This is a genomic window from Lentzea aerocolonigenes, from assembly GCF_000974445.1.
In the GTDB taxonomy this organism is placed as follows: Bacteria; Actinomycetota; Actinomycetes; order Mycobacteriales; family Pseudonocardiaceae; genus Lentzea; species Lentzea aerocolonigenes.
The window spans coordinates 225,643-340,985 of sequence record NZ_BBOJ01000017.1; the positions used below are offsets into that span (position 1 = coordinate 225,643).

Annotated in this window: 105 protein-coding genes, 1 pseudogene and 2 riboswitches (2 of these 108 only partly in view); of the genes and pseudogenes, 32 read left to right on the forward strand and 74 right to left on the reverse strand. The window is 68.9% G+C overall.

The annotated features are described in order from the left end of the window. The 3 genes in view from AOM45_RS31360 to AOM45_RS31370 are tightly spaced (at most 34 nt apart) and all read left to right on the forward strand, a layout consistent with a single transcriptional unit that may run on beyond the window. Positions 1–1,155, forward strand: partial view of a type III PLP-dependent enzyme gene (locus tag AOM45_RS31360; RefSeq protein WP_030466681.1) — the 3' portion only. 12 nt of this gene lie to the left of the window's left edge; the window shows 1,155 of its 1,167 coding nt (coding positions 13–1,167); its start codon lies beyond the left edge, outside the window; the stop codon is at positions 1,153–1,155. A 34-nt stretch (positions 1,156–1,189) separates the two neighbouring features. Then, positions 1,190–1,585, forward strand: a complete 396-nt coding sequence (speD, locus tag AOM45_RS31365; RefSeq protein WP_030466682.1) for an adenosylmethionine decarboxylase — start codon at positions 1,190–1,192, stop codon at positions 1,583–1,585. Positions 1,586–1,614: 29 nt separating this feature from the next. After that, entirely contained in the window at positions 1,615–2,430 is an 816-nt protein-coding gene (locus tag AOM45_RS31370) for a spermidine synthase (protein WP_051783028.1), read from the forward strand. A gap of 52 nt (positions 2,431–2,482) precedes the next feature. On the opposite strand, the gene AOM45_RS31375 is transcribed toward AOM45_RS31370, so the two are convergent. The 4 genes from AOM45_RS31375 to AOM45_RS31390 form a co-directional block, all read right to left on the reverse strand. Further along, a complete protein-coding gene (locus AOM45_RS31375; RefSeq protein WP_308202622.1) occupies positions 2,483–3,235 on the reverse strand; it encodes an SDR family NAD(P)-dependent oxidoreductase in 753 nt (250 codons plus the stop codon). Positions 3,236–3,599: 364 nt separating this feature from the next. Beyond that, positions 3,600–5,648: a S9 family peptidase gene (locus AOM45_RS31380; protein ID WP_030466685.1), complete on the reverse strand. Its 2,049-nt coding sequence runs from the start codon at positions 5,646–5,648 to the stop codon at positions 3,600–3,602. Between the two features lie 227 nt (positions 5,649–5,875). Then, entirely contained in the window at positions 5,876–6,646 is a 771-nt protein-coding gene (locus AOM45_RS31385; RefSeq protein WP_030466686.1) for a DUF1295 domain-containing protein, read from the reverse strand. Continuing rightward, the gene (locus AOM45_RS31390) at positions 6,643–7,869 is read right to left on the reverse strand and encodes an SAM-dependent methyltransferase (protein ID WP_030466687.1); all 1,227 of its coding nucleotides are present in this window, start codon (positions 7,867–7,869) and stop codon (positions 6,643–6,645) included. Before AOM45_RS31390 ends, AOM45_RS31385 begins: the two co-directional genes overlap by 4 nt. Before the next feature lie 153 nt (positions 7,870–8,022). On the opposite strand from AOM45_RS31390, the gene AOM45_RS31395 reads away from it, so the two are divergent. After that, entirely contained in the window at positions 8,023–8,703 is a 681-nt protein-coding gene (locus AOM45_RS31395; RefSeq protein WP_236703895.1) for a COG4315 family predicted lipoprotein, read from the forward strand. 419 nt (positions 8,704–9,122) lie between these two features. On the opposite strand, the gene glyA is transcribed toward AOM45_RS31395, so the two are convergent. The 8 genes from glyA to AOM45_RS31435 all read right to left on the reverse strand — a co-directional run bounded on the left by glyA (position 9,123) and on the right by AOM45_RS31435 (position 16,091). Beyond that, positions 9,123–10,388, reverse strand: a complete 1,266-nt coding sequence (gene glyA / locus AOM45_RS31400; protein ID WP_030466689.1) for a serine hydroxymethyltransferase — start codon at positions 10,386–10,388, stop codon at positions 9,123–9,125. A 15-nt stretch (positions 10,389–10,403) separates the two neighbouring features. Beyond that, positions 10,404–11,498 (reverse strand): glycine cleavage system aminomethyltransferase GcvT, encoded by a 1,095-nt coding sequence (gcvT, locus tag AOM45_RS31405; protein ID WP_030466690.1) that lies wholly within the window; start codon positions 11,496–11,498, stop codon positions 10,404–10,406. Between the two features lie 99 nt (positions 11,499–11,597). Beyond that, positions 11,598–11,685, reverse strand: a riboswitch (glycine riboswitch). Position 11,686: 1 nt separating this feature from the next. Beyond that, positions 11,687–11,777, reverse strand: a riboswitch (glycine riboswitch). A gap of 45 nt (positions 11,778–11,822) precedes the next feature. After that, a complete protein-coding gene (locus AOM45_RS31410) occupies positions 11,823–12,125 on the reverse strand; it encodes a DUF3817 domain-containing protein (RefSeq protein WP_030466691.1) in 303 nt (100 codons plus the stop codon). Positions 12,126–12,139: 14 nt separating this feature from the next. Continuing rightward, positions 12,140–12,523, reverse strand: a complete 384-nt coding sequence (locus AOM45_RS31415; protein ID WP_030466692.1) for a hypothetical protein — start codon at positions 12,521–12,523, stop codon at positions 12,140–12,142. A 134-nt stretch (positions 12,524–12,657) separates the two neighbouring features. Continuing rightward, a complete protein-coding gene (locus AOM45_RS31420; RefSeq protein WP_030466693.1) occupies positions 12,658–13,152 on the reverse strand; it encodes a hypothetical protein in 495 nt (164 codons plus the stop codon). A 164-nt stretch (positions 13,153–13,316) separates the two neighbouring features. Beyond that, positions 13,317–13,514 (reverse strand): hypothetical protein, encoded by a 198-nt coding sequence (locus tag AOM45_RS31425; protein ID WP_030466694.1) that lies wholly within the window; start codon positions 13,512–13,514, stop codon positions 13,317–13,319. Between the two features lie 319 nt (positions 13,515–13,833). Beyond that, the gene (locus AOM45_RS31430; protein WP_030466695.1) at positions 13,834–14,958 is read right to left on the reverse strand and encodes a CaiB/BaiF CoA transferase family protein; all 1,125 of its coding nucleotides are present in this window, start codon (positions 14,956–14,958) and stop codon (positions 13,834–13,836) included. After that, positions 14,955–16,091 (reverse strand): acyl-CoA dehydrogenase family protein, encoded by a 1,137-nt coding sequence (locus AOM45_RS31435; protein ID WP_030466696.1) that lies wholly within the window; start codon positions 16,089–16,091, stop codon positions 14,955–14,957. The genes AOM45_RS31430 and AOM45_RS31435 overlap by 4 nt, the downstream gene beginning before the upstream one ends. Positions 16,092–16,198: 107 nt before the next feature. Between AOM45_RS31435 and AOM45_RS31440 the strand changes: the two genes are divergently transcribed. The 3 genes from AOM45_RS31440 to AOM45_RS31450 are packed head-to-tail and all read left to right on the forward strand — an operon-like array spanning position 16,199 to position 19,925. Next, entirely contained in the window at positions 16,199–16,633 is a 435-nt protein-coding gene (locus tag AOM45_RS31440) for a GNAT family N-acetyltransferase (RefSeq protein ID WP_030466697.1), read from the forward strand. 55 nt (positions 16,634–16,688) lie between these two features. After that, the gene (locus tag AOM45_RS31445) at positions 16,689–17,891 is read left to right on the forward strand and encodes an acetyl-CoA C-acetyltransferase (RefSeq protein ID WP_030466698.1); all 1,203 of its coding nucleotides are present in this window, start codon (positions 16,689–16,691) and stop codon (positions 17,889–17,891) included. Positions 17,892–17,894: 3 nt separating this feature from the next. Then, the gene (locus tag AOM45_RS31450) at positions 17,895–19,925 is read left to right on the forward strand and encodes a 3-hydroxyacyl-CoA dehydrogenase NAD-binding domain-containing protein (RefSeq protein ID WP_030466699.1); all 2,031 of its coding nucleotides are present in this window, start codon (positions 17,895–17,897) and stop codon (positions 19,923–19,925) included. Here the strand turns inward: AOM45_RS31450 and AOM45_RS31455 are convergent. After that, entirely contained in the window at positions 19,922–20,872 is a 951-nt protein-coding gene (locus AOM45_RS31455; protein WP_035909654.1) for an AraC family transcriptional regulator, read from the reverse strand. The genes AOM45_RS31450 and AOM45_RS31455 overlap by 4 nt on opposite strands. Before the next feature lie 217 nt (positions 20,873–21,089). Continuing rightward, the gene (locus AOM45_RS31460; protein WP_030466701.1) at positions 21,090–21,638 is read right to left on the reverse strand and encodes a DM13 domain-containing protein; all 549 of its coding nucleotides are present in this window, start codon (positions 21,636–21,638) and stop codon (positions 21,090–21,092) included. Positions 21,639–21,698: 60 nt separating this feature from the next. On the opposite strand from AOM45_RS31460, the gene AOM45_RS31465 reads away from it, so the two are divergent. Then, entirely contained in the window at positions 21,699–22,049 is a 351-nt protein-coding gene (locus tag AOM45_RS31465; RefSeq protein ID WP_030466702.1) for a hypothetical protein, read from the forward strand. 77 nt (positions 22,050–22,126) lie between these two features. Here AOM45_RS31465 and AOM45_RS31470 read toward each other — a convergent pair whose 3' ends face one another. The 4 genes from AOM45_RS31470 to AOM45_RS31485 form a co-directional block, all read right to left on the reverse strand. Further along, the gene (locus AOM45_RS31470; protein WP_030466703.1) at positions 22,127–22,498 is read right to left on the reverse strand and encodes a hypothetical protein; all 372 of its coding nucleotides are present in this window, start codon (positions 22,496–22,498) and stop codon (positions 22,127–22,129) included. Positions 22,499–22,784: 286 nt separating this feature from the next. Further along, the gene (locus tag AOM45_RS31475; protein ID WP_059362792.1) at positions 22,785–23,972 is read right to left on the reverse strand and encodes an IS481 family transposase; all 1,188 of its coding nucleotides are present in this window, start codon (positions 23,970–23,972) and stop codon (positions 22,785–22,787) included. 407 nt (positions 23,973–24,379) lie between these two features. Further along, on the reverse strand, positions 24,380–25,408 hold the full coding sequence (locus tag AOM45_RS31480; RefSeq protein WP_372497486.1) for a LacI family DNA-binding transcriptional regulator: 1,029 nt from the start codon (positions 25,406–25,408) through the stop codon (positions 24,380–24,382). Between the two features lie 75 nt (positions 25,409–25,483). Beyond that, entirely contained in the window at positions 25,484–26,506 is a 1,023-nt protein-coding gene (locus AOM45_RS31485; protein WP_051784311.1) for a GNAT family N-acetyltransferase, read from the reverse strand. Between the two features lie 69 nt (positions 26,507–26,575). On the opposite strand from AOM45_RS31485, the gene AOM45_RS31490 reads away from it, so the two are divergent. Continuing rightward, on the forward strand, positions 26,576–27,763 hold the full coding sequence (locus AOM45_RS31490) for an esterase-like activity of phytase family protein (protein WP_030471157.1): 1,188 nt from the start codon (positions 26,576–26,578) through the stop codon (positions 27,761–27,763). Positions 27,764–27,842: 79 nt separating this feature from the next. Here the strand turns inward: AOM45_RS31490 and AOM45_RS31495 are convergent, their stop codons facing one another. The 11 genes from AOM45_RS31495 to AOM45_RS31545 form a co-directional block, all read right to left on the reverse strand. Further along, positions 27,843–29,249 carry a GH1 family beta-glucosidase gene (locus AOM45_RS31495; protein WP_051784312.1) on the reverse strand — a complete coding sequence of 469 codons (1,407 nt, stop codon included), beginning with the start codon at positions 29,247–29,249 and terminating at the stop codon, positions 27,843–27,845. Positions 29,250–29,271: 22 nt separating this feature from the next. Then, positions 29,272–30,096, reverse strand: coding sequence for a carbohydrate ABC transporter permease (locus AOM45_RS31500; protein ID WP_030471159.1), 825 nt, complete (start codon positions 30,094–30,096; stop codon positions 29,272–29,274). 7 nt (positions 30,097–30,103) lie between these two features. Further along, positions 30,104–31,003, reverse strand: a complete 900-nt coding sequence (locus tag AOM45_RS31505) for a carbohydrate ABC transporter permease (protein ID WP_030471160.1) — start codon at positions 31,001–31,003, stop codon at positions 30,104–30,106. Positions 31,004–31,077: 74 nt separating this feature from the next. Next, on the reverse strand, positions 31,078–32,340 hold the full coding sequence (locus tag AOM45_RS31510) for an ABC transporter substrate-binding protein (RefSeq protein ID WP_030471161.1): 1,263 nt from the start codon (positions 32,338–32,340) through the stop codon (positions 31,078–31,080). Between the two features lie 609 nt (positions 32,341–32,949). After that, positions 32,950–35,460, reverse strand: a complete 2,511-nt coding sequence (locus AOM45_RS31515; protein ID WP_030471162.1) for an ABC transporter permease — start codon at positions 35,458–35,460, stop codon at positions 32,950–32,952. Positions 35,461–35,465: 5 nt separating this feature from the next. After that, positions 35,466–36,218, reverse strand: coding sequence for an ABC transporter ATP-binding protein (locus tag AOM45_RS31520; RefSeq protein WP_030471163.1), 753 nt, complete (start codon positions 36,216–36,218; stop codon positions 35,466–35,468). Between the two features lie 119 nt (positions 36,219–36,337). Continuing rightward, complete coding sequence (locus AOM45_RS31525) at positions 36,338–39,301, reverse strand: helix-turn-helix transcriptional regulator (protein ID WP_030471164.1); 2,964 nt, start codon at positions 39,299–39,301, stop codon at positions 36,338–36,340. Between the two features lie 11 nt (positions 39,302–39,312). Beyond that, positions 39,313–39,468, reverse strand: coding sequence for a hypothetical protein (locus AOM45_RS31530; protein WP_156094188.1), 156 nt, complete (start codon positions 39,466–39,468; stop codon positions 39,313–39,315). A gap of 131 nt (positions 39,469–39,599) precedes the next feature. Further along, on the reverse strand, positions 39,600–42,434 hold the full coding sequence (locus AOM45_RS31535) for an AfsR/SARP family transcriptional regulator (RefSeq protein ID WP_030471166.1): 2,835 nt from the start codon (positions 42,432–42,434) through the stop codon (positions 39,600–39,602). Between the two features lie 321 nt (positions 42,435–42,755). Continuing rightward, positions 42,756–42,938 carry a DUF397 domain-containing protein gene (locus AOM45_RS31540; RefSeq protein WP_236703896.1) on the reverse strand — a complete coding sequence of 61 codons (183 nt, stop codon included), beginning with the start codon at positions 42,936–42,938 and terminating at the stop codon, positions 42,756–42,758. 32 nt (positions 42,939–42,970) lie between these two features. Then, entirely contained in the window at positions 42,971–43,819 is an 849-nt protein-coding gene (locus AOM45_RS31545; RefSeq protein WP_030471168.1) for a helix-turn-helix domain-containing protein, read from the reverse strand. A 147-nt stretch (positions 43,820–43,966) separates the two neighbouring features. On the opposite strand from AOM45_RS31545, the gene AOM45_RS31550 reads away from it, so the two are divergent. Both AOM45_RS31550 and AOM45_RS31555 read left to right on the forward strand, forming a co-directional pair. After that, on the forward strand, positions 43,967–44,284 hold the full coding sequence (locus tag AOM45_RS31550; RefSeq protein ID WP_030471169.1) for a hypothetical protein: 318 nt from the start codon (positions 43,967–43,969) through the stop codon (positions 44,282–44,284). Between the two features lie 429 nt (positions 44,285–44,713). Next, positions 44,714–46,927, forward strand: coding sequence for a SulP family inorganic anion transporter (locus tag AOM45_RS31555; protein WP_030471170.1), 2,214 nt, complete (start codon positions 44,714–44,716; stop codon positions 46,925–46,927). 66 nt (positions 46,928–46,993) lie between these two features. On the opposite strand, the gene dacB is transcribed toward AOM45_RS31555, so the two are convergent. Both dacB and gnd read right to left on the reverse strand, forming a co-directional pair. Next, positions 46,994–48,541, reverse strand: coding sequence for a D-alanyl-D-alanine carboxypeptidase/D-alanyl-D-alanine endopeptidase (dacB, locus tag AOM45_RS31560; protein WP_081902513.1), 1,548 nt, complete (start codon positions 48,539–48,541; stop codon positions 46,994–46,996). After that, on the reverse strand, positions 48,538–49,968 hold the full coding sequence (gene gnd / locus AOM45_RS31565; protein WP_030471172.1) for an NADP-dependent phosphogluconate dehydrogenase: 1,431 nt from the start codon (positions 49,966–49,968) through the stop codon (positions 48,538–48,540). Before gnd ends, dacB begins: the two co-directional genes overlap by 4 nt. Before the next feature lie 121 nt (positions 49,969–50,089). Here gnd and AOM45_RS31570 point away from each other — a divergent pair, with 121 nt between their 5' ends. Beyond that, positions 50,090–50,392 (forward strand): DUF2218 domain-containing protein, encoded by a 303-nt coding sequence (locus AOM45_RS31570; protein ID WP_030471173.1) that lies wholly within the window; start codon positions 50,090–50,092, stop codon positions 50,390–50,392. Here AOM45_RS31570 and AOM45_RS31575 read toward each other — a convergent pair. Further along, positions 50,375–50,968 carry a LysE family translocator gene (locus AOM45_RS31575; protein WP_030471174.1) on the reverse strand — a complete coding sequence of 198 codons (594 nt, stop codon included), beginning with the start codon at positions 50,966–50,968 and terminating at the stop codon, positions 50,375–50,377. The genes AOM45_RS31570 and AOM45_RS31575 overlap by 18 nt on opposite strands. A 59-nt stretch (positions 50,969–51,027) precedes the next feature. Here AOM45_RS31575 and AOM45_RS31580 point away from each other — a divergent pair, with 59 nt between their 5' ends. Further along, entirely contained in the window at positions 51,028–51,534 is a 507-nt protein-coding gene (locus tag AOM45_RS31580; RefSeq protein ID WP_030471175.1) for an Lrp/AsnC family transcriptional regulator, read from the forward strand. 3 nt (positions 51,535–51,537) lie between these two features. Here the strand turns inward: AOM45_RS31580 and AOM45_RS31585 are convergent, their stop codons facing one another. The 5 genes from AOM45_RS31585 to pyk form a co-directional block, all read right to left on the reverse strand. Continuing rightward, the gene (locus AOM45_RS31585) at positions 51,538–52,464 is read right to left on the reverse strand and encodes a nucleotidyl transferase AbiEii/AbiGii toxin family protein (RefSeq protein ID WP_030471176.1); all 927 of its coding nucleotides are present in this window, start codon (positions 52,462–52,464) and stop codon (positions 51,538–51,540) included. Next, positions 52,461–53,270 carry a type IV toxin-antitoxin system AbiEi family antitoxin domain-containing protein gene (locus AOM45_RS31590; RefSeq protein ID WP_063757143.1) on the reverse strand — a complete coding sequence of 270 codons (810 nt, stop codon included), beginning with the start codon at positions 53,268–53,270 and terminating at the stop codon, positions 52,461–52,463. Before AOM45_RS31590 ends, AOM45_RS31585 begins: the two co-directional genes overlap by 4 nt. 119 nt (positions 53,271–53,389) lie before the next feature. Further along, complete coding sequence (locus tag AOM45_RS31595) at positions 53,390–53,713, reverse strand: hypothetical protein (protein WP_030471178.1); 324 nt, start codon at positions 53,711–53,713, stop codon at positions 53,390–53,392. Then, the gene (gene tesB / locus AOM45_RS31600) at positions 53,714–54,625 is read right to left on the reverse strand and encodes an acyl-CoA thioesterase II (RefSeq protein ID WP_030471179.1); all 912 of its coding nucleotides are present in this window, start codon (positions 54,623–54,625) and stop codon (positions 53,714–53,716) included. Between the two features lie 108 nt (positions 54,626–54,733). Further along, positions 54,734–56,158: a pyruvate kinase gene (gene pyk, locus AOM45_RS31605; protein ID WP_030471180.1), complete on the reverse strand. Its 1,425-nt coding sequence runs from the start codon at positions 56,156–56,158 to the stop codon at positions 54,734–54,736. 63 nt (positions 56,159–56,221) lie between these two features. Here pyk and AOM45_RS31610 point away from each other — a divergent pair, with 63 nt between their 5' ends. Beyond that, complete coding sequence (locus AOM45_RS31610; RefSeq protein ID WP_081902514.1) at positions 56,222–56,575, forward strand: VanZ family protein; 354 nt, start codon at positions 56,222–56,224, stop codon at positions 56,573–56,575. Here the strand turns inward: AOM45_RS31610 and AOM45_RS31615 are convergent. Beyond that, positions 56,514–57,161 (reverse strand): DUF2461 domain-containing protein, encoded by a 648-nt coding sequence (locus AOM45_RS31615; protein WP_030471182.1) that lies wholly within the window; start codon positions 57,159–57,161, stop codon positions 56,514–56,516. The genes AOM45_RS31610 and AOM45_RS31615 overlap by 62 nt on opposite strands. 76 nt (positions 57,162–57,237) lie before the next feature. On the opposite strand from AOM45_RS31615, the gene AOM45_RS31620 reads away from it, so the two are divergent. Beyond that, positions 57,238–59,157 carry a helicase-associated domain-containing protein gene (locus tag AOM45_RS31620; RefSeq protein WP_051784314.1) on the forward strand — a complete coding sequence of 640 codons (1,920 nt, stop codon included), beginning with the start codon at positions 57,238–57,240 and terminating at the stop codon, positions 59,155–59,157. 1 nt (position 59,158) lies between these two features. Here AOM45_RS31620 and AOM45_RS31625 read toward each other — a convergent pair whose 3' ends face one another. Beyond that, positions 59,159–60,271 carry a sensor histidine kinase gene (locus AOM45_RS31625; RefSeq protein ID WP_030471184.1) on the reverse strand — a complete coding sequence of 371 codons (1,113 nt, stop codon included), beginning with the start codon at positions 60,269–60,271 and terminating at the stop codon, positions 59,159–59,161. An 8-nt stretch (positions 60,272–60,279) separates the two neighbouring features. Beyond that, a complete protein-coding gene (locus tag AOM45_RS31630) occupies positions 60,280–60,939 on the reverse strand; it encodes a response regulator transcription factor (protein WP_030471185.1) in 660 nt (219 codons plus the stop codon). 135 nt (positions 60,940–61,074) lie between these two features. Here AOM45_RS31630 and AOM45_RS31635 point away from each other — a divergent pair, with 135 nt between their 5' ends. Genes AOM45_RS31635 through AOM45_RS31650 form a run of 4 tightly spaced genes read left to right on the forward strand, consistent with a single transcriptional unit; the run spans position 61,075 to position 64,550 of the window. After that, entirely contained in the window at positions 61,075–61,608 is a 534-nt protein-coding gene (locus tag AOM45_RS31635; protein ID WP_051784315.1) for a hypothetical protein, read from the forward strand. Continuing rightward, a complete protein-coding gene (locus AOM45_RS31640; RefSeq protein ID WP_030471187.1) occupies positions 61,605–62,666 on the forward strand; it encodes a peptidoglycan-binding protein in 1,062 nt (353 codons plus the stop codon). The genes AOM45_RS31635 and AOM45_RS31640 overlap by 4 nt, the downstream gene beginning before the upstream one ends. Beyond that, on the forward strand, positions 62,663–63,346 hold the full coding sequence (locus AOM45_RS31645; RefSeq protein WP_030471188.1) for an ABC transporter ATP-binding protein: 684 nt from the start codon (positions 62,663–62,665) through the stop codon (positions 63,344–63,346). The genes AOM45_RS31640 and AOM45_RS31645 overlap by 4 nt, the downstream gene beginning before the upstream one ends. Continuing rightward, positions 63,339–64,550 (forward strand): ABC transporter permease, encoded by a 1,212-nt coding sequence (locus AOM45_RS31650; RefSeq protein WP_030471189.1) that lies wholly within the window; start codon positions 63,339–63,341, stop codon positions 64,548–64,550. The genes AOM45_RS31645 and AOM45_RS31650 overlap by 8 nt, the downstream gene beginning before the upstream one ends. A 50-nt stretch (positions 64,551–64,600) precedes the next feature. Here AOM45_RS31650 and AOM45_RS31655 read toward each other — a convergent pair whose 3' ends face one another. Next, the gene (locus AOM45_RS31655; protein ID WP_156094189.1) at positions 64,601–64,954 is read right to left on the reverse strand and encodes a hypothetical protein; all 354 of its coding nucleotides are present in this window, start codon (positions 64,952–64,954) and stop codon (positions 64,601–64,603) included. Positions 64,955–65,260: 306 nt separating this feature from the next. On the opposite strand from AOM45_RS31655, the gene AOM45_RS31660 reads away from it, so the two are divergent. Both AOM45_RS31660 and AOM45_RS31665 read left to right on the forward strand, forming a co-directional pair. After that, positions 65,261–65,854, forward strand: a complete 594-nt coding sequence (locus tag AOM45_RS31660) for a MerR family transcriptional regulator (protein ID WP_059362796.1) — start codon at positions 65,261–65,263, stop codon at positions 65,852–65,854. Between the two features lie 66 nt (positions 65,855–65,920). Further along, positions 65,921–68,785 (forward strand): NACHT domain-containing protein, encoded by a 2,865-nt coding sequence (locus AOM45_RS31665; protein ID WP_035912449.1) that lies wholly within the window; start codon positions 65,921–65,923, stop codon positions 68,783–68,785. Here AOM45_RS31665 and AOM45_RS31670 read toward each other — a convergent pair. Both AOM45_RS31670 and AOM45_RS31675 read right to left on the reverse strand, forming a co-directional pair. After that, positions 68,775–69,599: a DNA/RNA non-specific endonuclease gene (locus tag AOM45_RS31670; RefSeq protein ID WP_030471191.1), complete on the reverse strand. Its 825-nt coding sequence runs from the start codon at positions 69,597–69,599 to the stop codon at positions 68,775–68,777. The two genes, AOM45_RS31665 and AOM45_RS31670, sit on opposite strands and share 11 nt — an antisense overlap. Positions 69,600–69,683: 84 nt before the next feature. Then, positions 69,684–70,121: a COG4315 family predicted lipoprotein gene (locus AOM45_RS31675; RefSeq protein WP_081902516.1), complete on the reverse strand. Its 438-nt coding sequence runs from the start codon at positions 70,119–70,121 to the stop codon at positions 69,684–69,686. Positions 70,122–70,286: 165 nt separating this feature from the next. Between AOM45_RS31675 and AOM45_RS31680 the strand changes: the two genes are divergently transcribed. Both AOM45_RS31680 and AOM45_RS31685 read left to right on the forward strand, forming a co-directional pair. Beyond that, positions 70,287–71,552, forward strand: a complete 1,266-nt coding sequence (locus tag AOM45_RS31680) for a CHRD domain-containing protein (protein WP_051784317.1) — start codon at positions 70,287–70,289, stop codon at positions 71,550–71,552. A gap of 77 nt (positions 71,553–71,629) precedes the next feature. Further along, positions 71,630–72,163, forward strand: coding sequence for a tetratricopeptide repeat protein (locus tag AOM45_RS31685; protein WP_030471194.1), 534 nt, complete (start codon positions 71,630–71,632; stop codon positions 72,161–72,163). On the opposite strand, the gene AOM45_RS31690 is transcribed toward AOM45_RS31685, so the two are convergent. The 8 genes from AOM45_RS31690 to dctA form a co-directional block, all read right to left on the reverse strand. Further along, positions 72,164–73,492 (reverse strand): SulP family inorganic anion transporter, encoded by a 1,329-nt coding sequence (locus AOM45_RS31690; RefSeq protein ID WP_035912451.1) that lies wholly within the window; start codon positions 73,490–73,492, stop codon positions 72,164–72,166. Positions 73,493–73,505: 13 nt separating this feature from the next. Continuing rightward, positions 73,506–74,078, reverse strand: a complete 573-nt coding sequence (locus AOM45_RS31695) for a carbonic anhydrase (protein WP_030471196.1) — start codon at positions 74,076–74,078, stop codon at positions 73,506–73,508. 60 nt (positions 74,079–74,138) lie between these two features. Beyond that, positions 74,139–74,453, reverse strand: a complete 315-nt coding sequence (locus AOM45_RS31700; protein ID WP_030471197.1) for a hypothetical protein — start codon at positions 74,451–74,453, stop codon at positions 74,139–74,141. A 182-nt stretch (positions 74,454–74,635) separates the two neighbouring features. Beyond that, the gene (locus AOM45_RS31705; RefSeq protein ID WP_030471198.1) at positions 74,636–77,521 is read right to left on the reverse strand and encodes a DUF4062 domain-containing protein; all 2,886 of its coding nucleotides are present in this window, start codon (positions 77,519–77,521) and stop codon (positions 74,636–74,638) included. 51 nt (positions 77,522–77,572) lie between these two features. Continuing rightward, the gene (locus AOM45_RS31710) at positions 77,573–77,995 is read right to left on the reverse strand and encodes a hypothetical protein (RefSeq protein WP_156094190.1); all 423 of its coding nucleotides are present in this window, start codon (positions 77,993–77,995) and stop codon (positions 77,573–77,575) included. Positions 77,996–78,085: 90 nt separating this feature from the next. Next, positions 78,086–79,591, reverse strand: coding sequence for a glutamate synthase subunit beta (locus AOM45_RS31715; protein WP_030471200.1), 1,506 nt, complete (start codon positions 79,589–79,591; stop codon positions 78,086–78,088). Next, on the reverse strand, positions 79,584–84,107 hold the full coding sequence (gene gltB, locus AOM45_RS31720; RefSeq protein ID WP_030471201.1) for a glutamate synthase large subunit: 4,524 nt from the start codon (positions 84,105–84,107) through the stop codon (positions 79,584–79,586). The genes AOM45_RS31715 and gltB overlap by 8 nt, the downstream gene beginning before the upstream one ends. A gap of 505 nt (positions 84,108–84,612) precedes the next feature. Next, positions 84,613–85,962 (reverse strand): C4-dicarboxylate transporter DctA, encoded by a 1,350-nt coding sequence (dctA, locus tag AOM45_RS31725; RefSeq protein WP_030471202.1) that lies wholly within the window; start codon positions 85,960–85,962, stop codon positions 84,613–84,615. 111 nt (positions 85,963–86,073) lie between these two features. On the opposite strand from dctA, the gene AOM45_RS31730 reads away from it, so the two are divergent. After that, entirely contained in the window at positions 86,074–86,973 is a 900-nt protein-coding gene (locus AOM45_RS31730) for a TAXI family TRAP transporter solute-binding subunit (RefSeq protein WP_030471203.1), read from the forward strand. On the opposite strand, the gene AOM45_RS31735 is transcribed toward AOM45_RS31730, so the two are convergent. The 4 genes from AOM45_RS31735 to AOM45_RS31750 all read right to left on the reverse strand — a co-directional run bounded on the left by AOM45_RS31735 (position 86,942) and on the right by AOM45_RS31750 (position 91,097). Beyond that, positions 86,942–88,315, reverse strand: a complete 1,374-nt coding sequence (locus AOM45_RS31735) for a sensor histidine kinase (RefSeq protein ID WP_030471204.1) — start codon at positions 88,313–88,315, stop codon at positions 86,942–86,944. The genes AOM45_RS31730 and AOM45_RS31735 overlap by 32 nt on opposite strands. A gap of 48 nt (positions 88,316–88,363) precedes the next feature. Beyond that, positions 88,364–89,026: a response regulator transcription factor gene (locus AOM45_RS31740; protein ID WP_030471205.1), complete on the reverse strand. Its 663-nt coding sequence runs from the start codon at positions 89,024–89,026 to the stop codon at positions 88,364–88,366. Between the two features lie 3 nt (positions 89,027–89,029). Beyond that, positions 89,030–90,046, reverse strand: coding sequence for a prolipoprotein diacylglyceryl transferase (lgt, locus tag AOM45_RS31745; RefSeq protein WP_051784318.1), 1,017 nt, complete (start codon positions 90,044–90,046; stop codon positions 89,030–89,032). A gap of 490 nt (positions 90,047–90,536) precedes the next feature. Further along, positions 90,537–91,097 carry a Uma2 family endonuclease gene (locus tag AOM45_RS31750; RefSeq protein ID WP_030471207.1) on the reverse strand — a complete coding sequence of 187 codons (561 nt, stop codon included), beginning with the start codon at positions 91,095–91,097 and terminating at the stop codon, positions 90,537–90,539. Between the two features lie 248 nt (positions 91,098–91,345). Between AOM45_RS31750 and AOM45_RS31755 the strand changes: the two genes are divergently transcribed. Beyond that, complete coding sequence (locus AOM45_RS31755; RefSeq protein WP_236703897.1) at positions 91,346–92,638, forward strand: RNA-guided endonuclease InsQ/TnpB family protein; 1,293 nt, start codon at positions 91,346–91,348, stop codon at positions 92,636–92,638. 99 nt (positions 92,639–92,737) lie between these two features. Here AOM45_RS31755 and trpA read toward each other — a convergent pair whose 3' ends face one another. The 5 genes from trpA to AOM45_RS31780 all read right to left on the reverse strand — a co-directional run bounded on the left by trpA (position 92,738) and on the right by AOM45_RS31780 (position 97,639). Then, positions 92,738–93,526, reverse strand: coding sequence for a tryptophan synthase subunit alpha (gene trpA / locus AOM45_RS31760; protein ID WP_030471209.1), 789 nt, complete (start codon positions 93,524–93,526; stop codon positions 92,738–92,740). Next, complete coding sequence (gene trpB, locus AOM45_RS31765) at positions 93,526–94,746, reverse strand: tryptophan synthase subunit beta (protein WP_030471210.1); 1,221 nt, start codon at positions 94,744–94,746, stop codon at positions 93,526–93,528. Before trpB ends, trpA begins: the two co-directional genes overlap by 1 nt. A 21-nt stretch (positions 94,747–94,767) precedes the next feature. Continuing rightward, positions 94,768–95,577: an indole-3-glycerol phosphate synthase TrpC gene (gene trpC, locus AOM45_RS31770; RefSeq protein WP_030471211.1), complete on the reverse strand. Its 810-nt coding sequence runs from the start codon at positions 95,575–95,577 to the stop codon at positions 94,768–94,770. 132 nt (positions 95,578–95,709) lie between these two features. Next, a complete protein-coding gene (locus AOM45_RS31775) occupies positions 95,710–96,111 on the reverse strand; it encodes a Trp biosynthesis-associated membrane protein (RefSeq protein WP_081902517.1) in 402 nt (133 codons plus the stop codon). Beyond that, positions 96,101–97,639, reverse strand: coding sequence for an anthranilate synthase component I (locus AOM45_RS31780; RefSeq protein ID WP_030471213.1), 1,539 nt, complete (start codon positions 97,637–97,639; stop codon positions 96,101–96,103). Before AOM45_RS31780 ends, AOM45_RS31775 begins: the two co-directional genes overlap by 11 nt. A 46-nt stretch (positions 97,640–97,685) precedes the next feature. Between AOM45_RS31780 and AOM45_RS31785 the strand changes: the two genes are divergently transcribed. Beyond that, positions 97,686–98,288 carry a TetR/AcrR family transcriptional regulator gene (locus AOM45_RS31785; RefSeq protein ID WP_030471214.1) on the forward strand — a complete coding sequence of 201 codons (603 nt, stop codon included), beginning with the start codon at positions 97,686–97,688 and terminating at the stop codon, positions 98,286–98,288. Here AOM45_RS31785 and hisI read toward each other — a convergent pair. From hisI to hisF, 3 genes are read right to left on the reverse strand one after another with little or no spacing between them, the layout of a single operon-like run. Further along, positions 98,285–98,638 (reverse strand): phosphoribosyl-AMP cyclohydrolase, encoded by a 354-nt coding sequence (hisI, locus tag AOM45_RS31790; protein ID WP_030471215.1) that lies wholly within the window; start codon positions 98,636–98,638, stop codon positions 98,285–98,287. The two genes, AOM45_RS31785 and hisI, sit on opposite strands and share 4 nt — an antisense overlap. Next, positions 98,635–98,994: a hypothetical protein gene (locus tag AOM45_RS31795; protein ID WP_030471216.1), complete on the reverse strand. Its 360-nt coding sequence runs from the start codon at positions 98,992–98,994 to the stop codon at positions 98,635–98,637. The genes hisI and AOM45_RS31795 overlap by 4 nt, the downstream gene beginning before the upstream one ends. Further along, entirely contained in the window at positions 98,991–99,749 is a 759-nt protein-coding gene (hisF, locus tag AOM45_RS31800) for an imidazole glycerol phosphate synthase subunit HisF (RefSeq protein ID WP_030471217.1), read from the reverse strand. Before hisF ends, AOM45_RS31795 begins: the two co-directional genes overlap by 4 nt. Positions 99,750–99,794: 45 nt before the next feature. Here hisF and AOM45_RS31805 point away from each other — a divergent pair, with 45 nt between their 5' ends. Both AOM45_RS31805 and AOM45_RS31810 read left to right on the forward strand, forming a co-directional pair. Further along, complete coding sequence (locus AOM45_RS31805) at positions 99,795–100,175, forward strand: PPOX class F420-dependent oxidoreductase (RefSeq protein WP_030471218.1); 381 nt, start codon at positions 99,795–99,797, stop codon at positions 100,173–100,175. A gap of 39 nt (positions 100,176–100,214) precedes the next feature. Then, a complete protein-coding gene (locus AOM45_RS31810; protein WP_035912461.1) occupies positions 100,215–100,916 on the forward strand; it encodes a Clp protease N-terminal domain-containing protein in 702 nt (233 codons plus the stop codon). Here AOM45_RS31810 and priA read toward each other — a convergent pair. The 6 genes from priA to AOM45_RS31840 all read right to left on the reverse strand — a co-directional run bounded on the left by priA (position 100,882) and on the right by AOM45_RS31840 (position 106,328). Continuing rightward, positions 100,882–101,613, reverse strand: a complete 732-nt coding sequence (gene priA / locus AOM45_RS31815) for a bifunctional 1-(5-phosphoribosyl)-5-((5-phosphoribosylamino)methylideneamino)imidazole-4-carboxamide isomerase/phosphoribosylanthranilate isomerase PriA (protein WP_030471220.1) — start codon at positions 101,611–101,613, stop codon at positions 100,882–100,884. The genes AOM45_RS31810 and priA overlap by 35 nt on opposite strands. Continuing rightward, positions 101,610–103,154 carry a hypothetical protein gene (locus AOM45_RS31820; RefSeq protein ID WP_030471221.1) on the reverse strand — a complete coding sequence of 515 codons (1,545 nt, stop codon included), beginning with the start codon at positions 103,152–103,154 and terminating at the stop codon, positions 101,610–101,612. The genes priA and AOM45_RS31820 overlap by 4 nt, the downstream gene beginning before the upstream one ends. Next, a complete protein-coding gene (hisH, locus tag AOM45_RS31825; RefSeq protein ID WP_030471222.1) occupies positions 103,151–103,786 on the reverse strand; it encodes an imidazole glycerol phosphate synthase subunit HisH in 636 nt (211 codons plus the stop codon). Before hisH ends, AOM45_RS31820 begins: the two co-directional genes overlap by 4 nt. A gap of 10 nt (positions 103,787–103,796) precedes the next feature. Next, the gene (locus AOM45_RS31830) at positions 103,797–104,618 is read right to left on the reverse strand and encodes a hypothetical protein (protein ID WP_156094192.1); all 822 of its coding nucleotides are present in this window, start codon (positions 104,616–104,618) and stop codon (positions 103,797–103,799) included. Between the two features lie 157 nt (positions 104,619–104,775). Further along, positions 104,776–105,666: a transketolase family protein gene (locus tag AOM45_RS31835; protein WP_030471224.1), complete on the reverse strand. Its 891-nt coding sequence runs from the start codon at positions 105,664–105,666 to the stop codon at positions 104,776–104,778. Beyond that, entirely contained in the window at positions 105,666–106,328 is a 663-nt protein-coding gene (locus AOM45_RS31840; protein WP_030471225.1) for a thiamine pyrophosphate-binding protein, read from the reverse strand. Before AOM45_RS31840 ends, AOM45_RS31835 begins: the two co-directional genes overlap by 1 nt. A 73-nt stretch (positions 106,329–106,401) precedes the next feature. Between AOM45_RS31840 and soxR the strand changes: the two genes are divergently transcribed. The 3 genes and pseudogenes from soxR to AOM45_RS31855 all read left to right on the forward strand — a co-directional run. Next, the gene (gene soxR / locus AOM45_RS31845) at positions 106,402–106,848 is read left to right on the forward strand and encodes a redox-sensitive transcriptional activator SoxR (RefSeq protein ID WP_236703903.1); all 447 of its coding nucleotides are present in this window, start codon (positions 106,402–106,404) and stop codon (positions 106,846–106,848) included. Between the two features lie 35 nt (positions 106,849–106,883). Next, the gene (locus tag AOM45_RS31850; RefSeq protein ID WP_030471227.1) at positions 106,884–107,408 is read left to right on the forward strand and encodes an RNA 2'-phosphotransferase; all 525 of its coding nucleotides are present in this window, start codon (positions 106,884–106,886) and stop codon (positions 107,406–107,408) included. Between the two features lie 55 nt (positions 107,409–107,463). After that, positions 107,464–107,670: pseudogene (locus tag AOM45_RS31855) on the forward strand (class I SAM-dependent methyltransferase); the annotation flags it as partial. Here the strand turns inward: AOM45_RS31855 and AOM45_RS31860 are convergent. The 5 genes from AOM45_RS31860 to hisD all read right to left on the reverse strand — a co-directional run bounded on the left by AOM45_RS31860 (position 107,657) and on the right by hisD (position 114,075). Further along, positions 107,657–110,344, reverse strand: coding sequence for a TIR domain-containing protein (locus AOM45_RS31860; RefSeq protein ID WP_030471229.1), 2,688 nt, complete (start codon positions 110,342–110,344; stop codon positions 107,657–107,659). The pseudogene AOM45_RS31855 and the gene AOM45_RS31860 sit on opposite strands and share 14 nt — an antisense overlap. 542 nt (positions 110,345–110,886) lie before the next feature. After that, the gene (locus tag AOM45_RS51935) at positions 110,887–111,042 is read right to left on the reverse strand and encodes a CG2302 family histidine operon protein (protein ID WP_169774283.1); all 156 of its coding nucleotides are present in this window, start codon (positions 111,040–111,042) and stop codon (positions 110,887–110,889) included. Beyond that, a complete protein-coding gene (gene hisB, locus AOM45_RS31865) occupies positions 111,042–111,641 on the reverse strand; it encodes an imidazoleglycerol-phosphate dehydratase HisB (protein WP_030471230.1) in 600 nt (199 codons plus the stop codon). The genes AOM45_RS51935 and hisB overlap by 1 nt, the downstream gene beginning before the upstream one ends. After that, positions 111,638–112,744, reverse strand: a complete 1,107-nt coding sequence (locus AOM45_RS31870) for a histidinol-phosphate transaminase (RefSeq protein ID WP_030471231.1) — start codon at positions 112,742–112,744, stop codon at positions 111,638–111,640. The genes hisB and AOM45_RS31870 overlap by 4 nt, the downstream gene beginning before the upstream one ends. Beyond that, a complete protein-coding gene (hisD, locus tag AOM45_RS31875; protein ID WP_030471232.1) occupies positions 112,741–114,075 on the reverse strand; it encodes a histidinol dehydrogenase in 1,335 nt (444 codons plus the stop codon). The genes AOM45_RS31870 and hisD overlap by 4 nt, the downstream gene beginning before the upstream one ends. Before the next feature lie 133 nt (positions 114,076–114,208). On the opposite strand from hisD, the gene AOM45_RS31880 reads away from it, so the two are divergent. Continuing rightward, positions 114,209–115,343, forward strand: partial view of a M14 family metallopeptidase gene (locus AOM45_RS31880; RefSeq protein WP_156094193.1) — the 5' portion only. It continues 161 nt past the right edge of the window; 1,135 of the gene's 1,296 nt are visible here — the first part of the coding sequence; it begins with the start codon at positions 114,209–114,211; its stop codon lies beyond the right edge, outside the window.

Sequence of the window (115,343 nt, forward strand, 5' to 3'; positions counted from 1 at the left end):
TTCGCCGTCGACCGGCGTTACGAGGCAGAGGCTCGTATTCGGCGTTTCCTGGACCAGGAGAACCCGTCGACACCGTGTCTGGTGATCGACCTCGAGACGATCCGCGCGCGCTACCAGGCGATCCACACGGCACTGCCGTTCGTCGACATCTTCTACGCCGTCAAGTCGAACCCCGAGTCCGACGTGGTCGGCACGCTGGTCGCGGAGGGTTCGCACTTCGACGTCGCGTCGCCCGCGGAGATCGACCTGTGCCTGGCGCGGGGCGCCGCACCGTCGTCGATCTCCTACAGCAACCCCATCAAGAAGGCCGCGGACATCGCGTACGCCTACTCGCGCGGGGTGCGGATGTTCGTGTCCGACAGCGAGCAGGACGTCCGGTTCGTCGCCTCCCACGCGCCCGGTTCGTCCGTCCTGGTGCGAATCCTCGTGCACAGCAAGGGTTCCACCTACCCGTTCGGCAACAAGTTCGGTTGCGATCCGGAGATGGCGACGGATCTCTTGCGGCTCGCGCACGAGTTGGGGCTCGTTCCTCTCGGTGTGGCGTTCCACGCGGGCTCGCAACAACTCTCCGTGGACGGCTGGGACTCCGGCATCGCCGACGCCGCGCTGATCGCGGCCAAGCTGCGCGCGGAGGGCATCGAGACGTCGACGGTGAACCTGGGCGGCGGTCTTCCGGCCGTGTACCAGGCTTCCACTCCCTCACTCGAGGCTTTCGCCTCTGCCATCGAGGCTTCCATCGCGCGACACTTCGGCGCTGTGCGTCCTCGGGTGATGATCGAGCCCGGCCGTGCGATCTCCGCCGAGGCCGGGATGATCCGTTCTTCCGTCGTGCTGGTGTCGCGGAAGTCCTATTCGGACGAACGCCGCTGGGTGTACATCGACATCGGCCGCTACCAGGGCCTCGCCGAGACCGAGGGCGAGGCGATCGCGTACCGGCTGCGGACCTCGCGCGACGGTTCGCCGACGGGTCCGATCGTGCTGGCCGGTCCCACGTGCGACGCGGACGACGTGATCTACCAGCACACCCGCTACGACCTGCCGCTCGACCTGCAGGCCGGTGACCACGTGGACATCCTCCACGCGGGCGCCTACACCTCCTCCTACTCGTCCGTGTGCTTCAACGGCTTCCCGCCGTTGGCCACGTACTGCATCTGAAGTCCGTTGCAATTCACATAGTTTGGAGTGATTGATGTCCGAAGCGCCCTGTCAGACCGAGGAGACCGTCGGTTTGTTCGCGGGACAGCACGTACTTGCAGAGCTTTCGGGTGTGAGCGCCGATCTGCTCGACGACGAGCAGTTCCTGCGGCACGCCCTCGGTGAGGTTCTCACGCAGGCCGACGCAACTGTGCTGGAGGTGATCTCCAAGAAGTTCGATCCTCAAGGAGTCACCGTGCTGGCTCTGCTGTCGGAGTCCCATGCCTCGATCCACACCTATCCCGAAGTGGGTTCGGTGTTCGTCGACGTGTTCACCTGCGGTACTCGTGCGAAACCCGCGCTGGCCGTCCAGCTACTCGCTGACGCTCTGGGCGCCGCTCACGTGAGCACGGATCTCGTCACTCGTGGCATCAAGGAGCACGCCGCGTGAACACCATCAACGAGCCGCTTGCCGATGGCATGACCCGCCACTGGCGCGTGGACGAGGTGCTGGTCGACACCAAGACCGACTTCCAGCACCTGGTGATCGCCCGCACGGCCCAGGGCGTGTCGTTGTTCTGCGACAACGACCGCCAGTCGACGGAGTTCAGCCAGCTGACCTACCACGAGGCCCTGATGGTGCCGGCGCTGCTGCTGGCCGACACCGTCGAGCGCGTGCTGGTCATCGGCTCCTCCGAGGGTGTCGTGTGTCAGATGGCCGTTCAGCACGGCGCCACCGTCGTCGACCACATCGACATCGACGAGCAGGCCGTGAAGCTGTGCGCGGAGCACCTGCCGTACGGCTACACGCTCGAGGAGCTGGCTGCCGCGGAGAAGGGCGACGGCCCGATCCGCGTCCAGTACATCGACGGGTTCGAGTACATCCGCACGACGTCGGAGAAGTACGACATCGTGCTGGTGGACCTGCCCGACGAGCGTGAGGAGGAGGCGCAGCACAACCGCTTGTACGGCGCCGACTTCCTGCGCATGTGCAAGGCGCTGCTGCGTCCCGGCGGCGTCGTCGTCAACCAGTCCGGTTGCCAGACGATGTGGCGCAACACCACGCTGATCCGCTCCTGGCAGCGGTTCAACGAGGTGTTCGACACCGTCGCGTACTACGGCTCGGACGAGCACGAGTGGGCGTACCTGTTCGGCCGCGCGGACGTCGTCGAGGACCCGACCGCGCTGATGGTCGAGCGGTTGAAGACGGCCGGGTACGAGCCCGAGTCGATCGACGACCTGGCGTTGGTGGGCAACAGCATTCCGCCCTACCGGGTGCGTCAGTCGCTGGCCTGAGCCTGACGTCGGAGAGGGGCGCTTCCCGTTCGCGGGAAGCGCCCCTTCTGCGTCATCCGTGCGGCCCGCCGCTGACGTAGAGGACCTGGCCGGTCACGAAGTCGGCGTCCTCGGCGGCGAAGAACAGGACGGCACGGGCGATGTCGTGCGGTGTGCCGATCCGGCCACGCGGAATCGAGCGCGCCTGCACGCGCAGGTGCTCCTCCAGCGTCCGGCCCGCCCTGGCCGCGCTCACCACCGTCATGGCCGTCTGCACGACGCCGGGGCCGACCGCGTTGACCGTGATCCCGTGCGGCGCGAGGTCGAGTGCGGCGGCACGGGTCAACCCCTCCAGACCGGCCTTCGCGGCGACGTAGTTGACCCGCTCGTCGTCACCGAGCGCGGAGATGCTGGAGATGTTGACGATGCGCCCCCACCCGGCCTCACGCATGGCCGGCGCGGTGGCCTGAAGCATCAGGAAGCTGCCGCGCAGGTGCGTGTCCACCACCGCGTCCCAGTCCGCCAGCGGCATGTCCAGGACCGAGTTGTCCTTGGCGAAGCCCGCGTTGTTGACCAGGACTCCCACCGGCCCCAGCACCGACGTCACCTCGGCGACGGCAGCGGCGACCGCGTCCGGATCGCTGACGTCGCACGACACCGCGACCGCCGACCCGCCCTCGCCGCGGATGCGGTCCGCGACCTCCTCCGCGGCCTCGGCGACCCGGTCCACGACCGCGACCCGATGCCCCAGGCCCGCCAGCTCCGCGGCGATGCCTGCCCCAATTCCCGAACCCCCGCCGGTGACCAGCGCGACACGTGACTGCACGTCGATCACCCTCGCGGGCGCGTGCCTGCTCCGGCAACCCGATTACGCGCGACAGCCGCACAGGCGGTGGCGGCGAGCAGGTGATCAAGTGGAAGTCGCGAGGAAGGCAGGGCCCCGCCCTCCCGGGGGCTGACCGCCCCGGCCGCAGAACCTCAACCTAGACCCGAAGGCACCGTGTCAAGCCTCCGCTCGGCGATCTGTGGACAGCTCGAGCTGACCGCCGAGTTGTCCACAGATCGGCCTGCGGATGGCTTGACACGACGGTTTCGCGAACAGGTGACCTTCTCCCCATGTGCCGGGGAGACGCTGGCGGAGCACTGGGGCCAACCCCGCGAGTGCCGCTCGGGCCGGCCCCACCTCGTTCTCAGCTCAGCGACTGCTTGAGGAACTCGACCTGCAGGAGCAGCAGGTTCTCGGCGACCTGTTCCTGCGGGGTCATGTGCGTGACGCCCGAGAGCGGCAGCACGGTGTGCGGGCGGCCGGCGGCGAGCAACGCGTTGGACAGGCGCAGGGTGTGCGCGGCCACCACGTTGTCGTCGGCCAGGCCGTGGATGATCATCAACGGGCGGGAGAGCTTGTCCGCGTCGGCGATGAGGGAGTTCGAGTCGTAGACCTCGGGCTTGTCGTCGGGGTGGCCGAGGTAGCGCTCGGTGTAGTGCGTGTCGTAGAGGCGCCAGTCGGTGACCGGGGCGCCCGCGATGCCCGCGTGGAAGACGTCCGGGCGGCGCAGGACGGCCAGCGCGCTCAGGTAGCCGCCGTAGGACCAGCCGCGGATCGCGACTCGGGTCAGGTCCAGGTCGGGTTCGACGGCCGCGGCCGCCTGCAGGGCGTCGACCTGGTCCTCCAGGGTGGCGCCGGCGAAGTCGTACGCGATCGCGCGCTCCCAGGCGAGGCCGCGGCCGGGGGTGCCGCGGCCGTCGGCGACGATGACCGCGAAGCCCTGGTCGGCGAGCCACTGCGAGGCCAGGAACGCGTTCTGGGCCGACACGACGCGCTGGGCGTGCGGACCGCCGTACGGGTCCATCAGCACGGGCAGCTTGGTGCCCGGTACATGACCGGTGGGCAGCAGCAGTGCGGCGCGGAGGTTGCGCTCGCCCAGGGTCAGCATCCGCGGGGACGCCTTGAGCACCGGGGTCTCGGCCCACGACTCGATCTCGTGCTCGCCGGCCTTCACCCGTGCGCCGAACCTGTCCAAAGTGGCCGATACGAGCACAACCGTGTCGCCGCCCCGAATCGCAGAGTGCACACCGTCCTCAGTGGACAGTCGCTCGACGGTCTCGCCGACCGAGTAGACGTGCGTCTGCGTCGGGTCGTCGGCCGAAGCCGCAACCAGGATGGAGTCGTTCGCGATGTCGAGCACCCGGCGCACCTGCAGGCCGCTGGTCAGGACGTCGTCGCCGACCTGCAGCGCGTACTCGTCGCCGGAACCCACGATCCGCACGAGGCGGCCGTCCGGAGTCCACGCCGGAGCGCCGTCGGTGACCTCGAGCCACGTCGGGTCGGTCTCGACGGCGATCTCGGTGACCGCACCGGTGTCGGGGGCCAGCGAGTAGATCGTGCGGGTGCGCTGGTCACGGGTCTGCGTCGTGATCAGCGGTGCCCCGCCCGACGACCAGTGCACGTCGTTGAGGTAGTCGAAGTCCAGCAGCACCGGAACGAAGGTGCCGTCCAGCGACACCACGTGCAACGACACCGTGGCGTTGGTCGTGCCCGCCGCCGGGTAGGCGATCTCGGTGGCAGCGGTGCCGGGGTTCGCGGGGTCGGCGATGTACCAGCGCTGGACCGGGGCGTTGTTCACGCGCGCGGCGATGAGGCGCTTGCCGCCCGGCTCCCACCAGTAGCCGCGGTAGCGCGACATCTCCTCGGCCGCGATGAACTCGGCGAGGCCGAACGTCACGTCCTCGCCGTCGGGAACGGCTACGGCGTAGTCCTCACCCGAGTCCAGCTCGACCACCCGCAACGTGCCGCGCGTGACGTACGCCACACGCTGCCCGGTCGGGTCGACGCGCGGGTCGACGACGCCACCCCCGGTCGGCAGCTCACGGGCGCTGCCGTTCACCAGGTCGGCCGCGAACAGGCGACCGGACAGGGCGAACGCGGCGACCGAGGCGTCCTGGGAGAGCGAGTAGCCGACGATGCCCGCGCCGGACTCACGCGTGCGCTCGCGACGAGCCTTCTCCTCCGCCGGCAGGTCCTCCGGATCGCTCAGCAGCGTCGCCGGGTCGGCGAGCAGCCGTTCGACGCCGGTGGACGTGTTCAGCTCCCACAGCCCGTTCGCACGGCTCGTGGCCGTGGCCGAACGCAGGAAGAAGACACGTCCCCCGTCGGACGACACCGCGAAGGTCCTGGGTGCGCCTACGGTGAACCGCTGGGTGCGCGCCTGTTGGCGCGGGAAGGAGATGTCGTTGCCCACCCGGCCACACTAACCCGCGCACGCCGACGACACGGGCGTTGTGACGTGCACTGCCTGGCACGACACAGCCCGACCGGCACCGCACCACCAGTGACAGGGCTCGCCACGCTGCCGTGGGAACTCGCGCTCAGGGGCGCATCGTGGTGCCGCCCGCACACCTTCCTCCTGGCCGCCGCAAAACGGCCTGTTGAGCGTGACTTCACCGCCTGCGCTGCCGGGGCACGCCACTAGCTCACGCGACTCCTCGGAGGCAGGGGAACGAACCCGCTCGTCCGCTGCACGTACTCGGCATAGCCGGGCCGGCGGGACACGATGTCCTTCTCCAGCAACGGCTTTCCGGTGCCCTTCGCGAGCAGCCACGTCATGATCACCGGACCGATGATCGTGAGCGCGGCGAGCCACGAGTGCAGCGCGAACAGGTAGAGGCCCCACCACACGACAGCGTCACCGAAGTAGTTCGGATGCCTTGTGTAGCGCCACAGTCCGCGATCCATAACGGCGCCCTTGTTCGCCGGATCCGCCCGGAACCGGGAGAGCTGCCAGTCACCAACGGCCTCGAAGACGAAGCCGACCATCCACACGCCAGTGCCCACCCAATCTAGCACTCCGAACGGGGCCGAAAGGTGCTGCGCGGCCTGCACCGGCAACGACACGACCCACATCAGCGCGGCCTGGATCAGGTAGACGCGATACATCCGCAGACGCGGATTTCCCTTGGCACGCCTCAAAATGTCCTGATACCGCGGATCTTCGTCCTTGCCGGAGTTGCGCACGAAGATGTGCGCTCCCAGGCGTAGACCCCACACCGCAGTCAGCACCGTGATGATCCACTGCCGAGTTGGTTCGCCCTCCGCGAACACCAACGTGATCACGGCGATCACGGCGAACCCAGGTCCCCACGCGGAGTCGATGAGGTCGTACCGCCGACGTGCGTCCGCGTACAGGAACAGGCCGCTGAGCAGCAGAACCACCGCGACCAGACTGATCAGGAAGCTCATCGCGCCACCAGCTCACGACGCACCCGAGGCATGCCGCTGCGCCCGTTCTCGCTCCTGCGCACCGCGAGGATCTGGTCCACGCCCATCCGCCCTTCCTCGAAGGTCAGCGCACCACCCGCGAGATACAGCCGCCACACCCGCGCCTGCCCCTCCCCGACCAGCGCGACGACCTCGTCCCACCGGTCTTCCAGTGTCTGCGCCCACGCCCGCACGGTCCAGACGTAGTGCTCGCGCAACGCGTGCACGTCACGGATCTCAAGCCCAGCCGCCTCCAGGAACGCCGTCGTCTGGCTGACAGGCCTCATGTGCATGTCCGGCGCCACGTACGACTCGATGAACGCACCACCGCCAGGCGCGTTGCGCCCGCGCGACATCTGCTGCAACAACAACCGCCCCTCAGGCTTCAGCAACCGGTGCAACGCCGAGGCGTACTCGGGGTAGTTCCGCTCGCCGACGTGCTCACCCATCTCGATGGTGGAGATCGCGTCGAACGGCTCGTCCCGCACCTCCCGGTAGTCCTGCAACCGCACCTCGACCCGCCCCCGCAGCCCCTCGGCCTCGATCCGCCCGAGCACGTGCTCGCGCTGCTGAGCGGAGATCGTCACCCCGGTCGCGTGCACGCCGTAGTGCTTCGCGGCGTGAATGATCATCGATCCCCACCCGCACCCGACGTCGAGCAGCCGCATCCCGGGCCGCAGGTCGAGCTTGCGGCAGATCAGGTCGAGCTTGTTGTGCTGAGCCTGAACGAGCGAGTCCTCATCGGACGTGAAGTACGCGCACGAGTAGGCCATGCTCGGATCGAGCACGAGCCGGTAGAAGTCGTTGCTCAGGTCGTAGTGGTGCGAAATGGCGTCCCGGTCCCGGCTCTTCGTGTGTAGCGCACCCCGCAACCGCGCCTCCTCCTTCGGCGCGTCCGGGTTCGGCCCGATCACTTTCAACCGCAATGCAAGTTTCGCGACCTCCACCAGCCGAGGCCGTCGCGTGACCCCACGCCGCACGAGCCCCCAGATCTGCGACAGCCCGACGGCGAGATCCCCCTCGACGTCGAGCTCGCCACTCACGTACGCCCGCGCGAGCCCGAGCTCGTCCGGCCTCCACACGAGCCGCCGCAGAGCGTCCCGAGACCGGATCACGAGCACGGTCCCGTCCTGAGGCCCCGCCACGCTCCCGTCCCACGCCCGAATTCCTATCGGCAGCGGCGCACCCAGCACCCTCTCGGCCATTCCTGCCAGCTGACCAGCGACGACCACCCTGCACCTCCCGCACGACCTGGCTCCGCCAGACGTTCGAGCCGACAAGAGGTTCGGTTCGTTTCTGAACCGAGACGCAACCGGGCCCGTATGGCCTCGATAGAGCGAACGACGGAACAGGAGGACATGAGTGTGATCCGACGTAACCGCATTGCCATCGGGCTCGCCGCGGGGCTGGCAGTTGTGCTGGGTCTGGGTGTCTGGAGCGCCACGGGCAGTGGCACGAACTCGAAGCCGGTGGCACAGACCGAAACCGACCTGGGCGTCCTCGGTGACTACGGCGACGTGGGTCAGCCCCCGGTACTCCAGGAGCCAGCTCAGGCACCCGAATCCCCACAGCAGCAGGCACCGGAGGCCCAGACCCCGGCCGCGCAGCCTCCCGCAGCGCAGCCGCCGGCCGCGGCTCCGGTCAGTTCGTTGAAGCTGGTAGGCAAGGCCGTCGACAAGATGGGCATGGTCGTCCAGGACGGCGATGGCCGCACGATGTACCGCTTCGACAAGGACACCCCGAAGCCGGAAGGCAAGTCGAACTGCAACAACCAGTGCGCCGTGACGTGGCCGCCACTGCTGTCGGACACGATTCCGCAGGTCGAGGGCATCGACTCGAAGCTCGTCTCGCTGATCACCCGCGCAGACGGCAAGAAGCAGGTCGCGATCGACGGCTGGGCGATCTACGCCTACTCCCAGGACCCGAAGCCGGGCGCCTGGAAGGGCCAGGGCGTCGGCGGCACCTGGTTCGTGATCCAGCCCGACGGCAAGCGCAACGTCGAGTGCCTCCCGCCCGGCGTGACGGCACCGGCAGCCTAAAACTCCCGTTAGGACGGTCCATCTGAGACACACAACACCCTGACACGGTGAAACCCCGGCCCTGGGGAAGGGGCCGGGGTTCCCGTCGTTTCGCTCACAGGTATGAAGGGCGCCGCCGAGAGGTGGCGCCCTTCTCGTTGAGGCCACACCGAAGGCGGGCAACTCAAGCCGAGGCCGAAGGCGAGGCGACGCGATGGCGCAGCCGAGCCGCACGCCCTACTCAACGCGCAGCCGCCCAACGCAACAGGGAGATGGCTTACGCAACCCAAGCGCCCCAAAACGGGACCAGCGCAAGCTAACGCAGGCGTCCCCCCAAAAGGAGGACCCCCTGAGCCCAAACGCTGCTCAGGGGGTCCGACAAGATCAGAAACTCAAAATCCCGAACGCTCAGAGCCCCAAGGACTCAGAACACCAAGGGCTCACAGCGTCGAGTACAACGGATGCTTCGCCGCCAGCACCTCAACCCGAGCCCGCAGCTCCTCCAAGGCAGCCCCGGGCTTCAACGCCTCGGCAATGACATCCGCGACCTCAGCGAAGTCCACCTCACCAAACCCGCGAGTGGCCAACGCCGGCGTACCGATCCGCAGCCCGGACGTCACCATCGGCGGCCGGGGGTCGTTGGGAACAGCGTTGCGGTTGACCGTGATCCCGATCTGGTGCAGCACGTCCTCGGCCTGCTTCCCGTCCAACTCGGACGAAACCAGGTCGACGAGAACCAGGTGCACATCGGTGCCTCCGGTCAGCACCTTCACGCCGGCCGCCGCGACGTCCGGCTGCGACAGACGGTCCGCGAGAATCCGCGATCCCTCCAGCGTCCGCCGCTGACGGTCTGCGAACTCCGGCGAGGCGGCGTGCTTGAACGCCACCGCCTTGGCCGCGATCACGTGCTCCAGCGGGCCGCCCTGCTGGCCGGGGAACACCGCCGAGTTGATCTTCTTGGCGATGTCCGCGTCGTTCGACAGGATCACGCCGCCGCGGGGGCCGCCGAGGGTCTTGTGCGTGGTGGTCGTCGTGACGTGCGCGTGCGGCACGGGCGACGGGTGCAGGCCCGCGGCCACCAGGCCGGCGAAGTGGGCCATGTCCACCATCAGGTAGGCCTCGACCGAGTCGGCGATGCGGCGGAACTCGGCGAAGTCCAGCTGGCGCGGGTACGCGGACCAGCCGGCGACGATCAGCTTCGGGCGGTGCTCGGCGGCGAGGCGCTCGACCTCGGCCATGTCGACCCGGCCGTCCTCATCGGAAACGTGGTACGGCACGACGTTGTAGAGCTTGCCGGAGAAGTTGATGCGCATGCCGTGGGTCAGGTGGCCGCCGTGCGCGAGGTCCAGGCCCAGGATCGTGTCGCCGGGCTGGAGCAGGGCGAACATCGCGGCCGCGTTGGCCTGCGCGCCCGAGTGCGGCTGGACGTTCGCGAAGCCGGCGCCGAAGAGCGACTTGATGCGCTCGATGGCCAGGCGCTCCACCACGTCGACGTGCTCGCAGCCGCCGTAGTAGCGGCGGCCGGGGTAGCCCTCGGCGTACTTGTTGGTGAGGACGGAACCCTGTGCCTGCAACACCGACACGGGCGTGAAGTTCTCCGAGGCGATCATCTCGAGGGTGCCCTGCTGGCGCGCCAGCTCGGCGGCAACGGCCTCGGCGACCTCGGGGTCGTACTCCGCGAGGGAGGCGTTGAACTGCTCGGACATCTGAGGATCTCCCTATTACTTGGCGCGCTTGTAGAACGGAAGTGCGACGACCTCGACCGGCTGCTTCTTGCCGCGGACGTCCACCAGCAGTTGGGTGCCCGGCTCGGCACTCGCCTTCGTGACGTAGGCCATGGCCACCGAGTAGCCGAGCGTCGGGGAGAGGGCGCCCGAGGTGACCTCGCCGACGACCTCGTCGCCGTTCAGCACCGCGTAACCGTGGCGCGGGGCGCGGCGCTCGGGGGTCTTCAGTCCGACCAGGACCGAGTCCACACCGGACTCCGACACCTTCGTCAGCGCGTCGCGGCCCACGAAGTCGCCCGGCTTGTCGAGCTTCACGACGCGGCCGAGGTTCGCGTGGTACGGCGTGAGGGACGTCGTCAACTCGTTGCCGTACAAGGGCATTCCGGCTTCGAGACGCAACGTGTCGCGGCAGCCGAGGCCGCACGGCTTGAGCTCGTGCGCGGCACCCGCCTCGAGCAGCGCGTTCCAGACAGCCGGGGCGTCGGCGGGCGCGAGGAACAGCTCGAAGCCCTCCTCACCCGTGTAGCCGGTGCGGGCCAGGAGTGCGTCCACGCCAGCGACCGACGACGGGTACGAGGCGTAGTACTTGACCGTCGAGAGGTCGGTGTCGGTCAGGCCCGACAGGATCTCGACCGACTTCGGGCCCTGGATCGCGATCAACGCGTACTCCGTCGAGGAGTCCGTCACGACCGTGTCGAAACCGGCGGCGCGCTCCACCAGCGCCTCGGCGACCACGGCCGCGTTGGAGGCGTTCGCGACGACCATGTACTCCTCGTCGCCCAGCCGGTACACGATCAGGTCGTCGATCACGCCGCCGTCGGCCTGGGTGATCATCGTGTAGCGGGCCTTGCCGACGGCCAGCGCGGAGATGTGGCCGACCAGCGCGTGGTCGAGGGCCTCGCCGGCCTGCGGTCCGGTCAGCACGATCTCACCCATGTGCGTGAGGTCGAACAGGCCCGCGGTGGTGCGCACCGCGTGGTGCTCGGCGAGCTCGCTCGAGTAGCGCAGCGGCATCCGCCAGCCCGCGAAGTCGGTGAACATCGCGCCGAGCTGCTCGTGCTCGGCGTTCAGAGGCGTGAGGCGGGACATCAGAACGCTCCTCCAGGGTGCGCCGAAGAGCCGGACCAGGCCGGCTGAGGCAACAGAAGAATGACACGGTCCATCGGAGACTCCTCTTCCAGAGCAGCCTCCCCCTCTGTCATGAGCCTGAGAGCTTCGCCGCGCGGAACGCGACTTGCACCGTGGGCGAGGCCGATGGGCCTGCTTTCCAGAGTTGCCTTCGTCGTGCGGTATCTGTGCCTGAGAGATTCCGGGGAGGAGTTGCTCCTTCGGCGCCCACACTCAAGTGAGCTCTCCCGCGCGACATCGACGGCCGTGTTCAGTTGGTAGCCCCAGACGCTAGCAGGCCAAACGTCACAGCGGCACGCCCTGCGCAGTCTTCTCGACCACCTTGCGCTCCGCCCAGAACGACAGGAACGGCACGGTGCCGGCGAGGAGCACGAGCGCCGTGCCCTTGATCGACCACCGCAGCTTGAGCGCCAGGTCGACGGAAATCACCAGGTAGATGGCGTAGAGGAAGCCGTGGACAGGCCCGACGACCTTCATGAACTGGCCCATGTCCGCGGCGTACTTGAGCACCATCGCCACGACCAGGAGCAGCAGGAAGACACCGACCACGTAAGCCATGACCCTGAACCGGGTCAACGCACCCTTCATCTGCCCGCCTTCGCTCAACGACCGTCCCGCGCGTTGAGGTTCGCGAGCATGCGGTTGTAGGCCGCGAGCTCCGCGTCTTCTTCGTCGTCGAACTGCTCGACAGGCGCGGGTTTGACGGCGTCAACGGTAGTCACCGGCTCGGGAGCCGCGACAACCGGCTCCGGCGCGGAGAGAGCCTCGTCACTGCGCTGGCGCGACAGGCGGCGGAAGCGCCACACCATGAAGAGGGGGAAGAGGCCGAAGAGCGGCCACTGGAGCACGTAACCGAGGTTCTGGAACGTGCCGCTGGCGGACTCGAAGCGCTGCCACTGCCACCACGCGAGCCCGCAACAGGCGATCAGAGCGACCAGGCAGCCGAGCCCGATCAAGATTCGCTGGGGGGTGAGGAGGCCGCGCACGACCTCCAGACTACTTGGGTGGGGCTCTCGCCTCCGAGAGCCTGCCCTGGAATCACTTGGGTAGGGCCTCCGAGCAGGAGGCCACCCGTGAAGGATGAACTCAGGGCTGCCGAATCCTCGACAGCCCGTTTCCACTACGCCACGCCGTCCCGGCGCTGCCTCTGCAGACGTGCGACGCACCAGGCCGCGGCAGAGCCACGACGAAGGTGCTGGAGAACCGTCATCGGTCCCAGGCGCCTCCCGAGGTCGGCAGGGCTGAGGCCGGCAGCGCGGTAGTCGAGCGCGCGCTGGTCCAACGGGCTGATGCCCGCGTCCCACCACTGCTCGGCCTCGCTGACGTCACCAACCAGCTGCCAGTAGCTCGCCGCGGCGGCGAGCAGTGCCTCGGGTGCCTCCGGCGCCCGCTTGCGCATCGCGGCCACGTAGGCCGGATCCGCCGAGTCGACCTTGACCAAGCCACGCGACCCGCTCCGTGCGGCACCCCGCTGCACTGGGATGCCTGGCGCCGAGGGGGGAGCCTCCGCGAGCCACGCGTTCTTGATCCGGTTCACCTCCTGCATCTCTGCGTCATCAGACCGTTCAGCCGCCCACTGCTTCAACAGCTCGTGGACCCCGGAGTCCTCGACCATCCATGCCTCCTCGTCGGTCGGGGATCGGCCATTGCAGCGGAAGGTATTCGGTAGGTCTGACAATCGCCAGACCCTGAATCCCCAGAACACCCGTTACCAGTGCGTGATTGGCCTCATTCCACCCATCCGGCTCAGTCCGAACGGCCGAGGATCACCGAGAGTCACTAGCCGATCGGCGTCGCCGTCCCGAAGAGGCTCCTGATGAAGGTGATGATCGACTCCGCGCCCTGCCGAAGCCACCCGAGCACCGTCTGGACCGCGCCCGCGGACTCCTCGGGCCGGGTGATCAGGAGGAACAGCACCAGCGCGACCGCCGCCAGCACTAGCACCTTCTTGAGGTTCACAGGTACCTCTCCGTCCATGTCGTTCACAGGGTGAGCGGCGGACCGCCCGTGTCACCCGTCATGGTCCCTCATTCACCCTTGCGATGAACAACGACCACGCCCAACTGTTCCCGGGATCCACCAGCAGCGCACGCCTACATGACGGGGAATGTCACCCGAATGGCGGCTAAAGAGGTCTCTGTCCAGCGCCGATGTCCTGGGCACGAGGTGAACACGGACACCCTCGCATCCCACAGCTTGGACCAGACACTGTTGTACCGGGCCTCACCCGTATGCCGAACCGGCGGCATCACGCTCTGTCACGTCGTCGTGTCGCAATTAATGCGCACCCGAGCATTCAGCCAATTACTCCTGACCGCCGCAGTTCCATAATTTGGGCATCCGCCACACCCATGTCGGCAAGCACTTCCCCGGTGTGCACCCCGGTCGAAACCGGAGGCGTCGGAGCCGACGTCGGTGTCCGGTCGAAACGCGGAGCCGGCGCGGGATGCAGCGCCCCCTCGACGTCCACGAACGTGGCACGCGCTGCGTTGTACGGGTGACGCGCCGCCTCCTCGGGCGTCAGCACCGGCGCCAGACACGCATCCGTCTCCCGCGCCAGGTCGGCCCACTCGTCACGAGAGCGCGTCTTCACCGCCGCCGCGATGCGTTCCCGCAGCTCAGGCCAGTTCGCCGGGTCGTTGCGCGACGGCGCGTCCTCCAGGCCCAGCACGCGCACCAGGTCGGCGTAGAACCTCTCCTCCAGCGCGCCCACGGCCACGAACTGCCCGTCCGCGGCCTCGTAGACGTCGTAGAACGGCACGCCGCCGTCGAGCATGTTCTCGCCGCGCGCACCGGACCACATGCCCGCGTTCTTCATCCCGTGCAGGAACGTCGTCAGCAACGCCGCCCCGTCGACCATGGCCGCGTCCACGACCTGCCCGCGCCCGGAGCGCTCCCTTTCATACAGTGCGGCCAGCACGCCCAGAGCCAGCAGCAGCCCTCCCCCGCCGAAGTCCCCGAGGAGGTTGATCGGGAACGACGGCGGCCCACCGGCCCGTCCGAGAGGCTCCAGCGCGCCCGCCACGGCGATGTAGTTGATGTCGTGCCCGGCCCGGTCGGCGAGCGGACCGTCCTGCCCCCAGCCGGTCATGCGTCCGTACACGAGGCGCGGGTTGCGGGCGAGGCACTGCGCGGGCCCGATGCCCAGCCGTTCGGTCACGCCCGGCCGGAAGCCCTCCACCAGCACGTCCGAGCGTTCGACCAACTGCAACACCAGCTCGGCGCCCTCCGGCCTGCGGGTGTCGATCGCGATCGAGCGCCGGTTGCGGCCCAGGAAGTCGCCGGGGACCGTCGAGCGGCTCCCCGGCTTGTGCACCTGGATCACGTCCGCGCCGAGGTCCGCGAGCACCATGCAGCCGAACGGCGCGGGCGCGAGACCCGCCAGTTCGACGACGCGAAGTCCTGCCAGCGGCCCGCTCACAAGGACCTCGCGATGATTTCCTTCATGATCTCGTTCGTACCGCCGAAGATCCGCTGCACGCGGGCGTCGGACCAGGCACGTGCGATCGGGTACTCGTTCATGTAGCCGTAGCCGCCGAAGAGCTGCACGCACTCGTCGACGACCTTGCCCAGCCGGTCGCTGGCCCACCACTTCGCCATCGCGGCGGTCGGCACGTCGAGCTCACCCCGCAGGTGCTTCTCGATGCACTCGTCGATGAACGCCCTGGTCACGGCCGCCTCGGTCGCGCACTCGGCGAGCTTGAAGCGGGTGTTCTGGAACTTCATCAGCTCCTTGCCGAACGCCGTCCGCTCCTTCACGTACTTCAACGTCACGTCGACAGCGGCCTCGATGCCCGCGATGCAGCAGACGCCGATGATCAGCCGTTCCTGCGGCAGCTGCTGCATGAGCTGGATGAACCCCAGACCTTCGGAGTCACCCAGAAGATTCGAGACCGGCACCCGGACGTCGTCGAAGAACAGCTCGGCGGTGTCTTGGCCCTTCATGCCGACCTTGTCGAGCACGCGGCCGCGCCGGATGTCGTTCTCCACGACGATCAGCGAGATGCCCTGAGCGCCCTGGGACGGGTCGGTCTTCGCCACGACGATCACCAGGTCGGCGTGCGCGCCGTTCGTGATGAACGTCTTCGAGCCGTTGATGACGTACTCGTCGCCGTCCCTGAGGGCCCTGGTGCGGATGCCCTGGAGGTCGGAGCCCGCGCCGGGTTCGGTCATCGCGATCGCGCCGACGTACTCGCCGGACGCGAGCTTGGGCAACCAGCGCCGCTTCTGCTCCTCGGAACCGTAGGAGTTGAGGTAGTGGGCGACGATGCCGCTGTGGACGCTGTTGCCCCACGAGCTGTCACCGGCGCGTGCCTGTTCCTCGAGCAGCACGGCCTCGTGCGCGAACGTGCCGCCGCCGCCCCCGTACTCCTCGGGGATGCTCAGGCACAGCAGCCCCAGCTCACCGGCCTTGCGCCACAGGTCGCGGTCGACCTGCTTCTGCTCGGCGAAGCGTTCCTGGTGCGGCGCGACCTCCTTCTCCATGAACGTGCGGGCGAGCTGGCGCAACTGGTCCAGGTCGCTGTCCATCCACCGCGATCGACGCTCTGCCATGCGTTCCACGAAACCACCGGGCGGTGATCCACGCCATGACCGCCGCGCCAGGCCGTCACCCGAAAAACTGAGCGAAATTCCCACCCCGGTCGTCCAGACTGCTCGGCATGCAGATCCACCAGGTCACGCCGGACGACTGGGAACTCTGGCGCGACGTCCGGCTGGAGGCGCTCGGCACGGATCCCGGCGGGTTCGGCTCGACGCTCGCCCGCGAGGAGGCGTACACCGAGGCCGACTGGCGCCGAAAGCTGGAGGACGGCCCGCGGTTCGTCGCGCTCGACCCGGACCCCGTGGGCCTCGTCGGTGCCTTCGGCAAGCCGAGCGGCCTGCACCTGTACTCGATGTGGGTGCGGTCCTCCCACCGCGGGCGCGGCGTCGGAGAAGCGCTGGTCAGGACGGTGCTGGCGTGGGCGACCGACCAGGGCTGGAAGCTCGTGCGGCTGCAGGTGTACGACGACAACCTGCCCGCACGGCGCCTCTACAAGCGGCTGGGGTTCGTGGACGCCGACGAGCCGGAGCACATGGAGTTCGTCGTGAGCTAATCGGTCACCCTTCACGGTCATGGCCAGGTGGAGAGGCCCGGCCTAGCGTGGGTGCATGAGCGAAGCCTTGATCTTCGACGCGGTGCGCACGCCGCGCGGCAAGGGCAAGCGCGGGTCGTTGCACAGCGTCCGGCCCGTCGAGCTGGCCGCCGGTGTGCTGCGCGCGCTGTCCGAACGCAACTCCCTCGACACCTCCGCGGTGGACGACGTCGTGTTCGGCGTGGTGTCACCGCTCGGCGAGCAGGGCGGCGACATCGCCCGCACCGCGGTGCTGGCCGCGGGCTGGGACCAGCGCCCGGCCGGTGTGCAGCTCAACCGCTTCTGCGCGTCCGGGCTCGAGTCGGTGAACCTCGCCGCGGCCAAGGTCGCCTCCGGGTTCGAGGACCTCGTGGTGGCGGGTGGCGTCGAGTCGATGTCGCGCGTGCCGATGGGCTCCGACGGTGGCGCGTGGGCGATCGACCCCGGGACCAACTTCGACCTGTCGTTCGTGCCGCAGGGCGTGTCGGCCGACCTGATCGCGACGCTGGAGGGCTTCTCCCGCACGGACGTCGACGCGTGGGCCGCCCGCTCGCACGCGCGTGCGTTCGAGGCGCAGAAGAACGGCTGGTTCGAGCGTTCCGTGGTGCCGGTCGTCGACCAGAACGGCACCGTGGTGCTCAAGGAGGACGAGACGATCCGTCCCGAGTCCACCGTGGAGTCGCTGGGCAAGCTCAAGCCCAGCTTCCAGTTCCACGGCGACCTCGGCTACGACACCGTCGCGATCGACCGCTACCCCACCGTCGAGCGCATCACCCACGTGCACACGCCGGGCAACTCGTCGCAGATCGTCGACGGCGCCGCGGCCATGCTGATCGGGTCCGCGGCCGCCGGCCAGGCGCTGGGACTCACGCCGCGCGCCCGGATCGTCTCCGTCGCCGTGGTGGGCACCGAGCCGACGATCATGCTGACCGGCCCGGCGCCGTCCGCGCGCAAGGCGCTGGACAAGGCGGGGCTCTCGGTCGAGGACATCGACCTGTTCGAGGTCAACGAGGCGTTCTCGTCGGTCGTGCTGAAGTTCCTGCGGGACATGGACATCCCCGAGGACAAGGTCAACGTCAACGGCGGCGCGATCGCGCTGGGCCACCCGCTGGGCGCCACCGGCTGCATGATCCTGAGCACGCTGCTGGACGAGCTGGAGCGCCGGGACCTGCGCCGCGGCCTCGCCACGTTGTGCGTGGGCGGCGGCATGGGCATCGCGACGATCATCGAGAGGGTCTGAGGCATGCCGTTCCACTACGAGAAGGACTCCGACGGCATCGTCACCCTGACGATGGACATGTCCGGCTCCGCCAACGTCATGAACGAGGAGTACCGCGACCTGATGGGCGACGCGGTCTCGAAGCTCGAGGCCGACGAGATCACCGGTGTGATCATCACGTCCGCCAAGAAGACGTTCTTCGCGGGCGGCGACCTGAACGTGCTGATCGCGATCACGCCGGAGAACGCCTCCCAGGCGCTGGAGGGCGTCGAGGAGCTCAAGTCCCAGCTGCGGCGCCTGGAGAAGCTCGGCAAGCCGGTCGTGGCCGCGATCAACGGTTCCGCGCTCGGCGGCGGTTTCGAGATCGCGCTCGCCTCGCACCGCCGGATCGTGTTGAACGACAACAGCATCCGCGTCGGCCTGCCCGAGGCCACGCTGGGCCTGCTGCCCGGCGGCGGTGGCGTGACGCGCATGGTGCGGCTGCTGGGCGTGCAGAAGGCGTTGCCGTTGCTCATGGAGGGCAAGCAGCTCCGGCCCGAGCGCGCGTTGCAGGCCGGGATCGCGCACCAGGTCGTGGACACGCGCGAGGAGCTGATCTCCGAGGCCCGCGCCTGGATCCTGGCGAACCCGGCGCCGGTGCAGCCGTGGGACGTGCAGGGCGCGGGCGTGCCGGACCTGAAGTTCGGTGACCCCAACGCCTACGGGATCCTGGCCGCCGCACCTGCCGTGCTGAGCAAGAAGACGCACGGCGTGTACCCGGCGCCGGAGAAGATCATGGCGACGGCGGTCGAGGGCGCCTACGTCGACTTCGACACGGCGCTGAAGATCGAGGGCCGCTACTTCGTGGAACTGGCCTCCGGTCAGGTCTCCAAGAACATGATCACGGCGTTCTGGTTCAACCTCAACGAGGTCAACGGCCGCGCGTCCTCGTCGGGCAAGCGCGTGGCGAAGCTGGGCGTGCTCGGCGCGGGCATGATGGGCGCTGGAATCGCCGAGGTGTCAGCGAAAGCGGGCATCGAGGTGGTCCTGAAGGACGTCACCCTCGAAGCCGCCCAGAAGGGCGCTGGAGGCCTGGAAGGCATCAAGCCGACCGACTCCGACGACGACCTCGCGGGCTGCGACCTGATCATCGAGGCCGTGTTCGAGAACCGCGAGCTCAAGAACAAGGTCCTGGCGGCCGCGGAGTCCCAGGCACTGCCGGACGCCGTGATCGCGTCGAACACCTCGACGCTGCCGATCACCGGGCTCGCGACGGCGGTCCCGGACGCCGAGCGGTTCATCGGGCTGCACTTCTTCTCGCCCGTGCCGAAGATGCGGCTCGTGGAGATCATCCGCGGCGAGAAGACGTCCGAGGAGACCCTGCAGCGCGCGTTGGACTACGTGCGGCAGATCGGCAAGACGCCCATCGTGGTCAACGACTCGCGCGGCTTCTACACCTCGCGAACGTTCGGCACGTACGTGGTCGAGGCGATCACGATGCTGGCCGAGGGCGTGGCACCGGCGCTGATCGAGAACGTCGCCCGCAAGGCCGGCATGGCGGTCGGACCGCTGGCGGTGTCGGACGAGGTGACGCTGTCGTTGCAGCTGAAGATCCACGACCAGACGCTCGCCGACGACCCGTCGCTGGTGTCGGACAGCCCGGCCCACGACCTGATCCGCGAGATGGTGTCGTTGGGGCGCAGCGGAAAGTCCACGGGCGCGGGCTTCTACGAGTACCCCTCCGACGGCTCGAAGAAGTTCCTGTGGCCCGAGCTCACGACCCGGTACGCGAAGGCGGACGCGGGCGTCTCCGAGCAGGACGTGCGGGACCGGCTGCTGTTCGTGCAGGCGCTGGAAACGGTGCGGTGCCTGGACGAGGGCGTGCTGACGTCGGTGGCGGACGCGAACATCGGCTCGATCTTCGGGTTCGGCTTCGCGCCGTGGAGCGGCGGCACGCTGCAGTTCATCAACTCCTTCGGCGTGCAGGCGTTCGTGGAGCGCGCGGACTACCTCGCCGACACCTACGGCGAGCGGTTCCGCCCTCCGGCCTCGCTGCGGGAGCGCGACAAGTTCTAGGCGCGGTAGGAGCCGGGCGACGACCCGGTCCACCGCTTGAAGGCACGGTGGAAGGCGCTCGCCTCGGAGAACCCGAGGCGCAGCGCCAACTCCTCCACCGACTCGCCGCCGCGCACCAGTGACGCCACGGCCTGGTCGCGCAGCAACTGCTCCCGCACCTCGCGGAACGACGTCCCCTCAGCGGCGAGCCTGCGGCGCAACGTCGGCGCCGACACCCCGAGCTGCGCCGCCACGGCCTCCAGCCCGCTCACCCCGCGCCCGAGCAACCGCCGCACGTGCCCCGCCGTGTCGGCGCCGTGGTCCCTGCGCGACAACAACTCCGCGGGCGAGTGCCGCAGAAACCGCCGCAGCGCCGCCTCGTCCTGCACGACCGGCATGCGCAGGAACTTCTGGTCGAACGAGATCGTGGTGGCGGGCGCGTCGAACGTCAGCGGGCACCCGAAGATCAGGTGGTACTCGGCGGCGTGTGCGGGTTCGGGGTAGGCGAACTCGGCGCCCTGCAACGGAATCCGGCGCCCGATGAGCCACGACGAGAGCCGGTGCCACAGCACGAGAAGCGACTCGGTGAGGAAGTGGTCGGGGTCGCCGGGAATCTCCAGCGTGAACCGTCCGCCGTCGAGCGCCAGGTGCAGCGGCTGGTCGAAGAGCGAATAGAAGGCGAGACCGCGCCGCAACGCCGATTCCAGATCCGGGCAGTGCACGGCGAGAAGGCACATCATCGCGAACGTGCCGCGTTTCGACGGCCGCGGCCCGAAACCCATGAACTCGTCGTCGAGAACTTCCCAGAGCGTCTGGATGAACTTCGTGTACTGAGCGGGCGTGACGCGCGCACGGTCGTCAGAGAGAAGACTCGCGGGAATTCCCGCCCCGGCCAGAACAACGGACGGCTCCGGACAGGCGCGCAGGGCAGCGCGCACGTAATGGATCGCCACGGTCCTGGTGTGCACGAACCACAGTAGAACGCCAACGGCGGTGGCGCGGCTCCGGGGAGAGTTGGAGTCGCGTCACCGCCGCAGTGGGCCCACCCAGTGAGCCGTGCTCCTCACCAACAGGGCTTCCGCACGCCCATCGGCAAGGGACGATGTTGTGTCCGTTCCGTTAACGCTATGTGGTCTAGACCAGGAATGTCAATAGTGCGAAGAGAGCACCCTTGATCGACATGTTTCAGGCTTGTTCCAACGATGCTACGGCGAACCCCGCGGAGAACCTCTTGCACCAGATCACGACACTCCGAATGGTGGACACGTCCACATCTGAAGGAATTTCGTACACCTGATCGCCACGATTTCCCTTCAACTTGCCCAGACTCGTGAATCCCTGACCAAATGTCTTCTCGGGCGAGCTGGACGGGTGCGGCGACAGGTAGACGTACAGGTCGGGCCCGTCACTGGTGTCGAGCGAAGCGAACTGCACGGAATGCGCACCACCGGGCAACTTGATCAGGCTCGCCTTGCCGGTGGTCGCGTGTTCGAGCGACCGCCACTCCCCGGCTGCCACCTCCCGAGCCGTTTCCGCGACGGGCGCCGGCGCGCTGGACGGCACCGACGGAGCCGTGGACGGCGAGGTCGACTGCCCCGTCGACTGGGGAACGAGCAGCGCGTCGTGCGTTTCCCGCACCGTGAGGAGCCGCCACGGCTGGAACAGGTACAACCCGACGCCGAGGGCGACGACGAGCACGACTGCGACGGGGATCAGGAATCGACGATGGCGCATACCGAAAACAATGACCCAAACCGGACCGAAAAGAGCTTACGGAGTTGTTAGGGTGCCGCCGTGGCGACACAGGCGAGGATCGGCCAGGCCGTGCTCGGAGTCCTGATGGTCGGCTGCGCCCTGACGGGCCTGTTCCCCAGACCGGTCCCACTCCTCTTCGCCATCGCGGCCGTCGGCACGGCCAACGCCGCGTTCCCACTCATGCGCACCTTCGGCTCCGCTCTCCTCGGTGGCGTGGCAGCGTCCTCAATAGCCCTGTCCTCAGTTCCGTTCGTAACGTGTTCAACAGAACGCTTTACAGATGTGTTCACCTGCTCGGGTGACGCGCCGACGTGGCACCTGACCGGAACCGTGCTGGTGGCAGGCCTTTCCGGGGCCAGTTTGGTACTGGCCCGCATCACAGATCAGTGACGGCCATCACTCAACCGGGCTCATCAAAGAGCCGATAAGGCAAGCAGGTGAGCGTTCTCCTGCGCCCGGTCCACCCGCTAATCTGCCGCCAGGAGCGTGATCGCCTGACTCCACCCGTGAGCATCGAGGAGGACTGCTGTGCGCGCACTGTGGGCCGCAGGCGGTTCCGCCGTGCTCGGATCCGCGTTGCTCGGAGTGCTGGTGGGCATGGCGGTCCACGGCGTGAACGACGAAGGCGACCCCGCCAGAACCCCGTCGTCCAGCTGGATCACCTCAGCCTCAAGCATTCCCTCGAGCTCCACCGAGAGCTCCACTCCCGACAGCAGCGCCCCGCCGAGCTCCAGCAGCCCGACACCGAGCACAGCGCAGCCCCCGAAGAAGACCACCCCACCCCCGGCGGCGACGAATCCGGCCCCGCCACCCCCACCGGCGGGAACCACGACGACCACGACAACCCCACCGGGTTGGCCGTGCAGCCCGCTCAACCCGCTCCCGCCCCCAACGTGCAAGAACCTGGGGTAGCGCCAAAGTAGCGACGGCGAAGCCGAGCCCAAGCCGATAGCGAAGTCGAGGCGACAAACCCGCCCTGCCAACGCGACTTGGCGGTGTGGCTCCCCCGTCTAGCGCTCCTCTGCCCTTGCCGCGCCCGAGGGGTCAGGTCAAGTCGACACGCTTTTTCGTCTGTCGTGTCTCGGTTGATCTGCCGCGGTTTTGTCTCGGTTGTTGTGACTCAGGTTAGGCGGCTGGGATGAGGGTGCCTTGGTAGGTCTTGGTGTGGTCGAGGTGGATGTAGCCGATCGGGTGGCCGTCTGAGGTGTAGGCGGTGATCCGGTTGAGGTCGCGGATGACGGTGATGGCCTGGTTGGCGTGCTCGGATCCGACGCGGAACTGCAGTTTCCTGCCGATGCTGACACCGCCACGGCGGTCGGCTTTGAGGTAGTGGACGGTGGCGTCGGTCTGGGCGGGCGGATGGCTGGGGCCGCCGTGGTGCTCGGCGTCGTCCCAGACGTGTTGTGGTGTGCGACGACCGAGTGCGCCATGCGCGCGTGCGGTGTTGTAGCGGACCCGGTAGGTGTCCAGCAGTGTCTGCAGCTCGGCCAGGGTGGCGGGTGCGGGCTGGTGCGCCAGCCATTTCTTGAGGGTTTGGTGGTGGCGTTCGACCTTGCCGCAGGTTTGCGGGTGGTAGGGGCTTGAATGGATCAGCCGGGCGCCGGCGCCGGTGACGGCGAGCTCGAACCGGGTGGGCCCGGCGTTGTCACGGATGAAGCGGGCGGTGAACGCGCCTCCGTTGTCGGACAACACGATCCCTGGCACGCCGTACTCGATGAACGCGGCGGCGATCGCGGAGGTGGCGGCTGTGCTGGTCTCCGCGCGGACGGCGTGGCAGGCGACCAGCAGCCGGGAGTGGTCGTCGAGCACGTCGAAGATCACGGCGGTGGTGCCGTCGGCGAGCGTGGTTTCGGTGGCGTCGATCTGATAGCAGTCGCGTGGCCGGGCATAGCTGAACCGCCGCCACGACGAGCGTGGTCGTTTGCGGGGGTTGGACTGCAGTAGGCCGTGCCGGTCCAGGATCCGGTTGATCGTGGCCCGCGACGACACCCGCCAGCCCTTCCCTGACCAGCTTTGTTCCCCGGCCAGGACGGTGAGTGCGTCACGGATGTAGTTGGCGCCGTTGTCCGGGGCCAGCGACTCGCGCAACCGCACGATCTCGGCCACGACCGGTTGCGGGGTTGCGTGCGGGATCGTGTGCGGGCGCCGGGACCGCGGCCGCCACTGGCCCTCGGCCAGCGCACGGGCCCGATGCCGGTAGAACGTGCGCCGGTCCACCCCGTTGATTCGGCACCATTCCGACACGTTCGGGATCTCCACCCCGGCGGCATGCATCGCGTCCATCAGCCGCATCATCGCCTCTTTCCGCGCCATGGCCGGTAACCACAACGCCGATCAAGCGACAGATCCCGCAACACCACCCGACCAGGGTGCGTCACTTGCTCCGCGACACGAACTGTGTCAACTCAGCTGAGACTGAAGAGACACGCTTTTTCGTCGACTTGACCTGACCCCTCGGGTGTGGCCCGCTGCGGAGCGCTAGACGGGGGAGCCACACCGCAAACGCAACCACCAACGCAACCGCAAGCCGCCAAGAGCAACAGGCGTGCCATCAACCCACCCACGGCGCTGGAGGGCTCTTTTGGGAGTGTCGGGAGTCTGAGGGCAGAGCCCTCAGACCACGCACGCACCAGGCACAGGCCAACGCAACACGACCACGCACGAACACGAAACCGGCAGACGCCAACGCAACAGGGAGACGGCCTACGAAACAGGGCGCCTCAGGCCGACTCCCGCCGAACCAACACAGTAGGCAGCATCTGCTTCTTGGACTTCACAGTCTCATCCCGAAGCAACTTCATCAGATGCTCCACCATGTGCTTGACCTGCTCATCCGAGTCCTGCCGCACCGAAGTCAACGGCGGCGAAGTGTGCTCGGCAATCGCGACGTGGTCATCAAACCCCACGACAGCAACATCCTCAGGCACCCGCCGCCCAGCCTCGTGCAACGTCTCCAACGCCCCAGCAGCCATCAAGTCCGAGGCCACAAAAACAGCATCCAACCCAGGAACCTTGGCCAACAGGGCGGACATGGCCTTGCGTCCACCCTCCCGAGTGAACCCACCGTCCTCAACCACCCGAGCCACCGCCTTGTCGTCCAGACCAAGCGCAGTCCTGAACCCGTTCAACCGATCAATGGCGGACAACTCGTCCAACGGCCCGGAAACGTGAACAATCTTCTTACGTCCGAGCGACTTCAGGTGCTCGGTGGCCAGCACCGCGCCACCCTCGTTGTCGTTGTCCACGAGGTGCATCCCCCGCAACGATCCCCACGGCTTACCCGCGTACACCACCGGCAACGGCAGCTTCTTCACGATCGAAACGAGCTCGTCGTTACGGTGCGGCGCGAACACCAACGCACCGTCAACGTGCCCGCCGGCCAGGAACCGGTGCGCTCGAGCCTGGTCATCAGGCGAGTGCACCAGCATCAGCACCATCTGCACGTCGACGTCCGCCAGCGCCCGAGCCCCCGCGCGGATCAGGCGGGCGAAGTGCGGGTCGTCGAAGATCTTGGGTTCCGGCTCGGAGAACACCACGGCGACGGCACCGGTGCGGCGAGTCACGAGAGCACGCGCGGCGCGGTTCGGCTGGTAGCCGAGGGCGAGCACCGCGGCGTTCACGGCCTCCAGCGCTTCGGGGCTGACCCGCGGTGACGCGTTCAGCACTCGTGACGCCGTGGCGCGGCTGACCCCAGCCCTCGCGGCCACGTCCTCCAGCGTCGGACGCGCGTGGTTGGACACGTGCACCACCACTCCTCGATGAAAACCTTTTGAGCCGCTGGCAGCTTAGCTGCACGCGATCTCCGAGGAGGGTTTCCGCGCTGTTCATCGTGTTTTTTCAGCCGCAACCGTTGCAATCGAGGCCTTCAGGGCGCGCCCGCGCGGCGCGATCGAAACGCGGAGCAGGCCGTCCTCCCGGCGTGTCGTGACATCGAGGCCCGCACGAGCGGCCGCTCGCACCAGGGCGGTTTCCGAGGGCAGGCACCACGCCACGAGCTCGGCGTAGCCGGCCGCGCGGGCGTCGGAGGCGAGAGCGGCCAGCAGTGCCGTGCCGACTCCACGACGTTGCCACGCGTCCTCCACCAGCAACGAGACCTCGGCGCAGTCCGGGGTGCCGGTGTGGATGAGCTGACCGAGCGCGACCACCTGGTCGGCGCACTGCGCGAGGATCGTGGTGCCGCGCGGCGGGTTGAGCAGGCGGTGCAGCCAGCGGCGGGGCACGGTGCGCATGCCGGAGTGGTAGCGGTTGAACATCGTCCTCATCGAACAACGCGTGTGCAGACCGGCGACGGCGTCCTCGTCGGACGGTGCTCCGGGGCGCAGAACCAGGGCCACGCCGTCGTCGCTGAGCATTCCGCGCACGGCCGGTGCCGGGGCCTCCACGAGGTCGAGCAACGCCTGCGCGCGTGCCAGTTCGACCTGGGTGAACCTGGCCCAGCCGCGCCGGACCGCCATGTCTCCCACCTGGACCTGACCCTCGGCTGCCTCGCCGTAGGTCACCGAGTCGGCGGCCAGCACCTGGCGGAGCGCCTCTGCGGTCCTGGACGGATCGGAAAGCGCTGTCTTGGCGGCACGCAGCACGGCCGTCGGTTCGTCCACGAGGTCGCGCACGTCCGCGCTGGTGATGCCGACGCACTTGCCGCCCTCGCTGCGCACGGCCTCGACGAGGTCGGCGGGGAGCACGCCCTCGCCCGCGCGCACGACGATCTCGTCGAGCACACCGCCGGGTACGGGGATCACGTGCAACGCGAGGACGTTGCAGTCGGCCGCGGCGAGCCGGATGGTGACGCGGGCGAGCGCGCCGGGGCTGTCGCTGAGTTCGAAGCGCATGCGCCAGGTCGTGGTCATGCCTCCAGAGTTCCCGGAGCCTGTTGCCTGGATGCGAACTGCGGGTAAAAGGCGCACTAGGGTCGCCGCATGAGGAGAACACTGGCCGTGAGCCTCACCCTGCTCACCGTGACCACCCTGGCCACACCGACCACCGCGGCGCCGCAACCGGCACCGCGGCAGGCCACCCTGACGAACTTCGCCTTCCTGCCGGCGGAGACCTACCTGCCCGGCAGCGAACCGAGCGGCGCCGCACTGGGGACGAGCCCGATCAACGGGGTCACGCCGCCGTTCGCCGACCAGCCGATCCAGGGCTTCAGCGGACTGGTCCGCAACAGCGACGGCACGTTCGACGCCATCTCGGACAACGGGTACGGCACCAAGGCCAACAGCGCGGACTGGCTCCTGCGCATCAACCGCATCGCACCGGACTTCTCCACCGGCGCGGTCGACGTCGTCGGCGGCATCACGCTCACCGACCCGCACGGCCACATCCCGTTCCCGCTGACCCGGCCGGACCGGGTGATCACCGGTGCGGACATCGACATCGAGTCGGTGACCAGGGTCGCCGACGGCAGCTACTGGATGGGCGACGAGTTCGGCCCCTACCTGCTGCACTTCGACCGCGCCGGGCGCCTGCTCGCGCCGCCCGTGCCGCTGCCGGGCGTGCGCGCTCCCGAGAACCCCGCCGGCAACCCGAACCTGGGCGGCAGCAAGGGGTTCGAGGGCATCACGCTGTCCCCCGACGGCAAGACGATCAACGCGCTGCTGGAGGGCACCGTCGCCGGTGACGAGCCGGGCACGCTGCGGCTCAACGAGTTCGACATCGCGAGCAACGCCTTCACCGGCAAGACCTGGCGCTACCAGCTGGAGAACCCGAACTTCGCGATCGGTGACGCCATCGCCGTCGACGACAACCGGCTGCTGATCATCGAACGCGACAGCGCGCAGGGCGTCGACGCCATCGTCAAGCGCGTCTACCTCGCCGACAAGCGCGACCGGAACAACGACGGCAAGCTCGACAAGACGATGGTCGCCGACCTGCTGAACCTCGCGAACCCCAAGCACGTCGGTGGGCAGGCGGACCCGTTCAAGTTCCCGTTCGTCACCATCGAGGACGTCACGATCCTCGACGACCGCACGATCGCGGTGCTCAACGACAACAACTTCCCGTCGTCGTCGGGCCGCACGCCGGGCAAGCCGGACAACAACGAGTTCATCACCATCAGGCTCGCGGAGAACCTGCACGCCGACCCGCGGGTGCTGCGCCGCAGGTAGGACAAGAGAGCGCTCCCACCTGCGGCACAGATGTGTCCGCAGGTGAGAGCGCCAAGGCTCCCTCGGCCCGAACGGTGGGCTAAACGGTGTAACCGTGCGCGGGAAGACCGTTCTGCCCGATGATCCGGGACAGCGTGACCGCGCTTTCCTTCACCGTGCGCTGCTGCGTCTCGAAGTCGACGTGCACGATCCCGAACCGCTGCGAGTACCCGGCCGCCCACTCGAAGTTGTCGAGCAACGACCACGCGAGGTACCCGCGGACGTCCGCGCCCTCGGAGATCGCCCGGTGCACCGCGCGCACGTGGTCCACCAGGTAGCGGGTCCGCTCGACGTCCACGACGCGGCCCATCGGGTCCACGACGTCCGGGAACGCCGAGCCGTTCTCCGTGACCACCAGCGGCACGCCGCCGGCGTCGCGGGACAGGCGCACCAGCAACTCCGTGAAGGCGTCGGCGTTCTGCTCCCACCCGAACCCGGTCAGCTCACCCTGCGGCGGCTCGACGGTCGCGCCGCGCAGGCCCGCGTGCGGCCCGGCGGGCACGAAGTCCGGGTCGGCGGGCGCGACTCGGGTCGGGCTGTAGTAGTTCACGCCGATCCAGTCGACCGGGGTCGCGATGGTCTCCATGTCACCGTCGCGCACCACGTTCGTCCAGTCGCCCAGCCACGACGTGTCCTGCAGGACGTCGAGCGGGTAGCCGCGGCCGCAGATCGGGTCGAGCAGGATGCGGTTCTGCAGCCCGTCGACCTTGCGCACGGCCTCGGCGTCGTCTCCGTAGACAGTGCTGAAGTTCAGCACGATCGACAGCCGGTGCGACTCCGGTGCCTGCGCGCGCAACGCCTGCGTCGCGAGGCCGTGGGCCAGCAGCAGGTGGTGCGCCGCCTCCAGGGACGCCACCGCGTCGGTGATGCCGGGCGCGTGGATCCCGTTGCCGTAGCCCAGGAACGCCGACACCCACGGCTCGTTCAGCGTGGTCCAGGCCTGCACCCGATCGCCGAGCCGGTCGTGCACGACGGCGGCGTAGTCGGCGAAGCGGTAGGCCGTGTCGCGGTTGCGCCAGCCACCGAAGTCCTCCAGGACCTGCGGAAGGTCCCAGTGGTACAGCGTGACCAGCGGCTGGATGTCCTTCTCCAGCAACGAGTCCACCAGCCGGTCGTAGAACGCGAGACCACGCTCCTCCACCGCGCCGCTGCCGCTGGGCTGGATCCGGGGCCACGCGACGGAGAACCGGTACGAGGCCAGCCCGAGGGACTTCATCAGGTCCACATCGGAGGAGTACCGGTTGTAGTGGTCACAGGCCGGGTCGCCGGTGTCGCCGGCCAGCACCTTGCCGGGCGTCGCCGCGAACGTGTCCCAGATCGAGGGGCCACGACCGTCCACTGTGGTCGAACCCTCGATCTGGAACGCCGCGGTGGCTGCTCCCCACAGGAAGTCCGGTGGGAAGGTCAGCACCTCCCGCCCGACCTCGACCTCCGAGTCGGTCGTCATTCACTGCACTCCCTGCTGTGTCTCATCCTTTTACGGCGCCCTGCATGATGCCGCCGACGATCTGACGGGACAGCAGGACGAAGATCGCGATCACCGGCAGCACCGCGAGCGAGGCACCGGCGAGCATCAGCGAGTAGTCCGTGTAGTACCCGCTGGCCAGCGTCGACAGGGCCACCTGGACCGTCGGGCTGTCGTTGGGGTCCAGCACGATCAACGGCCAGAAGAAGTCGTTCCACGCGGTCATGAACGTGAACATGCCGAGCACCGCCGCCTGGGGCCGCACCGCGGGGAAACCGACGTGCCAGAACGTCCGCAGCACCGAGCACCCGTCGACGCGGGCGGCCTCGATCAGCTCGTGCGGCACGGTCTCCTCGCACGCCTGGCGCATCCAGAACACCGCGAACGACCCGATCAGCGCCGGCACGATGACCGCCTGCAGCGTGCCGTACCAGTCGAGGTCCGACATCAGCATGTACAGCGGGATCACGCCGAGCTGCGTCGGCACCATCGCGGTGCCGAGCACGACCAGGAACAGCGAGTCACGTCCCTTGAACCGCAGCCGCGCGAACGCGAAACCCGCGAGCGTGCCCAGCACGACGTTCGAGATCGCCACGGTCGCCGCCACGATGAACGAGTTCTGCATGGCGAGCCAGAAGTCGACGGTGTCGAAGACCCGACTGATGTTCTCGAAGAGGTTGCCGCCGGGAACCAGTGGCGGCACCTTGTCGCCGAGGACCGAGTTGTCCTTCGACGCCACGATGAACGAGTAGTACAGCGGGAACACCGAGGCCGCCAGCACGGCGACCAGGAACCCGTAGAGCAGCGGACCTGCCTTCGCGTTCTTCATCGAGCGATCACCCCTTGCCCGCGATGCGCCGTGTCAGCGAGAAGTTGACGATCGCGACCACCAGGACGACCAGGAACAGCATCCACGCGACGGTGGCCGCGTAGCCGGCGTCGAACAGCCGGAAGCCCTTCTCGTACATGTAGAGCACCAGTGTCTGGAACTGCCGGTCGGAACCACCGGTGGAGTTGTTGGCGGCGAACCCGGGATCGAACAACGCGGGCTCGGCGAACAGCTGCAGACCGCCGATCGTCGAGGTGACGACGGTGAACAGGATCGTCGGCCGGATCGACGGCACGGTGATCGACCAGAACATCCGCCAGCGCGACGCACCGTCCAAAGTGGCCGACTCGTACATGTCCTTGGGCACCGACTGCATGGCCGCCAGGTACAACAGCGCGTTGTAGCCGGTCCAGCGCCACATGACCATGGTGGACACCGCGAGGTGCGACGCCCACGTCTCGGCGCGCCAGTCGATCGGGTCGACGCCGACCAGGCCCAGCAGGAAGTTCACGATGCCGAAGTCGCGGCCGAAGAACTGCGCGAACACCAGCGCCACCGCGGCGACCGAGATGACGTTGGGCAGCAGCACACCCGCCCGCCAGAACGCACGCCCGCGCAGGCCGCGGTCCAGCAGCGCCGCGAGGCCGAGCGCCGCCAGCAGCTGCGGCACCGTCGAGAGCACGAACAGGCTGAGCGTGTTGAACAGCGCGTTCCAGAACTTGGCGTCGCCGAACAGCTCGACGTAGTTGGCAAGACCGACGAATCCCTGGTTGCCGTCGATCAGCTGCCAGTCGTGCAGTGACACCCACGCCGTGTACACCAACGGGTAGAGCCCGAAGATGCCGAACACCAAGAAGAACGGCGCGATGATCAGGTACGGCGTGTACCTGGTGTCCCAGCTGTTCAGCCTGAAGCGCTTCGGTTCTCCAGAAGAAGGAACCGAGACGGCCGGGGCCGCCTCGGTCTCCGTGCGCGTCGCCGTCACTTGGCGGCGTCCGCAGCTTCCTTCAGGGCCTGCGTCCAGGCGTCAGCAGCGGACTGCTTGCCCTGCTCGACGCGGGTCAGCGCGGTGCCGAACACCGGTCCGACCTTCGAGTCCTTGGTGCCGCGGTAGGTCGGCTTCAGCGACTCGGCGGACGACGCGAAGATCTTGCCGACCGGGGCCTTGTTGAAGTACTCGTTGACCGTGGCCTGCACGTCCGCGTCCTGGTAGACCTTCGGCTGGCTCGGCAGGTTGCCGGTCTCCTTGAAGATCCGCTTCTGCTGCTCGGGCGCCGTCAGCCACTTGGCCAGCTCGTAGGCCTCCTTGGGGTGCTTGCCCTGCTTGGGGATCGCGAGGAACGAGCCACCCCAGTTGCCGCCACCGCCGGGCGCCGTCGTCACGTCCCACTTCCCGGCCGCCGCGTCTCCGGCACCCGCCTTGATCAGCGCGAGCGCCCAGGCCGGGCACGTGGTCGTGGCGAAGGAACCCTGCTTCAGCGCGACGTTCCAGTCCTGGCTGAACGGCTCGAGCGCACCGGTCTGCTGCTTGGTGCCGAGCGCCGCCGCCGTGTCGAACGCCGTCTTGACCTTGTCGTTCTTCTCCGCGATGTACGAGTCGTCCTTCGCGAAGTAGCCCTCCTCGGTCTGGTCGAGGATCGCCTTGTAGACGTTGCGGCCGGTGTCGACGAACTTCACGTTCGGCGTCTTGGCCGTGAACTGGTCGGCGACCTTCGCGTAGTCGGCCCAGGTCGGCCACAGCTTGGCGACGGCCTCGCGATCCGTCGGCAGACCGGCCGCCTCGAACAGGTCGCGCCGGTAGCAGAGGCCGAGGCTGCCCATGTCCGTGCCCAGCCCCAGCACGAACTCACCGCCGTCGGCCGTGCCCTGGTTCCACTTCCAGCCGGCCCACTGGTCCTTGAGGTCCTTGGCCCCGTACTCCGCCAGGTTCACGAACTTGTCCTTGGAGGCGCGGAACTGGCTCACCACACCCTCTTCGAGCGCGACGATGTCCGCCGCGCCACGCCCACCCGCGAGCTGCGTGGCGAGTTGGGTGTTGTGCTGCTCCATCTTGACCTTGCGCTGCTCGATCTTGATGTTCGAGTGCGAGGCCATGTACTCCTCGACGAGCTTGTCGTAGCCGAAGTCGGAGAACAGGCCAAGCGACAGCTCGATCTTGCCATTGGCCTCGGAACTCCCGCCGCATCCCGCGGCCAGAACCATCACGAGGGTCGCAGCGACGCTGCCGACCAGCCTTCTGCTCATCCGTCCTCCTCGACGGGCGGCGCCGTGGGCGCAGCTGACTGTTGTGAGAGCGCTCTCACACTCAACCGGAGAGGCGCGGGTGTCAAGCGCTCGACATCGTTCCGTAACTTTGTGGAGGCGGGCAACAAAAACCCGGACCGGAACCGGGGCCGTCTCGACCGGGTGTTTTCCGCACGCGGGGCCCTTTCGTGCGCCAGGAGCGAACGAAAGCTCCCCGCGTGCACTCCGCAGACGACGAAGAGGGACGACCGGGCCCTCGCTCCGGTCGTCCCTCACCCCAGGTAGAGGGGTTTTCGGGCCGAAAGTGACGCGCCGACCCGAAGTTTTTCCGGCAACTTTGGGTTAAGACCGCTTCACAGCGGGTAACACCGAAAGTTACGCGGGAGCCCCGCGTCACCTTCCGCGGTACGCGGGGGCCCCGCGTGCGCCAGGAGAGTACGAAAGCTCCCCGCGTACTCATCGCGAAGTCCGCGATGCGGAAAAGTGGTGGAGGCCCGGCGCCCCGACAGCACCGGACCTCCACCGATCCCCCGGCCGTGCGGCCCCTGTTTCCGCACGCCCGAACCCGCCTGGCCCGTGGCCCCCGACGCCGGGGCCGGGCGGGGTGTCCTACGCCTCCGCCATGCCCGCGACCACGGAGTTCCTGGCCGCACGCCGGGCCGGCAGAGCGGCGGCGACGACCGCCGCGACCACTGCCAGGCCGAGCATGATCCCGATCTGGCCGAACGGGATGGAGAAGCTGATCCGGAACTCCGAGTTGGAGATCGCCTCGACCAGCAGCCACCCGAACCCGGCGCCGAGCACGACGCCCACGACCGCGCCGATCAGCGCCATCAGGATCGACTCGACCACCAGCATCTGGCGCAGCTGGCCCCTGGTCAGGCCCAGCGCCCGCAGCAGGGCGGACTCGCGGGTCCGCTCCAGCACCGACAGCGTCAGCGTGTTCGCGATGCCGAACAGGGCGATGATCAGCGCCAGGCCGACGAGGGCCCAGATGAACAGCAGCACCTGGTCGATCTGCGCGTTGAGCTCGGCCTTGGTCTCGGCTGCGGAGTTCAGCACCGCGACCGGCGACGTGGCGATGACGCGTTCCAGGTCGGCGCGGGCGGCCGTGATGTCGGTTCCGGGAGCGAGCTTGACCAGGAGCTTCTGGTAGCCCTTCAGCGGTTCCTTCAGGATCGACTGCGCCGAACCGAGAGTGACGATGCCGGTGCCGTAGCTGTTGTCCTTGATCAGCGCGACGACCTTGAAGTCCTTGCCGCTGATCGGAACCGTCGAACCGACGGTGAGGCCCGCTTCCTTGGCCTCCTTCTCCCGCATGGCGATCTCGTTGTCCTTGAGACCGGTCAGCGTGCCGCTGGCGACCTCGGGACGCACCAGGGAACCGATGGCGTCGGCCGGGTAGCCGGTGACGTCGGCGTACTTGAGCTTGTCGGACTCGCCGAAGGCCATGACCTCCGGGGCGATCTTGGCGACGTTGCGCACCTTCGCGAGCTCGTCGGCGAACTTCGGCGTCAACGGCTGGCTGTAGACGTTCGAGCTGACCTCGTAGTCGGCCGGGAACCGCTTGTCGACCTGCTCGTTCATGGTCTGGCGGCCGCTGCCGGCCACGACCGTCACCATCGCGACGATGGTCACGCCGATCATCAGCGCGGCCGTCGTGGCGGCGGTGCGCTTCGGGTTGCGGCCCGCGTTGGCCGAAGCCAGCTTCGCCGGGACGCCGTGCAGCGCCTTGCCGAACAGGCGGTTCACCAGCGGCACGTACAGCGGGCCGAGCAGGAGCACCGCGAACAGCAGCACCATCGTGGCGCCGCCGGTGATGAGCATCGCGGGCTCTTCCTTCTCCTGCTGGAGACCGAAGTAGACGCCCGCGCCACCGATCAGCGCGATCACCGTCGCGATGATGATGCGGACCTTGCCGGTGCGGGCGACGTCGTCGTGGCTGTCCGGCTGCGAGCGGAGTGCCGCCACCGGCGCGACCTTCGTGGCACGGCGCGCCGGCAGCACGGCCGCCAGCACCGTCACGACCACGCCGACGCCGAAGCCGGCGGCGATGGTCACCCACGAGATCGGCAGACGGATCTGGACGTCGCCGCCGCCGGGGCCGCCGACCGTGCCCACCAGCGCCTGCAGGCCGGCCGAGACGCCGAGGCCACCGAGAATGCCCAGCACGGACGCCGCAAGACCCATGAAAACCGCTTCCGCGAGCACACTGCGGAAGACCTGGCCGCGTTCGGCGCCGACGCAACGGAGAAGTGCGAGCTCCTTGGTGCGCTGCGCGACCAGGATCGTGAAGGTGTTGTAGATGACCATGCCCGCGACGACGAGCGAGATCGCGGCGAACGCGAGGAGAAACGTCTTGATCTCGCCGGCGGCGTCACCCACCGACTCCAGGGTCTTCTGCGTCAGCTGCTCACCGGTCTGCACCTCGTAGCCGGTGCCGATCGCCTTGGTGATGTTGTCGACGAGCTGCTGCTGCGTCACGCCGTCCTTGGCGACGGCGACGATCTCGTAGATCCGCTGGTTCGGGATCACCGTGCGCAGGCCCTCCGGCGTGACCACGACGTGGTCGCTGCCGGACATGGACATGCTGCTGGCGCCCTGCTGGTAGGTGCCGACGATCGTGAACGTGTGCTCGACGTTGTCGTCGACCAGCTTGAGCTTGTCCCCGAGCTTGAGCTTCGCGGTCTGCGCGGTCTTGACGTCGATCGCGGCCTCGTCTGCCTTGGCCGGGAACTTGCCGTCCTTGAGGTCGAGGTCGCGCAGCTTCTCCGTCGTGGGCAACGGCTGCACCAGCGCGTTGCGCGCCTTGCCGTCACCGCCGAGCAGTGCCGCGTTGCCGAACTCGCGGGAGTCGGCGCCCGCGACGCCCTGCGTGGAGCGGACCTTCTGCAGCACGTCGGCCGGAATGCCGTTGTCCTGCCTGTTGTTCTCCGCCAGGTGCACGGCCGCGTCGACGTTGCGGGCGCTGCGGGCGAAGTTGTCCCTCGTCTGCGCCTCGACGGCGTCGCCGAGCACGAGCGTGCCCGTCACGAACGCGACGCCGAGCGCGATGGCGATGCTGGACAGCACCAGCCGCGCCGTGCGGGCGCGCAGGCCCGCCAGGATGGTCTTCAGCATCTACCTCACGCCCCCAGGTGCGTGAGGGCGTTGACGACGGACTCGGTGGTGGGCTGGAGGATCTCGCCCGCGAGCCGGCCGTCGGCGAGCAGCACCACGCGGTCCGCGTAGCTCGCGGCCACCGGGTCGTGCGTCACCATGATCACGGTCTGGCCCAGCTTGCGGACCGACATGCGCAGGAAGTCGAGGACCTCGGCACCGCTGCGGGAGTCCAGGTTGCCGGTCGGCTCGTCGGCGAAGATGACCTCGGGACGTGCGACGAGCGCACGGGCACAGGCCACGCGCTGCTGCTGGCCACCGGACAGCTCCGTCGGGCGGTGGGTGAGGCGGTCGCGCAGGCCGAGCACGTTGACGATCGTGTCGAACCACTGCTTGTCGGGCTTGCGACCGGCGAGCTCCAGGCCCAGCAGGATGTTCTGCTCGGCGGTCAGCGTCGGCAGCAGGTTGAAGGCCTGGAACACGAAGCCGACGCGGTCGCGGCGCAGCTTGGTCAGGTCCTTGTCGTTGAGCTTGGTGATCTCGGTCTGTCCGATGTGGATCGCGCCGCTGTCCACGGTGTCCAGTCCCGCGAGGCAGTGCATCAGCGTGGACTTGCCGGAGCCGGACGGGCCCATGATCGCGGTGAACTTCCCCGCCTGGAACGCGACGTTGATGCCGTCGAGCGCCCGCACCGCGGTGTCACCCTTGCCGTAGACCTTCACCAGGTTGTGGGCCGCCGCGGCGGTCCGGGTGCCGACCTCGGACACCAGTGCAGACATGTCGCTTGCCTTCCTCACAGGGGATGTTCCTCGATGAGGAAGAAGCTATGAGGAGGCTGAGTACGCGGACATCAACTCGGCGACGCGTTGCGCATCAGCCTGAGGTATGACAACCAGCGCTATTCCAGCAGACCCCGGTCGTACGCGATCGCCACGGCCTCCGCGCGCCGCGACGCCCCCAGCTTGGCCATGATCCGGGAAAGGTGCACGGACACGGTCTTCTCGCTGATGTACAGCTCCTCGCCGACCTCGCGGTTCGTCCGGCCGGACGCGACCAGCGCCAGCACGTCACGTTCGCGCGGGGTGAAGAGGTCGATCTGCTCCCGCACCGGCTCGTCGGCCCTGAGGGTGATCCGGGCCCGCTTGGCGCACGACGCGACGACCTCCTGCAACGGTGCGGCCTTCAGCCTGGTGGCCACCTCGTCGGCCAGGCGCAGCTGCTCGACGGCGGAGTCCCGGCGGTCCGCCCCGAGCAACGCCTCCGCGAGCCGCCACCGGCACACGGCCTGTTCGAAGACGAGCCCGTACGCGAACCCGTCGACGGCGGCCTGCCAGAGCTCGGGATCGCCGGGGCCGGTCAGCCTCGACTCCTCCGCCATCGCGCGGGCCAGCCACGCCCTGCCCTCCGGTCCGAGGGAACCGGTGCGCGGAACGCCGTGCTTCGCCGTCAGCCTCACGTGCTCCGCCAGCTTGCGGCCGCCCTCGACGGCCTGCTTCTCCGCCTCGGCGTCGCGCTTGCGCCGGGCCTTGGCCGCGATGTCGGCGTAGCCGGTGATGCCGATCGCGCCGATCCGGATGTCCGCGAGCGCCCACGGCCCGCCCAGCTTGCGGGTCCACTCCAGAGCGTCGGCCACGCGTTCGACGGCGAGCTCGGGACGGCCGCGCCACAACGCGAGCTCACCACCCGTGCCGCCGGTGATCAGGGCGATCTGGATGTCGCGGTGCCAGTCCTTGCGCAGCTCGGTGATCATCCGCTCGGACTCGGCCAGGTCGCCGCGCGAGACCCGGAGGTGCGTCGCGGCGGCCGCCAGGCGCGCGAGGACCGTGGAGGAGACGGACATGCCGGGCGGTTCGCTCGCCCAGGCCGCGTAGTCCCAGTCGCCGACGTAGTAGTGCACGAGGACCTGCAGGATCCGGATCTCCAGGCCGAACATGCTCCACGTCAGGCCGGTCTCCTGAGCGCGCTCCCCCGCCTCGTTGTAGACGCGGGCGGCCTCGGCGAGCTGGCCCGAGTCGTAGTACATCAGGCCGAAGTAGTACCGGGCGCGCAGCTCCGTGTTGACCGCGCCGACCCCGCGGGCGATCTCGATCGCCCGCTCGAAGTTGATCCGCGCTTCCTCGTGCCGGTCCACGTAGTCGTCGAGGAGACCGAGCGTGCCGAGTGCGTCCGCCACGGCACCCACCGCGCCCACCTTCTCGCCGTCCGCGATGGCCTTCTCGGCGAACTCCCTGGCCTCGGTTCCGTTGCGCTGCTGGCGGAGGAGCGCCGCCATGCCGGCCAGCGTCCTGGCGCGGGTGGGGCTCGGGTCGCGGTCGCGCATCAGCTCCCACGCCCTGGTCATCACCTCGTGGTACTCCTCGTCGTTGCCGTCGACCGCCGACAACGCCTGAGCGAGCCGGAGCAGCACCTCCGCCTGGTCCTCCGGCGACTGCCCGTCGAGCGCCTTCACGGCACTGCGGCCGAAAGCGACGGCCCGCTCCGGTTGGCCGGCCGTCCCCGCGACCCACGACGCCCTGCGCAGCAGCACGGACTCGTCCACATCGGACGGACGATCCTCCGCAGGCACCGCGTTCCACAGGTTGAGCGCCTTTTCCAGGTGCTGCAACGACTCCGCGGGCGCACCCGCCCGTTCGGACTCCCGCGACGCCTTGATCGAGGCCGTGAGCGCCTGCGCGAGGTCGTGGCTCTGGAAGGCGTGGTGGGCCAGCGCGGCGGCGGCACCCCGTTCGTCGAGGTGCTGGGCGAGGTGGTGGGCGTAGGCGGTGTGCAGCCGCACGCGTTCGCCGGGCAGCAGGTCGCCGTAGACGGCCTCGCGGACGAGGGCGTGGCGGAAGATGTAGACCTCGTCGTCGTTCACGACGAGCAGGTGGTTCTGGACCAGCTCGCGCAACGCCGTGTCGAGTGCGATGTCCGTCATGCCGGCGACCTCGCGGAGGCGGTCGTGACGGACCCGGCGGCCCCTGACCGACGCGACGCGGATGACGTGCTGGGCTTCGGCGCTCAGCCGTTCGACGCGGCTCAGGAGCACGTCGGCGAGCGCGGACGGCAACGACCTGTCGTCGCACGTGGCCACCGCGATGAGCTCCTCGGCGAAGAACGCGTTGCCCTCGGACCGTTCCGCGACCTGCTGGACGACGTCCTCCGGCAGGTCGTCGGACAGCGCCTCGACGAACCTGCGGGCGTCGGCGGCGTTGAACGGCGACAGGTCCAGGCGGTCGACGGCGGGCAGCCGGACCAGCTCGGACAGCAAGGGGCGCAACGGATGGCTGCGGTGCAGGTCGTCCGCGCGGTAGGTGCCGACGACCAGCAGGCGCTGGGAACGCAGGCGGGACAACAGGAACGACAGCAGGTAGCGGGTCGACGCGTCCGCCCAGTGCAGGTCCTCGACGACCAGCAGCACGCGACGGCGTTCGGAGAGATCACCGAGCAGGCCGAGCACGGCGTCGAAGAGCTGGAGCTGACCGACGTCCTGCTCCGGCCGGCGCCCCGGGATGAGGCTCGGCGCGATCATGCCCTCGGTGCCGGGCTCGCGTTCGGCGGGCAACGCCAGCTGCGGCAGCAACATCGCGAGCGCGGGCCGGTTCGCGGTGTCCTTCAGCGAGCTGAGCGCCTCGGCGAACGGCAGGTACGGCAGCCCGGTCTCGCCCGCGTCCAGGCACCGTCCCATGAGGACGAGCGTGTCCTCGGCGCCCGCCGCGAGCTCGTCGACCAGCCGCGTCTTGCCCACGCCCGCGTCACCGGCGAGCAGCACCGCCCCCGCGGTGCCCTCCCCGGCCAGTGCCAACGCGGCGCGCAACCGGTCCAGCTCGCGATCGCGCGCGACCAACGGGATTCCGGAACCGAGACGCGCCACAAGGGGCATGCTCGCACAGGTCATGCCCCGACGCCGCTGTGTTTCCCAGAGGTGCGGTGGATCACGCGCCGGATCCAGGACGGCGAGCGGTCGTTCGACCGCTGCCAGTTGCACGCCGCGGCGCCGCGCCGGTACTCGATCTCCGCCTTGACTGCTTCAGGGGTCCATTCCGTCATGACCACGAGGTTCGTCCTGAGGCCGCACCTCAGGCATCGGACGATCACGCAGTCCTGCCCCCCCGAACCCCTTACCCAGTCGATGAACGGCGCATTTGTTCACCTGAGGTGGACAAATGCGCCGTTCATCTTCAGCCCACGGTCACCGCACGTGCCCTGGCCAGCCGGGCCCGGATGCCATCCGCCTCAGGCGCCCCCAGCTCGGTGAACAACGCCAGAGCACGCTGCCAGTGCGCCGCCGCCCCCGCCGCCCCGAGCCGGTCGAACACCGCGGCGAGCCGGTCGTGGGCCAGCGCCTGGTGGTACGGCGAGACCGCGTTGCACGCCACGGCCAGCGCCGTGCGTGCCGACGAGAGCGCGCCCTCGGTGTCGCCCGTCTCCAGCAACGCCGTGGAGATGTCCGTGTGGCAGGCCGCCTCGCCGCACTGCTCGCCCACCTCGTGGTACATCCGCAGGGCGACGCGCAGCCACGGCATCGCGTCGTCGAAGCGCTGGGTCGCGAGGTACAGCAGGCCCAGGTGGTGGTGGGCGTTGGCCTCGGTCCACTTCGAGCCGGCGATGCGCGAGATCTCCATGGCCTCGCGGTAGTGCTCCTCGGCCTCGGCGGCGCGGCCGAGGTCCTGCAGGAGGTCGGCGACGGTGGTCAGCGCGCGGGCCTGCTGGTGCACGTCTTCCTTGCGGCGGGCCGTTTCCAGGGCGCCGCGCTGGGCGTCGAGAGCTTCGTCGTACCGCCCGAACTGCAACAACGCCACGCCCAGGTTGAACTGCATGACGAACCGGGCGTCGTCGTCGTTCAGCGCGATCGCCGCCTGCAACGCGGCTTCGGTGATGCGCAACGAGGTCTCGCGCTCGGTCCGCAGCCACAGGTACCGCGACAGGGTGTACGGCAGCTGCCAGGCGTGGACGTGCCAGCCGGACGCCGAGGCGTGCTCGGTGGCGGCGATCAGGTTGGCGCGCTCGGCGTCGAACCACGCCATGGCGTCCGCGGCACCGGTCAGCGCCGGCACGTGCACGGGCCGGTGTTCGGGCGCGACCAGCACGCTGCCGCGGTTGATCGGCAGCATTCCGTCGGCCAGGTCCGAGCAGTGCAGGTAGAAGTCGAGCATCCGGCCGGTGGCGGCGCGGCGTTCCGGTTCGGACAGCTCACCCGCCAGCGTCTTGGTGTAGACGCGGACGATGTCGTGCGCCACGTATCGGCCGGGTTCGCTGACGGACAACAGGTTCGCGGCGGTCAACGCGTCCAGCGCGCGTTGGGCGTCCAGCAGCTCGACCTCGCCCATCGCCGCGACCACGTGCGGCGTCAGTTCGGGACCGGGGTGCAGCCCGACGATCGCCAGCAGCCGTGCAGGCACCGCGGGCAGCGCACGGCGGGACGCGTCCAGAGCCGCCCGCACGGTGCCCTCACCGTCCTCCAGACCGAGCGCGGCCAGGCGGCCCTGCTCGTCCTGCAGCTCCTCGACGAGCTCGGCCACGCGCAGCTTGGGGGACACGGCGAGACGGGCCGCGGCGATGCGCAACGCGAGCGGCAGCCCGTCGCACAGCTCGGCCAGCTCGCGCAACGCACCCGCCTCGATGTCCGACCGGCCCGCGATCCGGCCCAGCACGTCGACGGCGGCGTCCGGGTCGAGCATGTCGAGCTCGACCAGCTTCGCCTCGACCTGCGCCACGAGCCCGACGAGCCGGCGCCGGGAGGTCACCACGACGCACGAGGGCGCGCCCGGCAGCAACGGCAGCAGGTCCGCGGAGCTGCGGACGTTGTCGAGCATCACGAGCATCCGGCGGTCGGCCAGGAGCGTGCGCAGCAACGCCGAACGTTCGTCCACCGAGACCGGCGAGTCGCTGGCCGGAACGCCCAGCGCGCGCAGGAACCGGTTGAGCACCTCACCGATCTCCAACGGTTCGCGGTTCGGGTCGTAGCCGTGCACGTCGACGTAGAGCTGGCCGTCGGGGAACTCCTCGCGGACCCGGTGGGCCCAGTGCAGGGCCAGCGCGGTCTTGCCGACACCGGCCGGACCGGTCACCAGCAGCACCGGGCCGTCGTGCCCGCGCAGCACGCCGTCCATGAACGCCAGCTCGGCGTCCCTGCCGACCAGCGCGACGGGTGCGCGCGGGAGCTGCGCAGGGATCGTGACCGGCGCCGGTTCCGGGGGTGAGGCCTGCGGCGGCACGCGCACCGGCGCGCGTTCGGGTTCGGGACTGACCCCGGCCAGCACGGCCTGGTGGACGCGGCGCAGTTCGGGACCCGGCTCGACGCCGAGCTCGTCGATCAGCACGCGGCGGGCCTCGCGGTAGGCGGCCAGCGCCTCCGCCTGCCGTCCCGCCTGGACCAGTGCGCGCATCAGCAGGCCGTGGCCGCGTTCGCGCAACGGGTGCTCGACGACCATCGAGCTCAGCTGCGAGACCAGTTCCGGGCCCTGCCCGATCGCGAGTCCCAGCTCGGCGCGTTCCTCCAGCACCGCGAGACGGCGTTCCACGAGACGACCGCGTTCGACGTCGGCGAACAGGCCCGAGACGCTTCCCAGCGGTTCGGCGCGGAACAACGCCAGCGCGTCGTCCAGCTCGACCGCGGCTCCGGCGAGATCACCGGCGGCCCGCATGCGGTTCGCGAGCAGCACCTGACGTTCGAAGACGTCGAGATCGAGGGCGCCAGGTTCGACGCGCAGCAGGTAGCCGTCGCCCACCGACGTCAGCAGCTCGGCGGGAGCCCGGCGCGCGCGGCTCGGCTCCAGCGCCCTGCGCAGCCCGGCCACGTAGGTCTGGACGAGGTTCACCGCGCTCGACGGCACGTTGTCGCCCCAGACCGCCTCGATGATCTGGCCACGACTGACCGGGGTGTTGCGCGCCAACAGCAGCACCGCGAGGACGGCGCGCTGTTTCGCCGCACCGAGATCCACCTCTTGACCTGCGCGAACGACCCGGAGAAGGCCGAGAACCTCGAACCGCAGGGGTTCCTCGCCGTGCGTCACCGATCTGTCCTTCGCCTGGTGGCCACCTGGAGCTTGAAGATCACTTCAGTCGGGCTCCAGTCGTGCTGTAGAAGGCATTCTTACGCTTAGCGTGTCCAACCAACCACAGACGGCGAGATCAACGGAAACCGGAGATCGGACAGTCGGGAAAGATTGGACCGGACAGCGGATCACCCGCTGCTCCCCATGATCGACGTGGGTCGGCCGGCGTGCAAGGGGCATCCAGCCCGCGGCGGCGGAACGCCGGCCGGCCCACGTCCCCCATGCGCAAGAAGGCCCAGACTGGATGATCCAGCCTGGGCCTTCCGCTGTGTCTGTCAATCAGCTGACAAAAGAGCCGGTCTTCGCCGCGGCGAGGAAGGTCTCCCACCCGGCGTCGCCGAACCTCAGCCGCGCTCCGTCCGCGTTCTTGCTGTCACGGACAGCCGCACCTGCCGGCACGAGCGCGATCTCCACGCACTCGGGCCCGCCGGCGGACGAACGGCTGCTCTTGCGCCAACGCAAGCTTTCCACTGTCTGTTCACTCCCGGTCGCAGTCACGCGAGAGTGCGAGCGATCTCTGTGATCAGGGTTGCCGATTCCCCGGAGTTCAGGGCGGACTTCACCAACCGCTCGAACATCTCGGCGTACCAATGGACGTCAGACTGTTGTTCCAGATAGACGCCACTTCTAGTGCTTTCGATGTAGACCACGTCGGAGTCGAGCTGCTCAGGGAAGCTCAGGATGACGAACGGGCCGTCCATCGCAGCATGACCACCGGCGCTGAACGGCACGACCTGCATCGTGACGTTCGGCATTGCACCGACTTCGAGAAGACGCGCCATCTGGGAGCGCATCACCCCGGTGCCGCCGACGAGCCTGCGCAGGGCTGCCTCGTCGATCACGACGTGCAGGCGCAACGGGTCGTCCTCGCTCAACAAGGCCTGCCGTGCCTTGCGCAACCGGACTCGCCGGTCTATCTCCGCGGTGCTCGCGTCCGGCAGCACCTGGGAGATCAACGCCCTCGTGTACGCCTCGCACTGCAGCAGGCCGGGGATCATCAGCCCCTGATAGGTCCTGATCGAGTCCGCGTCGGCCTCGTACCCCACGTAACGACCGGGCACGATGTCGCCGAACTCGTCCCACCACGCCTTGCGGCGGGCTTCCCTGGCCAGCTGGACCAGTTCGTCGAGGGTGGAGGAGTCCGCACCGTAGGCGGCGAGCATGTCCCGCACGTCACGCGGGCTCACCCCCACGCGCCCGGTCTCGATGCGGCTGATCTTGGAAGCGGAGCACTCCAGACGCTCCCCGACCTCCTCGATCGTCAGCTCGGCCGCTTCGCGCAGGCGCCGGAGCTCGCTCACGAGCCGCCGCTTGCGCAGGGTCGGGCTGCTACCCCGTGCCATCCACACCTCCTGGTCGCTCTCAGTTTGAGAGCAAACCAGCGAGCCGCAAAGGGACGTCATCCATTCGTGTACTGCAACTTGCAGTTCTCATGTGGCGCGCGCCAGGCTGCATGGGTTGCTCACGCAAGGACTGGAGCTCTGAGCCTGATGGCCGTCACGGTGTTCAGCCAACTGGACAAGTCGCTGCACTCCCACTTGGCCACGCTCACCGATCTGGCCCAGCGCGGTGACGACCAGACCGCCCTCGTGCTCGCCAGGGTTGAGCTCCCGAGGGTGGTCGCGGTGGTCAAGGCGTTGCTGGACGAGCACCAGCCCGATGAGCACGGCCGGTGCGCGACCTGCAAGCGCGGCTGGTTCTCCAGGAGGTTGCCCGCACCGTGCCGTGCCTACCTCTCGGCGCAGCTGATCCTGACCGTGGTCGGCCAGGAGACTTCACACGGCAAGCACCTGCGCTCGGTAGGCTGAATTTCGAAACTCGATAGTTCTTCGGGACTGTCGCGACCTGGGCCGGCTCCGCACCCCCCGACCGGAGCCGGCCCTTCTTCGTGCCCGCCTCGCGGCACCGGCCCTGCGGTGCACCCGTCCGACCGACGGCCGCGGCACCGGGTCATCACCTCGCGTAACCTCCGCGGCCAAGATCAACACGGTTGGCTGAAAGATCTGTCACAGCACCGATTCCGCCGTCATCATGGTGGCGACGCGGCCTGATCACGACCCTCGATGCCTGTGCCGACACGGAGGTGTTCCCGTGCCGACCCCGCATGACCGCGCCGACGCGCTCGATGCCGTCCGGCCGCGCCGTCTGCTGCCCTTAGGGCGTCCCTAGCGAATCCCCTTCCCCTCGCTCTGTGCTGCGCGCACAGGGCCATGCCGTCATTCCAGGAGAGGAACCCGATGAACCACCTGCAGAGGTCCAACGCCGGCGAGCACACCCCGCACGGCCCACCGCTGGTCCTCAGGCACGACCTGCCCGCGAGCTTCGTGCTGTTCCTCATCTCGATCCCGATGTCGCTCGGCATCGCGCACGCGACGGGCGCACCGCTGATGGCGGGGATCATCTCGGCCGTCGTCGGTGGCGTGGTCGTCGGCGCGATCAGCGGAGCGCCGTTGCAGATCAGCGGGCCCGGAACCGGGCTCGTGGTGATCGTGGCCGGGCTGGTGGCCCAGTTCGGGTGGCCGGCGACCGCGGCGATCACGCTGGCCGCCGGAGTGCTCCAGCTCGCGTTGGGGCTGACCGGGATCAGCCGTCTGGTGATGTCCCTGTCCCCCGCCGTGGTGCACGGGATGCTCGCGGGCATCGGCATCTCCATCGCCGTCGGGCAGCTCGTCGTGGTGCTGGGCGGCACGGCAGCGTCGTCCGTGCCCGCGAACCTCGCCCTGCTGCCGGGAGTGCTGGCGAGCTCGCACGTCGGGTCGCTGGTGACCGGTGCGGTCGCGATCGCGGCTTTGCTGCTGTGGCCCCGGGTTCCGCGGGCGTCGCTCGTTCCCGCGCCGCTCGTCGCCGTCGCCGCCGCGACCGGGCTGGCGTTCGTGCTGCACCTCGACGTGGCTCGGGTCGACCTGCCGGACAGCCACGCGCTCGTGTTCCCGGAGATGCCCCGGGGCAGCGTCGGGACGGTGGTCACGGCGATCGTCACCGTCGCGCTGGTGGCGAGCATGGAGTCGTTGCTGTCGGCGGTCGCGACGGACCGGTTGCACGACGGGCCGCGGGCCAGGCTGGACAAGGAGCTCATCGCGCAGGGCACGGGCAACGTGCTCGCGAGTGCGCTGGGAGGGTTCCCGATCAGCGGTGGTCTCGCGCGCAGCTCCACGAACGTCGCGGCGGGCGCGAAGACCCGGTACGCCGCCGTCTTCCAGGGCGTGTGGATCGCGGTCGCGGTGCTGGCGTTCGCCCCCGCCCTGGAGCTGATCCCGCTGGCGGCGCTGGCAGGTGTGCTTCTCGTCGTCGGGCTCAAGCTCGTGTCGATCGCGCGCATGCGGACGTTGTGGAAGCACGGCGAGTTCTCGGTGTACGCGGCGACCGCGCTCGGCGTCGTCCTTTTCGGACTGCTCGAAGGTGTCGTCGCCGGGCTCGCCATCGCGCTGCTGCGCGCGTTGTACCGGTTGACGCACTGTTCGGTGCGTGTCGAGGGCAACCGTGTGTGCGTGCGCGGATCGTTGGTATTCCTCGGGGTCGGCCGGCTCGTGCGCGAGCTGCGCAGGTTGCCGCTCGGCCAGACCGTGGTGCTGGAGCTGCACATCGACTACCTCGACCACGCGTCGTACGAGGCGATCAACGACTGGCGCGAGGGCTACGAACGACTCGGTGGCCACGTGCAGGTCGACGAGGTGCACGACACGTGGTACGACCGCGCGAACCGCGGCAAACCGGGACGCCGCAAGACGTTGCCGGGCCCGCTGCCCCGCTGGTTCGCGCCGTGGTCGCACTGGCAGGGCACGCCGGACGCGGTGACGCTGCCCGCGCAACGGTCCTCCGCCGAGAGCGATCCCATGCTCCTGGGCATGCACGAGTTCGAACGGCGCTCGGCACCGCTGGTGCGGCCGTTCCTGCACGAGCTGGCGGTGCGCGGGCAGCGGCCGCAGCAGCTCTTCATCACCTGCGCCGACTCCCGCGTGGTGCCGAACCTGATCACCACGTCGGGACCGGGTGACCTGTTCTGCGTGCGCAACATCGGGAACCTGGTGCCGATGTCGTCGGCCGACGACAGGTCGGTCGGCGCGGCGATCGAGTTCGCGGTGGAGGTGCTCAACGTCGGTTCGATCGTCGTGTGTGGACACTCCGACTGCGGCGCGATGAAGGCGCTGGTGAACGGATCCGCCTCGCGCGGCTCGCACCTGCACTCGTGGCTGCGCAACGCGGAACCGTCGCTGATCCGGTTCCACGCGCCGATGTCGCACGGCTGCGCGGACCTGCCGGTGGCCGACCGGCTCGCCGTCGCGAACGTGGCGCAGCAGCTGGACAACCTGCTCGGCTACCCGAGCGTGCGGGAGGCGATCGCCGCGGGCACGCTGACGTTGAAGGGCATGTACTTCGACATCTCGAACGCCCGCGTCTACCTCGTCGACCCGGACCGCAACGGCCTGGAACCCGTGCCCTCCCCGGCCTGAAAGTGATGAAGGGCGCCTTCATCCACCTGACGTGGATGAAGGCGCCCTTCATCGCAAAAACGGCGACTAGCAGGTGCCGATCCACGAGCACTCGACGTCGAAGCGCTCCTTGGCCGGAACCTTGGTGCGCTCCTGCGCCGGAGCCTTGCGCTGCTGCGGAACCGACTCGACCTTCGACTGGGTCTGCGGCGTGGCCACCTGGGTACCGCCTTCGGACGCGAGCCGCACGGCGACCTTGTCCTCGACGGTCTTGGGGCTGAACCACAGCACCAGGTTGTTCTGCACGATCGAGAACACCAGCTGCCTGCCGTTCTGCGTCGTGACGTAGCCGGACAGCGCAGAGACGCCGGACATCGAGCCCGTCTTGGCCTGCACGTTGCCCTCGGCCTTCGTGCCCTTCATCCGGTTGACCAGCGTGCCGTCGCGGCCCGCCACCGGCAGCGACGACGACCAGGTGCTGAACCAGGGCTTCGTCTTCGCCTTGATCAGCACCGAAGTCAGGTCGTCCGGCGAGATCTCGTCCATCCTGGACATGCCGGAACCGTCGAAGATCTCGACCCAGTTCGGGTCGATGCCGAGACCAGCCCACTTGCGGCTGAGCTGGTTGACGCCGTTGGAGAACGAGCCACCAGCGGACTTCACCAGCACCTCGGCCAGCATGTTGTTGCTGTTCTTGAGCAACGGGTTGACCAGCTGACCCAGCGTCATGGACTGGTCGGACGCGAGGACCGCGGCACCCTGCGGCGCCTGGCCCCTGCGCACTCCACCCTGGACCTGGATCCCGTTCTGCGCCAACGCCTTCTGGAACACCGACCCGACGAGTCCGGTCGGGTCCTTGACGGAGGCGAGCGCCGTCGTCTCGGCCGACGTCGAACCGCTGACCCTGATCACGTTCGTGCCGTGCTCGCGCTCGATCGACACACCACCGTCGCCGGTGGTCGCGGTGCTCACGATCTGCACCTGGTCGTTCGCGGGCTCGACGCTCACCTGAACCGGAGCGCCCGTCGAGGCACCCGGCTTCACGCGCACGACCACCGTGCCGGCGCTGAACTTCGCGTCCGGCGACAGCGTCAGCGCCGAGGTTTCCGCGCTGTACGAGAACGGCTCGTCGTCCCACGCCCAGCCCAGGCCGTACGGCTGGGAGTCGAACGCCGTGTCGTCCAGCACGAGCGCGCCGCTGACCGACGTGACACCACTGGCCTTCAACGTGTCCGCGAGCGCCTTGTACCGCGTCGCGGACATCGTCGGGTCGCCGGTGCCGCGCAGGACGAGGTCGCCGTTCAGGGTCGCACCGTTCTTGCTGCCCGAGGACTGCAGCTCGGTCTTCCACCGGTAGTCCGGCCCGAGCAGGTCGAGCGCGGCCGTGGTGGTGAGCACCTTCAGGTTCGATCCGACCTGTGAGCGCCTACCGCCCGATCGCGTGTAGACGACCTCACCGGTGTTGGCGTCGCGCACGGTGATTCCGACGTCGGCGCCCTTGAGCCCGGGGTCGGCGAGGATCGCGTCGAGGTCGCGGGTCAGCGCCTCGTTGTCGACCGCCACCGCGCCGCCGCTGGACGTCAGGGTCAACCCTGTTGCCGCAGCGACGACTGCCCCCAGCAAACGAAATTTCACGCATCCACCTCAGTCCGGTCGCCTGACCACAACGTGTGGAAGCTACCGGGGCGATCAACGCGGCGATAAGTGTGGGCACCGAAGAAGTCCCGCTGTCCCTGGACGAGCGCCGCAGGCAGACGTTCCGACCGAAGTCCGTCGTAGTAGGCCAAAGCGGACACGAAGCCAGGAGTCGGCACGCCGGATTCGACCGCTCGGACCACGACCCTGCGCCAAGCGGCCTCAGCGTTCTGCACGGCGTCGCGGAAGTAGTTGTCCACCAACAGAGACGCGAGGCTCGCGTTCGCGTCGTACGCCTCGCGGATGCGGTTGAGGAACTGCGCGCGGATGATGCAGCCACCGCGCCAGATCGTCGCCATCGCACCGAGATCGATGTCCCAGTCGAAGTTCTTCGACGCCTCGCGGATCATGTCGAAGCCCTGCGCGTACGCGACGACCTTCGACGCGTAGAGCGCCTGGCGCACGTCGTCGACGAGCCCGGCGTCCGGCTTGGCGACGACCTCGCTCGCACCGAACGCGTCGCGCACGGCCTTGCGCTGGTCGGTGTGGCCGCTCAGGCTGCGCGCGAACACGGCCTCGGCGATGCCGGTGACCGGGACGCCCAGTTCCAGCGCCTCCTGCACGGTCCAGCGGCCGGTGCCCTTCTGCTCCGCCGCGTCCTCGATGACCTGCACGAGCGGCGTGCCGTTCGCGTCGACGTGCTTGAGCACCTCGGCGGTGATCTCGACCAGGTACGACTCCAGGTCGCCCGAGTTCCACTGCGTGAACACGTCGGAGATCTCGGCGGGCGCCATGCCGCCGACGCGGGTCAGCAGGTCGAACGCCTCGGCGATGAGCTGCATGTCGGCGTACTCGATGCCGTTGTGCACCATCTTCACGAAGTGCCCGGCACCGTCCGGCCCGACGTGCACGCAGCACGGCTGACCGTCCACCTTGGCGGCGATCTCCTCGAAGACGGGACCGACGTGCTTGTACGACTCGGCGGGGCCACCGGGCATGATGCTCGGGCCGTTGAGAGCGCCCTCCTCACCACCGGAGATGCCGGCGCCGACGAAGAGCAGGCCCTTCTCCTTGAGCGCGGCCTCACGCCGGCGCGTGTCGGCGTAGTGGGCGTTGCCGCCGTCGATGACCATGTCGCCGGGCTCCAGCAGCCCGCTCAGCTCGTCGATGACGGCGTCGGTCGGGCCACCGGCCTTGACCATGATGATGATCTGGCGCGGCGTCTGCAGGCTGTCGACCAGGTCCTGCAGCGTCTCGGCGCCGACGAAGTCGCCCTCGTGGCCGTGCTCGTCCAGCAGGGCCTTCATCTTCGCGGGCGTCCGGTTGTGCACGGCGACTTTGAAGCCGTGCCGCGCGAGGTTGCGCGCGAGGTTGCTGCCCATGGTGGCGAGACCGGTGACCGCGATACGTGCTTTGCCTTCCGTCATACGCGACAGCCTGCCGTGTTCTCCGTTTTTTCGCGAGATGTCACAGGGTGTTCTCAGACTCCGTTTTGCCAGGTGAACCGCGTCACGCCGCGATACGTATGGCAAGGCGTAAGTTGGCTTCATGACGGAATTCACGAGCGTGGGACGCTCGGCGACCGACCGTGCCTCCAGGTACGGATCACAGCTGGTGAAGCACTTCACGCACAAGGACCTCGAAGGGTCCTGGGAGGACTCTCGCGGGTTCGTGCGCTTCTCCGCCGGCCTGGCCGAGTTCGAAGCCACGGACGACGCTTTGGTAATGCGAGTCGTGTCTTCCTCGGAAGAGGACGTGGCACGTCTGCGCGACGTCGTGGAACGGCACCTGGTCCGGTTCGGAACCCGGGACGAGCTTTCCGTTTCCTGGGACTCAGGCGGCCAGGACTGACGCGGCCATCCCGATGAGAGCGGTCCCACACACCCGCTCGAACGTCGCGCGGATCTTGGGCTTGCTCAGCAGGGTGCCGAGCTGACGCGCGGACGGCACCACGATGACCCAGAACAGCGCGAAAACCCCGACCGTGACGGCGCTCAGCAGAGCGGCCTGGGGCAACGGCGCGCTGTTCGGGTCCATCGCCTGCGGGATGAGGCTCAGGAACGTCAGCATCACCTTGGGGTTCAACAGGTCGCACAGCAGGCCGCGCAGGAAGACGTTGCCCTTGCCCTGCCGGTGCTCGGTCGCCTTGTTCGCGGTCTTCAGGGTCATGAACCCGACGTAGGCGAGATACAGCGCGCCGATCACCTTGACCACGAGCAACGCCGTCGGCACCGCGGCGACGAGCGCGGAGAGCCCGAGGGTGGCGAGCGTGGCGTGGACGAGGAGCCCGGTGATCACACCGAGGGCAGCCTCGGTGCCTTTGCGCAGGCTGTGCACCGCGTTCCCCATGATCAGGACGAAATCGGGTCCCGGCACGATCATGATGATCAGGAGAGCGACCAGGAACGACGTCCACGCGATGTGCATGGCGCAGATCGTTGTGCTTCGTTCTGCTCTGTTCCAGCTGGTCAGTACGATGTTCGGTTATGCGCGAACAAGCCGAACTCGATTCGGTCGACTGGCACATCCTGGAGGAGTTGCAGAACGACGCGACGCTGCCGAACCGGGCGCTGGCGGAGATCGTCGGCCTGGCACCCTCCTCGTGCCTGCAACGGGTGCGGCGGCTGCGCGACCTCGGCGTCATCACGGGGTGCCACGCCGTCGTCGACCCGGCCACGACGGGCCTGCCGCTGGAGGCCGTGATCTCGGTGAACGTGCGGCCGCACACCAGGCCCGTGGTGGCGGCGTTTCGCGCGTTCGTGATGGCTCAGCCGGAGACGCGGTCGATCTTCCACGTGTCCGGGCAGGCCGATTTCCTGATCCACATCGCCGTTGCGGATTCCACGCACCTGCAGGCGTTCCTGATGGACAAGATCGCGTCACGGACGGAGGTGCGGAACCTGACCTCGTCGGTGGTGCTGGAGCGGGTGGAGACTCGGGCTCTGACGCCGCCGGCGAACCTGCGGCCTGCGCACCGGCGTCGCAAGGTCTGAGGATCACGCCCAGCGCAACTGGTCGAGCCGCCACGCTCCGTTCGGCGGGCTTGCCTGGAGCAGGGGCGTGATGAAGGCGTCGGCGAGAGGTGTGATGCCTTCGACGGTTCGGTGTTCGGCGGAGAGTTCGCTGGTCTTGGCCGCCACTGCTCGGTAGCCGGCCGTCCAGGAGGAGTCCGGCACGACGAACTCGGCCGGGAGGACCAGGTGCGCACCTGCCGCGGTGCGGCGGCGGACCTCCGCGTGCAGCGCCTGATGGGTGGTCGCACCGTCCAATGTGGAGTTGCACGCGATCAGCACGAGGTCGACGAGATCCTTGAACCGCGTGGACGGCATCAGCTGCGCGCGATGCCGTTCGTACATCGCTGCGATCTTGTCCGCGGTGTGGTCCTCGAGCGGCCACATCCGGATCTCGGGCCACGGACTCGAGTCGATGGCGAAGGGCGCGGCGAGCGGCTCGACGACGAGCCGTCCGACGGGGTGAAGTTCAGCGGCCACGACGTCGACGCTGACCACGGACAACTGGATCAGGCCGAACATGACCTTGAACCGCACCTTGCGAGATGGCCGGTTGGCCGCCGTTTCCCGGGACGTGTCGTGGTGGTCGAAGCGAAGGTGGTCGTCCAGTTCGGTCGACGCGGCCGCGAGCAACGCCTCGACAGCGCTGTCCACCGTCGCGTCCTCGCTCACCCGCAGGAGATCGACGTCGGTCGAGTACCTGGCCTTCGGCCAGCGGACCAGGAGCGCCTGACCTCCCTTGAGCACCCAGCCGTCCCGGTCCGAGTGGAACACACGCGCGAGCAGCCGCCGGTGGTAGTAGCGCTCGATGAGCTCACCGGTGGGGACTCCGGTGAGCTGGGAACTGTTGGCAGCGCGGCTTTTGAGCGAGCTCATGAACGCCTGCGGGCTGCGCGGCTGTTCCGAGGTCATGTCTCTTTCGCCGTTCGCATCAGGCGCTGCAGGACCTCGGGAGACATCTCCGCGAGCTGCCCCCACGTGACGTTCGTGTTCTTGAGCTCGGCCCGGGTGAGCCCTTGCAGCTGCCCTCCGGTGGTGGCCGGAGCAGGCCGGACCGCCAGGTCCTGGACGGACGTGCCGATCTGGGCGAGCAGCAGTTCCAGCAGCGCCACCCCGGTCGCAGGCTTGGCACCGTAGGACCTCGCGTGCGGCTGGATCCGTTCCGCCAGCACGTCGAGCTGGACCTGTCCCGCTTCGACGGCCTGCCGAATGATCGTCGCGACGTGACTGGCGTCCGTGTGCTGCCCGAGCAGGTCGTGGATCGTGCGCGCGGGAGTGGTGACCGGCAGGCCGTTGAGCACCACCACGTCGGCTTCTGCCAGCTCTCCCCTGCGCAGCCGCACGCCCGGATCGCGAGTGGTGCGTCTGCGGGGGGTGGTGATCTCCACCCGTGTGGCCACCAGGTCACCGAGGCCGTGCAGTCGTGCCGCGGATTCGTGAGAGACGACACCGCCGTCCGGGTCGAGCTTGGGCCGGGCCCACCCCGGGACCTCAGGCCGCAGGGCCAGCCACGCCGCCTGTTCGGGACGCGCGTCTGACGCCTCGGCCGATGTCAGCGCGTACACGCCACGACGTACCGGCTCCAGCAGACCAGCGGCTTTGAGGCGGTGCAGCGTGACGTCGTCGATCCCGCCTCGCAGAGCTTGCCGGGCGGTCACCATGCCCCATTGCCCGGCGGTGTACTCGCCGAGCAGCTCAAGAGCACGGACGGCTTCCATGCAGCAAATCCTACATCATGTTGCAGCGTTTCTTACTTCTAGGATGTAGGAAACGCTGCCGCATTGGATCCCGAAGCCTGTGCGCCCGTGCAGCTGACCTCGGCGACGCAAGGCCTGGGTCAGTCGTCGAACGGCTCGTCGCTCCACCGCCACCCGGCGGTGCCGTCTCCGTGGACGTGGAGCCAGAACTCGGCCACCGGCTGCCCGTCCGGGTACGTCATGGTGAGCGACTTCCTGATCCGCTCGTAACAGGCGTCGGCGAGCTCGTGGTCCTCGTCGTCGACTGCCCGTTCCTGCTCGGCGAACACCGACCGGAACTCCTCGAACCCCGGCAGGGTCTCGACGGTCGCGTGCACCCACGGGAAGTCGCCACCGGTCACCGTCAGCCGGGCGATCTCCTCACCAGCGTTGTGCAGCCGCCAGACCGCGCCGGGAGCCAGCACCTACGCGCCGTCGTCGGACGGCTTGAGGACCCGGATCAGGCCCTCCTGCACCACCGTCGCCACCAGCTGCCCGTCCTGCGAGAAGAACCGCCCCGTGGCCAGCCCGCGGTTGCCCGACGCGGACGGCGAAGAGGTGTCGTACAGCAGCCACTCGTCGGCACGGAACGGCCGGTGGAACCACATCGCGTGGTCCAGCGAGGCGCCGAGGACCTTGTCCAGTCCCCAGTAGACACCGTGCTTGGCCAGAACTCCGTCCAGCAGCGTCATGTCCGACGCGTAGGTCATCACGCAGATGTGCAGCATCGGGTCGTCCGGCAGCTTGCCGTCGGCCTTCATCCACACCTGGGAAGCGGCCTCGCCCGGACCGTCCTCACGGGACTCCCACGGCGGCTCGGTGACGTAGCGCACGTCGATCGGGCGCGGGAACTTCGACGTGTGCAGGCCGTACCCCTCGGCCGACTCGGTCCACGTGGGCAGCGACTCCGGGTCCGGCACGGACGGCATGTCCGAGGAGTGCTCGACGCCCTGCTCCTCCAGCTGGAACGAGGCCGACAGCGCGAAGATCGCCTTGCCGTGCTGCACGGCGACGACTCGCCGGGTCGTGAACGAGCGGCCGTCGCGGATGCGGTCCACTTCGTACACGATCGGCACGCGCGGGTCGCCGGGGCGGATGAAGTACGAGTGCAGCGAGTGCACGCGGCGTTCCACCGGCACGGTCCTGCCCGCGGCCACCAGGGCCTGGCCCGCGACCTGTCCGCCGAAGACGCGCACCGGTGACTCCGCGGGTGACACACCGCGGAAGATGTTCTCCTCGATGCGTTCCAGGTCGAGCAACGCGACCAGGTCGTCCACTGCGGATTGGCCGCTCAGGCCCGACGGGCTCGTAGCGGCGGCACGGGCGGCCTCAGTCACGGCGGAACTCTCCTAGCGGCACGGACACGGCGCGGCCCCGCGCCCTCACACGTCCAGTATGAGGGGGCGGGGCCGGCAGAACGACGGATCAGGCTGAGAGGCCAGCCACTACGCGTGGTCGTCCTCGCCCAGCCGGTGCACCCGGATGAGGTTGGTCGAGCCGATGGTGCCGGGAGGCGATCCGGCGACGACCACCATGAGGTCGCCCGCCTGGTAGCGGCCGATCTCGATCATGGCCGTGTCGACCTGGCGGACCATCTCGTCGGTGGACTCCACCCGCGGGACCAGGAACGTCTCGGTGCCCCACGTCAGCGCGAGCTGCGAGCGCACCGAGGGCTCCGGCGTGAACGCCAGCAGCGGCAGGTGCGTGTGCAGGCGCGCCAGGCGGCGGACCGTGTCACCGGACTGCGTGAACGCGACCAGGGCCTTGGCGTTGAGGCGCTCGCCGATGTCGCGGGCCGCGTACGAGATCACGCCGCGCTTGGTGCGCGGGACGTGGGTCAGCGGCGGCACGACGACCGACTCGGTCTCGACGGCCTCGATGATGCGGCCCATGGTCTGCACGGACTCGATGGCGTAGCGGCCGACCGAGGTCTCACCGGACAGCATCAGGGCGTCCGCGCCGTCGAGCACCGCGTTCGCGACGTCGGACGTCTCGGCGCGGGTCGGGCGGGAGTTCGTGATCATCGAGTCGAGCATCTGGGTCGCGACGATGACCGGCTTGGCGTTCTCGCGGGCGATCTGGATCGCCCGCTTCTGCACCAGCGGCACGTGCTCCAGCGGCAGCTCGACGCCCAGGTCACCGCGGGCGACCATGACGCCGTCGAAGGCGAGGACGATGGCCTCGAGGTTGTCCACGGCCTCCGGCTTCTCGATCTTCGCGATCACCGGGAGGCGCTTGCTGCCCGCACGGTCCATGACCTGGTGGACCAGGTCGATGTCCGCGGGCGAGCGCACGAACGACAGGGCGATGAAGTCCACGCCCAGCGAGAGCGCGAACTCGAGGTCCTCGATGTCCTTTTCCGACAGCGCCGGCACGGAGACGTCCATGCCGGGCAGCGAGAGGCCCTTGTTGTTGCTGACGGGTCCGCCTTCGGTGACCTCGCACACGACGTCGGAACCCTCGACGTCGACGACCACGAGGCCGACCTTGCCGTCGTCCACGAGCAGGCGGTCGCCGACCTTGGCGTCCTTCGCCAGCTCCTTGTACGTCGTCGACACGCGGTCGTGCGTGCCCTCGACGTCCTCGACGGTGACGCGGACGATGTCGCCGGTGTTCCAGTCGACAGGACCCGCGGCGAACCGGCCGAGCCGGATCTTGGGGCCCTGGAGGTCCGCGAGGATGCCCACGGCGCGGCCCGACTCGTCGGCTGCCGCACGAACCATGTCGTAGACCTGCTTGTGGTCGGCATGGCTGCCGTGGCTGAAGTTCATCCTGGCCACGTCCATACCGGCCGCTACCAGGTCGCGGACCTTGTCCGGCGTGCCAGTGGCGGGACCGAGGGTACAGACGATCTTTGCGCGTCGACTCACGTTTAGAGAGAGTAGCCCTCGTTCCTGGACCGATCCCGAACTACCCGTGGGTAATGTTCAGACATGGGTCGAGTGCTGCCTTTCGTAGTCGCGGCGTTGCTCAGTGTCGTCGTTCTGTTCACCCCGGAGTCAGGTGTGCCGACCGCGCCGCCTGGTACGGACAAGGTCATCCACACGCTGTTGTTCGCGCTGCTGGCGTTCACCGGCCTTTACGCGAGAATTGCTCACATTCTGCCGCTGCTGGTCGTCTACGCGGGCGTTTCGGAGGTTCTCCAGGAACTCGTCACGCCCCTGCACCGCAGCGGCGACTGGCTCGACGCCCTGGTCGACGTGGCGGGGATCGGGCTCGGCTGGGCTACCTCGACCTGGATTCGCTCACGCCGACGTGGTCCTCGCACCACGCGTTCAAGTCCTTGAGCTGCCGCCACGACTTGCGCACGCGGTCGAGGCACCCCGGCTCGTGCAGCACGTCGTCCGGCTCCCAGATCTTGCGCACGTAGATCGACCGGTGCTTGAGCAGGTCGAGGTGCGGGTGGTCGTCGGCGAACCCGCGCGGCTTCGACTTCATGACGTCGCCGCACAGCTCCCAGCCCTGCTTGACCAGCTTGTCGACGATCTTGCGCAGCAGCACGCCGTGCGAGTCGACCGAGGCGCGGTAGCGGGCCAGCTGGTCGGACGCCATGTGGAACGAGCCGCCGCCGGTCAGCAGTCCCTCCGGGCTGATCTGCACGTAGTACGCGCCGCCGCCGCGTCCTTTCTCGATGACGCCGCCGCAGTTCGTCTTGTACGGCGTCTTGTCCTTGGCGAACCGCACGTCCCGGTACGGCCGGAAGACCTTGCCTTCGCCGAACTCCTTCTCCAGCGCGAGGAGCAGCGCCTCCATCGGGCCCCGCACGTCACGCAGGTAGGTCTCCTTGTTGTCGTCCCAGTACGCCTTCGAGTTGTCGAGGACCAAGCCGTCGTAGAAGTCAATGGCGTACTCGCCGAAACCGCTGAACGTCACCGAGACAGCCTAGGCCGACCGCCCGAACGCGTGAAAATTCGTTTGAGCGCACACAACCACCGCCATAATCCGATGAATGCCACGCCGTATCAACGCGCTCGCGACCTGGCTCCACCAACTCGAGCCGGACGAGGTGGCCGCGATACTCGTGCACCGGCGTGACGTGGCCGACCGCTACATCCGCACGTTGAAGGACCTCGCGACCCAGCTCACCGACTCCGACTCGGTCCGCGCCGCGGAGGACACGCTCGACCAGGGCGCGATCGACGTGCTCGGCTCGATCGTGGCGCACGGCAACCTCGGGACCGTCGACACCGTGTGCACCGAGTTGCGGTGCTCGGTCGACGACTTCGAACGGGCGTTGGGCGAGCTGAAGAAACGCGCGCTGGCCTGGCCGGACGGGCCGAAGCTCGTCGCGGTGAACTCGGTGCGGGCCGGCGGCGCGGTGCGCGATCAGCTGACCGGGCGGCCGAAGGCGCCGGGGAAGCGCAAGGCCTCCGAGATCTCACCGATCGTGCCAGCCATGTCCACAGTGGACGGAGTGGCTCGGCTGCTGGCGCACTGCGAGCAGGACACGTTCGACGCCCGCTACACCGGTGGCGTGGCGACGGTCGAGATCCGGCGGGTCGCGCGGGCGTTGCGGGTCACCGACGGCATGCTGCGGCTGTGGCTGGAGCTCGCGGTCGAGGCGCAGCTGCTCGGGGTGGAACGGTCCCGGCTGCTGCCCACCAAGCAGGGCGACGACTGGCTGGACTCGCAGCCCGGCGTCCGGCTCGCGGCGCTGGTGAACGCGTGGCGCCGGATGGACTGGCGGCCGGAACCCGATCAGGCACGGGCCGCGTTGCGCGACTACACCGGTGCCGCCGGACTGCTCCTGCGGCGCAGTGTGCTGGAACGGTTCTCCGCCGGCGAAGCCTTCACGGACCTGAACGAACTGGTCGCGGACCTGGTGTGGGAACGCCCCGCGGTGCACGACCCGCGCGCGACCGCGGCGGTGATCGCCGAGATGGAGTCGCTCGGACTGGTGGCCGGCGGCGCGCTGACGCCGCTGGGCGTCGCGGTGCTCGACAGCGGTGACGTCGAGGCGGCGGCGACTCGGTTGATGCCGGCCGCGAAGGAGAAGGCCGCGTTCCAGACGGACATGACCGCGGTGGTGAACGGGCTGCCGTCACCGGAGCTGAGCGCGACGCTGAACCTGGTGGCGGACCTGGAGGACAACGACGCCGCGCGGGTGTGGCGCCTGTCCGCCGGGTCGGTGCGGCGCGCGCTGGACAGCGGGTTGTCCGCGCAGGAGGTGCTCGCGAAGCTTGCCGCCGTGTCGGAAGCGCCGTTGCCGCAGGTGATCGAGTACCAGGTGCAGGACGTGGCGCGGCGTCACGGGCAGCTGACGGTGACGGACGTGGCGAGCTGCGTGCGGGCGGAGGATCCCGCGCTGCTGCAGGAGATCTCCCGGTCGAAGCGGCTGACTTCGCTCAAGCTGCGGTTCCTCGCGCCGACCGTGCTGGCGTCGGCCAGGCCGATGGCGGAGACGCTGGAGGCGTTGCGCAGGGCCGGGTACGCGCCGACCGGACTGGACGCCGGTGATCAGTCCATTGTGGAGCGAGTGGAACGGCGGCGGGCGACGGCGCGCGGCGAACGCCGGCCCGACAGGTGGTGGCGGGCCGAGCTGGACGACCTGGAGCTGACGCAGCTCGCGATCAGGCTGGTGGAGCAGGAGAGGCCGAGCGTCGGCCGGGGCACGCCGCGTGCGAACGCGGCGCGGATGCTGCGCGACCAGAACGTCTTCCTGCGTGACGAGGAGGTGCTGATCCTCGCGACGGCGCTGGTCGACGGCAGCCGCGTCGAGATCAAGTACGCGAGCGGGCCGCGCAGGACGGAGACGTACGTGATCGTGCCGACCAAGCACCTGGAGGGCGTGCTGAGCGCGGACTGCGAGGACGGCACGAGCAGGGAGTTCGACATCGGTCACGTGCGGAAGGTCGCCGCAACGATCTGAGTCAGGGCACCGAGAACGCCATCTCCAGCCCACCGCCCGGACGTGGCACCGCCCGCACCGACCCGCCGTGCGCCTTCGCGATCGACGCGACGATCGAGAGCCCCAGGCCGACGCCGCGGCCGGATCCCGCGCGTTGTTTGCGCAGCTGGCGGAACGGTTCGAACAGCCAGCCGACCTGGTCGGCGGGCACGTCCGGTCCGGTGTTGCACACGTGCAGGGCCGAATCCCCTCCAGTGCGAACGGAAACCAGTCCGCCCGCGTGGTTGTAGGTGATGGCGTTGTCGACGAGGTTGACCACGAGCCGTTCCAGCAGAACGGGGTCACCGGACACGATCTGGGGCGACATCGCCGCTTCCAGCCGCACTCCGGCCTGCTCGGCGGCGTGTCTGCGGCTGTCCAGGACACCGCGTGCCACGTCGTCGAGCCGCACCGGCTCCTCGTGCTCCAGCCCGCGGTCGCTGCGGGCGAGCAGCAGCAGCCCTTCGATGAGCGACTCGGTGCGCACGTTCATCACCAGCAGCCGTTCGCACAGGTCCCGCAGATCCGGGCCCGCGTTCCGGCGCGCCATCGCGATCTCGATCATCGTGCGCTGGGTGGCGAGCGGGGTGCGCAGCTCGTGCGAGGCGTTGGCGACGAACCGCTTCTGGCTGTCGAACGACGCGGCGAGCCGGTCGAGCATCCCGTCGAAGGTGTCCGCGAGCTCGGTCAGCTCGTCGCGCGGGCCGGGCATCCTGATCCGCTCGTGCAAGCTGTCCGCCTCCAGCCGCTGCGCCGTCGCGACGACCTCCTGCACGGGGCGCAGCATCCGCACGGCGGCGAACCACCCCAGTGCCAGCGCCACGACCGCCATCACGGCCAGTGCCACGCCGGACTGCACGACGAGTGTCTGCAGCACTTCCTGGCGGTACTGCGAGAGGTCCGTGCCGGAGCTGCCGACCACGGGCGCGGAACCGGGGACGGGTGCGGGCAGGTCGTCCGTCGACTGGCCGGGAGGAGCCCCGGCCGTGTCCGGCAACGCGGTGCGCACCAGCAGGTAGTTGGTCGCCAGCAGAATCGCGCCGCCGAGCAGGAACAGGCCGCCGCACATCAGCGCGAGCCGCAGCTTGACCGACATCCGCGCGGCTAGTCGCGCAACTGGTAACCGACCCCTGACACCGTGCGGATGACCTGCGGTTCGCCCAGCTTGCGGCGCAGGGTCATCATCGTGACCCGCACGGCGTTGGTGAACGGATCCACGTTGACGTCCCATGCCTTCTCCAGCAGCTCCTCGGCGCTGACGACCGCACCTTCGGCGCGCATCAGCACTTCCAGCACGGCGAACTCCTTGCGCGACAGGTTGACGAACCTCTCGTCGCGGAACACCTGGTGCCGTCCGACGTCGAGGCTGATGCCCGCGCGGCGCAGCACCGGTGGCAACGCGGGCCGCGCGCGCCGTCCCAACGCCTGCACCCGTGCCAGCAGTTCCGCCCAGGCGAACGGTTTCGGCAGGTAGTCGTCCGCGCCGAGGCCGAGTCCGTGCACCCGGTCCGCGACGTCGCCCGACGCGGTCAGCATGATCACGCGGGTGTCGCTGCCGTTGTCGATGATCGCCCGGCACACGTCGTCGCCGTGCACGCCCGGCAGGTCCCGGTCCAGCACGACGACGTCGTACCGGTTCACGGCGATGTACTCCAGCGCCTGTTCTCCGTCGCCGCAGACGTCGACCGCCATCGACGCCTGTCGCAGGCCCTCCGCGACGGCGTCGGCGAGCATCTCCTCGTCCTCGACCACCAGGATTCGCAAGCCCGACCCCCTTATTCCGTGCCAAGTGTGGCGCGCAGGCCCATAAGACGGCCATAAGCATCCGCACTTACGGTGGCGGAATCACCCGCCCGGTAGACATTCAGCCATCCGCAGGAAACGCCCTGAGGGGGAATCATGAAAACTGCCGGTCTGTTCGGCGCGATTGTGCTCGCCGCATTGCTGACCACGTCGTGCGCGGGCAACTCCGACCCGAATGTCGCCTCCGCTCCGGGCAGCACGCAATCGAACACTGCTCCTGGCGGCGAGGACGCGTACTCCAAATGCATGCGCGACAACGGCGCCGAGGTGCAGTCCCAGGAAATCCCGAACAACGGGAGCGGCCGGGGAACGGCGCAACAGGGCACTCTGCCGCAGGTCGACCAGGAGAAGCAGCGCGCGGCCCACGAGAAGTGCCGCCAGCACCTGCCCGACGGCGGCAACCCGAAGCCGATGAACCCGGAGCAGCTCGAGCAGGCGCGCAAGTTCGCCAAGTGCATGCGCGACGAGGGCGTGCAGTACCCGGATCCGAAGCCGGAGGACGGCGGGGACGGTGCCGCGAAGCTGCCCGACGGCGTCGACGTCCACGACCCGGCCGTGCAGGAGAAGATCCGGCGTTGCTCGGCCAAGACCGGCGGTGACGCCCCCGGCTCCTCCGGTTCGACGAAATGACCGAGGAGGCCGGGCCGTCCGCCGCCAGGAGACGGCGGCGCAAGCGGGCGGTCTGGATCGCCGTCGTCCTCGCGTTCGCCGGGACGGCAGGAGCGGTGACGTTCACCCGGCTGGTCTCGGCACCGGCGTCGTCCGCACCGCCCGTCGCTCCGCCAGCCACCACGCAGGTGACCCGCACGACGCTCACCGACCGGATCAAGGTCGACGGCGATCTGGGCACCGGCACGCCGGTCGCGGTGACGGGACGCAGGCCGGGCACGCTCACGCGTCTTCCGGCGGCGGGTGAACAGCTGGAACGCGGAAAGGTGCTGTACGAGGTGAACGCGGTCGAGGTGCCGGTGTTCTTCGGCGGGACGCCCCTGTACCGGGAGATGCGCAACGGGGTCCCCGACGGTGACGACGTGAAGATGCTGCAGGAGAACCTCCTCGCACTCGGCTACTCGGAACTCGGGGCGGCGAGCGGGAAGTTCGGCCCGAGGACCGCGGCCGCGGTGAAGCGCTGGCAGAAGTCGCTCAAGGCCGAGCAGACCGGCGTCGTGCAGCCCGGTGACGTGATCGTCGTGGCCGGTCCGGTCCGGGTGCACGCGGTGACCGCGCAGCCAGGCGCCCCCGCCGAGGGTCCGCTGCTGACCGTGACGGGCCTCGACCGGCTGGTGTCGGTGGAGCTCACGGAGGCGCAGCGGCGGCTCGCTCGGGTGGACGCGAAGGTGAAGGTGTACCTGCCGGGTGGGAAGGACACCCCCGGCACGGTGCGCGAGGTCGCCGTGAAGACCGTGGAGGACAAGTCGAAACCGGTCGCCACGGTGACGCTGGACGACGCGGCGCCCGCCGAACCGGGACGCGTCACCGTCGAGTTCGACGGCGAGAAGCGGGAGAACGTGCTGGCCGTGCCGGTGCAGGCGCTGCTCGCCGTGCGCGAGGGCGGGTACGCCGTCGAGGTCGTGGAGGGCGGGAAGAGCCGCTACCTGGCCGTCCGGACGGGGATGTTCGCCGGCGGGATGGTCGAGATCACCGGCGACGGCCTCACCGAGGGCATGACGGTGGTGACGACGTCGTGAGCCCTGTTCTGGCGTTGACGGGCGTGTCGAAGACCTACCGCGGTGGCGTCCAGGCGTTACGACCGTGCGACCTGCGGGTGGAAGCGGGCGAGATGCTCGGCATCGTGGGCCCGTCGGGCTCCGGCAAGTCGACGATGCTGCACCTGATGGGCACGCTCGACCGCCCGTCGACGGGTGCGGTGCTGGTCAACGGCCACGACACCGGCAAGCTGACCGACCGGCGGCTGTCCGCGCTGCGGGCGTGGTGGATCGGCTTCGTCTTCCAGCAGTTCCACCTCACCGAGGGCTTCACGGCGAGGGAGAACGTGATGGCGGCCCTGGTGTACCGCGGCGTCCCCGCCCGCAACCGCAGGGCCGCGGCCGACGAGGCACTCGCCCGGGTGGGGCTCGCTCACCGCGCCGGCCACCTGCCCACCGAGATGTCCGGCGGCGAGAAGCAACGGGTCGCCATCGCACGGGCGCTGGTGAACCGGCCGAGCATCGTGCTGGCCGACGAACCGACCGGCAACCTCGACACGAAGTCCGGCGCGGAGGTGCTGCGGCTGCTGCGCGAACTGCACGCCGACGGCACGACGATCGCGATCATCACCCACGACGTGCAGATCGCGGCGAGCCTGCCGCGCCGGGTGGAGATGCTGGACGGGGAGCTGCGGACGGACACGGGAGGCGGCCGTGCCTGAAGTACCCCTCCCCCATGCCACCCGCCTGCCACCCGGCGACGTCCTCCGCCTCGGCACGGTGGGCGTCCGCACCCGCCCCGTCCGCACGGTCCTCGCCGCACTGGGCATCGCCATCGGCATCGCCGCACTCATCGCGGTCGTGAGCATCCCGGCGTCGAACCAGGCCGCGTTGCGCGCCCAACTCGCTGCCCTGGGCCCGAACCTGCTCACAGTCGCACCGGGCACGAACATCGCCGGCGGCAAGGCGAAGCTGCCCCCGGTGGCCGTCGACATGATCCGCAGGATCGGACCCGTGCGGTCGGTGAGCGCGACCGGCGAGACCGGCGCGACCGTGCGGCGCACCGACCTGGTGCCCGCGCAGGAGACCGGCGGGCTGAGCGTCAAGGCGGCGCGGCTCGACCTGCTGCCGGTGCTCGGGGGCTCGGTGCGCACCGGGCGGTTCCTCGACCAGGCGACCGAGGCGTTCCCCGTGGCCGTGCTCGGGGCGCGGGCCGCGAGGGTGCTCGGCACCGAGCTGAGGCCCGGGCTGCCCGCTCCCTCGGTGTGGATCAAGGACCGCTGGTTCACCGTGATCGGCGTGCTCGCGGCCAACCCGCTCGCGTTCGAGGTCGACAACGCCGTGCTGGTCGGGTGGAAGGCGGCCGAGGCGCACCTCGGGTTCGACGGCTCGCCCGGCCAGATCTACGTGCGGGCCGACGACCGCGCGGTGGAGGCGGTGAAGTCGGTGCTCGGACGGACGGCCAACCCGAAGAGCCCCAACGAGGTGCTGGTCAGCCGGCCGTCGGACGCGCTCGCCGCCCAGCAGCTCGTCGAGCAGGCGTACTCGGGGCTGTTCCTCGGACTGGGCGGGGTGGCGTTGCTGGTCGGGGGCATCGGGGTGGCGAACACCATGGTCATCTCCGTGCTCGAACGGCGCCGCGAGATCGGGCTGCGGCGCGCGCTCGGTGCCAGCAGGCGGCAGATCAGCGGTCAGTTCCTGGCGGAGGCCGTCGTGCTCGCGGGCATCGGCGGCGGTATCGGCCTGCTGATCGGGGTGGCGGCGACCGCCGTCTACGCCGCGTCGCAGGGATGGCCTGCCGTGCTCCCCCTGACCGCGCTCGCGGGCGGGGTGGGCGCGGCCGTTGTGGTCGGTGTGCTCGCCGGGGTCTACCCGGCGGTGCGGGCGTCGCGGCTCACCCCCACCGAGGCGCTGGCGACCACGTGAAAAACCGCACCCCCGGCGGAAGATCGCCGGGGGTGCGGTGCCGGGCCTGATCAGCCGCGGCTCTGGAAACCGAACGAGTTGAGGTAGTAGCCGCCGCAGTCCACCCAGAGGTGCCAGCGGCCCGCGCCGACCCACGGGGTGTAGTACGTGCCGCCGTTGGAGCACCGGCCGTACAGACGCACTTGACCGCTGACCACGGTGCAGTACGCGTCGACCCTGCGAGCCGTCGCGGTCCAGTCACAGCGCCAGTTGGCCTGGATGCCGACCTGGTCACCGGTGCTCTGGACGACCTGCGGCACGGCGGCGGGCGCTGCGGTGGCACCCGCCGCGTTCATGGTCGCGACGCCACCGAACACGGCGAGCACGAGCAGCAGAACGCTCGTCATTCGCTTGATTGCGGACATCTGACTTCCCCTCTTGTGCTTGCGGCAGAACACGGGAAAGCCTCTTCCGAACAACGCCTTTGTCCCAGAAGTGGAAGGAAAAACTTCCACACGACTTCGCCTAGCACAACCGAACACCCGGACCCAGCAAGGGAAAGAAGTTCTTCCACTTGATCAATCGAGGGGCCAGAAACAACTTATGCCCGTCTTATAAACGCGATGGGAGACTTGTTCACCAGGGGCGGGTCCGCAGTTGCACTCTTCTCGAGCGGGCCTGAGACAACAGGGGGAAAACTCAATGCACCAACTTTGGAAGTGGTGCGGGTAATGTCAGACCTCGCCGCCAGACAGATGACGATCGACGAGTTCGCCGCCGAGATCGGCATGACCACCCGCACCGTCCGCTCGTACCAGGCACGTGGCCTGCTGCCGGCTCCGAACCGCCTGGGCCGGTCGCCGATGTACGACGATTTCCACCTCGCGCGCATGCGCACAGTGCTGCGGTTGCAGCACCGGGGACTGCCGCTGGAGGCGATCCGGGTGCTGCTGGCACCGGATCTCGTGCTGCGCCAGTTCCTCCCGACCGGCAACGCGCTCGTGTGCGCGTTGCGCCAGAACCCCGAGCTGCTGCACTCCGCGATCGAGTGCGGAGTCGTCACGCAGCTGCCCGACGGGACGCTCGAGGTGCGCAACGCACGGGCCGTGCTCGCCGCCGGGCGAACGGGCGCGCCCATCGCCCACACGGTGAGCGTCCTCGTCCAAGCCGTCTCCGCACTGCAGCCGCACGCGGAGTCCGCGCTCGCCGAGGTGCGGCGATCGGCGCAGTCCGTGCCGCCGGAGAACCTCGCCGAGCTCGCGGTGGAGGCGTTCCGGATCGCGGTGATGTCGGTCGCGGGTCGCGGTGTCCCCCGAACCGCCTGATGAATTCCTGGTTGCCTGTAAGCGAAAAGCCGGTGGGCAGCTACGACGGGTACCGATACTGGCGGTGTGGCCGATCCGTTTTCCGCCGGACTGCTGATGGTGCTCGAGACCGTGCTGGAGCGCGTGCTGGTCGGTCTCTTCGACGTCGTGCACAAAGGTGCCAGGGACAAGAAGCGTCAACGGGAACTGACCAGACCGGGACCGCTCGTCGAACGGGTCAGCAGCGAGCTCGCGCGCGGCGAGCTGAGCACCGTTGAGCAGGGCGAGTGGCAGGCCGCCGTGGACGCGGTGCGCGAGTCCATCGAGGCCGCACTGCCGTTGCGCGACGACGACGCTCTTCGGGTGATGCTGACGCCCGAGTCGTTGCGGGCGCACGTGCGGTCGAGGTCGGAGAACATCCGGCGCGCGGCCGGTCTGTCCGATCACGCGACGGCCGTCTACGACGCGGTGCTGCTGCGGGTCTGCGTCGCCGTCGTGGAACTGGTGTGGTCACAACCGGAGTACGCGCGGCGCCTCGCCGTGGAGATGTTCCGGATCAGCAAGGCGACCGCGGACGCCGTGGCCCGGCTTTCGGACCAGCACCAACTCGCGCTGGTCGCGGCACACCGGGACTTCGAGGACCGCTACGCCGACCAGGTCGCGCACTCGCTGGGCGGGCTGGAGCTGTTCGGCGTGTCCCGCGGACGGGTGCCGCGGCGGCACTCCTTCGACAGCTCCTACGTGTCGCTGGCCGTCGCACGGGTCGGCGACACCGACGAGCTCACCGGCGCCGGTCTGCCCGTCGCGGCCGCACTGGCGGACACGCCGCGGGTGCTGATCAGGGGTGGTGCGGGCGCGGGCAAGACGACGTTCCTGCGCTGGCTCGCCATGAACGCGCTGGGCGAGACGCGGACATCGGGCAACGAGTGGCTCGGACTGGTGCCGTTCTTCGTGCCGCTGCGGCAGTACTCGACGCTGCCGAAGCCGGAGGAGTTCATCTCGTCGACCGCCTCGATGATCGAGGAGGAGAAGCCGTCGGGGTGGGTGACCGCGCGGCTCAAGGAAGGTCGCGCGCTGGTGCTCGTCGACGGCGTGGACGAGCTCGTGTCGGAACGGCGGGAGGAGGCGCGCCAGTGGCTCGTCCGGCTGGTGAACGCCTATCCGCAGGCCCGGTACGCGATCACCACCCGTCCGGCCGCCGTGCCGGAGGACTGGCTGGACGACTGCGGCTTCACGGCGTTCGACCTGTTGCCGTTGAGCGACAAGGGTGTGCGCGACTTCGTGGAGGCCTGGCACACCGCCGCCCGCGACGAACCGGGCCTGAGCAGGGACGCGCTGCTGTGGCTGGCCGAGTGCGAGACACGGCTCGTGACGACGCTGACGAAGCGGCCGGACCTGCGCCGGCTCGCGTCGAGCCCGTTGCTGGCCGGGTTGCTCTGCGCGTTGCACCAGGACCGCAACATGCACCTGCCGCGCGATCGGCGGTCGTTGTACGAGGCCGCACTGGACCTCCTGCTGGTGAGGTGGGACGAGGACCGCGGGCTGGCGCTGCCGTCGTTCTCCAAGGAGGAGCAACTCGTTCTGCTGCAACGGTTCGCGTACTCGTTGGTGCGCAACCGGGAGCTGACCGTGCCACGGTCGGAGGCGGTGCACCGGCTCGGGAACGCGATGCGCGGGCTGCGGTCGCACGACATCGACCCGGACGACGCGATGCAGCGGTTGCTCGAACGGGCGGGGCTGCTGCGGGAGGTGCCGACCGAACAGGTGCAGTTCGTGCACCGGACGTTCCGCGACTACCTGGCGGCCAAGGAGGCCGTCGACGCCGGTGACCTGAACCTGCTCGTGGACAGAGCACATCTCGACGAGTGGCACGACGTGGTGGTCATGGCGGTCGCGCACGCCCGGCCGCGCGAACGGGCCCGCGTGCTGATGGACCTGCTGGCGGGCAACGACGACACCCGCAAGGACGAGCGCGGGCGGGACAAGCTGCGGCTGCTCGCGCTGGCGTGCCTGGAGCAGGCGGACGTGATCGAGCCGGAGACGGCACGGACACAGGTGACCTTCGCCGCCGCCGTGCTGATCCCGCCGACCAGTTTCGCGCACGCCGACGCGTTGTCCGAGGCCGGATCGTTCGTGGTGGACCTGTTGCCCGGTCCCGAAGCCACCGAGGAAGCCGCCTACGTCGTGCGGACGCTCGCGAACATCGGTGGTGAGGCCGCGTGGGAACGGATCGCGGAGTTCGTGGCCGTGGACCACGCGATGGTCATCGACGAGCTGCTGCGGGCGTGGCGGAACACGCCGGACGCCGAGAAGTACGCCAGGACCGTGCTGTCCAAAGTAGATTTCGGTGACCGCAGGGTCGACGTCCGCGGCTGGCACCGGATCCAGTTCATCATGCACCTGGAACGGCTGCGGTACGTGCGGTGCATCGGCAACATCAACCCGCTCGACCCGCTGGGCGCGATGCCGTCGCTGCACCGGTTGGAGCTGTGGCAGAACGAGGTGATGCGCGATCTCTCGCCGTTGGCCGGCTCGCGCTCGTTGAAAGAGCTGCACCTGAGCCGGTGCCGTCCGCTCGGGCGGATCGACCTGTCGCCGGTGAAGGACCTGGACGAGCTGCACCTGCACTTCAGCCGCGTCGACCTGGCGTCGCTGGACGGCGGTGCGGTGCGGCGCCTGCAGATCCGTGACTCGGCGACCGACGACGGGCTGGCCGCGTTGCCGGAGCTGCCCGCGTTGCGCGAGCTCGCGATCGACCACCGCCCGCCCTACCCGCTGGCGGGGCTGGAGCGGTGGCCGACCGTCACGTCGCTGGAGGTGTTCGGTGTGCCGGCGGCGGACGACCTGCGCGTGCTGCCGGCGTTGGAACACCTCGTCGTGCACCAGCCGGAGTCGTTGCCCCGGCTGGAGGAACTGCGTCAGGCGTTGCCTTCCGTGCGCATCACCACTTGATGTCGCCGAGGCTGTCCAACGGCTTGCGCTCGGACTCGTCGAGCAGCTGCACCGCCGCCGTGTCCGCGGCGTGCAGCTCGGCGGGGAAGGTGAAGCTCACGCGCTTCTCCAGCTCGGCCACCGACACCTGGAACACGCGGAACTCGTCCAGGTCGAGCGCCTCTGCCAGGACGAGGTTCTGCGTGAGCAGGAAGGCACTGCACCGCAGCTCGCCGTTCACCACGAACGCGATCGCCTTGTAGAACTCGCGCGGGATCGCGACGCCGCGGAACACCCTGTCGTCGGCGTTGAAGACCGGACCGCCGTAGACGCTCACCCTGAGGTTGTCCACGTCGACGTCGGCGAGCACCGCGTCCTCCAGCCGGCCCCAGAGCCCTTCCTTCGTGCTCTGGTTGAAGTCGTCCATCTGCGGCGTGATGTTCGTGAAGAAGAACGAGTCCCTGTTCGCCTTCTGCGCCTCCGCCTTGGGGCCCCAGCACAGGTCGGCGCGGCGCGCGAGGTGGCCGCGGTCGAGCCTGTTGTCGCGGTAGAGCTCGTCGCCGGTCTGGAACTCCTCCGGCACGCGGGGATCCTTGATGAACGGGATGTTGCTGCGGCTCAGGGCCTTCAGGGCACCGCCGTCGATGTTCCACGCGACCCAGATCGCGAACTTGCGCGACATGCTCAACGCGAGCGAGAAGTGCGTGTAGTCGATCGTGGTCGAGCCGTCGAGCTCGACCGCGTCGGCGGCTCCCGAGTCGGTCAGGACCGGAAGCCCGGCGTCCGTGCCGAGGAACGTCGCGTCGAAACCTGTCTTCACGGCTGTGCTGGTCATGTGTCGCCCCCTACTGGTTCATCTGCTGGGTCGACACTTCCCACATGGCCGTTAGCCGCATACACCCGAACGGCCCAATGTTCATCAGCTCTTCCTGACCAGTTTGCCGTCCGGCGCGATCGCGAACCACTCGTCGTCGACGCCCTGCCCGTTCACGTCACCGGCGACCTGGTCTCCCACGTAGTAGTAGAGCGGCCACTTTCCGTACACGGCCTGCGAGTTCTCGTCGACCCGCGAGACCAGCTTCGCGTCGGCACCGTCCTTGGCGTCCACAGTGGACTCGGCGGTGAGCGCCGGCCACACCGCGATGCAGTCCGCGTCACACGCGCTGGACTTGTTCTCATCCTTGGTGAACGCGTAGAGCGTCCGTCCCGTTCGGTCGACCAGGATCGGGCCGAGGTCGGACTGCGCGATCTTCACCTCCGCCTTGACCGGAACTTCCTGTTGCGGTGCCTCGTTTCCGCAGGCGGTGAGCCCTGCGAGCAGGGCGGGCAGCAACAGAATTCCCATACGTGCACGCATCTTCGTCTCCTAGCGGGTGTGTCCTGTTCCGCCGTCGACACGTGTTGAGACGCGGTTCGGTTCAGTCGAGAAGTTCGTTGAACCGAATTCGATCGACGTCCGTGTTGGTGGCGTCGGGTCCGCCAGACCCCCCGACTCCCACTGAGGAGCCTTGGAGCACATCCCATGTCTCGCAACAAAAACGTCGCTGCCGCATGCCTTCTGGGCGCCACACTCGCCGCAGCGGTGGTGACACCGGCGTCCGCTGCCCAGGACGCCGTCACCGTGAAGATCACCAACACCGCCGGCTACGAGGCCACGTTCTGCGCCGCCGACACCCTCGAAGGCCGGTGCCTGGACGGCGCGAAGAAGGGCGAGTCGCGCACCTTCACCGTGAAGCCGGGCCGCGGGCCGATCGAGGTCCGCGTGGTCGTGAAGAACGGCGGTTCGGCGTTCCAGAACTTCACCGCCGACGGTCCGACGTTGAACATCGACGCCAGTGGTAGCCCGGAGAAGCCGACCGCGGTGAAGGCCGGATCAGGTGGCGGCGACGAACACGGCGGGAGTGAGCACGGAGGCCACAACCCCGCGCCCGCACAGCCCGCCCCCGGCCAGCCCGCGCCCGAGCAGCCCAAACCCAGCCCGGTGAAGGGCAAGCCGTTCTTCTTCTCCGCCGACCTCGACGGCAAGCAGGAGGTCCCCACCCCCGGCGGCCCGGCCGTCGGTGACGAGGACGGCTCCGCGAAGGCGTTGGTCGAGGTGCGCGGCGACCGCGTGACGTTCGCGCTGGAGTGGAAGAAGACGGCCCAGCTCACCCTCGGCCACCTCCACCAGGGCGTGGCGGGCCAGAACGGTCCGGTGAAGGTCAACCTCTTCGCCACCCCGATGCCGGAGACGCTGTCCGCGGCCGCCGGCCAGACCGTCGTCGACCCGAAGCTCGCCGACGAGATCCGCAAGAACCCCGCGGGCTTCTACCTGAACCTGCACAGCACCGACCGGCCCGGTGGTGCCGTGCGCGCCCAGCTCAAGCCGCTCGGCAAGCACGTCAACCCGCTCGACATCATCAAGGGCGGCAAGCTCCGCGCGTTCTCCAACGGCCGCAACGAGGTGCCGGTGCAGGACGGCCCGAAGGTCGGCGACCCGGACGGCCAGGCCGTCACGTTCGTGCAGCCCAACGGCACCGGTGTCGACTTCTCGCTGGCGTGGGTGAACATCGACGCGCCGACGCTCGGTCACGTCCACCAGGGCGCCAAGGGCGTCAACGGCCCGGTGAAGATCACGTTCTTCGGCACCGCCGTGCCGAACGGCATCTTCGCGGTGTCCGGCACGGTCGGCGGGGTCGACCAGGCCGCGCTGGACGCGCTGAAGAAGTCGCCGAAGGACTTCTACTCCAACATCCACACGGGCACGTTCCCCGGCGGAGCGGTGCGCGGCCAGTTCACGAGCCACTAGGCCACCTGAATGACGGCGCCGCGACCGCGACCCCCACGGTCGCGGCGCCGTCCCGCACACGGAGTAGATTGCTCCAAATGGACGCTGCGAACGAAGCTCGCCGCCTCGAACAGGAACTCGAAGACGACCCGGAGGACCGGGACGACGTCCTGCTGGCGGCGGCGGACGCCTGGCGCCGGGCAGGAAACCCCGGCCGGGCGATCCTGCTGCTGGACGAGGCCATCGGCGGGGAGAACACCGATCGCGCACGGGTCGCAATGGCCGAGATCCTGTTCCGCCTCGGCCGCGAGGACGAGGCGCGGGCTCAGCTCGACGCCTTGCGGAAGTCCTGGCCGGAGTCCTCTGAGGTCCTCCACGACGTCGCTTTCCTGCTGGAGAAACGCGGCGAGCTCGAGGAAGCGCTGGTCTGGTACGACCTCGCGATCGCCAGGGTGGACCCCGACGACCGGGCCGACGACGTCGCTGCCGCCGACCGCCGCGGGGTCCGCCAGAAGCTCGGCCTGCCGGAGGACGAACTGGACGTGGAGGTCGAGCCTCTGGCACGCCGTCTCGAGGAAGCCCTCCAGCGAGGGCTGGCGGAGATCAACGCCCGGCGTCATCCGCCCCGGTGACTACCTGCCGACCAGCTCGACGGTCCTGCCCGCCCGGCGGGACTCGTCGACCCACTGGTCGATGGCCTGCCCGCAGGCCTGGTCGAGGTGCCGGACGCCGCTCAGGTCCATCCGGACGTGCTCGCGGTCGACCCGCTCCAGTTCGTCGAGCAGCCGCGGCAGCCTGAGGAACGTCGCGTTGCCCTTGAGCGCGACCCCGTCCGAGGTGACGGTGACGGACAGCCGCGACACTTCCCACGCCGTCTTGACGACCGCGGCCAGCAGACCGACGACGGTGCCGGTCAACAGGTCCGTGGCGACGATGAGCCCGGCGGTCAGCACGAGCACCGCACCCTCGGCCTTGTCCGTGCGCCACAACGTGACCACCTGCTTCAGCCCGAGCAGCTTCCACCCGGCGTGCACGAGCACCGCCGCGAGCACGGCGATCGGGATCAGCGTCAGCAGTCCGGGCAGCAACACCACGAACAGCAGCAACCACACGCCGTGCAGCACCCTGGACGCCTTCGTGCGCGCTCCTGCCGACACGTTGGCCGCACTGCGCACGATCACCGCTGTCATGGGCAACGCGCCGAGCAGGCCGCAGATCGTGTTGCCGACGCCCTGCGCGACCAGTTCCTTGTTGTACCGCGTGCGCGGACCGTTGTGCATCCGGTCGACGGCGGCCGCGCTGAACATGCTCTCCGCCGACGCGACGAGCGCGAACACGACCGCCGTGCCGATGACTCCGGTGTCCAGCAACGAGAAGTCCGGCAGGTGCACGTCCGTCGACAGCTCGCCGACCTCGATGCGCGCCACCCGCGAGGCGAACAGCGACGCCAGCGCCGTGCACACGACCACGCCGACCAGCATGCCCGGCACGACCTGAAGCGGACTCCGCTGCCACAAAAGCATGATCACGACCGTGAGCAACCCCAGCGCCAACGCGACCGGGGAGACCACCAGGTGCTTGAGCTGCCCGAAGATCAGCACCAACCCGATGCCGGCGAGCATGCCCTGCACCACGGACGGCGAGATCGCGCGGAACCACCGCCCGCACCTGGCTAAGCCCAGCACCACCTGAATGATCCCGGCACCGAGGACGATCACGCCCAGCGCCTGGATCCCGTGCCTGCCAACGGCATCCGCCACCAGCACCGTCAGCCCCGCAGCCGGCCCGCTCACCTGCATCGTGCTCCCCGGCAGCAGCCCGACGACGATGCCGCCGACCACTCCCGTCACGATCCCGAGCTCGGCCGGCACCCCGGACGCCACCGCCACGCCAACGCACAGCGGCAGCGCCACGAGGAACACGACGACCGACGCACCGAGGTCGGCCCAATACCTCTTCATGTTCTCGAAACCCCTACAGCGGCAGGAAAGCGTGCTCGGCACAGGCGGAAACCTCGCCTGTCTCGATGTCGTAGAACCAGCCGTGCACCCGCAACGCCCCGGCCGCGACCTTCTCGGCCACGAACGGGTAAGCCAGCAACACGTCCAGTTGCGCCCGCACGTGCGCCTGCCCTTCCGAGCGCATCGCCGGATCGCTGACCTCGCGCGGTGCCCTGGGCCGCAACCAGCCGCGCATCGCGGGCAGGTGGTCGATGCCACCACCGTGCAGCGCGCCGACCGCACCGCAGTGGGAGTGGCCGCACACCACGATCTCGCTGACCCCGAGCTGCAACACCGCGAACTCGATCGTGGCCATCTCACTCGACGGCACCGTCAACGTGTAGGGCGGAATGACGTTGCCCGCCGTCCGCAGCTCGAACAACGAGCCGGGCTCGGCCCCGGTGATCGCCGCGGTGACGATCCGCGAATCAGCGCACGTGATGAACATCGTCGTGGGCTGCTGCCCCGCGGCGAGCTTCTTGCCGACGGCCCGCGACCGCGACCCGGCGTGTTCGCGGGCATGCTGAACAAAGCGATGGAAGTCCATGGGAATCCCTCACTGCTATTGGGAAAAGTGTTCGTTTTGATCGGAGAAGGCGGGCACCGATCAGTTCCGGAACACCTGCAGTGCAGGAGGTGTGCGCCACACGGCTATCGGTTCGGCCTCGGAAACCGGGACGAAGGCGACGTCGGCACGCGGCGCGACAGCCACGGCCTCGACCGGCCTGCGTGTCGTCGGCGCGGTCCGCTCGACGGCGGCCGGCACGCGCAACCTGTTGGTCTCACGCTCCTCGCGGGGCGCTTCCTCCTTGGGAACCGACGTCTTGGACTTCGGCGGCGGCGCACCGATCGCCACGGGCGTGACCGCGGGCATCAGCACGGCGCACAGGGCGACCACGACCGCGAGCAGAACGCTGCGCATGGCTCACCCCCGTCCGAGTTGATCTACCTCCTCCAGTTTTACCCGAGCGGATGACGCGATGGTTAACAGAAGACATAGATCACCGCCTCACACCCCAGATTCACCCGAAAGAGTGTGCGTGTTTCACGGACTGGAATGACCATCCGGTAGCAGCCGAACGTCAGATCACACAGACAGCGATCTCAGTAGTAGAGCTCGTGCACACGACGGGCCTCGCGTCTCACATCACCGTGCGGATGTTCCCTGGCGAAGTCCAGGATGAACTTTTCGGCATCCTCGCCACGTCCGCTGGACACGACGATTTGCCGGAGAACGTCCGAACTCACCAGACGGCCCCAGAACCAGGCGCGCAGGAGGCCGAGATCCACCACGGCACACACCCGGATCACCGCCGTGTGCGCACCTCTGTACCTTCGTTTTCCAAGCTTTTCCCACAAGAAGTCCCGCAGGTCGGGAGAGCTCCGCCACCCTCTCAGCAGCGCCAGCACGACAGCTTCGACCACACCGTCTCCGGCGCCTGGATGTTCAAGCCTCGCCAGACGCAGAACGAGCTCGCGCGCGAAGATGTCTCCCGCCCAGGCGACCGAGAGGTGGTGCGCCAGCCAGATCGTGTGCGTGTAGGAGGTCTCGTTGGGGATTCGGTTCGCAATGGCCTCCAGCACTTCCGCTCGCCGAGGCCACTCGCGGTCGAGTGCTGTGATGAGCGGCTCGCGGACACGTCTGATCCGCTCCACCCGGAGTGCCTCCACGAATGCCCTGAAAACGGTCTCGTTGCCGGATTCCTTCTCCAGCGAGGCGATTGCCGCTCTCCGAACGGCTTCATCGTCGTCGCTGAGGCCGACCACCGCCGCCTGCAGACGGTCCGCAGCGGAGGAGACCGCGAGCTCGAGCTGAAAACCGATGATCCGGTCACCGAGAACCTGCGCGTTTCGATAGGCCTCGATCTTCCTCAGGGTGTTCGCCGAGAAGGTCACGAGTCCCGCAATGGACCCGAGTACGGACACCACTTCCGCGGCGTGGGCGGCGCGGTGGTCGGATCTGGGCGGGATGTGGTCCAACAACCCGACCAGCAGACGTGCGGTCTCCGTCGCCCACTCCTGGTCCTCCGGTGGCACCGAGCCCGCTTCTCCGAGGCAGCGAACGGCGAACGCCGTGACGAGCAGGTGGAAGCCGCTGACGAGGTGCTGCACGACCTCCCTGATCGGAGAACCCTGACCGGCCAGCATCGCGGAGAGCAGGAGCAGTGGTTCACGCCACTGGTCCTCGTCCCAGTGCGCCGCATACACCTCCTGCTTGAGCCAGCGGTAGTCCGCCTTCCTACGGTTGAACTCGGCCAGCACGTGCCTCGCCGCGAAGTACTCCATGAAGGTTCGGTGCACGAAGCCGAAAATCCCGTCGCCGGTCTCGGCCAGGATGAACGTTCGTTCCCGCAGGTGGTTCAGGATCTCGCGGGCGATCGCCTGCGCCTCACCCGGCGACTTCGCGTACTGCCGCTCCAGATACGCGCCGATGATGTCCCTCAGAGGCCCGTAGGCGATCGCATTCAGCTCGTACCCTGCACCGCACGAAGATGACAACATCGTCATTGCGATGTTCTGCAGGATCTCCGCCTTCTGTTCTCCGCCGACGCGGAAGTCCAGCGGCAGCAACTCCTTGGTGTCGATCTTCTTCCGTTTGACGTCCCAGTCCTCCAGCAGCACACCGGTGCACCGTTCATACAGCTGCCAGCGCTTCTCCGGAAGGTCCTGATGCTTGTAGATCACCGCCATCATGGTGAGCAGCAACGGGTTTCCTGCGAGCTCCTGCAGCCTGGGATTGTCCTCGATCCGACGAACCAGGCCGGCGGCATCGCGCTGATCGCTTTCCAGGCTGTAATGCCGATACCACCTCGGTACGAACTCGCGGATCTCCTTCAGCCCGAAGTCGAGCAGCGTGTAGTGCTGGAATCCGGAGAGCCCGAGCTCGCTCTCGTCATAGCCGACGATCCGCGACGAGACGACAACCCTCGCGTTGGGGAACCTGCTGGTGAACGCGCAGAACTGGTCGATCACCCTGCTGCGTGCGGCGGGGTCGAAGATCTCGTCGAGGCCGTCGAAGAACACCACCGCGCCGCAGTCCAGTGCATCGGCGAGTTGTGCCTGGCCGACCCGGATGTTGAACCTCTCCCAGATGCTCGCTCCGAGGTAGCTCAGGAAGTCCGGGCTGCGCACCAGGACGTACTCGCGCAGTTCGATCAGCAACACCAGCGGCAGGTTTCGCATCGACGACGGGACCCACCGCCCGTCACCCGCGATGTCGGACATCGCCAGCAGTGCTGCTTGGAACAGCGTGCTCTTGCCGCTGCCCGGCCCTCCGAGGATCACCTGCTTCGGCTCACGACCGAGCACCGCGATGCTGTCCTCGGCGAGCGCCGGACCGCCCACGCCCTCGTCGTCCGGCAGGTCGTAGTTCGGACGCCCGGAGCGGAGTTGTTGCGGGACGAAGACCTCCAGCAGCGGCACACGAGCCAGCCGGTCGTGCTGAGCCCCGGCGATCACCGAGAGGCGGACCCACCGGTACCTCTCGACCACGGCCTGCCTGTACTCGCCCCAGTCGGTAGTGGCCGAGACCGCGGCGTCGGACCTTTCCCACTTCTGGATGCCCTCACCGACCTGACGGGCGAGGTCGTCCTTCGACGTGAACAAGCCCGCGATGCGTGCATTGAGCAGCTCCTCGCGGAACTCGTCGACCTTGGGTGAGCGTTCCATCAGCTTGGGCGGCCAGGCCTCGTCGTCGGAGAGGACGAAGGCGAGGCAGGGCACGCCGGCGTCGAGGGCGGCGCGGTATTCCTGTTCTGTGATGGACTTTTCATCGCCGGGCGGAATGAAGCCGTAGCGCCAAGCCATGATCACGATGTACAGATCGGCAGAACGCACGTCTGTCAGGCACTTCTCGACCGGCCGGACGTCTTCCGCCACGTAGTACTCCATGGCGATGTCTTCGTGGCCGAGGCGGCGGATGGCACGGCGGACGGCCTCGCGGTGGTCGGGCAAGTCCGCGAACGTTGACGAGACGTAGACGCGCGCCATCCAGCAATGTTCGCACGAGAAAGGCGAGCGGCCCGGAAGCCCGCCCGCCGCTCACCCGTTGGTCGGCAGGATGCCGAACTTCTCCTCGACCATCTCCCAGAACACGTCGACGGCGTCCTCGACCTTGTACTGCCGGTATTCCCACCGGCGGTACTCGCTCCAGAAGGCGAGCCCCATGTGGCCGCGCAGGGTCGGGTAGTTCGCCGGAGAGACGACGAAAATCGACTCGCGCTCACCGGCTTTCGCGTGCGCCGGCACGACCGTGAGGTCGTGCATGGAACTGATCACGAGCAGCTGATCCGAAACTCCGCTCGCCAGCACGCTGTCGATGATCTCGGCCAGGTACCCGAAACCGGCCTCCGCCAGCGGGCCCGTGACGTACCACCCCTGCGCGTAACCGGTGAGCCGCTCCCATCTCTCGCTCGGAAACTCCTCGCCGACAGGCTGGTACGGCCACTCCGAGGCGCTCTCCACGCCGATCACGCTACCGAAAGGCGAACGCCCCGGCCGACGTCGTTGTCGGCCGAGGCGTTCATGCTGCTCCCCGCGGGTCGGACTCCGTTGTCAGACCACAGCGAGCGGAAGCTGGTTCGGGATCACCGGCGAAGGCAGGTTCGACGAGCCTGTGAGGAACTTGTCCACGGCGTTGGCCACGGACCGGCCCTCCGCGATCGCCCACACGACCAGGGACGCGCCACGGTGGGCGTCGCCGCAGACGAACACACCGGGTGCCGAGGTCTGCCAGTCGGAGCCGCAGGAGATCGTGCCGCGCGCCGACAGCGAGATGCCCAGGTCGTCGAGCAGGCGCATGTGCTCCACGCCCTCGAAGCCGATCGCCAGCAGCACCATGTCCGCGGGCAGCATCTCGACCTCGTCGGTCACCGGGATCACCGAGCGGCGGCCGGACGAGTCCTTCTCGACGCGCACCTGCTGCAGCTCGATGAACCGCACGTGGCCGTCCTCGTCGCCGACGAAGCGGCGCACGGCCACGGCGAAGCGGCGTTCTCCCGCCTCCTCGTGGGCCGGGTAGGTGCGCAGGATGTGCGGCCACACCGGCCAGGGCGAGCGGTCGTCGTCGCGGACGCTGGGCGGCAGCGGGTACTGGTCGAGCTGCGTCACGGACAGCGCGCCCTGGCGGGTCGCGGTGCCGTAGCAGTCGGCGCCCGTGTCGCCACCGCCGATGACGATGACGTGCTTGCCCTCGGCCGAGATCGCCGACGGGCCGTCGCCCTCGCAGGCGCGGTTCGCGGGGACCAGGTGGTCCATCGCGAGGTGCACACCCTTGAGCTCGCGCCCAGGAGTCGTCTTGTCGTCGCGGCCGCGCAACGCACCGACCGCGAGCACGACCGCGTCGAACTCGGCCCGCAGCTGCTCGACCGTGACGTCGACGCCGACCTCGCAGCCGGTGACGAACTTGGTGCCCTCCTTGCGGAGCTGAGCCAGCCGGCGGTCGAGGACCTTCTTCTCCATCTTGAACTCGGGGATGCCGTACCGCAGCAACCCGCCAAGACGGTCGTCCCGTTCGTAGACGACGACTTCGTGACCGGCACGGGTCAGCTGCTGCGCGGCGGCGAGACCGGCCGGACCGGAACCGACGACGGCGACGCGCTTGCCGGAGGACACGGTCGCCTGGGACGGCTGGACGTAGCCGTTCTCCCACGACATGTCCGCGATGGTCTCCTCGACCCGCTTGATCGCGACCGCACCGCCCGCGTCGTGCGAGATCGCCAGCACGCACGCCGCTTCGCACGGCGCCGGGCACAACCGGCCCGTGAACTCCGGGAAGTTGTTGGTGGCGTGCAGGCGGTCCGAGGCGAGCTCCCAGTCGCCGCGGCGCACCAGGTCGTTCCACTCCGGGATCAGGTTCCCGAGCGGACAACCCGCGGTTCCGCTGTGGCAGAAGGGAATGCCGCAGTCCATGCACCGCGTCGCCTGCGTGCGCACGGCGGCGTTGCGCTCTTCAGGAGCCTCGGCGAGGTAGACCTCGTTCCAGTCCTGCAAGCGTTCCGGCTTCGGACGCTTCGGCGCGTCGGACCGGGTGTACTTCATGAAACCCTGTGGATCAGCCACGAGACGCCTCCATGACAGCCGCGTCAACGTCCCGGCCCTCGGCGCGAGCGAGACGCATGGCCTCGAGAACGCGCTGGTAGTCGCCGGGCATGACCTTCGTGAACGCACCGGCTCGCCGAGTCCAGTCACCGAGCAGCGAAGCAGCCACGGCGGAACCCGTGTGCTCGTGGTGCTTGGTGACGGCGTCCTTGAGCCAACGCAGGTCCTCGGCGCTGAGGCGCTGCAGTTGCACCATCTCCTGGTTCACCGACAACGGGTCCAGGTCGAGCACGTACGCGATACCACCGGACATGCCGGCCGCGACGTTGCGCCCGGTCGGCCCGAGCACCACTGCCCGGCCACCGGTCATGTATTCGAACGCGTGGTCGCCCACGCCCTCCGCCACGAGCAGCGCACCGGAGTTGCGGACGCAGAACCGCTCACCGACACGGCCGCGAAGGAAGACCTCACCGGACGTCGCGCCGTAGCCGATCACGTTGCCCGCGATCACCTGGTCCTCGGCGCGGAACGGCGCGTCGTCGTGCGGCCGCACGATGATCCGCCCGCCGGACAGGCCCTTGCCGACGTAGTCGTTCGCGTCGCCGACCATCTCCAGCGTGATGCCGCGCGGCAGGAACGCGCCGAGCGACTGGCCGGCGGACCCGGTGAGCTTCACCCGGATCGTGTCGTCCTCCAGGCCTTCGCCGCCGTAGCGACGGGTGACCTCGGCGCCGAGCAGCGTGCCGACCGTGCGGTTGACGTTGCGGACCGGCAGCTCCAGGTTGACCTGGTGCGCGTCCTCCAGCGCCGCCTCCGCGAGCTGGATCAGCGTGCGGTCCAGGGCCTTGTCCAGGCCGTGGTCCTGGTCGCGGATCTTGCGCTTCGCCGTCGGGTACGGGGTTTCCGGCACCTCGAAGACCGGGGTGAGGTTCAGGCCCTCGGTCTTCCAGTGCTCGATCGCCTCGTCCTTGTCGAGCAGCTCGGCGTGACCGACGGCCTCGTCGATCGTGCGGAAACCGAGCTCCGCCAGCAGTTCCCTGGCTTCCTGCGCCACGAACTCGAAGAAGTTCACGACGTGGTCGGCCTGGCCGGTGTAGCGGGCGCGCAGGTCGGGGTTCTGCGTGGCGACGCCGACGGGACACGTGTCGAGGTGGCAGACGCGCATCATCACGCAGCCCGCGACGATCAGCGGTGCCGTGGCGAAGCCGAACTCCTCCGCGCCCAGCAGCGCCGCGACGACGACGTCACGGCCGGTGCGCATCGCGCCGTCGACCTGGACGGTGATGCGGTCGCGCAAACCGTTGAGCAGCAACGTCTGCTGGGTCTCGGCGAGGCCGATCTCCCACGGCGTTCCCGCGTGCTTGAGCGAGTTCATCGGCGAGGCACCGGTGCCGCCGTCGTAGCCGGAGATCAGCACGACGTCCGCGTGGGCCTTGGCGACACCCGCGGCGACGGTGCCGACACCGATCGACGAGACGAGCTTCACGTGAACCCGCGCCTGCTCGTTCGCGTTCTTCAGATCGTGGATGAGCTGCGCCAGGTCCTCGATCGAGTAGATGTCGTGGTGCGGCGGCGGCGAGATGAGACCGACGCCGGGCGTCGAGTGCCGGGTGCGCGCGATCCACGGGTAGACCTTGAAGCCGGGCAGCTGGCCGCCCTCGCCGGGCTTCGCGCCCTGCGCCATCTTGATCTGGATGTCCGTGGAGTTCACCAGGTACTCGCTCGTGACGCCGAACCGTCCACTCGCGACCTGCTTGACCGCCGAACGGCGCTCCGGGTCGTACAGGCGCTCGCGGTCCTCGCCGCCCTCACCGCTGTTCGAACGACCGCCGAGGCGGTTCATCGCGATGGCGAGGGTCTCGTGCGCCTCGGCCGAGATCGAGCCGTACGACATGGCGCCGGTGTTGAAGCGCTTGACGATCGAGCTGACCGGCTCGACCTCGTCGATCGGGATCGGCGTGCGGCCCTCGGTGCGGAACTTGAACAGTCCGCGCAACGTGCCGCCCTGCCGCGAGATGCGCTCGACCTCCGCCGTGTACTGGCGGAAGACGTCCTCCTTGCGCGTCTTCGTGGCGTGCTGCAACAGGAACACCGTCTCCGGCGTGAACAGGTGCAGCTCGCCCTCGCGGCGGTACTGGTACTCGCCACCGACCTCGAGCCGGCGGTGTTCACGCGCCGTCGGGTTGTCCGGGTGCGCGCGGCGGTGGCGCAGCGCGACTTCCTCGGCCAGCACGTCGAGGCCGGCTCCACCGAGCTTGGACTGCGTGCCGGTGAAGTACTCGTCGAGCAGGTCGTTCGACAGGCCGACCGCCTCGAAGATCTGCGCCGCGGTGTAGGCGCCGACGGTCGAGATGCCCATCTTCGACATGATCTTCAGGACGCCCTTCACGAGCGCCTTGACGTAGTTGCGGACCGCCTTGTGCGCCGGGACGCCGGTGATGGCGCCCTGGCTGATCAGGTCCTCGATCGTCTCGAACGCGAGGTACGGGTTCACCGCGGCGGCGCCGTAGCTCAGCAGCGCGGCGACGTGGTGGACCTCGCGGCAGTCGCCGGACTCGACGACGAGCGCGACGCGCAGCCGTTCCTTGGTGCGCACCAGGTGGTGGTGCACCGCGGAAACGAGCAGCAGCGACGGGATCGGCGCCATCCGGTGGTCGGAGTCGCGGTCACTCAGCACCAGCGTGCGAGCGCCGTTCGCGATGGCCTCCGACGCCTCGCGACGCACGCGCTCGATGGCCGCCGCGAGCGCGTCGCCGCCACCGTCCACCTCGTACAGTCCAGAAAGGACGGTGCAGGCGAAGCCGGGCAGGTCGCCGTCGTCGTTGATGTGGATGAGCTTCGCGAGCTCGTCGTTGTCGATGACCGGGTAGTCGAGCGTCACGTGGCGGCACGACACCGGGCCGGGGTCGAGCAGGTTCTGCTCAGGACCCATCACGCGCTTGACGGACGTGACGATCTCTTCGCGGATCGCGTCCAGCGGCGGGTTGGTGACCTGCGCGAAGTTCTGCACGAAGTAGTCGTAGAGCAACCGGGAACGCTGCGACAGCGCGGCGACCGGGGTGTCCGTGCCCATGGACGCGAGCGGTTCCATGCCCGAGACCGACATGGGCGTGAGCAGGATCCGCAGCTCCTCCTCGGTGTAGCCGAAGGTGAGCTGGCGGCGCACGACGGACTCGTGGCTCTGCAACACGTGCTCGCGGTCCTGCAGGTCGGCGAGGTCGAGCAGACCGGCGTGCAGCCACTCGTCGTAGGGCTGCTCCGAGGCCAGGTTCGACTTGAGCTCGTCGTCGTCGATGATCCGGCCCTCGGTGGTGTCCACCAGGAACATGCGGCCCGGCTGCAGGCGGCCCTTCGCGACCACCTGGTCGGACGGCACGTCGAGCACGCCGGTCTCGGACGCCAGCACCACGCGGCCGTCCGCGGTCTGCCACCAGCGCGCGGGGCGCAGCCCGTTGCGGTCGAGCACGGCGCCGACGATCTCGCCGTCGGTGAACGTGACACAGGCCGGGCCGTCCCACGGCTCCATCAGGGAGGCGTGGAACTGGTAGAACGCACGGCGCTTCGGGTCCATCGTGGCGTGGTTCTCCCACGCCTCCGGGATCATCATCAGCACCGCGTGCGGCAGGCTTCGGCCGCCGAGGTGCAGCAGCTCCAGCACCTCGTCGAACGACGCCGAGTCCGACCCCTCGGGGTCGCAGATCGGGAACAGCCGCGCGAGGTCGCCGGGGATGAGGTCGCTCTCCAGCAACGCTTCGCGGGCGCGCATGCGGTTGCGGTTGCCGCGGACGGTGTTGATCTCACCGTTGTGCGCGACGAACCGGAACGGGTGCGCCAGCGGCCACGAGGGGAAGGTGTTCGTGGAGAAACGGCTGTGCACCAACGCGATCGCCGTGTAGAGGCGCTCGTCGTGCAGGTCGGGGAAGAACGCCGGCAGCTGCTCGGTCGTCAGCATTCCCTTGTAGACGATCGTGCGCGCGGACAGCGACGGGAAGTACACGCTGCCCTCGTGCTCGACCCGCTTGCGCAGGCAGAACGCCAGGCGGTCCAGCGCGATGCCGGACTCGTCGCGCGTGCCCTTCACGAACAACTGCGCGAAGTGCGGCGCCACCGACAGCGCCGTCGGGCCGACATCCGCCTTCTCCGGGTCGACCGGCACGTCGCGCCAGCCGAGAACGACGAGGTTCTCCTCTTCCGCGATGCGCTCGATCTGCTCCATCGCGGCAGCACGTTCTTCGGCTTCAAACGGAAGGAAAGCGATTCCTGCCGCGTACTGCCCGCGTTCCGGCAGGTCGAAACCGACGACCGCGCGGAGGAACTCGTCGGGCAGCTGCAGGAGGATGCCGGCACCGTCACCCGACGTGGGCTCGGCACCGGCGGCACCCCGGTGCTCCAGGTTCGCCAGCGCCGTCAGGGCATCGCTCACGATGCCGTGGGAACGCCTGCCCTGGATGTCGGCCACCATGGCGACACCGCAGGCGTCGCGCTCATCAGCGGGGTCGTAGAGACCCTGGGGGCCGGGGATGGCGGAGAAGATCACTGCGCAGACCTCCTTCGTCGTCCTCGCTAAAGAACAAAGTCCTCGTGCTCAGACCTCGTACCAACAGGTGGGAGCACGGGACGACGATGGCCCGCGTGTTGACGCGACTTTAACAGCCGCGAAACCCAGGGACACCCGCCAATGGGTGATCTAGGTCATGGATGTGTAACGATTCCCCGCAGCGGAGCGACATTGCGGCCAACGTCGGCGTTCGTTACAGCCGAGTTAGCGTAACCGACCGTTCAACATCAACCAGCCTGATGAGAGCTGCGCGACAATCACGGTTTGACAGTAGATCCAGTGGGTAACCCCACGTTTTCGCTGCTCCGCGCTCTGCCATCTCAGTTAGCGGACGCTCACCGCCGTTCGTTCAGGCGCAAAAGACCCTTTAGACGACCAAGGTCCCGTTCACCCGCGCCGCATGCGGGAGAACGGGACCTCGGCATACATGGAGGTCTGGTCGCGTGGCCGGAGGCGGGAAGAGACGCCTCCGGCCACGGACGTCTCAGTGAGCAGCCGCCACCTTGTCCGACTCGGCGTGCTGCTTCTCGAGCAGGTCGTCGACGTCGACGAGGTCCGGGTTGTTCAGCACCTCGTTCAGGCGCTCCTTGTCGAGACCCTTCTGCCAGGCGGCGACCACGAGCGACCCGACACCGTTGCCGATCACGTTGGTGATGGCGCGGGCCTCGGACATGAAGCGGTCGATGCCGACGATCAGCGCGATGCCGACCGCGGGGATGGCCGAGTGGGCCTCGAAGGCCTGCAGCGAGGCGGCCAGGGTGACCAGGCCGGCGCCGGTGACGCCCGCCGCGCCCTTCGACGCGATCAGCATGAACAGCAGCAGGCCGATCTGGACACCGATCGACACGTCGTGACCAGTGGCCTGGGCGATGAAGATCGCGCCCATGGTCAGGTAGATGCACGTGCCGTCGAGGTTGAACGAGTACCCGGTCGGGATGGTGAGGCCGACGACCGACTTCTGCGCGCCCGCCGCCTCCAGCTTGACCATCATGCGCGGCAGGACGGACTCGCTGGACGACGTGCCGAGGACGATCAGGATCTCGTCCTTGATGTAGCGCAGGAACTTCAGCAGGCTGAAGCCCGCGATCCGCGCCACGATGCCGAGCACGACGACGATGAACAGCAAGCACGTGGCGTAGAAGGAACCCATCAGCCACAGCAGCTTGCTGAGGATGCCACCACCGAACTTGCCGACCGTGTAGGCGATGCCACCGAACGCACCGATCGGCGCCGCGTACATGACGATCTTGATGATGCCGAACATGACCTTGGACAGGGTCTCCATCGCGGAGACGACCCTGGCGCCGCGTTCACCCATGCCCGCCACGGCGACGGCCACGAGGATCGCGATGACGAGGACCTGGATCAGCTGACCGTCCGTGAACGCGCTGACGAACGACTTCGGGATCAGGCTCAGGATGAAGCCGGTGACACCGGTCTCCGCGCTCGCCGCCGACTTCAGCGTGGCGTCGGCCGCCTTGGCGTTGAGCTCGATCTCACCGCCGTGGTGACCCGGCGCCACGACGTTCACGACGATGAGGCCGATGGCGAGCGCCACCGTGGTCATCGCGGTGAAGTAGAGGATCGTCCGCAGTGCGAGCCCGCCCGCCTTGGCGAGGTTTCCGAGGCCCGCGATGCCGACGATGATCGTCGCGAAGATGGTCGGCGCGATGACGACCTTGACGAGGTTGACGAACAGATCGGCGAGCCACTTCATCTCGGCCGCCTGTTTCGGGAACAGGAAGCCCACTGCTGCGCCCAGCACGATGGAGACCAGCACCCAGAAGTACAGGTGCTTGTAGATCGGTTTGCGGCCTGTGGTCGTGGTCGCCACGGTTCCTCCTCGAACTTCGTGTTGGGTGTGAGGGTGGGCCGCGCCACAGGACGCGACAAGCGGACGTCAGGAAACTTCAGACAGCCCTGACGTAACAGCTAGGCTTCGTCGGTGTCGCTCAACCGTCGCACACTTCTGCTAGGGGCCGGACTGGCCCTCGCCGGGTGTACCCCGCGCAGGGTCGACGCACCCGCTGAACTGGTGCTCGCGACGGGGCCGGAGGGGGCGGTCTTCCGCGAGGTCGGAGGGGCGCTGGCGGCCGCGCTGGCCGAGCAGCTGCCGGGCACGAAGGTGACCGCGATCCCGACCGCGGCGTCGGTGGAGAACCTCCAGCTGCTGCGCTCCGGCGAGGCGCAGCTCGCACTGTCCTCTTTGGATCCGATCGACGACCCGCAGAGCGTCCGCGCGGTCGGGCGGCTCTACGACAGCTTCATGCAGATCGCGGTGCCGATCTCGTCGCCGATCCGGACGTTCTCCGACCTGGCGGGCAAGCGGATCTCGTTGGGCCCCACCGGTTCCGGCACGGAGTTCACCTCCGTGCGGATGCTGAAGACGTTCAACGTGTCCACAACGGCCGAACGCATGGCGCACTCGGAGGCGTCACGGCGGGTCGCGGACGGATCGCTGGACGCGATGCTCGCGCTGACCGGCATACCGACGCCCGCGATCACCGACCTCAAGGGCAAGGTGCGGCTGATCGACATCGCCGCGGAGGCCATCAAGTTCGCGGACGCCTACAAGGGGCCGTACATCCCGGCGACGATCCCCAGCACCACCTACGAGGGCGTGGTGGCGAACCCGACGTTCGCGGTGCCGAACCTGCTGCTGGCGCGCGAGTCGCTGAGCGCGGACGTCGTCGAGGTCGTGACGCGCACGGTGTTCACCGAGACGGCGCGGATCGTGGAGGGGCACCCGGAGGCGTCGCGGATCAACGTGCGCACCGGCATCGCCACCGGCCTCGTTCCGCTGCACGACGGTGCTATGCGGTGGTTCCGTTCCGTGAAGCGCTGAGGGCCACCCGCACGTCCAGGCCGGGGTGGGCGTCGTGCAGGGTGAGCGTGCCGCCCGCCGACTCGATGAGCTCGGCGCAGATCGCGAGGCCGAGCCCGGTGCCCGCGATGTTCTGGTGCTTGGTGGCCCGCCAGAACCGGTGCAGCGCCTGTTCGCGTTCCTCGTCGTTCAGGCCGTCGCCGTTGTCGATGACGTGCAGCTCGCCGGGGCTGCCGGTGACCCGCACCTCGGTCGCGTTGGCGAGCCGGACGGCGTTGCTGACGAGCTCGTCCAGCACGCTGCCCAGGCCGCCCGGCGGCTCCTGCATGGTGAGCCCGGCCGGCATGTCGATCTTCAACGTGACGTCGGCCTGGCTCGCGAGCGCCTGCCACGCCGGTTTGTGGGTCGCGAGGAGCTGGTCGATGTCGACGGGCTCGGTCTGCCGGGCGCTGTCGAGCCGCGTGGCAGCGAGCAGCGTGTCGAGCACGCGACCCATCTCCTCGGCTTCCTCGACCGCGATCTGGTGCGCTTCCCTGCCGTGCTCGCTCCGGACGTGCGGTTCGAGGTTGTCCACGGCGAGCCTGAGGCTGGCCAGCGGGTTGCGCAGCTGGTGGGAGGCGTCGGCGACGAACGCCTTCTGCCTGTTCAGGGCCCTGCCGACGACGTCGACCATGGTGTTGAAGCTCTTCGCGAGCCGGCGGAGCTCCGGCGGGCCGCCGACCTCGTCCGCCCGCACGTCGAGGTTGCCCTGGGCGACGGCGGCGGTGGCCTCGTCGAGCTTGCTGACCGGCCTGAGCACCCACCTCGACATCGGCCAGGCGGCGGCGACCACGGCGAGCATCGGGGCGAGGCCCGCCAGCGCCATGAGCCCCCACTGACGCAGCACCTCGTGCCTCAGGCCCTCTGTCTGCGAGATCGTGACGACCGCGGCCACCACCTCACTGTCCCGGCCGACCGGTTCGACGACGACCATCGGCCCGGTGCGCCACGGCCAGCCCGTGTAGTCGGGTTCGGGCCTTATGCCGCCGTTCAGCGCCGTGTTGAGGGCCTTCGTGACCTCGGGGTCGGCGGTGGGGTTGAAGCCCAGCCGTGAAGCCAGCAGGATCCGCTTGTCCGCGCTGACCAGGGCCACCGGGACGTCGTAGAGGGCGTCGTAGCGCTGGATCTCCTGGCTCAGCGCCTCCAGCCGGTCCGACTGCAGCGCGCTCTCGCCGAGCGAGGCGAACCTGCTGGCGTCACCGAGGCGGTCGAGATACGTCGTCTGCGTTTCGCGCTGCACCACCGCGGACGCCAGGGGAATGCCCAGCGCCGCGACCAGGGCGACGAGCAGCGGAACGGTGATGACGAGCAGTCGGCGGAGCATCGGTTGCGATTGTTCCGCACGTGCCTGTGGATGTCTCTCGGAGACTCGTCACGTGGCGAGCCGGTACCCCACGCCCCGCACGGTCTCGATCTTGACGTGCCCGCCGAGCTTCCCGCGCAACGCCGCGATGTGCGTGTCGAGCGTCCGCGACGGCGCCTCCCAGTGCGCCTGCCACACCTGGTCGACGATGAAGTCGCGGCTCACGACCTCACCCTTGCGGGCCGCGAGCAGGGCGAGCAGGTCGAACTCCTTGCGGGTCAGCGACAGCGGCTCCCCGGCGAGCGTGACGGCCCTCGTCGTCGGGGAGAGCTCCAGCGCGCCGACCTGGACCGGCGCCTCGCTCTCCGGCTCTGCCCGATGGGTTCGGGTTCGTCTGAGAACAGCCTCGATCCTGGCGAGGAGCTCGGACGTGCCGAACGGCTTCACGACGTAGTCGTCGGCCCCCGCCCGCAGCCCGAGCACGCGTTCGCGTTCCTCACCGCGCGCGGTCACCGTGATGACGGCGGTGCCCGGACGGTGCCGCAGCTCGCGCAGCACGTCCAGGCCGTCCCCGTCGGGCAGGCCGAGGTCGAGCAACACCACGTCGGCGGGCGCGGCACGCAGCGCGTCGGCGGCCGTGGCCACCCGATGCACCTCGTAGCCGGCGTGCCGCAGCGCGGTCAGCAGGCCTCTGGCCACCCGGTCGTCATCCTCGACGACGAGCACGCGCACAGATCACTCCGGTTTGACGGTCTCCGGGGAGTTGACGGACTCCGTGGAGTTCTTCTTCTCGGCGTCGTCCTTGTCCTCGACGACGTCGGCTTCCTCGGCCGGTTCAGCTGCGGTGTCCTCGACGTCTTCAGCCGGGGTGCCACGCAGGGCCGCGACGTCCTCACGCTCACCACGCGACCTGGCGATGACGAAGTAGGCGACCGCACCGAGGAACACCAGTCCCGACACGAACACGTTGACGCGAGTGCCGAAGATGAGCGTCGCCTCGTCCGTCCGCATCAGCTCGATCCAGAACCGCCCGGCCGTGTAGCCGGCGACGTAGAGCGCGAACGTCCGCCCGTGACCCAGCCGAAACCGGCGGTCGGCCCACACGATCAGCGCGGCGACACCGAGGTTCCACAACAGCTCGTAGAGGAACGTCGGGTGCACGACCTGAATCGGAGTGTGGTCGATGGCGACACCGGCCAGCGCGTCCTCACGCCCCTCAGGCGTGACGCGGCGGTAGATCTCCAGCCCCCACGGCAACGTCGTGTCGCCACCGTAGAGCTCCTGGTTGAAGTAGTTGCCGAGCCGCCCGATGGCCTGCGCCACGACGATGCCGGGCGCCAGCGCGTCCGCCATCGCAGGCAGCGGAATGCCCTTGCGCCGGCACCCGATCCAGGCACCCACCGCACCGAGCGCGATGGCACCCCAGATCCCGAGACCACCGTTCCAGATCTCGAGCGCCGCGAGCGGGTTCTTGCCCGGCCCGAAGTACTTCTGGTTGTCGGTGATGACGTGGTAGAGCCGCCCACCCACCAGCCCGAACGGCACCGCCCACACGGCGATGTCGGTGACCTCACCCTTGATGCCACCACGTTCGACCCAGCGGCGCTCACCCCACCAGATGGCGACGATGATGCCGGCGATGATGCACAGCGCGTAGGCCCTGATGGGGAGCGGACCGAGATACCAAACACCACGGTCTGGGCTCGGGATCGTGGCCAGGACGGCGTTCAACCCGTTCAACACGTGGCCCACCGTACCGGTGGGCTTGTGTGCGTCTCGTTCGGACGCGCGATCGTTACCGGCCCGAACCCTGGCAGTGGCGCGGGCGTGGTGCCGGAGATCGACGGCACGCGGCGTTGACCGAGGTGAACGGGGGTCAGAGGCACCGCTGCGACCTGAGACCGTTCAGCTGCGGTCGGCCCGAGCCCAGGGCTCCTCGACTCGGCGAACGGTGCCACTGCGGCCCAGCGCTACCGGACCACGCGGCTCGGCTCGCCTGTCTGACCCATGTCACTCGGCTCTCCGGCCCGACCCGTGTCACTCGGCTCTCCGGCCCGACCCGTGTCACCCGGCCCTCGGGCCCGACACGCATCACCCGGCCCTCCGGCCCGACACGCGTCACCCGGCTCTTCTGCCCGACCCGTGTCACTCCGCAGGGGATTCGGGCCGCGCTTCCGCCACGCCTCACGGGTTCCGGGCCGGGTTCGCCGCCCCAACCGATGCCCGCCGGTAGGCGCAGCGGCTAGAACTTGATCGTCACGGGGAACGGTCGCTCGATCTCCAGCACGCCGTCCTCGCTGGTGGCGACCTCGACGTAGCTGTCGCCCCGCAGCTCGAGCAGCGTCGCCTCGACGACACCCGGCTCCGGGTCGACCATCAGGTAGTACTGGATGCCCGCCTTGGCGTAGAGGCTGCGCTTCAGGCCCGCGTCGTTCAGCCGCGTGCTCGGCGAGAACACCTCACCCACGAGCACCACGTCGGACACCGGGAACATGACGCCCGCCTCGCGCGGCTTGACGATCGTGAAGTCCGGGATCACCAGGCGCCCGCTGGACAGCAGGACGTTCAGCTCGATCGTCGTCTGGAGGTGGTCCGGGCAGGCTGCGCGCAAGGCTGCCGCAGCATCGAACACCAGTTGCTGGTACCGGTAGGACCCCAGCGGGCTCACGAGGAGCATCCCGTCGACGAGCTCGACACGTTGACTGTTGTCCTCCGGCAACGACAGGACGTCGTCGAGCGACCAGGGGCCCACGTGCCTCGGCAGCAGGTACTCGGCTGGTGCCGTTTCTGCTGGAGCCGCCACAGGGCATCACCTCCGAAAACCGCCCGGCGAGTACCAGTGTGGCACGCCGGGCGAAGGGCTGGCTTGTGCATAGCGCCACGATCGCAGGTCAGACGACCCGCCAAAGGGGGTTTTGAGCCCAACCGACCGAGATTCACTCGATCAGGTGTTCGAATGTGTGTCATGCTCTTGGAGGAAGGTCAAAGGGTTCGAAAGAAAGCGGTACGTCCGGTGCAAACGCCTCTCAGCAAAGGACGCGGAGCCGCACGGTGATCCGCGCCTACAAGTTCCTTCTGCGTCCAACCCTGCGTCAGCAGCATGCGCTTTGCGAAATGCTTCGCGACCACTGTTCGTTGTACAACGCGGCGTTGCAGGAGCGGCGGGATGCCTACCGGCACGTGTCGAAGACCCACATCCGCTACGGAGACCAGTCGGTTCAGCTCAAGGAGATCCGTGCATTCGACCCGGAGCGGCAAGGTCGGTGGTCGTTCTCCAGTCAACAGGCGACGTTACGTCGCCTGGACAAGGCGTTCGCTGCGTTCTTCCGGCGCGTCCGGACCGGGCGAAAGCCCGGCTATCCGCGGTTCAAAGGCGTCGGACACTTCGACACGGTCATGTTCCCTAAAGATGGTGATGGCTGCCGCTGGGACTCCACGCCGCACAACCGGCAGACCCGTGTCCGTATGCAGGGCATCGGGCATATCCGCGTGCACCAACACAGGTCCGTGCAGGGCCGCGTGAAAACCATCTCGATCAAGCGTGAGAGCGCGCGTTGGTACGTCGTCCTCGCTTGTGACGCGGTGCCTGCCGATCCGCTTCCCGCCACGGGCCGCCAGATGGGGATCGACATGGGTATCACGCACTTCCTCACCACCAGCGAAGGTGTGCACGTAGAAAACCCGGAGTACGGCAAGAAAACCGCCGCCGCATTGGCCGCCGCGCAGCGGACCCTCGTCACCTTCCCCAGGCGGAGCAAAGGGCGCAGCAAGGCCCACCGAGCCGCCGCGCGCAAGGTCGCCATGCTGCATGCCAAGGCGCGCCGCCAGCGGCTGGACTTCGCGCACAAGGCCGCGAACTTCGTCATCCGCGATGCCGACGTGATCGCACACGAGCGGCTGAACATCACCAGCATGACCCGCGCTCCAAAAGCAAAGCCCGATCTTGGGAACGCCGGCGCGTTCCTGCCCAACGGGGCCGCCGCCAAGGCCGGACTCAACCGCAGCATCCTCGACGCGGGTTGGGGCATCTTCCTGAACATCCTCGCGAACAAGGCTGAAAGCGCCGGTCGCCGGGTGATCCAGGTAGACGCTCGCAACACCTCCCGCACCTGCCCAGACCCGACATGTGGACACGTGACAGCGGACAATCGCGATGGAGAAGCCTTCGCTTGCGTCAAATGCGGACTCATCGAGCACGCTGACCGCGTAGGGGCTATCAACATCAACCACAGGGCCGGGCTGGCCCTCTGCGCGGTGGCGGTACAGCCACCCAAGCAGGAAGCCGACGACTTCAGTCATGGGCGGAGTCACCCCGACAACCACTCGATGGCGAAACACGGGTGAAGCCGGTACTGCACAGCCGATTTCACCGGTACACAAAGCAGAACCGCAAAAGCAAAACCGCCCGACCCGAAGGCCGAGCGGTTCCACGAGAAAGGAGGATCAGACGGTCGCCGCAGCCGACCGCACGCCCTTGGCCAGGTCCGCCGCCAGTGCCCGCACGGCGCCGTCCCCCTCGGCCACGGCCGACACGAACGCCGAGCCGACGATCACGCCGTCCGCGAACCCCGCGATCTCCGCGGCCTGTGCACCGGACCGCACGCCCAGCCCGACGCCGACGGGGATCGAGGTGTGCTCACGGACTCGCGCGACCAGTTCGGGGGCGGCGGACGACACGACGTCGCGGGCGCCCGTGACGCCCATGACCGCGGTGGCGTACAGGAAGCCCGAGGAGGCGCGCGCCGTCATGTCGATGCGCTCCTCCGTCGACGACGGCGCGACGAGGAAGATGCGGTCCAGGCCGTGGGCTTCCGAGGCCGCCATCCAGTCGTCGGCCTCGTCCGGCACGAGGTCGGGCGTGATGATCCCGAGGCCACCGGCCGCGGCGAGGTCGCGTGCGAACGCGTCCACGCCGTAGCGCAGCACGGGGTTCCAGTAGGTCATCACGACCGCGCGGCCACCGGTGTCGGCCACGGAGGACACGACGTCGAACAGGTCGCGCACGCGGAAGCCGGCGGACAACGCCTGCTCGGCCGCGGCCTGGATCGTCGGGCCGTCCATCACGGGGTCGGAGAACGGCAGGCCGACCTCGACGAGGTCACAACCGGACTCGACCATCGAACGGAGGTAGTCCTTGGAACCGGGGACCGTCGGGAAGCCCGCTGGCAGGTAACCGATCAGAGCGGCACGCGACTCCGCGCGCGCGGAAGCGAAAACCTCAGACACCGACATCAGGCCTGTCCCCCGTCCGCGAGGCCGAAGTACTTCACGGCCGTGTCCATGTCCTTGTCCCCACGACCGGAGAGGTTGACGATCAACAAGCCGTCGGGGCCGAGCTCCGGGCCGAGCTTGAGCGCGCCCGCGAGGGCGTGCGAGGACTCGATCGCCGGGATGATGCCCTCGGTGCGCGAGAGCAGTGCGAACGCCTGCATGGCCTCGTCGTCGGTGACCGGGAAGTACTCGGCGCGGCCGATGTCCTTGAGGTGCGAGTGCTCCGGGCCGACGCCGGGGTAGTCGAGGCCCGCGGAGATCGAGTGCGCCTCGGTGATCTGGCCGTCCTCGTCCTGCATCACGTACGACATCGCGCCGTGCAGCGAACCGGGCGTGCCGGCCGTCAGCGTGGCGCCGTGGCTGCCGCTGTCGAGGCCGGACCCGCCGGGCTCGACGCCGACCAGCCGGACGTCGGTGTCGTCGATGAAGCCGTGGAAGATGCCGATCGCGTTCGAGCCACCGCCGACGCAGGCGACGACGGCGTCGGGCAGCCTGCCCGCCTTCTCGAGGATCTGCTCACGCGCCTCGATGCCGATCACGCGGTGGAAGTCGCGAACCAGCAGCGGGAACGGGTGCGGGCCCGCTGCAGTGCCGAGCAGGTAGTGCGTCTCGTCGACGTTGGTGACCCAGTCGCGCAACGCCTCGTTGATCGCGTCCTTCAGGGTGCGCGAGCCGGACTTCACCGGGATGACCTCGGCGCCCAGCAGTCGCATGCGGGCGACGTTCAGCGCCTGGCGCTCGGTGTCGACCTCGCCCATGTAGACGACGCAGTCGAGCCCGAGCAGCGCGCACGCGGTGGCAGTCGCGACGCCGTGCTGGCCGGCGCCCGTCTCGGCGATCACGCGCTTCTTGCCCATGCGCTTGGTCAGCAACGCCTGACCGAGCACGTTGTTGATCTTGTGCGAACCGGTGTGGTTGAGGTCCTCGCGCTTGAGGAAGACCCGCGTGCCGACGTGCTCCGCGAACTTCGGGGCCTCGGTCAGCAGGGACGGGCGGCCCGCGAAGTCCTTCAGCAGGCGCTTGAACTCGTTGACGAACTCCGGGTCCAGGCGGGCCTTGTCGTACTCGGCGGCCAGCTCGTCCACCGCCGCGATCAGGGCCTCCGGGACGAACCGGCCACCCCACGGGCCGAAGTGGCCACGTGCGTCGGGATCGTGCGGCGTGGGCGTGAACTGGCCCATCGGATAGCTCCTCTAGCGCTGTTATCGACTGGGCCGCGGGCACGCGGGGTGCGAGCCGGCGGTCACCAGCTTGTTCACGGCGGCCTTGGGGTCGCCGCTGGTCACCAGGCTTTCACCGACGAGCACCGCGTCAGCGCCCGCGCCGGCGTAAGCCATCAGGTCGCCGGGGCCGGTCACGCCCGATTCGGCGATCTTGATCGTCTCGAAGGGTAGTCCGGGAGCGATCCTGCCGAAAACGTCTTTATCGACCTCCAACGTGTGGAGGTTGCGCGCGTTCACGCCGATGACGGAGGCGCCCGCCTCCAGGGCGCGGTCGGCCTCCTCGGCCGTGTGCACCTCGACCAGCGCCGTCATGCCGAGCGACTCGACCCTGTCGAGCAGCGACACCAGCGCGTTCTGCTCCAGCGCCGCCACGATCAGCAGCACCAGGTCCGCACCGTGCATGCGCGCCTCGTGCACCTGGTACGGCGACACGATGAAGTCCTTGCGCAGCACTGGGATCTTCACCGTCCGCCGGACGGCGTCGAGGTCGGCCAGCGACCCGCCGAAGCGGCGCTGCTCGGTCAGCACGCTGATGACCGACGCGCCACCCGCCTCGTACGCGGCCGCGAGCTCGGCCGGCTCGGGGATCTCCGCCAGCGCGCCCTTGGAGGGGCTGCGGCGCTTGACCTCGGCGATGACACCCACGTTCGGACCGCGCAGCACTGACATCACGTCGAGTGGCGGGGCGGTCCTGGCCGCGCGCTCCTTGACGACGTCGAAGGACAACTGAGCCTCGCGAGCGGCGAGATCCTCACGCACACCTTCGAGGATCGACTCGAGAACCGTCACAGTCTTGCTCCCCTTCCCGCTACGGGGATGCTAACCCCGGCGGAGTAACCACCCAGCCACCGGGGGTTCGGTGTCCACGCAGCTAGCCGGGGTTGTGCGCGTGTCACATGCGTGAACGCCGATGAATGATCTTCACTCGTTCGAGGAAGCTCCGCCGGGCGTCCTGTCGTCAGTCGGATCATCTCCACGCTCCAGCGCGCGCCACATGTCCGTCTCCGGGTCCTGCGCGCGGGTCTTCTGCCCGCCCACCCCGATCTTCGGCATGCGTGCCCCCAGGACCACCTGAAGCACGCCTGAGCCCGCCACGAGCACGCCGCCGGCGATCGCCAGCCAGTGCCCGGAGAACGCGGCCGCGATGCCGACCACGATCAGCAACGCCCCGAGCACCCGGCGCGCCACCCCGCTCAACGCGACGACCGCGGCCACGGATGCGAGGCTGAGCAACGCGACCGGCACCGAACCCGCACCCCAGAAGGCACCCGCCGCGCCCACGAGCAGGAGCGCGGCGATCCACAGTGGACGGCTAGCTTTCAACGGCGGGGGCCATCGTCTGGGCGGTCGCGATCGCGGCCAGCACCGCGCCCGCCTTGTTCAGGCACTCGTTGTCCTCGGCGAGCGGGTCCGAGTCGGCCACGATGCCGCCGCCGGCCTGCACGTACGCCACCCCGTCGCGCACCAGGGCGGTGCGGATGGCGATGGCGGTGTCCGCGTCCCCGGCGAAGTCGAAGTAGCCCACCACGCCGCCGTAGAGGCCGCGCCGCGTGGGCTCCAGCTCCTCGATGAGCTCCATCGCGCGCGGCTTGGGCGCACCGGACAACGTGCCGGCCGGGAAGCACGCGGCGACTGCGTCGTAGGCCGTCTTGCCCTCGGCCAGCTCACCGGTCACGGTCGACACGATGTGCATGACGTGGCTGTACCGCTCGACCTTGAAGAAGTCGACGACGTGCACGGAACCCGGCTTGCAGACGCGGCCAAGGTCGTTGCGGCCGAGGTCGACGAGCATCAGGTGCTCGGCGCGCTCCTTGTGGTCGGAGAGGAGGTCCTTCTCCAGCAGCGCGTCCTCCTCCGGGTCCTCCGCACGCCAGCGGGTGCCCGCGATCGGGTGCGTGGTCGCCTTGCCGTCGCGCACCGTCACCAGCGACTCGGGGCTGCAGCCCACGATGTCGAACCCGTCGAGCCGCAGCAGGTACATGTACGGGCTGGGGTTCGTCGTGCGCAGGACGCGATAGATGTCGAGCGCGTCGGCGTCCGTGTCGATCTCGAACCGCTGCGACACCACGACCTGGAACGCCTCGCCCGCCCGGATGGCCTCCTTGGCCTTCTCCACGGCCTCGAAGTGCTCGGCCTGCGAACGCCGGCGCCGGAACTCCGGCTTGGGCCGCGCGAACACCGCCGCGGTCGGCGGCGCGGGCGTGTGCAGCGCCGTGGTCATCTCGTCGAGGCGGCGCACCGCGTCGTCGTACGCCTCGTCGACGCGCTCGGGCGAGTCGTCCCAGTTGATGGCGTTCGCGATGAGCGTGACGGTGCCCTCGTGGTGGTCGAGCGCCGCCAGGTCGGTCGCGAGCAGCATGACCAGCTCGGGGAGCTGCAGGTCGTCTTCGGCGATGTTCGGCAGCCGCTCCAGCCGCCGCACCGCGTCGTAGCCGATGTAGCCGACCATGCCGCCGGTCAGGGGCGGGAGGCCGGGCAACGGGTCCGTGCGCAGCACCTCGACCGTCTCGCGCAGCGCCAGCAGCGGGTCGCCGCCGTCGGGCAGGCCGACGGGCCGCGTGCCGGTCCAGAACGCCTCGCCACCGGTCGCCGTGAGCGCCGCGGAGGACCGCACGCCGATGAACGACCAGCGCGACCAGGAGCGCCCGTTCTCCGCGGACTCGAACAGGAACGTGCCGGACTGGTTGGCCCCCAGCTTGCGGTACAGACCGACCGGGGTCTCCGCGTCCGCGAGCAGCTTGCGGACCACCGGGATGACCCGGCGGTTGACCGCGAGCTCGCGGAACTCCTCACGCGTGGGACTCACGGCCCCCAGACCAGCGGCGGCCACGGCCCCGATGACGCTCACCATGCCGACAATTGTTGCATAAATTCAACATCTGTTGAACTATGGCCCTGTGGAGCAAGTGAACCAGAAACGCCGAGGCCGCCGCGCCGCGGGGGAGGACACCAGGGCCGCCCTCATCGCAGCAGCACGCGAGGTCTTCGTCGAAAAGGGCTACGACGGCGCGACGGTCCGCGCGATCGCCGCCAAGGCGGGCGTGGACGCCGCCATGGTCAACCACTGGTTCGGCGGCAAGGAGGGCCTGTTCGCCCAGGCCGTGCTGCAACTCCCGTTCGACCCCTCCGAGATCCTCAAACGCCTCCTCGACGGCCCGGTGGAGCAGGCGGGTGAGCGCATCATCCGCACGTTCGTCACCGTGTGGGACGCGACCGGCGGCGGCACGTTCGCCGCGCTGATCCGCAGCGTCACCAGCCAGCCGGAGGTGGCGAACGCGCTGAAGTCGTTCTTCGTCAACGCGATCTTCAAGAACCTGCTGACCGAGATCGGCGCCGAACAACGCGAGCTGCGCGCCACGCTGTGCGCCACGCAGATGGTCGGGCTCGGCATCGTCCGGTACGTCGTGCACTTCGAACCGCTGGCGTCGACGGACGTGGAGACCGTGGTCAAGGCGATCGCGCCGAACATGCAGCGCTACCTGACCGGCGACCTGAACTAGCCGGCGTCGGTCAGCAGCACCGTCGCGTCGAAGCAGGTCCGGTCCCCCGTGTGGCACGCCGCGCCCACCTGGTCGACGATCAGCAGCAGCGTGTCGCCGTCGCAGTCCAGCCGCACCTCGTGCACGTACTGGGTGTGCCCGGACGTCTCGCCCTTCACCCACAGCTGCTGGCGGCTGCGCGAGTAGTAGGTCGCGCGACGGGTCGTGAGCGTGCGGTGCAGCGCCTCGTCGTCCATCCACGCCACCATGAGCACCTCACGGGTGTCGCGCTGCTGGGCGACCGCGCACACCAGGCCGTCCGGCGTGCGCTTGAGCCGGGCGGAGACGGTGGGATCGAGCGGGCTGCTCAACGGGGTCCTCCCAGGTGTTCACGAGCGGGTCCGGTGTTGAGCAGGACCACTCCGTAGATGTGCACGACGGACAGCACTCCGGACGCCACACGGGCCCACGCGGGTCCGTCGGCCAGCACGATCACCAGGTGCAGCAACGCGACGAGGACGAACACCACCATCGCCGGGTAGTGCATGAACCGCAGGCGCAACAACAACGCCGCCGCGACGGGCAGTTCGACCAGTGCGACGAACGACGGCAGCTTCAGCACGTCCGCGTCGCCGGTCGAGCGCCACAGGACCAGGCCGACCGCGAAGAACACCAGCGCACCGCCGAACGCGACCGTCGAGGCCACCCGCACCTCGACGGGGGTCATCGGATCACGACGCCGGCCTGGCGCAGGCCGTCCTTGACCTCGCTGATGCGGAGCTGTCCGAAGTGGAACACGCTGGCCGCCAGCACGGCGTCCGCTCCGGCGGCGACCGCGGGCGGGAAGTGGTCGATCGCGCCGGCGCCGCCGCTCGCGATGAGGGGCACGTCGACCTCGCGCCGCACCAGCTCGATGAGCTCGAGGTCGAAGCCGGCCTTGGTGCCGTCGGCGTCCATCGAGTTCAGCAGGATCTCGCCGACGCCCAGCTCCTGACCTCGGGCCGCCCACTCCACGGCGTCGATGCCGGTGCCGGTGCGCCCGCCGTGCGTGGTGACCTCGAAGCCGGTGCCGCCGGGCACGCGCCGCGCGTCGACCGACAGCACGATGCACTGCGCGCCGTAGCGCTCGGAGCACTCGCGCAGCAGTTCCGGCCGTGCGATCGCGGCGGTGTTGAGGCTGACCTTGTCCGCGCCCGCGCGCAGCAGCTTGTTGACGTCTTCCGGGCTGCGCACGCCGCCACCGACCGTGAGGGGGATGAACACCTGTTCTGCCGTGCGACGCACCACGTCGTAGGTGGTCTCACGGTCACCGCTGGAGGCCGTCACGTCGAGGAACGTCAGCTCGTCGGCACCCTCGGCGTCGTACGCCCTGGCGAGCTCGACCGGGTCGCCCGCGTCGACGAGGTTGGTGAAGTTGACACCCTTCACCACCCGGCCCCGGTCGACGTCGAGACAGGGGATCACGCGGACAGCGACTGACATGCGGGAAAGCCTACAAGCAGCCGTTTCGGGACTACGCTGGACACCATGATCACCGAGCTGGGCCAGGGCCAGTACCTGCTGCTGACGACGTTCCGCAAGGACGGCACCCCGGTGCCCACGCCGGTCTGGGTCGCGCCCGGCAACGGTGACGTGATCTACGCCTGGAGCGCCAAGGACACCGGCAAGGTCAAGCGGATCCGGCGCAGCGGGGACGTGGAGATCGGGGCGTGCGACTTCAAGGGCAACCCGAAGGGCGTGTCGGTCAAGGCGCGCGCGAGGTTGCTCGACGACGACGCGAGCGACGACGTCCGTGCGCGCATCGTGAAGAAGTACGGCTTCATGGGCTGGTTGACCATGACGGGCAGCAAGCTGCGCCGCGGTCGCACGGGCACCATCGGCATCGAGATCACGCCCGCGTCAACCTGAGGTTGACCCCACGCTCAGCGTCAACCTAGAGTTGACGGCATGTTCCAGTTGACCGACCTCATCGTCGCGGTCGCCCAGGAGGCCGACGACTCCCTCGTGCGCCTCGCGAAGGCCGTCGAGATGAGCGGTCAGCTGAACGAGCTCGGCGACCACCTGATCGGCCACTTCGTCGACGAGGCACGCCGCGGCGGCGCGAGCTGGGCCGAGATCGGCGAGAGCCTCGGCGTCACGAAGCAGGCCGCGCAGAAGCGGTTCGTGCCCAAGGAGTCCCCAGAGCTGAGCAAGCCGTCGATGGAGCGCTACACCCAGCGCTCACGCCGGGTGATCGCGCTGGCGAGGCACCACGCGCGGTTCAGCGAGCGGATCGGCACCGAGCACCTGCTGCTCGGGCTGCTCGACGAGTCGGGCGGCCTCGCGGCCAAGACCATCTCGAAGCTGGAGTCAGGCGACGGCAGCACGCGCATCGCCGTGCTGAACCGGCTCGACACCGAGGCCAAGCAACGGCCGGACAAGCAGCCGTACACCACGCACTGCAAGAAGGCACTCGAACTGGCCGTGCGCGAGGCGCTCAGGATGGGCCACATGTTCATCGGCACCGAGCACATCCTGCTCGGCGTGCTGCTCGAAGAAGAAGGGACCGCGGCCGACGTGCTGAACAACACCGGTGTCACGCACGCCGCCGCGGCCGCTCACGTCGAGAAGGTCGTCAACGGACCGCAGCAAGTGCTTCCGGGAGCGTGAAAGCACCGGCGTACAGGGCCTTGCCGATGATCGAGCCCTCCACACCGTCGCGCGACAGCTTCGCCAGCGCGACCAGATCGTCCACACTGGACACGCCGCCGGAGGCGATCACCGGGGCGTCGGTGCGGGCGCAGACCTCGCTCAGCAGCTCCAGGTTCGGACCCTTCAACGTGCCGTCCTTCGACACGTCCGTGACGACGTAACGGGCGCAGCCGTCGCGGTCGAGCCGGTCGAGGACCTCCCAGAGGTCGCCGCCGTCCGACGTCCAGCCGCGGCCCTTGACCCGGTGGCCCTGCTCGGTGATGCGGACGTCCAGGCCCACCGCGATCTTCTCGCCGTGCGCGGCGATCGCCTTCGCGCACCACTCCGGGTCTTCCAGCGCGGCGGTGCCCAGGTTCACGCGGGCGCAACCGGTGGCCAGCGCGGCCTCCAGCGACGCGTCGTCGCGGATGCCGCCGGACAGCTCCACCTTCACGTCGAGCTCGCCGACGACGCGGGCGACCAGCTCGCGGTTCGAGCCACGCCCGAACGCGGCGTCGAGGTCGACCAGATGGATCCACTCCGCCCCGTCGCGCTGCCACTGCAGGGCCGCGTCGAGCGGCTCGCCGTAGTTCGTCTCGGTACCGGCTTCGCCCTGCACGAGGCGCACGGCCTTGCCGTCGGCCACGTCAACAGCGGGGAGGAGTGTGAACGTCACCCGCTCAGCCTAGCTTCCCCCAGCACGAGCGCTGCCACGCGCTCCTGCGCGTCGGTGGCCCGCGGGAACTTCGGCGGAACAGGCGTGCCCGGTCCCGTCGCGGCAGGTCCGACGCCCGTCCACGGCCCGAAGACCATCATGCCGACGAACCGCGGGTGCTCCTTCGCCAGCGCCAGGTACGTGTACTGGGTGCGTTCGAGATCGGCATCGGTCCTGTCCGCGCACCACGACTGCGGCGCTGCTTCCGGCAGCAGGAAGAGCTCCTTGCCCGGCACCCGCTCCTCGAGCTCGGTCATGCGGGCTTCGAGCTCGCCGTAGCCGACGCAGTACTCGTCGAAGCCCACCCAGTCGACGGCGGCGGGCACGGTGAAGGTGTCGTCGATCTTCGGGCCGGCCTCGATCAGCATGACCTTCTTGTCGCGGAAGGTGTTCTTGATCTGCTGGGCCGCGAACTCGACGTCCGCGAAGCGCGCACCGCGGTGGAACGGCTCGTCCAGCAGCACGAACCCGGCGATCTTGCCGAGGTGTGGCTCGACCTTCTCCGCGAGAACCCGCCAGCGCGCCGCGGCGTCCTGGCGCAGCGGGCACCCCGCCGCGTCGCAGTCGAAGAACTCGTTGCCCGTGTGGACGAGGCAGCCCGAGTCAGCGCAGTCCTTCAGCACTTCCGGGCGGTAGGCGTCGACGTCGCTGATCTGGACCCAGTTGAGGTTGCTGCGGCCGCGCACCTCCGGCAGGTGGTTGCCGCCGGCCCGGGTGATCCGCGCCGCGAAGTAGCCGTAGTAGCGGAGATCCGAGCCGGGAGCCTTGCGCAGGTCGTCGGAGTTGAGCCGCTCGACGCGGAGGTCGTCCACGAGGCTCGCGGTCTTGTCGTTGTCGGAGTAGCGACCGAGGTAGACCCACAGCCTGTCCGTCGGCACCGGCGTGGCCGGCGTGATCACCCGGCGGTTCCCGTTGACCGTCAGTTCGAGCTCCGGCCCCTTCAGCTTCAGCTCCACGTCGAACGAGCCGTCGCTCTTGGCCGCCGCGAACGCCGGGAGCGTCGCGATCGGACTCCCCGACCGGAAGACCTGCACGCCTCCGTTGGCACGCACCAGGAAGCCGAGGTCGATGTCCGCATTGGACACGTATCCCCAGCTGTTCGCGGACCGGCTCAACGCGATCGACGACCAGTCGCCGGACGTGCGGTCGCCTGCGACCGGGGTCAGCGTCGCCGAGATCGCCGACCCGGTGGACGGCGCGTCGAGGCGCACGGCCGTGGTGCCGAGGTGCATCGACAGCTTGCTGGGGTGGTTCGGGTGGTTGACCTGCGCGAACCACGGGCGTGGCACGTCACCGGTGTTCCACGTGCCGGACACCCGGCTGTACGTGACGGCGCCGGTGCCCTGTCGTTGCTGGAGGTTGTCGTTGAGGCCGTAGGTCGGATCGGCGTCCACGGCGTTGTCGAACGTGTCGTGGAACGGAGCCGGTGCCGCGAGCGCGCTCCCGGGCACGGCGACGGTGGCAGCCACGATCGCGGTCACCGTCAGCAGTCGTGTGATCACGACAAGGTAGTCAACCAGTTCCGCAGCAGGTGCGCCCCGGCATCACCGGACTTCTCCGGGTGGAACTGCGTGGCCCACAACGGTCCGTTCTCGACCGCGGCCACGAACTCGTCACCGGCGTGGTCGGCCCACGTCACGAGCGGCGCCTTGATGTGGTCCGCGGGCTCCAGCTCCCACTTGCGCACACCGTAGGAGTGCACGAAGTAGAACCGGGTGTCCTTGTCCATGCCCGCGAAGAGCTGCGAGCCCTCCGGCGCACGGACGGTGTTCCAGCCCATGTGCGGCACGATCGGCGCCTCGAGCCGCTCGACGGTGCCCGGCCACTCGCCGCAGCCCTCGGTCAGCACGCCGTGCTCGATGCCGCGCTCGAACAGGATCTGCATGCCCACGCAGATGCCGAGCACGGGCCGGCCACCGGCGAGGCGCTCGCCGATGATGCGGGCGCCGCGCACCGAGTTCAGGCCCTCCATGCACGCCGCGTACGCGCCGACGCCGGGCACGACCAGACCGTCCGCCTCGCGCGCGGCCTTCGGGTCCGACGTCACCTCGACATGGGCGCCGACCCGCTGGAGCGCGCGCTCGGCGGAGCGCAGGTTGCCGGAGCCATAGTCAAGTACGACGACACGTGCCACGACGACCAGGTTAGTCGGTGGGGACGGCACCCTGCGTAACCGGTATGACCGGCAACACGGTGTTGATCGGTTTCCGGCGCACGAGCTGCCGCCGGAGGGCGACCATCAGTGCGACCAGCAGCACGATGAGCAGCGCGCCGATGACGTAGTAGACGACGGCCGACATGTTGAACAGCATCGTCACCAACGCCGTCAGCACGATCAACGGCAGGAACAACGCGAGCGGCCACTTCTGCGCATGCGGCGCCTCGAGCGTCTGCAGCACGATGTCCGCACGGCCCTGCTCGGTCAGCTCGGCGACCTGCGCGACCTCCGGCAGCCCCGCCGCCCGGAAGAAGTCCGGGATCGCGTTCGCGCCGTTCTCGAAGTCGCGGATGCGTTCGAGCGGAGCCTTGCGACCGGCCGCCGGGTGCAGCACCGCGAGCTTGTCGATGGCGTCGAGCTGCCACTTCTCCTTCTCGCGCAGGTTCACGAGGCCCCCGGTGGCACGGTCGAAGAACAGCCCGACCGGGCCCGACTGCTTGGCCTGGGCCGACAACCGCAGGATCGCCTCGCGCGAACCCCACATCGAGGCGCGGCCGAGGCTGCTCGTGAAGAGGTAGAGAAACGCGGCGTCGTCGTTCCACACCGCGAGGGCGGCCCCACCCGCGATCTTGCGCACCCTGTTCGTCATGTACGCGGCCTCGTTGAGCCTGGTGCCGGTCGGAGGCAGCAGCACCGTGCCGGACTGCACCGGGACGAGCGCCGCGGGACCCACGTTGCCGCTGTGCATGGCCTTCTGGAGCTCGGCGGCGTTCAACGGCGTCCAGATCAGCATTCTCACGTGCAACATCATTCCTCCTCGCCCCGGCGGGCCGAGGAGGACGTACCACAAAGCGTCCAGACGGAGGATGCGGCCGCACGCCCCTGCCGCGTGCGGCCGCACCGTCCTAAACGGCGCGTGAAGGCGCGCCGGTCCAGTCATCCCCCATGACTGCGAACATGTTTCTTCACCCCCTGAAGAAACTCCGCACAGCGCTACCCAACCCGACCACGTCCAGGTCGTGCGCGGCGTCGTGGTCCTCGGCCGTGCCGTAGTTGCGGAGCTCTGCGTGTCGTTTGACGCCTATACAACGCACACGGTGCGGAATTAGTTGCAGCGAATCGGAAATCAGATGGGCTGAAGTTCCCTCGAGGTACGGCTCCACCACCATCACGTCCGCGTGGTCCGTCTCCTGCACCGCCTTGCGCAGTCCGTCCGAGTCGAACGGTCGAATCGTCGACGCGTACAACACCGTGAGGTCGGCGTTCTCGGAGTCGACAGCCTTGAGGACGCGGTCGAGCATCGGGCCGACGGCGAGCACCACACCGCGTTTTCCGTGACGCAGCGCGGTGAATCCCTCACCCACCGGATACGCCTGCGTGTTCTCGTGCAGTGAAAGCCTGACGTAGACCCGGTTGTCGTCCTTCAGGGCCTGCCGCAGAAGAGGCGTGACCTCGTCCGGGTGTCCCGGCACGTGCACAGTCCACCCGGGAAGCGTGTCGAACAACGCGACGTCGCCCGGTGACTGGTGCGTGCGGCCCCACACGGGGTCGTCGTAGGACGCACCGATGCTCACGAACACCGCGCCCACGTCCTGATGACCGATGTCGAGCTTGATCTGCTCGTACGGCCGTTCGACGAGGAACGGCGCGTAGCTGTGCACGACCGGCCGCAGCCCCGCCAGCGCCAGACCGCTCGCCACACCCACCATGGTCTGCTCGCGGATCCCGACGTCCACGACGCGTTCGTTCTCCTGCGGGAAGTTGCTGCTGGAGATCACCGCGGTGACGACGGTGACCCGCGGGTCGTTCTCGATCCCCTCGTTGACCGTCCGGATGAAGGCTTCGCGCATGGTCATCAGCAGCTCTTCTCGATCTTGGCGACGACCGCGAGCGGGCGGTCGTGCGGCGCGGTCAGTGCGGTGAAGATGGCCTCGTGGTCGCGGCCGTCGATCTCGGCGGTCTGCCAGCCCTCGACCGCGAACCGCCTCGCGATGCCGCCGGGCCAGCCGTGCATGGAGTTGTCGTTGTCGATCACGACGGCGGTGAGGTTCGCGACGCCCAGCCGTGCCGCCACCGCGATGGCCTCGTGGTTGCTGCCCTCGTCCAGCTCACCGTCGCCGACCAGCACGAACGTGCGCCCCTGGCTCTTCGCGATCCGCTGTCCGATCGCGGTGCCGACGGCGATCGGCAGCCCGTGCCCGAGCGAGCCGCTGCTGATCTCGACACCGCGCACGAGCATCCGGTCGGGGTGCTGGCCGAGCGGGCTGTCCCACGACGTCCAGTCGTCCAAAATGGACTCCTCGATGAACCCCTTCTCCGCCAGCACCGCGTAGTAGGCCATCGGCCCGTGGCCCTTGGACAGCAGGAACCGGTCGCGACCGGGGTCGTCGACGGTCGCGGGCGTGACGTTCAGGACCCGGTCGTACAGGACCCAGAGCACGTCGATCGTGGAGGCCGCCGCCCACTCGTGCTTCTCGTCCCCGGTCATCCTCGCGAAGAGCCCTGGTATCCGTTGCATGGCACCAACTGTTCAACCTCGACCATGCTGGAGGTCAAGCGGTTACGATGATCCGGTGAGCAAGTTGCCGGAAATGCTGACCATCGGCCAGGTCGCCGAACGCAGCGGCGTCCCCCACACCGCCCTGCGCTTCTACGAGGACAGGGGCCTGATCGCCTCCGTCCGCACCGCGGGCAACCAGCGGCGCTACCAGCGCTCGGTGCTGCGCCGCCTGGCCTTCATCCGCACCGCGCAACGCGTGGGCCTCAGCCTGGAGGACGTCCGCGACGCGCTGGCCCAGCTGCCCGACAACCGCACTCCCACGAAATCGGACTGGGAACGGCTCTCCCGCTCGTGGAAGACGGAGCTCGACGCCCGCATCGACGCCCTGTTCCGTCTGCGCGACCGCCTGAGCGGCTGCATCGGGTGCGGCTGCCTGTCGTTGCGCAGCTGCGCTCTGCAGAACATCGACGACGAGCAGGCCTCGCACGGGCCCGGTGCGCCCAAGCTCAAGCCGGTCCTCGAAGGCGGCACGCTCTAAAACGGCTGGACGCGCTGTGGTTTCCTGAGGGGCAAATGGAAGAAGACAGAATGATCCGCCTCTCGAAGCGGATGTCCAAAGCGCTCCGGCACAAGCCCGAGCGCGTCGGCCTCACCCTCGACCCGGCGGGCTGGGTGCCCGTGGCCGACCTGCTGACCGCGCTCGGCGTCACCGAGGCCGACCTGCGCGAAGTCGTGGACAACAACGACAAGAAGCGCTTCACGATCGACGGCGACCGCATCCGCGCGAACCAGGGCCACAGCGTCGAGGTGGACCTCGGCCTGCCCACCGCCACCCCGCCGGACACCCTGTTCCACGGCACGGTCGCGCAGTTCCTCGACGACATCATGCGCGACGGCCTGCGCCCCATGTCGCGCCACGACGTGCACCTCTCCCCCGACCGCGAGACCGCGCGCAGGGTCGGCGCGCGGCGCGGGCGGCCGTTGATCCTCACGGTCGACGCGAAGACGATGCACGAGGACGGCCACGAGTTCCGGCTCAGCGCCAACGGCGTGTGGCTCACCCAGCACGTGCCCGCGCGCTACCTCAGCCCGGCGTGAAGCGCGTCGTCGAGTCGGGCGCAAGTCCTCGAACTGGGCTGCGGCGCGGTTCGAGAAGGCGGACATGACCGCACTCGACTTCCCGGACGGCTCGTTCGACGGCATCCGCGCGTTCTACTCGATCCTGCACGTGCCGCGGGCCGAGCAGTCCGGCCTCATCGCGAAGATCGCGCGCTGGCTCAAGCCGCACGACCTCGACGACCTGGTGACCATGCACGAACCGGACCCGGCCACGTTCCACTGGGTGCTCACCCGCAGGTGAGATCGTCGGGCGGCGACGTGCCGACGTAGCGCCGCCACTCGTCGGTCGTCAGGTCGCGCCCCGCCGACGCGCAGGCCGCGCGCACCCAGTTCTCTTCCGAGAGGTCCCACCGCAACAGTGGGGTGTCCGAGACCGCGGTGACGACCGCGTGCTCCCCCGCGAACGCCATGCCGACCTGCCCGAACCTCTCGGCCTCACCGGCGACGGGCACCTGGCCGATCAGCTCGCCGGTGACGAGGTCGGTCACGGCCAGCACGTAGTCCCGCCGCAGCTGAGCGGCCAGCGTCGCACCGGGGTTGGCCGCGATGCCCGGCAGGTAGCTCGGATCACGCGGGACCTCGCGTCGCCGTGAACCACCCGCCGCGTCCCAGACCTCGACGGTGCCCGCCCGTTGCACCACGAGGCCGTCGCTGGTGAACGCCACGGCGTCGGCCTTTCCTCCGACGAGGTCGCGCCGCGCGCCCGTCGTCGTGTCGACGAGCACCACCGTGTCCGACGTGACGACGGCGGCGGTCGTCGTGTCCGCGCTCACGGCGGCGATGTGGCTGTCCGGCGGCCAGCCCTTCTGCTCAACACCGCGTTCCAGCGAGATCGTGCGGACGGAAGACAGCTCGTCGCCCTCGAAAACCTGCACGTCACCACGCTCGTTCACGGTGACCAGCCGCCGGTTGTCCGCGGACACCCCCATCGCGAGCACGTAGTCGGCCGCGACGTCGCCCTTCCACCGCTTTGCCCGGCGCAGCCCGTCGCGCGCCTCCCAGGTCTCCCCGATGCCCTCCGGCGCCGTCACGACGAAGACCTCGTCGCCGTCCGCGCTCCACACCACCGGCCCGAACACGCTGTTGGGATCGATCGACTCGGAGTGCGACCCGACCACGATCTCGTTGCTCGTCGCCACCGCCAACTTCCCGTGCGACTCGGAGATGCGCGGCGGTGGACACGCCCTGCACGACAGCGGAACCCGCGTCGGCAGAGCGGAACCGATGCGCGTGTTGCGAGTCAGGTCCCAGACGACCAGCCGGTCGCGCGACGCCGTCAGGAGGTGGTTGTCGTCGCCCAGGAACTCCACGAACGGCGTCTCGGTGTTGCCTTCGAGCTGCGTCCGCTCGCCCGCGTTCGGGCCGGTGGTGTCGTAGACGTGGATCGCGCCGGTGTCCGCGACGGCCATGCGCGCGCCGTCGTTGGTGATCGCCACGGCGGACGGGTTGCCCCTGCCTCCCCGGATCTCCACGTTCTCGGTCGGCTGGGTCGTGCGCCAGAGACTGCCCCTGCCTGCCATCGAGTAGCCGAAGTAGTCACCGTTGCCCGAGAGGCCCACCCAGAAAGCGTTGGCCGGCAACGTGTTGCCCTCGGCGACCGCCCTGACGTCCAGGGTCGCCCGATCGCGCCGGACCGAGTCGCGCAGTGACTGTTCCACCAGCACGTCCTCGCCGGGCATCCTCAGCGCGTCCAGCGGAAAGGTCGTGTCGTACCGCTCAGCTCGCTGGCCCGTCTGCCCGTCGTGGAGGACTCGGTGCCCGCGGGTGCGTCCGTTGTCGTCCACATCCACTTTCACGGTGCTGTAGACGGCGGTGAAGCGTCCGGACGGCGAGACCGCGACCAGACCGTCGAACAGCTCGTCGGGCGTGTCGATCGCTTGCGTGGCACCAGAAACGTCCCAACGCAACGCACCGCCCGCGCCGAACGCGGCGACCACACCGCCGTCCGCGGAAGCCGCCACCGCCGTCACAGGACGCTCGCCGACCTTCTGTTCGGCACGCCGGCCCGACGACAGCTCCAGCCGCACGACGCGGCCGTCCCGAGTACCCGCGACCGCGACCTCGCCGTCCGCCGACGCGGCCAGCGCGGACACCTCACCACCCACCTGCAGGTACCGGTCGAGCTGCGGCGACGCGGTCAACGCGGAGAACAACGCGGACCGCGTCTGCGGGTTCGGCTCCACCCGGTACGCCTCGGCGGCCAGCACCTGGCTCAGCGCGAGATCGGTGCGCAGGTTAGCGACCGCCGCCGACGCCAGACCGCGAGCAGTGGCGGTGCGCGCCTGGGCAACAGCGTCGTTGCGCTGGCCGACCGCGATGAACGCCGCGACCAGCACACCCACCATCAGCACCGCCAACGCCACCACCGCACCCCGTGCCAGCCGGACGGCCCGGCGGTGCTGGCGGACGTGCTCCCCGACCAGGTCGTCCTTCGGCACCCCGCGCACGGCACTCGCGATGTCCGCGACGCACTCGCGCAGCCGCGGGTTCGAGTCATCCACCTGGTCGGCCTCACGCAACCAGCGCAGGTCGACCCAACGCGGTTCCTCACCCAGCGCCCTGCGAACCGCGGCGGGCACGGCCTGGGAGTACTCGCCGGAAGTCAGCACGACGAGGATCCGCTGCGCGGACCGGTGCTCCAGCCACCACTCGAGCTCGCGGCCCACCCACTGCGACGCGGCGGCCTCCTGCGAGGCCAGCAGGATCAGCCAGCGCGACCTGCCGAGGGCATCCTCGATCGACGTCCACAGGCCGGGATTGGCCGACAGGCCGGCGTCGTCGAGGAAGACCCGCAGGGCGCGCAGCCGGTACCAGGGCTTCGCGAACCGCTGGACACCGCGGTGCAGCGTCGGGGCGAGGGTCCCGTCGAGAGCTCGGCTGTACGAGATGAACGCGTCGTAGTCAGGCTCGCCCACGCGCTCGATTCTGAGGGTTCGGGACTGAATGAGCCACAGCACCGCGCCGTCCGGCCGCCATCCGGCACTTGCCGCTCTGGCACGCCCCGGCACCGCATGATCGGCGTGATCGGCGGTGAGCTGGTAGCCCACGGCCGCCCGCCACTACGCGCGTACGACCGCCTGCCGCCGCGAGTGCGTACAGCCGCCTGCCGCCGCGTGTGTTCGGCTGGGTGCCACTCGCGCGTGTAGGGCCGCCTGCCGCCGGGTGCGCACGGCCGCAGGCCACTCGCGCACGTGTAGGGCCGCCAGCCGCCGCGTGCGCACGGCCGGGTACCACTCGCGCGTGCTGTAGGACCGCCTGCCGCCGAGTGCGTACAGCCGCCTGCCACCGCACGTCCCTGCTGCACCGTGCGTGCGCCCACCGTCATGCGCCCCACCACAGTCGTGCGCTCACCACCACGCGTGGACCCGGCGCCGGGTGCGTGCTTGCGGCGTGCGCCCCATGTGAAGCAGTCCACTTGGGGCGTCCGCGTGGTCACCAACGTGGTGGCCCGGTACCTCTAGACGAGCCAGAGAACCGCGCCGCCGACCGCCAGGACGAGCAGCACCAGCAGGATGATCGCCATGAACTTGGCGGTCTTCCACGTCGAGTAGACGCCACCGGCCAGGAAGCCCGCGAGGGCCAGCAGGCCGATGACGACGACCTCTTTCGGCATCAGAGCACGCCCTTGGTCGACGGGATGCCGCCGACGCGCGGGTCGGGCTCCACGGCCGCGCGCAGGGCACGCGCGATCGCCTTGTACTCGGCCTCCGCGATGTGGTGCGGGTCGCGGCCGTACTCGACGCGCACGTGCAGAGCGATCTGGGCGTGGAAGGCCAGGGACTCGAACACGTGCCGGTTCAGCACGAACGGGTAGTTGCCGCCGATCACGAACGAGTTGAACTGCTCGGGCTCGCCGCGGTGCACGGTGTAAGGGCGGCCGGAGACGTCGACCGACGCGTGCGCCAGGGTCTCGTCCATGGGGATCCAGCAGTCGCCGAAGCGGCGGATGCCCTTCTTGTCCCCCAGCGCTTCCCGCAGCGCCTGGCCCAGCACGATCGCGATGTCCTCCACCGAGTGGTGGGCGTCGATGTGCGTGTCGCCGGTGGCGCGGACGATCAGGTCGAAGCAGCCGTGCACGCCGAACGCGGTGAGCATGTGGTCGTAGAACGGCACGCCGGTGCTGATCTCGACCTGGCCGGTGCCGTCCAGGTCGATCTCCACGTAGACCGACGACTCCTTGGTGGTGCGCTCCACCTTGCCCACACGACTCACCGGCTGACCTCCTTGCTGGCCGCGAGGAAAGCGTCGTTCTCCTCGGGCGTTCCGATGGTCACCCGCAGGTGACCCGCGATTCCGACGTCCCTGATGAGCACGCCGTGGTCCAAATAGGACTTCCAGACCTCGCGCGCGTTCTCGAACCAGCCGAACAGCACGAAGTTCGCGTCCGAGGGGACGACCTGGAAACCCATGTCCGTCAACGCCGACACCACCCGGTCGCGCTCGGCCGCGAGCAGTGCGACCGAACCCAGCGTTTCCGACGCGTGCCGCAGCGATGCTCGCGCCGCCGCCTGGGTCAGCGCCGACAGGTGGTACGGCAGGCGCACCAGCTGCAGCGCGTCGACGACGGCCGGTGCGGCGGCGAGGTAGCCGAGACGGCCTCCGGCGAACGCGAAGGCCTTCGACATCGTGCGCGAGACGATCAGCCGCGAGCCGTACTCGTCGAGCAGCTCGATCGCGCTCTTCTGCGGGGAGAACTCCGCGTAGGCCTCGTCCACCACGATCATGCCCGTCGTGGACGCGATCAGCAGGCGCAGGTCGTCCAGCGGGATCGACTGCCCCGTCGGGTTGTTCGGCGACGTCACGAAGACGACGTCCGGCCGCGTCTCCGCGATCACCGCGGCGGCCTTCTCCACGTCCAGCGAGAAGTCCTGCCGGCGAGGCGTCGGCGACCACTCCGTGCGGGTGCCCGCGGCGATGATCGGGTGCATCGAGTACGACGGCTCGAAGCCCAGCGCGACCCGGCCGGGCCCGCCGAACGCCTGCAGGATCTGCTGGAGGATCTCGTTCGACCCGTTCGCGGCCCACACGTTCTCGGACGTCAGCGTCACCGACGTCGCCTCGGTCAGGTACGCCGCCAGGTCCTCCCGCAACGCCACCGCGTCGCGGTCCGGGTACCGGTGCAGCTCACCAGCGATCTCCGCGACGGCCGCCACCACGTCCGCGGCCAGCGCGTCCGTCGGCGCGTACGGGTTCTCGTTGGTGTTCAACCGGTACGGCACGTCGAGCTGCGGCGCACCGTAGGGCGTGCGGCCGCGCAGATCCTCGCGCAGGGGCAGGTCGGACAGCTCCACCCGCGCACCAACCACTGGCTTCATGCTTTTCCAGTTCCCTTCTGGGGAAACCTCGCCGTGACGGCCTGCCCGTGCGCGGGCAGATCCTCCGCGTTGGCCAGCGCGACGACCTTGTCCGCGACCTCCCGCAGTGCTTCCTCGGAGTAGTCGATCACGTGGATGCCGCGCAGGAACGTCTGCACGGACAGCCCGGACGAGTGCCGCGCGCAGCCACCGGTGGGCAGCACGTGGTTCGAGCCCGCGCAGTAGTCGCCGAGCGACACCGGCGAATGCGCACCCACGAAGATCGCGCCGGCGGACCGGATCCGCGCCGCCACCTCACGGGAGTCGCGCGTCTGGATCTCCAGGTGCTCGGCGGCGTAGGCGTCGACGACCCGCACGCCTTCGTCCACAGAGGACACCAGAACCACGCCGGACTGCTTGCCGCCCAGCGCCGTGCGGATCCGCTCCTGGTGCTTGGTGGCACTGATCTGGCGTTCCAGCTCGACGTCCACCGCGTCTGCCAGTTCGACGGAGTCCGTCACCAGCACCGAGGCGGCCAGCGGGTCGTGCTCGGCCTGGCTGATCAGGTCGGCGGCCACGTGTACCGGGTCGGCGGACGAGTCGGCGAGGATCGCGATCTCGGTCGGCCCGGCCTCCGAGTCGATGCCGATCAGACCGCGCAGCAACCGCTTGGCCGCGGTCCCGTAGATGTTGCTGGGACCGGTGACGACGTCGACCGGAGCCAGCTCACCGCCGTCGGTGTCCACGCCGCCGTACGCCATCAGCGCCATGGCCTGGGAGCCACCCACCGCCCACACCTCGTCGACGCCGAGCAGCGCCGCGGCGGCCAGGATCGTCGGGTGCGGCAGGCCGCCGAACTCGGCCTGCGGCGGCGAGCACACCACCAGCGACTCGACGCCGGCGATCTGCGCGGGGACCACGTTCATCACGACCGTCGACGGGTAGACCGCCAGACCGCCGGGCGCGTAGAGACCGACGCGCGCGACCGGCACCCACTTCTCCGTGACGGTGCCGCCGGGCACGACCTGCGTGGTCGTGTCGGTGCGACGCTGGTCGTCGTGCACGCGCCGGGTGCGCACGATCACCTCTTCGAGCGCCTCGCGCACGGCCGGGTCCAACGAGGCCAAAGCGGACGAAAGCTCAGAAGCGGGCACACGGACCGAAGCGGGACGAACACCGTCGAACTTCTCGGTGTACTCCATGACGGCCTCGACACCACGAGCCGCGACCGCGTCCACCACCGGACGCACGTGATGCAGCACCGCGTCCACGTCCACCTCGGCGCGCGGCAACGCGGCGCGCAGTTCGGCCGGAGTCGTGGTGCGACCTCGCAGGTCGGTGCGGCTGAGCATGCCCACCAGGGTAGTTCCTGCCGAATTCTGTCAACGGTCAGCCCGCTAACGGCGCTACCTCACCCCGTGACAGCACAGCCACGCTCAGTCGAGCACCACTCCGTCGCAAACCCCTGCTGATGATGGAGGAACGATGTTCAGCAAGAGCCGCGGCAAGATCGCCGCAGTGCTCGCAGTCTGCCTGCCCGTGCTGGTCGCGGGCATGGCGACGCCCAGCACCGCCGATTCCGGACGCTATCTGCTGGAAGTCACCGCGAACACCTCGGCCGAGCGCACGCAGATCGCCCAGACCGGCGTCGACGTGCTCGGTGCGACCAAGCTCACGACGATGTCGGTGGTCGCGGACAAGTCCCAGTACAAGGCCCTGCAGGCGACCGGGCTGCCGCTCAAGTACGTCGGAGACTTCGAGCAGCAGCTCAAGAGCCTCGGCAAGGTCGACTTCAAGGACCCGCAGCCCGGCCAGATCGGCACCCAGGACTTCCCGTCCGGCTACACCGGCTACCACAACTTCGCGGAGATGACCGCGGAGCTGCAGCAGACGGTGCGCGACCACCCGACGCTCGCGAGCCTGCGCAGCATCGGCAAGAGCTACCAGAACCGGGACATCTGGGCCCTCAAGGTCAGCGACAACGTCGCGACCGACGAGAGCGAGCCCGAAGTGATCTTCACCTGCAACCAGCACGCCCGTGAGCACCTGACGGTCGAGCAGTGCCTGCAGATCATCAAGCGCTACACCGACAACTACGCCACCCCTGCGATCAAGAACCTGGTGGACACCCGCGAGATCTGGTTCATCCCGATGGTGAACCCGGACGGCGTCGAGTACGACATCGCCACCGGATCGTTCCGCGGGTGGCGCAAGAACCGCCAGGGCAACGGCACCGACCTCAACCGCAACTGGGGCTACAAGTGGGGCTGCTGCGGCGGTTCCAGCGGCAGCTCGACGTCGGACACCTACCGCGGCACGGCGGCCTTCTCCGCGCCGGAGACCAACGTCATCAAGAACTTCGTGAACTCGCGGGTCGTCGGTGGCGTCCAGCAGATCAAGACGAACATCGACTTCCACTCGTTCTCGGAGCTCGTGCTGTGGCCGTACGGCTACACCAACGCGGACACCGACACCGGCCTCAACGCCGATGAAGCACGGGCGTTCCAGACGCTCGGCCGGCAGATGGCGGCCCTCAACGGCTACACGCCCGAGCAGGCGAGCGACCTGTACATCACCGACGGCACAATCGACGACTGGATGTGGGGCGTCCACAAGATCT

Bases quoted from the DNA above. Each gene is read 5' to 3' on its own strand.
- speD (WP_030466682.1), top strand. From the start codon at position 1,190: ATGTCCGAAGCGCCCTGTCAGACCGAGGAGACCGTCGGTTTGTTCGCG.
- AOM45_RS31370 (WP_051783028.1), top strand. From the start codon at position 1,615: ATGACCCGCCACTGGCGCGTGGACGAGGTGCTGGTCGACACCAAGACC.
- AOM45_RS31385 (WP_030466686.1), bottom strand. From the start codon at position 6,646: ATGAGCTTCCTGATCAGTCTGGTCGCGGTGGTTCTGCTGCTCAGCGGC.
- AOM45_RS31390 (WP_030466687.1), bottom strand. From the start codon at position 7,869: ATGGCCGAGAGGGTGCTGGGTGCGCCGCTGCCGATAGGAATTCGGGCG.
- AOM45_RS31395 (WP_236703895.1), top strand. From the start codon at position 8,023: ATGAGTGTGATCCGACGTAACCGCATTGCCATCGGGCTCGCCGCGGGG.
- glyA (WP_030466689.1), bottom strand. From the start codon at position 10,388: ATGTCCGAGCAGTTCAACGCCTCCCTCGCGGAGTACGACCCCGAGGTC.
- gcvT (WP_030466690.1), bottom strand. From the start codon at position 11,498: ATGTCCCGCCTCACGCCTCTGAACGCCGAGCACGAGCAGCTCGGCGCG.
- AOM45_RS31410 (WP_030466691.1), bottom strand. From the start codon at position 12,125: ATGAAGGGTGCGTTGACCCGGTTCAGGGTCATGGCTTACGTGGTCGGT.
- AOM45_RS31420 (WP_030466693.1), bottom strand. From the start codon at position 13,152: ATGGTCGAGGACTCCGGGGTCCACGAGCTGTTGAAGCAGTGGGCGGCT.
- AOM45_RS31425 (WP_030466694.1), bottom strand. From the start codon at position 13,514: ATGGACGGAGAGGTACCTGTGAACCTCAAGAAGGTGCTAGTGCTGGCG.
- AOM45_RS31435 (WP_030466696.1), bottom strand. From the start codon at position 16,091: ATGGCAGAGCGTCGATCGCGGTGGATGGACAGCGACCTGGACCAGTTG.
- AOM45_RS31440 (WP_030466697.1), top strand. From the start codon at position 16,199: ATGCAGATCCACCAGGTCACGCCGGACGACTGGGAACTCTGGCGCGAC.
- AOM45_RS31445 (WP_030466698.1), top strand. From the start codon at position 16,689: ATGAGCGAAGCCTTGATCTTCGACGCGGTGCGCACGCCGCGCGGCAAG.
- AOM45_RS31450 (WP_030466699.1), top strand. From the start codon at position 17,895: ATGCCGTTCCACTACGAGAAGGACTCCGACGGCATCGTCACCCTGACG.
- AOM45_RS31460 (WP_030466701.1), bottom strand. From the start codon at position 21,638: ATGCGCCATCGTCGATTCCTGATCCCCGTCGCAGTCGTGCTCGTCGTC.
- AOM45_RS31475 (WP_059362792.1), bottom strand. From the start codon at position 23,972: ATGGCGCGGAAAGAGGCGATGATGCGGCTGATGGACGCGATGCATGCC.
- AOM45_RS31485 (WP_051784311.1), bottom strand. From the start codon at position 26,506: ATGACCACGACCTGGCGCATGCGCTTCGAACTCAGCGACAGCCCCGGC.
- AOM45_RS31490 (WP_030471157.1), top strand. From the start codon at position 26,576: ATGAGGAGAACACTGGCCGTGAGCCTCACCCTGCTCACCGTGACCACC.
- AOM45_RS31495 (WP_051784312.1), bottom strand. From the start codon at position 29,249: ATGACGACCGACTCGGAGGTCGAGGTCGGGCGGGAGGTGCTGACCTTC.
- AOM45_RS31500 (WP_030471159.1), bottom strand. From the start codon at position 30,096: ATGAAGAACGCGAAGGCAGGTCCGCTGCTCTACGGGTTCCTGGTCGCC.
- AOM45_RS31510 (WP_030471161.1), bottom strand. From the start codon at position 32,340: ATGAGCAGAAGGCTGGTCGGCAGCGTCGCTGCGACCCTCGTGATGGTT.
- AOM45_RS31515 (WP_030471162.1), bottom strand. From the start codon at position 35,460: ATGCTGAAGACCATCCTGGCGGGCCTGCGCGCCCGCACGGCGCGGCTG.
- AOM45_RS31520 (WP_030471163.1), bottom strand. From the start codon at position 36,218: ATGTCTGCACTGGTGTCCGAGGTCGGCACCCGGACCGCCGCGGCGGCC.
- AOM45_RS31525 (WP_030471164.1), bottom strand. From the start codon at position 39,301: ATGCCCCTTGTGGCGCGTCTCGGTTCCGGAATCCCGTTGGTCGCGCGC.
- AOM45_RS31530 (WP_156094188.1), bottom strand. From the start codon at position 39,468: ATGACGGAATGGACCCCTGAAGCAGTCAAGGCGGAGATCGAGTACCGG.
- AOM45_RS31545 (WP_030471168.1), bottom strand. From the start codon at position 43,819: ATGGCACGGGGTAGCAGCCCGACCCTGCGCAAGCGGCGGCTCGTGAGC.
- AOM45_RS31550 (WP_030471169.1), top strand. From the start codon at position 43,967: ATGGCCGTCACGGTGTTCAGCCAACTGGACAAGTCGCTGCACTCCCAC.
- AOM45_RS31555 (WP_030471170.1), top strand. From the start codon at position 44,714: ATGAACCACCTGCAGAGGTCCAACGCCGGCGAGCACACCCCGCACGGC.
- gnd (WP_030471172.1), bottom strand. From the start codon at position 49,968: ATGACGGAAGGCAAAGCACGTATCGCGGTCACCGGTCTCGCCACCATG.
- AOM45_RS31570 (WP_030471173.1), top strand. From the start codon at position 50,090: ATGACGGAATTCACGAGCGTGGGACGCTCGGCGACCGACCGTGCCTCC.
- AOM45_RS31575 (WP_030471174.1), bottom strand. From the start codon at position 50,968: ATGCACATCGCGTGGACGTCGTTCCTGGTCGCTCTCCTGATCATCATG.
- AOM45_RS31580 (WP_030471175.1), top strand. From the start codon at position 51,028: ATGCGCGAACAAGCCGAACTCGATTCGGTCGACTGGCACATCCTGGAG.
- AOM45_RS31585 (WP_030471176.1), bottom strand. From the start codon at position 52,464: ATGACCTCGGAACAGCCGCGCAGCCCGCAGGCGTTCATGAGCTCGCTC.
- AOM45_RS31590 (WP_063757143.1), bottom strand. From the start codon at position 53,270: ATGGAAGCCGTCCGTGCTCTTGAGCTGCTCGGCGAGTACACCGCCGGG.
- AOM45_RS31610 (WP_081902514.1), top strand. From the start codon at position 56,222: ATGGGTCGAGTGCTGCCTTTCGTAGTCGCGGCGTTGCTCAGTGTCGTC.
- AOM45_RS31620 (WP_051784314.1), top strand. From the start codon at position 57,238: ATGCCACGCCGTATCAACGCGCTCGCGACCTGGCTCCACCAACTCGAG.
- AOM45_RS31625 (WP_030471184.1), bottom strand. From the start codon at position 60,271: ATGTCGGTCAAGCTGCGGCTCGCGCTGATGTGCGGCGGCCTGTTCCTG.
- AOM45_RS31635 (WP_051784315.1), top strand. From the start codon at position 61,075: ATGAAAACTGCCGGTCTGTTCGGCGCGATTGTGCTCGCCGCATTGCTG.
- AOM45_RS31640 (WP_030471187.1), top strand. From the start codon at position 61,605: ATGACCGAGGAGGCCGGGCCGTCCGCCGCCAGGAGACGGCGGCGCAAG.
- AOM45_RS31655 (WP_156094189.1), bottom strand. From the start codon at position 64,954: ATGTCCGCAATCAAGCGAATGACGAGCGTTCTGCTGCTCGTGCTCGCC.
- AOM45_RS31660 (WP_059362796.1), top strand. From the start codon at position 65,261: ATGTCAGACCTCGCCGCCAGACAGATGACGATCGACGAGTTCGCCGCC.
- AOM45_RS31670 (WP_030471191.1), bottom strand. From the start codon at position 69,599: ATGACCAGCACAGCCGTGAAGACAGGTTTCGACGCGACGTTCCTCGGC.
- AOM45_RS31675 (WP_081902516.1), bottom strand. From the start codon at position 70,121: ATGCGTGCACGTATGGGAATTCTGTTGCTGCCCGCCCTGCTCGCAGGG.
- AOM45_RS31680 (WP_051784317.1), top strand. From the start codon at position 70,287: ATGTCTCGCAACAAAAACGTCGCTGCCGCATGCCTTCTGGGCGCCACA.
- AOM45_RS31685 (WP_030471194.1), top strand. From the start codon at position 71,630: ATGGACGCTGCGAACGAAGCTCGCCGCCTCGAACAGGAACTCGAAGAC.
- AOM45_RS31690 (WP_035912451.1), bottom strand. From the start codon at position 73,492: ATGAAGAGGTATTGGGCCGACCTCGGTGCGTCGGTCGTCGTGTTCCTC.
- AOM45_RS31695 (WP_030471196.1), bottom strand. From the start codon at position 74,078: ATGGACTTCCATCGCTTTGTTCAGCATGCCCGCGAACACGCCGGGTCG.
- AOM45_RS31700 (WP_030471197.1), bottom strand. From the start codon at position 74,453: ATGCGCAGCGTTCTGCTCGCGGTCGTGGTCGCCCTGTGCGCCGTGCTG.
- AOM45_RS31705 (WP_030471198.1), bottom strand. From the start codon at position 77,521: ATGGCGCGCGTCTACGTCTCGTCAACGTTCGCGGACTTGCCCGACCAC.
- AOM45_RS31735 (WP_030471204.1), bottom strand. From the start codon at position 88,315: ATGCTCCGCCGACTGCTCGTCATCACCGTTCCGCTGCTCGTCGCCCTG.
- trpA (WP_030471209.1), bottom strand. From the start codon at position 93,526: ATGTCGGTGTCTGAGGTTTTCGCTTCCGCGCGCGCGGAGTCGCGTGCC.
- trpB (WP_030471210.1), bottom strand. From the start codon at position 94,746: ATGGGCCAGTTCACGCCCACGCCGCACGATCCCGACGCACGTGGCCAC.
- AOM45_RS31780 (WP_030471213.1), bottom strand. From the start codon at position 97,639: ATGGTGAGCGTCATCGGGGCCGTGGCCGCCGCTGGTCTGGGGGCCGTG.
- AOM45_RS31795 (WP_030471216.1), bottom strand. From the start codon at position 98,994: ATGACCCCCGTCGAGGTGCGGGTGGCCTCGACGGTCGCGTTCGGCGGT.
- hisF (WP_030471217.1), bottom strand. From the start codon at position 99,749: ATGTCAGTCGCTGTCCGCGTGATCCCCTGTCTCGACGTCGACCGGGGC.
- AOM45_RS31805 (WP_030471218.1), top strand. From the start codon at position 99,795: ATGATCACCGAGCTGGGCCAGGGCCAGTACCTGCTGCTGACGACGTTC.
- AOM45_RS31810 (WP_035912461.1), top strand. From the start codon at position 100,215: ATGTTCCAGTTGACCGACCTCATCGTCGCGGTCGCCCAGGAGGCCGAC.
- AOM45_RS31830 (WP_156094192.1), bottom strand. From the start codon at position 104,618: ATGTTGCACGTGAGAATGCTGATCTGGACGCCGTTGAACGCCGCCGAG.
- AOM45_RS31835 (WP_030471224.1), bottom strand. From the start codon at position 105,666: ATGACCATGCGCGAAGCCTTCATCCGGACGGTCAACGAGGGGATCGAG.
- AOM45_RS31840 (WP_030471225.1), bottom strand. From the start codon at position 106,328: ATGCAACGGATACCAGGGCTCTTCGCGAGGATGACCGGGGACGAGAAG.
- soxR (WP_236703903.1), top strand. From the start codon at position 106,402: ATGCTGACCATCGGCCAGGTCGCCGAACGCAGCGGCGTCCCCCACACC.
- AOM45_RS31850 (WP_030471227.1), top strand. From the start codon at position 106,884: ATGGAAGAAGACAGAATGATCCGCCTCTCGAAGCGGATGTCCAAAGCG.
- AOM45_RS51935 (WP_169774283.1), bottom strand. From the start codon at position 111,042: ATGCCGAAAGAGGTCGTCGTCATCGGCCTGCTGGCCCTCGCGGGCTTC.
- AOM45_RS31870 (WP_030471231.1), bottom strand. From the start codon at position 112,744: ATGAAGCCAGTGGTTGGTGCGCGGGTGGAGCTGTCCGACCTGCCCCTG.
- hisD (WP_030471232.1), bottom strand. From the start codon at position 114,075: ATGCTCAGCCGCACCGACCTGCGAGGTCGCACCACGACTCCGGCCGAA.